Source organism: Halogeometricum rufum (genome assembly GCF_900112175.1).
Lineage (GTDB): Archaea > Halobacteriota > Halobacteria > Halobacteriales > Haloferacaceae > Halogeometricum > Halogeometricum rufum.
Genome location: NZ_FOYT01000002.1, coordinates 657163 through 767649, shown reverse-complemented (window position 1 = coordinate 767649; position 110487 = coordinate 657163). Strand labels below are relative to the sequence as shown.

Genomic DNA, 110487 nt, shown 5'->3' with positions numbered 1-110487 from the left:
ACGGCACCGACCCACAGCCACAGCGTCGCGTTCAGTTCTATCATCTCAGTCGTCCCCCATCGCCGCCCGCGCGTTCGCGTCGGGCGCCGTTCCGTCCGATTCGGCGACGGTGAAGTCCTCGAGCGCGCTCCGCAGGTCGCGCGCCCGGTCGGCGAGACGCTCCGCGGAGTCGCTCACCGTCGTCATCGTCGCGGTCTGTTCTTCGGCCGCGGCGGCCACGTCGCCCGCCTCGTCGGACGTCTGTTCGCTGATTGCGGCCACCTCGTCCACCCGTTCGACGACGGCCGTCGCAGAGCGCGCCTGCGTCTCCGTCGCCTCGCGTATCTCCTGAATCGAGTCGTCCGTCTCGTCGACGGCGACGGCCACCTCTTCGAGGGCGTCGATGGCCGACTCGACCGTCTCGACGCCGGAGACGATGCTCGTCCGCGTCTCCTCCATCGCGGCCGTCGTCCCGTCGGCCCGCGACTGGATGCGCTCGATGCGCTCTTCTATCTCCGCCGCGGACTCGGCCGTCTCCTCGGCCAGCGACTTCACCTCGTCGGCGACGACGGCGAAGCCCGACCCCTTCTCGCCGGTCCGCGCCGCCTCGATGGAGGCGTTCAGCGCCAGCAGGTTCGTCTCGCCCGCGATGTCGCGGATGACCTCCACGATGTCGCCGACGGCTTCGAGTTCCTCGGCGAGGGCGGTCACCTCTTCGGCGGTCTGTTCGGTCGCGTTCTCGACGGCGTCCATCTCTTCGAGCGCCTGTTCGGCGTCTTCGCGGCCGGACTCGCCGATTTCGGCCGCGCGCCGCGAGGCGTCGGCCACGCCGTTGACCGTCGCCGCTATCTCCTCGGCCGAGGAGGACAGTTGGTCCATCTCCTCGGAGACGGTCAGGAGGTTGTCCGTCTGCTGTTCGGCGCCGTTGGATATCTCCGTCGTCGCCTCCGTCACCTCGGCGGAGGCGTCCATCACCTCGTTCGCGCCCGTGTCGACGCGGTCCGCGGCGTCGACGACGTGGTCGGCGAACTGCGTCACCTCGGCCATCGTGTCGGCTATCTCGTCCAGCATCTCGTTGAACGAGTGGGCCACCTCGGCCATCGCGTCGTTCTCCCGTGAGGCCTCCATCCGACGCGTCAGGTCGCCGTCGGCGACGGCGTTCATCACCGCGCCGTACGACGCCGCCTTCTGTTCGAGGTGGTCGTTGACGCGTTCGGTCTCGCGAATCTGGGCGCGGAGCGTGTCGCGCATGTCCGCGAAGGAGTGATACAGCGTCCCGAACTCGTCGGACCGCGTCGTCCGCAGGTCCACGTCGAGGTCACCCTTCGCCATCGAGTCGGCCCGGTCGGCCAGACGCCGGAGCGAGACGATGGTGTTGGACCCCACGAGGACGCCGACGAGCGAGAGGCTCACGAGGACGAGCAGGATGAGGCCGGTGATGGCCGACGTGACCTGCTTGCCGACGGCGAACGCCTCGGACTTCTGGGACTCGACCTGCACGGTCCAGTCGAGCGTCTCCATCGACGCGCTGGCGACCAGCGTCTCTTCGTTCTCGACGAAGCCGCCGTCTTCGAGGGCGGCCGCGTCACCTTCGTACTCGGTGAGGAGTTTCGACGCGTCGGGGTGGGCGACGAACCGTCCCTCGCCGTCCACGACGGTCGTCGACCCGCCGCCCGCCGTACTGGCGAACGCCGCGGCGTGCGACTCGACGTTTATCATGTAGATGAGCGCCCGGTTCTCGGCGCCCTCGATGGGCGAGATGACCGAGATGACCGGGAAGTCGGCCACCGGAACCGTGAACGGCGACGTGACGTGCGTCCCGTCCGGTCCGTCGAACGTCGGCGGGTTCTCCGCGAACGGCGCGCCCTGTTCGGCCGGGCTGACGCCCTCCATCGCCGGGTTCGAACTCGCGACGATCTCCTGTTCGGCCGTGTCGTAGTAGTGGACTGCGACGACCCCCTTCGGCACGGCGTCGTCCGCGACCGTCTCCGAGAGATGGTCACTGATGGCCGCCTCGTCGCCCGACCCCAGAACCGGGTACGACGAGTGAAGCCGCGTCTGCTTCTCGATTCCGCCGATCCACGTGTCCAGTTCCGCCGCCCGCACCTCCGCGGAGGTGACGAGGTCCGCTCGTTCCTCCGTCTGAAGCGTCTCGGACGTCTGGTCCTGAACCACCACGCCGAACCCCACGACGAGTGCGACGACGGCGAGAAGGGCCACACCGAGTTTCACTCCGAAGCTCGGTGCGAACCGTTTCGATGATGGTCGTGACATTTCCTACGAAGTTCGTACATCTGGTAAAGTAAAAAGACGGCCTCCCAATTATCTGAATAGATAATCCCCACCGTCGGTCCGGAACGCCGTCAGCGCCGCCCGCTCACAGCCCCGTCGGGAAGTCCAGATACGTCGTCTCCAACCCCCACTCCGAGGCGAGGGCCGCGAGACTGCGGACGCCGAACGTCTCCGTCGCGTAGTGGCCCGCGAGGAAGACGTTGACTCCCGCCTCGCGCGCCTCGTGGTACACCTGCTGTTTCCCCTCGCCGGTCACGAGGGCGTCCGCGCCGACGGCCTCGGCCTCCGAGAGCCAGTCCGCGCCCGACCCGGTGAGGACGGCAATCTCCGAAATCTCGTCGGGACCGAAGTCGAGCACCTGCGTCGGTCGTCCGCCGTTGTCGAACCCGTCCAGCGTCTCGCGGAGTTCCTCGACGGTGTACGTCCGCGACGCCCGGCCGCGCTGACCGACGTGGACCGGCCCCAGTTCGCCGAACGGTTCGCGTCCCTCCAGTTCGAGGCGGTCCGCGACGCCGGCCGCGTTGCCGAGCGACTGGTGGCCGTCCAGGGGGAGATGCGAGACGTACAGGCCCACGTCGTTCTCCACCAGCGGGGCGATGCGGTCGTACTCGCGGCCGGTCACGCGGTCCAACCCGCCCCAGACGAGGCCGTGGTGGGTCACGAGCAGGTCCGCACCCGCGTCCACGGCCGCTTCGATGGTCGCCTCGGCGGCGTCGACGGCGAACGCGACGCGTTCGACCGTCCCCGTCTCCGACCCGACCTGCAGGCCGTTCGCGCTGGCGTCCACGTCGGCGTACGCCGCGGTGTCGAGCTGTTCGTCGTACCGTGCTATCACGTCGGCGCGGTCCATCGCCATGGGCGAGTCGTCGGCCGCCCGCGGCTTGTATCCCGCTGGTCTCGGGCGTCGCGGCGTCCGTCGAGCCTGTCACTCGACGGCCACGACACCTATGTACGCCCCGCCGCTACCGATTTGCACCCGTCAGCGAGACGGGCGAACGAACACCGCGACCCACCGCGGGGTGACTGTCATGGGCAAATTCAGGAAAGCGATGCGCGTATGGCGACGCCTGCCGCGAGGAATGAAGCGGAGTATCACGAGCAAGGTACGACGGCTGTTCCGCAGCGGGAAGCGGTAAACCGCGCGGCCGTTCGTTCTTTTCAGCCGGCGTCGGACTCGAAGCCGGACTCGGGAGCCGCGGCGCTGGCGTGCGAGTAGACGAACTCGCGCAGGAGTTTCCCGCCGAGCGACGCCGCCTGTCCGTCGTCCCTGTCGTTCACCTCCACCACGTCGAAGCCGTCGGCGTGAGGGGCGACGGTCCGGACCACGTCGCGCATCTCGCGGGGGGCCATCCCGAACGGTTCGGGCGTCCCCGTCCCCGGGGCGAACCCGGGGTCCGCGCCGTCGATGTCGGCGCTGAGGTACGTCGACCGCCCGTCGAGTCGGTCGCCGAAGTCGAAGTCGGCCACGTCCTCGGGGGCGACGACGGTCACGTCGTCGGCGTCGGCGCGGTCCCACTCCTCGGGCGACCCGGTTCGTGCGCCGAGGATGATCGCCTCCGCCGCGCCGAGTTCGTCGAGGACGTGTCGGGTGACGGTGGCGTGGCTCCACTCGTTGCCGTCGTAGTCGGTACGCAGGTCGAGATGGGCGTCCAGACAGACGAACACCTCGGGTTCGACGGCGTCGACGCCGGCGTAGGTGACGGTGTGTTCGCCGCCCAGCAGGAGGGGGACGGCGTCGTCGCGCACCACGTCGCGGAGCGTTCCCGCGACCCACTCGACGTACTCGCGGGCGTCGTCCCACGAGTGGACGTCGCCCTCGTCGTGGACGAGACAGTCGGAGAAGTGCAGGTCGGTCCGCCGGTCGTAGTCGTCGAACGTCCGGGCGAACCGCCGGATTCTCTCGGGACCGAACCGGGTCCCGGGTCGGAACGTAGTCGAGATATCCAGCGGGGCGCCCACGACGACGTACGCGGCGTCGTCACGCGATGCGGTTGCCCCGGGGAACATCCCGATCAGACGATCTTCCGCTGTCCCTCGTACTCGAGGTACTCTATCTCGTCTTCGGGCGAGAGGTCCTCGTCCTCGGGGATGCGCATCGTGAACGTCTCGTACGTGCTGAGGTCCATGATCTGCGCGTCGGAGCCCGTCACGGAGACGACCTGACCCTGCTTTCGCTCGATGATGGGCACCCACACCTTCGCGTCCACGGGCTGGCTGAGCGACCGCTTCTTGCTGTCGAAGACGCCCTTGCCCTCGATTCGGGCCTTCGCGCTGCCGTGTTTGCCGGGCTTGGCCGTGCTGTAGGCGTTTATCTTGCACGGCGACTCCTCCATCATCACGTAGCTGCCTTCCTGAAGTTCGCGGACCTGCTTCTGTTCTCTGGGCATACCTGCGCGTTGTCGGTAGACCGGTATAAACGGTTTGGAAACGGTCTATTGCCGCGTTCGCCCGCGTGAACGGCTGACGAACGCCGCTGCGACGACGGCTTTTGCGGCCGTCGCCCCCGACGCCTCGTCGCGCTTCCATCAATTGTCACGATATTCGCGCAACAGCGTACATCGTCCGCGGCGCGGACTTCGAAGTATGGCTCAGTACGCGACAGCCCGCACCGACGCGGCCGTCAGCACAGTCGTCCGACGCCTCCGCTGCCCCGAGGGGGAGTCGCTCGCCCGCCGCCTCCTCGCCGCCGTCGCCGCCGACGAGTTACCCCCGGCCGCGGAGCGTCGCTCGGCCGACGGCGACCCGTTCGACCGGTACGGGCTCCTCCCCGCGGCGTTCGGCGCCCTCCGCGTCGTCCGCCGACGACTCGGCTTCGACGTGCCGTCGCTCTCGGCGGCGGCGGAGACGCTGGCTGTCGACCCGAACGCGGCCGCCGCCGCGGAGCGGTCGCTCGTGAGTCGGCTCTCGCCGCCGGCGGACGAGGACGAACGGGCGCGGTTGGACCGCGAGATTCGGGCGGCCCGCGAGGCGTTCGACGCTGTCGAGTTCGCCGCCGAACCCGCCGCCGACTCCCACGCCGGGGTGGGCCGCCACTCGGCGGGCACCTCCGACCCCGTCGCCGAACGCCGCGCGCACCTCCGGCGTCTGGAAGCCGACCGCTCGATGGCGTCGCTCGGATTCGTGCTGTACGAACTCGCCCGCGACGACGCGAGCGAACCGGCCGCCCGGCCGCGGAGCGACGCGGACCGCGCGTAGGCCGTCGCAGTCAGGCCTCGTCGGTGTCGGCGTCCAACCAGCCGTCCACGCCGTCGCCCCCGTCGTCCTCGCGGGCGTCGCGTCCGCGCGAGTAACTCCCGAGGACGCCCGCCGCGACGTTGGGTAGCGTCACGCAGAGCAGAATTCCCGTCGTCGCCTCGCCGGGCGTGTCGAACAGTGGGACGAGGTACTCGAACGGGAAGGGGAGCGTACCGCCGCCGACGACGGCGAGGGCGACGAGGCCCGGGATGAGGACGATACCCCACGTGAGCGCGGACAAGAGGCCGTGCCACGCGCCGTCGGCGGCGTCCGGTCCGACCAGGTAGCCCGCGAACGCGCTCCCGGCCAGGCCGCCGACGAGCGTCACCCGACCGGTCAGGAGGAAGACGAACGCTTCGCTGCACGCCGCGAGGGCGAATCCCGCCACCACGACCCGCCAGCGAGTCATCGGTGGGAAGGTGTCTCGTCATCCGCAATAAACGTCCGCTTCAAAAACTCACGTTTGAGAATCGCCGCCGGGGCGAGGTCGGTTCAGTCCTCGCCGCGACGCTGACGCATGCTCTGCCGGGTGAACTGCGGCGTCGTCCGGAGGCCGCGCTTCTTGCGGAACGACCGGTAGAGTTGGACGACGACGGGTACCGTCAACGCCGCGGCGACGGCGGCGGGGACGACGCTGGTCTGGTCGAACGCGTAGAGGATGGCCGTCGAGAGGGCCCCGACGGAGAGGAGTATGCCGTAGACGAGGCGGCGGGCCAGTTTGTCCAGCACGTCGTTCTTGTCCTCGAGGCGGACGTTGACGGTCAGGTTCTCGCGTTCGACCCTGTCGAGGACGCGGTCCAGTTTCGGCGGCACCGTGAACAGGGCCTCCGTCGTCCGTTGCATCTGTCGCCCCGCGTCGGCGACGAGTTCCTTCGCCGTCTCCTCGTAGTAGCCCTCCTCGCGGAGGTAGTCGGTGGCGACGGAGATGAAGTCGAACTCGGGGTCGAGGGTGACGCAGACGCCCTCGACGACGGTGGCCACCCGGAGGACGAGTGCGAGGTTCCGCGGCAGTCGAAGCGGGAACTCGTAGATGGTGGACTCGACCTGTTCGATTATCTGCTGGACGCGGTACTGCTCGATGTCCTCGCCGCGGGCGTCGGCGATGGCCAGTTCCATCACGTCGCCCATCACCTGCCGGTCCGCCTCGGGCGACAGCGTCCCCATCTCCACGAGGGCGTCGAGGATGCCGTCGATGTTCTGGTTGGCGACGGCGACGTAGAAGTCCACGATTTTGTCCTGGATGAACGGGTCGACGCGCCCGGACATGCCGAAGTCGTAGAAGATGATGCGCCCCTCCTCGTCCACGGCGAGGTTGCCGGGGTGGGGGTCGGCGTGGAAGACGCCGTCGTCGATTATCATCTGGAGGTAGATGCGCTGGAGGCGCGTCGCCAACTCCGTCCGGTCGACGCCCATCTCGTCGATGGCCGCCACGTCGTTTATCTTCGTCCCGGGGAGGTACTCCATCGTCAGCACGCGCGGTCCCGACCGCTCCTCGACGGGGTCCGGGATGCGGATGGTCCGGTCGCCCTCGAAGTTCGACCGAATCTGTTCGAGGATGCGCCGTTCCCGGCCGTAGTCCATCTCCTGTCGGATGGTCTTGGCGAACTCGTCGGCGAGGTTCTCCAGCGAGAACGCCCTGCCCTGTCCGATGAACCGCATCAGTATCGGCAGCGACCACCGGACGACGCGCAGGTCGGCCTCCACGAGCGATTCGATGCCGGGGCGGCGAACCTTCACCGCCACGTCCTCGCCGTCGTACCGGGCGGTGTAGACCTGACCGAGACTCGCGCCGCTTATCGGGTCGTCGTCGAACGACGCGAACGCCTCGTCGATGGGGCCGAGTTCCTCCTCCAGCACCTGCTTCGCGTCGGACCACGGCGCGGGCGGCACGTCGTCCTGCAGACTCGACAGCACCTCGATGTACTGCGGCGGCAGGATGTCGGGCCGCGTCGACAGCAGTTGGCCGAGTTTGATGAACGTCGGGCCGAGCGTCAACAGCGAGTCCAGCAGTATCTGCGCTCGCTCGGCCTGCATCTCGGTCGTGACGGTCCGACGGCCGCCGAACAGCAGGTACTTGCGACGGTCGCGCGCGTACGCGACTATCAGCGGGAAGAACTGGTAGACGACGACCAGAAACCGCCAGTACGAACGTAGATTGACCAGCGTCACCACCTCACCGCGCGGTCAGGCCTCGGTGTCGTCGGCACTGGAGATGGGGATGGTCCGTTCGGGGGCGGCGTCGCGTTTCGGCAGGCGGATGGTGAGGACGCCGCGGTCCATCTCGCTGTCGGCGCCGGCGCCCGTCGCGTCCGGCGGGAGCGGAATCTCGGCGTCGAGGAACAGAGAGCGGTCCTCGCGGACGTACCGGAACTCCGTCGGCAGTTGTTTGTCGCGGCGCGCCTCGATGACGAGGCGGCCCTTCTCGACGTGGAGTTCCGCGGTTTCGGCGGTCACGCCCGGGAGGTCCAACACGAGGAGGTACGCGTCGTCGGATTCCAGCAGGTCGGCGAACACCGCGTCCGGAAGTTCCTGAAGCGCGTCCCGCAATGCAGACATACTCGTTGGTACGGATGCCGGGTCGAAAAAGGCCGCGGTCGGCCGCCAGCGGACGGGTAAGCCTTGTGGTCCGACGGCCGACCAGTCGCCGCGTCCGACCGCAGGTGTCGGCCTCGGCCCCGACACTCGCCGCGGCCGACGCGCGGAGCCTTTTACTCTCCGCCGGCCAACCATCCGCCATGACGAACGCGCACGACCGGCAGACCGCCGGGTTCAAAGAGCGGACGCGGGTCGCCGAGGCGCGCCGGACGCTCCTCGCGGCGGCGACACCGCACGACCGGACGGAGACGCTTCCCATCGGCCGGGCCGACGGCCGCCCCCTGGCGGAGTCGGTCACCGCGCCGAATCCGGTTCCGAACTACGACCGCGCGGCGATGGACGGGTGGGCCGTCCGCGCCGCGGACACGTTCGGCGCGTCGGACCGGTCGCCCTCGACCCTCCGCGTCGCCGTCGCGGAGGCGGAGTCCGACCCCGACGCCGCCGTCGAACCGGGCGCGGCCGTCCGCGTCCACACCGGCAGCGAACTCCCGCCGGGCGCTGACGCGGTGGTGATGGTCGAACACGCCGAGGAGGTCGGAGCGGAGTTGGAGGTGTTCGACGCCGTCACCGAGGGCGAGAACGTCGGCGACGCCGGCGAGGACGTGTCCGAGGGACAGGCCCTGTTCGACGCCGGCCACGAACTCCGGCCCTCGGACCTCGGCCTCCTGAAGTCCGTCGGTCGCGACGAGGTGTCGGTGTACGAACGGCCGACGGTGGGCGTGATTCCGACGGGCGAGGAACTCGTCCAGTCGGACCCCGGGCCGGGCGAAATCGTCGAGACGAACGGCCTGACCGTCTCCCGACTGGTCGAACGCTGGGGCGGCGTGGCGACGTATCGAGACGTGGTCACCGACGACCCCGCGGCCCTCCGCGCGGCCGTCCAACGCGACCTGACGAAGGACGTGGTCGTGACGACGGGCGGGTCCTCGGTCGGCGAACGCGATTTGATTCCCGAAGTCGTCGACGAACTCGGCGAAGTGCTGGTCCACGGCGTCGCCCTCAAACCCGGGCACCCGGTCGCTCTCGGCGTCGTGGAGGAGACGCCCGTCGTGATGCTGCCGGGGTACCCCGTCGCCTGCATCGTCAACGCCGTGCAGTTCCTCCGCCCCGTGCTGAAGCGCGTCGGCCACCTCGACGACCGACCGTACCCGAGCGTGGAGGCGCGTCTGACGCGGAAGATTCCGAGCGAACCCGGCGTGCGGACGTTCGCGCGGGTCCGACTCGGCGAGGCCGACGAGTCCGGTGAACGCACCGCCGAACCGACCCGCGCCTCCGGGTCGGGCGTCCTCTCGTCGGTCGCACTCGCCGACGGGTGGGTCGTCGTCCCCGAGGGGCGGGAGGGCTACGACGAGGGCGACGCCGTGACCGTCGAGGGCTGGGAGTGGTCGGCGTGACTTCCGTCGGACGGCCTCTCGGCCGCGTCGCGGCCGAGCGTGCGACCGACGGCGTCACCCTCGCCACGGGGTGGTTCGCGTGACCCGAAAGGAGTTCCGCGACCTGGCCGACCCCGAGGACGCCCACGCGGCCATCGCGAACCTCGACCTGTCGCCGGCCCCCGAGACGGTCCCGCTCAGGGAGTCCCGCGGGCGCGTCCTCGCCGAGCGAATCGACGCCGAGATGGACGTGCCCGGGTTCGACAGAGCGAGCATGGACGGCTACGCCGTCCGCGCCCGGGACACGTTCGGCGCGGGCGAGGCGTCCCCCGAGGAACTCGAACTCGTCGGCGAGGTCCACGCCGGGAGCGAACCGGACGTCGTCGTCGGCGACGGCGAGGCGGCCGAGATTTCCACGGGCGCGGTGATGCCCGACGGCGCGGACGCCGTCGTCATCGTCGAACGGACGGAGGAACGGGACGGCACCCTCGTCGTCCGCGACGCCGTCGCGCCCGGCGACAGCGTGATGCTCGCCGGCGCGGACGTGGCCGCCGGGGCGCGCGCACTCGGCCCCGGCACGTACCTCACGCCCCGCGAAATCGGCCTGCTCTCCGCGCTCGGCGTGGACGAGGTGCCCGTCCGCGGGAAGCCGACGGTCGGTATAATCTCCACCGGCGACGAACTCGTCCGGCCGGGCGACCCGCTGAACAGCGACGCCGGTCAGATCTACGACGTGAACAGCTACACCGTCGCCACCGGCGTCGAGGAGGCCGGCGGCGAGGTGGTGCTGTACCCCCACGCGGGCGACGACTACGAGGAGATGGAGCGCATCCTCGTGGAGGCGGCCGAGGAGTGCGACCTGGTGCTGTCCTCGGGGTCCACCTCCGCCTCCGCCGTCGACGTCATCTACCGCGTCATCGAGTCGCGCGGCGAACTCCTCCTGCACGGCGTCGCGGTCAAGCCGGGCAAGCCGATGCTCGTCGGCACCCTCGGCGGCGAGAACGGCGACGGCGAGGACGGTGACGGCGAGAACGGCGACGGCGAGGACGGTGACGGCGAGAACGGCGACGGCGAGGACGGCGACGGCGAGAACGGCGACGGCGAGGACGAAGCCCCCGGTTCCGCCTCCGCCTACGTCGGCCTGCCGGGCTACCCCGTCTCCGCGCTGACCATCTTCCAGACGTTCGTCGCGCCCGCGATTCGCCGCGCGGCCGGCCTGCCGGAACCGCGGACGGCCACGGTCACCGGGACGATGGCCGCCCGCGAACGCTACGGCGAGGGGCGACTGCGCCTCATGCCCGTCGGCCTCCTCGAAGACGAGGCCGGCGAGACGCTCGTGTACCCGGTGGACAAGGGAAGCGGCGCGACCACGTCGCTGGTCGAGGCCGACGGCGTGGTCGAAGTTCACCCCGACACCGAGTACCTCGCGGCGGGCGAGTCCGTCGAAGTGCGCCTGTTCTCGCCGGACGTGCGCGCGCCGACCCTCCTCGGCGTCGGCGAGGACGACCCCGCCCTGTCGCGCCTCCTCGACCGACTCGACGCGCCGCGGTACCTCCCGGTCGGGAGCCGAGAGGGCCTGCGTCGCCTCCGCGGCGGCGTGCCCGACGTGGCCGTCGTCGCCGGCCCCACCGACCGCGACGTGGAGAGCGTCGACCTCGGCGGGTGGACGCGCGAGTGGGGACTCGTCGTCCCCGCGGGCAACCCCGCGGACGTGTCCGGCCTCTCGGACCTCGTCGCTGGCGACCTGCGCTTCGTCAACCGCGACGCGAACGCCGGGCTCCGGGCCAGTCTGGACGCGGCGTTCGAGGAACTCGCGGCGGACCGGGGGACGACGCGACGCGACCTGACCGCGGCCGTCGACGGCTACGAGTTGACGACGAAGGCGACGGAGAGTCCGGCGCGCGCCGTCCTGCGAGGGAAGGCCGATGCGGGACTCGGCCTGCGCGCCACCGCCGAGACGCTGGGGATGGCGTTCGTCCCCGTCGGCGAGGAGTCCGTCCGCGTCCGCGCGAACCCCGACCGAACGGCCAAGGAGAGCGTCGAGGCGTTCTCGACGCTCCTCGCCGACACCGTCGTGTTCGACGGACTGGCGGGCTACGAGTCGGACTGACTAGGCAATCAGTCTGACACATCACCTGCCAAGAAAATTTTAGTGCGGTGGGACTAACTCCCACACGCATGGATTCAAGTGCGACCGTCCTGCACGTCGACGACGACCCGGATTTGCTCGAGCTCTCCGAGCTCTCCTTCGAGCGACACGCCGACGACGGTATCGAGACGGTGACGGCGTCGAACGCCGAGGACGGGCTGGAGGTCCTCGACTCCCGGTCGGTCGACTGCATCGTCAGCGACTCGCTCAGACTCGACGACGACACCGCCTTCATCGTCGCCGCGCGCCGGCGCGCCGCGTCGATACCGATCATCTTCTACACCGCAAAGGAGTGGGACGCCGTCGCACTCGACGCGCTGGAAGCCGGCATCTCCGAGTACGTCCGGAAAGCCGACGACGGCGACGTCGCCGCCGTCGTCGAACGGGCGAGCGAACTCGCGACGCGGAACCGGACGCCGACGATAGAGGAGGAGACGCTCGTCGAGGACCGGCCGTGCGACACGCTGGAGGAAGCGGTGGACGCGTTCCCCGCGGAGACGGCCGACGGGACGTGGACGGTCATCGGCGTCCACGACTGGCAGAGGGACGAGGAACTCGGGACGACCATCGCACAGGTGATGGAGGCGCACACCGGCGTCGACGCGATGCAGGCCGAACCGCTGTTCACCTCGCTGGACGCGGAGGCGCTGGAGACACTGCTCGAACCGCGGCCGGGGGAGTCGTCGCGCTACGACATACAGGTCCGGTTCCCGTACGCGAAGTGGGAGCTATCCGTCTCCAGCGACGGCTTCATCGCGATTCGCGACCTGCCGGCGACGGGCGACGAGTAGCGTCACTTCACTCGACGACGAACCCGCCGTCGGTGGCGACGCGCCGGTTCCGTAACTCGTCGAACGTCTCCACGCGCACGTCCGCGAGGACGCACCGGCCGCGTCGCTCCGGGGTGTGACGCTCGACGTGAATCCCGTCGAGTCCGGCGTTCCACGCGGCCCCGATGTCGCTGGACCCGTCGCCGGCGAGAACGCCGCGAGCGCCGGCGTCGGGGTCGATGCCGAGCGCCTTCATCGTGTGGTAGACGGGCGCGGGGTTGGGCTTCCACCCGACTTCCTCCGTGCAGCAGACGACGGCGTCGAACCAGTCGCGGAGGTCGAGGTGGTCGAGGACGGGGTCGGCGAGGAACTGTTGACAGTGCGTGACGACGCCCACCGGCCGGTCGTCCGCGACGGCGGCGAGGAGGTCGGCGGCGTCGTCGTGGAGGTGGGTCGCCTCCGCGCGGGCCTGCGGGTCCTCGACGGCGTGGAACGCGGGCCAGAACTCCTCGGGGTCGACGCCCCACGCCCGCAGTTGCGGGTCGCGCGCGCCGCCGAGGCCGTGCCAGACGACCTCGGCCTCGCGGTCGGTGAACTCGCGGCCGAGTCTGTCGCCCACCCGGTCGAACACCTCGCGGGTGTACGACCAGTCGGCGTCGACGACCGTGCCGTCGAGGTCGAACAGCCAGAAGTCGTACGCGTCGGCTACCATCGGAGGCGAGGGTACGCGCCCGGTGGCTATGTGCTTTTCGGCGGTACTGTCAGCCTCTCCGACGCGTGTTCAGTCGCCGTCTTCGACCCGGATGCTCGACCCGAGGTACTTGTGGAGCACTTCGCGCGCGGAGTCGGCGTTGAAGAGGTCGAGGTGGTCGGCTATCTCGGCCCGCAACGCCGTCAGATACGCCTCGTCGGTGCGCAACTCGCTGAACGAGACGGCGTCGACGGGCACCGAGAGCCACTCCTCGGCGAGTTCGCGGGCGTACCGGTCGTCGTTGACCTCGCCGCGCCACAGGGCGTCCCGGAAGAACGTCCAGTCGTTCTCGCCGGGGTCGGCGGCGGCGACTTCGACCACCGTCTCGAACGTCCGCGGGTCGGTGCGGACGCCCGACGCGGCGTCGAGGCGGAACCGCACGCGGAAGACGTACGCGGCGTTCACGGCTATCGCTCGTCGTCGAACAGGTCGGCCAGGCGGATGTCCTTGTCCGTGATTCCGCCCTCCTCGTGGCTGGTGAGACGGACCTCTACCTCCTCGTAGCCGACGATTATCTCGGGGTGGTGGAACTCCTCCTCGGCGACTTCCCCGACCTTCGTGACGAACTCGATGCCCTTCAGGTAGTCATCGAACTCGTACGTCTTCGTTATCTCGTCGCCGTCGCGTTCCCAGCCGTCGGGGAGTCGGGTCTGAATCTCGTCGTCGTCGAGTAGTTCGGCCATGGCGGGATGTCGTCCGCCGGGCGAATAACGTTTCTCCCCGCCCAGACGGCGTCTCGCGTCGGCCGTCTGCGCGCCCTCAGTCGTCGGCGAGTCCTTCGAGGACGTGCCGGGGGACGTCGGCGTCGTCGGGCACGTCTTCGGGGACGCCGTCGGGCATCCCGTCTCGCGGCCCCGACGGCGACTCCAGCGACGGTTCGTCGCCGCCGAAGTCGGGGTCGAACAGCGTCATCGCCGTCTGGATGGTGTCCCAGTCGTCCTCGACGGCGGCCTCGCGGAGGCTCTTCGTCGGCGCGGAGAGCAGTTGCCCGACGAGGGCGTCAGCGAGTGCGTCCACCGTCTCCCGCTGTTCGTCCGTCAGCCCGCCCTGCGCGTCGAGCTTCGCCAGCGCCGTCTCGACTTCGCGCTGTTTGACCTGCTCTGCGGCCTCGTACATCCCGCTGATGGCTCGGTCGGCGCGGCGCTGCTTGTACGACTCCAACAGCCGTTCGAACTCGTCGTCGATCATGGCTTCGACCTGCTGTGCGGCTTCGCGCCGCCGTTCGCGCGTCTTCTCGGTGACGGCCTCCAGCCCGTCGATGTCGTGGACGACCACGCCCGGGAGCGACTCGACGGCCGGGTCCACGTCGCGGGGTTGGGCGATGTCGATGACCGTCGTCTCTCCGCTCGTCTCGACGTGGTCCGAGGAGAGGACGTACTCGGGACTCCCGGTGGCCGAGATGACGACGTCCGCCGCCTCGATGGCCTCCTCGACGGCGTCGAGCGAGAGGGCGCGCGCCGGCACGTCGACTTCGGTGGCGACGTGTTCGGCGTGCGGGACGGTCCGGTTGGCGACGACGAGGTCCTCGACGCCCGCGGCGGCGAGCGACTGGGCCGCCAGCGTCCCCATCTCGCCCGCGCCGATGACGACTGCCGTCGCTCCTTCCAGCGGCGTCTCCGACTCGGCGAGTCTGACGGCGGCGGAACCGAGCGACAGGGCGCCCTCGTTTATCGCCGTCTCCGTGCGTGCGCGTTCGCCCACGTGCGTGCCCTTCGTCACGGCGTCGTCCAGTATCGGCCCGATGCCGCCCGCGCCGCGGGCCGTCTCGAACGCCCGCTTGAGTTGCCCGAGAATCTGGTCCTCGCCGACGACGAGCGACTCGAGTCCGGCCGCGACCCGCATCAGGTGCCGGAGACTCTCCTCGTGGTTCATCTCGACGACGGCGCCGTCCCGCACGTCGGGAGCGAAGTCGGCGAGCGCCCGGCGGCCGGCCGCCTGCGCCTCGGTGACGACGTAGGCTTCGGCGCGGTTGCACGTCTGGAGGGCGAACGCCTCCGAGACGTGGTCGCGGGCGAGGAGGGATTCGACGGCGGAACGAACGTCCCCGTCCGACGCCGACGCTATCTCGTCGACGGTCGCGTGTTCGTGGGACACACGAACGCCAGAGATGACGCCAGCGTTCCTCATCGTCCACCTCCGACTGTGTTCCGTATCACGCGGTCTGCCTCTTGGCGGGCTTTAGATTCCCCCGTACGTAAAGCCTTCCAAACCCGTTCCGACCGCACGACGGCGCGGACCGCGTCCCGCCGCTCGGCGGCCGTATAGTCCGAATCTCGGAGTTCTCGGCGGAGTCGCCCGGTCAGGTCGGCCATCGCGCCCGCGCCAGTGATGTCGGCCTCGATTCGCTCGCGCAGGTGCTTCGCCAGCGCCGGACTCGCCCCGCCCGTCGAGACGGCGACGCGCACGTCCCCGTCTTCGACGGTGGCGGGGACGACGACGTCGCGCGCCCTTCGGTCCGGGTGTCCCTCGCCGCCGCTCTCGCCGTGTTCGTCGTCGCCGCGTTCGCCGTCGTCGTCCGCGTCCGCGTCGCTTCGGTCCGCGCGGTTCACGAGTGCGCCGACGGCACGCGCGGCGTCGGCGGCGACGTCGTTCACCGCGTCGTCGTCCGTCGCGGCGACCACCAGCGACGGTTCGACGCGGTCGACCCAGTCTCGCACCTCCGCGGGCGACGGTGCCGCGCGGACCAGTTCGGCGTCGCCGTAGTCCGCGGCCTCGAAGTCGGGACTGACGACGGTCACCGCGGCCTCCGCGGCGAACCGCCGGGCCTTCCGCGCGCCGACGGGGCCGCCGCCGAAGACGAGGACGCGTTCGTCCGTGAAGTCGTGGTACAGCGGTATCACTCGGTTTCGGCCTCCGGATTCGACTCGCGTTCGTCCGTCTCTGTGCTGCGGTCGTCCGTCTCCGTCCTGTCCCCCTCGCCGTCCGTGCTGTTCCCCACCATCTCGTGATTACTCCGTGTTCGCGTCGGCCCGTTCGGCCATCCTGATTCCGGTCTTCTTCAGGATGCGCGTCGAGAACAGGGTGTCCCAGTCGCCCTGTTCGTCGTCGGTCGTGCGGTCGCCCACGTCCCAGTACTCGGACATCACGTCGCGCACCTGTTCGATTCGCTCTCGGCTCTCCGCCTCGGTCCGGCCGTGCGTCATCGCGAAGAAGTTGTACGGCCAGACGCCCTCGTGCCGCGGCCGCCGATAGCAGTGCGTCACGAAGTCCAGCGAGGCGACGGCGGGCCCCACGTCCTGCACCACGTCGTCGGGGACGTTCCAGACGGTCATGCCGTTCTCGGTGTAGCCGAGGGCGTAGTGGTTCGGGATGACGCCGACGCGACGGACCTTCCCCTCGACGTCGAACCGCTTTATCGTCCGGACGACCCAATCGGTGTCGGCGTCGAGTGCGTCCGCCACGTCGGCGTACGGCGTGGCCGAGACGGGCAGGCCGCCCTGTATCTCCAACACGAGGTCGCGTTCGGCCGGCGTCAGCGTCCGGCGGTCCTCGGGTTCGACCGCCGGTCCGAGGTCCGACAGGTCCACGTCGCCGTCGGGCACCGGCCCGTCGAGCATGAACTTCGCCTCGACGCGGAACTCGTCGCGCTTGGGGAGGTTGTACGTCGGTTGGCCCGTCTCCGACTCTATCTCGGAGAGCACCTCCGCCACGCGGTCCTCGTCGGCGACGCTGACGACGAACCACATGTTGAGGTGCGGGTGTTCGCGTTCGTAGTTGTGCGCAACCTCGCGGTGGGCGTTCACCTGCTCGGCCACCTCGTCGAACCGGTCCTCGGGGGCGTGCATGGCGACCAGCGTCGCCGTCCCGCCTATCTCCTCGGCGTTGACGAGTGCGCCGAAGCGGGTCAACACGCCCTCGTCGTCGAGGTGGCGGACCCGTTCGAGGAGTTCGTCCGCGGTCACCTCGACGCCGCGTTCGCGAAGCGCCGCCGCGGCCGGTTCGAACGGCCGTTCGACCACCGGAAATCCGCCCTGAAAGGCGTTGACGATGGCCCGGTCGAGCGTCGTCAACTCGGCTCTATCGACGTCGGCCCTGCTCATGGTTTCCCCTCAGGTGTGCGCGAGGATAAGCGTCTCGAAGCCGGGGGTTCGGGCGCTCGATTCGAGTCGGTCACTACTCGAAACGAGTGCGGACGGGGGTGAAAATGTGCGGTTAGCTATGGACGAACCGCCGCCGGCGTCGCGTCACGTGCGGACCGTCCGAACCGCGCCTACGGGACCTGCGTCACGCGTTCGACGTGGTCGAGGGCGTCCAGGTCGGCCGCGAGTGCCTCCTGTTCGACGCCCGCCTCGTAGTAGAACACGAGGTCGAACGTCCCGCCGCGGAGGAGTTGCTGGCACTCCCAGACGAACGACTCGTCGTCGATGGTGAGGCCCTGAAACTGGTTCGACGAGAAGTCGGGCGTGTCGTTCCCGGCGTAGATGTACGTCTCGCCCTTCTCGGCGTGGTCCGAGATGACCTCGTTTATCTCGACGGTGAGTTCCTGCATCTCCAGGTCCTCCTGCCCGGAGAGGTCGGTGTGGACGATGGCCCCGACGAGTTCGATGTCGCCGGGTTCGAGGAGTGCAAGCGTGCGCTTGTAGAGGTCATCGTCTACGGTCTCGCTCATACGTGGACGATAGCCGACGAGAGATAAACGGGTGACGGTTCGCCGGCGGAGTTCGTCCGCCACGAACAATCGTCTCAGAAGGACTGTCTCTACTCGCAGAACGTCGGACTCGCCCGGACGTGCTGCGAGAACGAAAAGAATCATACGTCTCGGTGCGGTTTCACCTCCAATGAGAGAGTGGCTTCGTCGGCAGTTCAACGGCGCCTACGAGCGGATGCTGCGCCGTGAACTCGGTAGCAGTCCCGAACACGTGGCCATCATTCAGGACGGCAACCGACGCTACGCCCGTAGCCACGGCGACGACGCCCCGGACGGTCACAAGAAGGGCGCGAAGACGAGCGAACGGGTGCTGGACTGGTGCGACGAGTCCGGCGTCGAGGAACTGACGCTGTACGCGTTCTCGACGGAGAACTTCGACCGCCCGCAGGAGGAACTCGACCCCCTGTTCGACCTGATGGAGGACAAACTGTACGAGTTCGCCGACGCCGACAGAGTCCACGAGTCCGGCGTCCGCATCTGCGCCATCGGCGAGACGGAACGCCTCCCACCGCGCCTCCGCGACGCCGTCGACTACGCCGAGGACCGGACGAGCGACTACGACAACTTCCGGCTCAACATCGCCCTCGCCTACGGGGGCCGGGCCGAACTGCTCGGCGCCGTCCGCGACGTGGCCCGCGACGTGGAGTCGGGAGCGCTCTCGCCCGACGACGTCACCGTCGACGAGGTGGACGAGCGACTCTGCCGGCAACCCGCCCGCGACGTGGACCTCATCATCAGGACGGGCGGCGACGAGCGAACCTCGAACTTCCTCCCGTGGCACGCCAACGGCAACGAGGCGGCCGTCTACTTCTGTGCCCCCTACTGGCCCGAGTTCTCGAAGGTCGACTTCCTCCGTGGCCTCCGCACGTACGAGTCCCGCGAGAAGTCGTGGCAGCGCACCCGAACGGAGCGAGCGGTGGCGCTCGTCCGCTCCGCGGCCGAGACGGAACTCGCGGAGGCCAAGACTGTCGCGAGTCGCCTCCGGGAGAAGTTGCCCTCGGCCGGGGCCGAGGAAGTCGTCGCCGAGTTGGAACGGCAGGGCGACGCCGAAGCGGCGGACTGAGCCGAGTCGAGACGGGGCCCGACAGGCCGCCGAGTCCGGCGGCGTCTCAGCCCAAGAACAGGTCGAGGAGCGCGTCCGACCCGCCGGTCCGGTAGAACTCCGTGTACCCGCACCGGGTGCAGGAGACGGCCTTGAACTGCCGGTTCTGAACGTCCACGAGTCTCGAGAGCCCCGTCCCCGTCGTCGCGACGTCGTCTCCAACCCCGGGAGGCCCGTCGGTGGGCGGAGGAACCATGCCGTCCAGTTTCGCCGCGGCCAGCACAAACGTCTGGGAGCGCTCGCCGGCGTTCGCGGCCGGCGGGCGGACCGAATCCGACGAGATTCGGCCTATCGGCCGAACCGCCGCTGTCGGTTCTGGAAGTCGAGGACCGCGCGCAGGTAGTCGCGCTTGCGGAAGTCCCGCCAGTTCACGTCGGTGAAGTAGAGTTCCGAGTAGACGGACTGCCAGATCATGAAGTCCGAGAGACGCTCCGCGCCGGTCTTGATGAGCAGGTCGGGTTCGTCGGGGAAGACGAGTCGCTCCTCGACGTGTTCGGCGGCGACGTCCTCGGGCGAGAGGTCGCCAGACTCCACGTCGTCGGCGATGTCGCGGACGACGTCGGCGAACTCGCGCTTGCCGCCGAGGCCGATGCTCACCTGCACCGGTTCGTCGGCGCGTTCCCTGTCGCCGGGGCCGCGGACGGCGACGGGGCGTGGCGACTCGACGTCGCGGAGTTCGCGTTCCAGCGTCGGGACGACAGCCTCGTCGAGGACGCTCACCGAGACGGTGACGCGTTCGGCGCCGAACTCGAACGCCCACTGGAGGAAGTCCTCCAGCGTCTCGTAGGCCCCCTGTTCGAGGAGGTCACGTTCCGTGATGACCACCGCGACGTGCGCCGGCGGGTCGGCTTCGTGGCGGCGGAGTCGAAGGGCGAGGTAGCCGTCGTACAGTCCCACACCACGGAGAGCGTCCTCCCGCCGCTAAACGGCACCGATTCGCGGCGTGGGCGCGAACGCCCGTCCGTCGGCGTCAGTCGGCGTCCGTCCGCCCGTCCGACGCGATAGTCAATGTCGGGAGGGTTAAGTGCGAGTCTGCGATATCCGACTGTGTGCAACCGAGGCTCCGTCGGGCGGGCGGATTCGCCCTCGTGGGGACGTTAGCGCTCGCCGCGCCGGTACTGGACGTGGCGGCGTTCGCCCCCTTCGCGGCCGTCGCCCTCCTCGCGGCGTTCGTCGTCACCGACGGCCCCCTGTTCGAGGTGTTCGCCCGCCCCGGCGACCACCAGGACGGCCGGCTGAACGGCCTCGCCGGCTTCGCCCTCGCGGCGGCCGGTCTCGCCATCCTCGTCGCCGCCGTGGACATGCCCGTCTCGCTGTTCGTCGCCACGGTGCTCGTCCTCTCGTACGGCAACCTCGGCAAACAGGTCGTCGCCACCGCCTCCGACGACCCGTTCGTCGGCACCTCCGGGTTCGTCCTCGGCGGGTTCCTCGGCGGCGTCGCCGGGCAGGCCGGCGTCGCGGCGGTGACGCCGCTCTCGCCCGCGTACCCGCTGTTCGTCTTCCTCGCCACCGCCGGGGCCATCGTCGCGGCGCTGTTCCGCGAACTGCTGTTCGAGCGCGACGACCCGCTGGTGATGCTCTCGACGGGACTGCTCCTGTGGTCGTTCGCCGCGCTGTCCGGACCGATAACCGCCGTGGAGATCGCCGCGGCGCTCGCGCTCACCGTCGCCTTCGGACTCATCTCCTACGCCCTGAAGGCGGCGTCGGTCACGGGCATGCTGTCGGGCGTCCTCCTCAGCCTCCTCGTCATCGTCTTCGGCGGCTTCGGCTGGTTCGCGGTCCTGATGTCGTTCTTCGCCATCGGTGCGCTCTCGACGAAGTTCCGCTACGACGAGAAACTCGCTCGCGGCGTCGCCGAGGAGAACGAAGGCGCGCGCGGCACCTCGAACGTGTTCGGCAACGCCGCCGTCGCCCTCGTCTCGGTCGTCGGCTTCGCCGCCAGCGCGCACGTCACGCTGGACGGGACGCTGTTCCAGTTCGCCTTCGCGGGGTCGATGGCGGCCGCGCTGAGCGACACGCTCTCCTCGGAGGTCGGCGGCCTGTACGACAACCCGCGGCTCATCACGACGCTCGAACGGGTCGAACCCGGAACCGACGGCGGCGTGACGTGGCAGGGCGAACTCGCGGGCCTCGTGGGCGCGGGTATCGTCGCCGCCGTCGCGGCCGCCCTGATGACGGACGTGACGGGACTGCTCGGCGCCGTCCTCGTCCTCCTCGGCGGACTCGCCGGGATGACCGTCGACAGCCTCCTCGGAGCCACCGTCGAGGGCTCTCGCGTGGGCAACGAGGCGGTGAACTTCACCGCGACCCTCGTCGGGGCCGTCGTCAGCACGGGCGTGGCGTTCGCCTTCGTCGCGTGACGCCCGTCCGCCGCGCCCGCCCCGCCGACGCCGAGACGCTCTCGCGCCTCCAGTCGTACCTCGCGGAACCGGCCCCGGACCTCCTCGCGGCGGCCGACGCGGTCGGAACCGTGTTCGTCTCCACCGACGCCCGGAACCGGCCGGTCGGCTACCTCCTCGCCGTCGAGTCCGGCGACCGGTGTCACGTCGCCGAACTCGTCGTCCATCCCGACGCCCGACGCGAGGGCCGCGCCCGGGAGTTGCTGGAGACGCTGTTCGACGCCCGTCCGCGGGGGTCGCGAATGACCGTGACCGTCGCCGCGGGCAACGACGCGGCGCGGTCGCTGTACGAGTCGGTCGGCTTCGAGAAGACGGGTCGGCTACCGGACCACTTCGACGCCGGCGACGGGGTGGCGTACGCCCGACCCGTCGACTGAGTGCGCCGCACCGGGCTCTCGGTCCCCGTGGGCCGCCGGCGTCGGCTACTCGTCGGTCTCGAACAGTTGGTCTGCGGTGAGGACGCGGACGCTCACCGGCTTCTTCACGAAGTCGCCGGTGGTGGCGGCGACGGCGCGACCCACGCCGCGTTGCGCCGACACGTCGGCGAGACGCTGGTCGAACGTCCCGTCGAGGACGACGGTGTCCGGCGGCGTCTCCGCGTCACGGATGGCGTCGAACGCCTCGGCGGCGTCGCGTTCGTCCGTCGTCGCGAAGTCGGCGTCGAGGAACCGGACGGCGCCCGTCCCGCCGCGGACGACCTCTCGGACGTGCTCACGGAGCGACTTCGGGGCCGGTCGGTCGGCCTCGGCGGCCGCCGCCGCGTCGGTCTCCCCGTCCGCGGCAGACGCCGCGTCTTCGACCGACTCCGCCGCCGCGGTCGATTCCGCGCCGGCCGTTCCCTCGTCTGCGTCGGTCGCCGCGTCCGCCGTCTCGTCGCCGCCGTCGTCCGTCTCGGTCGACGCCGACGGGGAGTCGGCCGTCTCGCTGACGACGCTCGCCACGCCGGCCCCGACGCCCGACGCGTCGGCGGAGTCGGCGCTGGCGTCGGTCTCGGTGCCGGTCGCCCCTCCCTCGTCCGTCGTCTGACGCTCCGGCGGCGCCGCGTCCGCGTCGGCGGACGCGTTCGTCGTCGCCGCGGCGTCGTCCAGTCGTTCGACGGTGACGCTCGGGTTTCGGTCGATGCGGTCCTCGTTCGCCCCCGTCTCGGAGGGTGGAGTCGCCGACTCAGTCGTCGGCGACTCCCGAGGAGGGTCCGACGGGTCACCGCCGGCGTCGGCGACGGTTCCGTCGGTAGCGGCCTCGCGGACGCTCCCCTCGGCCGGGAGCATCTCCAGTGCGACCTTGCTCCGCAGGGCGGACATGACCTCGTGACGCTGCAGGTCCTCGACGGACCGCCCGTCGGGCGCGAACGCCACGTAGTCCACGTCGCCCACCTGCACGAGTTCGCGCAGGATGAGTTCGCCGCCCCGGTCGCCGTCGAGGAACGCCGTGACCGTGCGGTCCTGCGTCAGGTCGGCGACGGGGTCCGGAACGTTCGTCCCCTCGACGGCGATGGCGTTCTTGATGCCGTAGCGGAGGAGCGTCAACACGTCCGCGCGCCCCTCGACGACGATGATGGCGTCGGAGTCGAGGACGCGCGGGCCCGCGGGCAGGCCCTCGTACTCGGTGATGTCCTCGACGCGGACGCTCTCTTTGACCTCCTCGAGAATCTCCGAGGAGGTCATGACGCTGTCGTCGAACGAGGTCGACAGCAGTTCTTTCGCCCTGTCGACCACCTCGCGGCGTTTCGCCTCGCGCACGTCCTCGATGTCCGTGACGCGAACGTCGGACTGACACGGTCCGACGCGCGTGATGGTCTCCAGCGAGGCGGCGAGGATGGCCGTCTTCACCTTGTCCAGACTGCTGGCGATGGTGACGTTCCCGAACGACTGCCCGTTCTCGCTCTCTATCTGTACGTCGATGCGGCCGACTTTCGACGATTGTTGGAGGTCCCGCAGGTCCAAGTCGTCGCCGAGCAGACCTTCCGTCTGCCCGAAGATTGCGCCGACGACGTCCGAACGTTCGACGACGCCGTCCGCAGTAATCGCGGCGTGAATGAGATATTTTGCTGTATCGTCCATTGATGAAGCACCCCTCTCGGGTGGTGAGATGATGTCGGTGATAGTGTCACGAATCGGTCGGTGACGGCCTTATATAAGGACTGCTGGAGGCAAATAACTATCGTACTCGTAGTTGTTTCGACGTTCGTCGTCGTCGCGCCGGTGACGCCCCCGGAGTCGGCCGAACTCTGCTCGCCGACGACCCGCCGCGTCGCCGGGGAACCCCCTCGCCCGCCCGTTCCGACGCGTTGGTTGACCGCCGCCACCCAACTTCGACTACTGAAGAACAATATTCTTCGGAACTCCTATCCGAATTAGAAACAACAATGTTTACTTGTTTCGGGGGACTAGAGACGCCAGATGACTCGACCGAGGACCGATTACCTGTGGATTGCGGTGTTCGCCGTACTGGTGACGTTCGCCATCCCGTGGTTCCTGTGGCGCGACGCGACGACGTGGGCGGGACTCCCGGTGTGGTTGTGGTGGCACGTCGGCTGGATGCTGCTGGCGTCGGTGGCGTTCTACCTGTTCACGCGCGGCGCGTGGGACAGAGGGATGGACGTCGACCGGGGGGTGTGACCGATGGCCACCTCCGACCTCCTCGTCCAACTGGGCGTCGTCGGCGTCTACCTCGTCGTCTCGCTCGCCGTCGGCGTCGTGGCCTACCGCCTGACGAGTCGGGACGCCGAGGACTACTACCTCGCCAGTCGGTCGCTCGGCACCGTCGTACTGCTGTTCACGACGTTCGCGACGCTGCTCTCGGCGTTCACGTTCTTCGGGGGCCCCAACCTCGCCTACTCGGCCGGCCCCGAGTGGATTCTCGTGATGGGGCTGATGGACGGCGTCCTGTTCGCCATCCTCTGGTACGCCGTCGGCTACCGCCAGTGGCTCATCGGCCGCAACCGAGGCTACGTCACCCTCGGGGAGATGCTCGGCGACCGCTTCGGGTCCAAGCGCCTCCGCGCCCTCGTCGCCGGCGTCAGCATCTTCTGGCTGTTCCCCTACGTGATGCTCCAGCAGATGGGCGCGGGTGAGGCCATCGTCGGCCTGACCGAGGGCATCGTTCCCTACTGGGCCGGCGCCGCCCTCATCACAGTGTTCATGATAATCTACGTCGTCCTCGCGGGCCTCCGCGGCGTCGCGTGGACGGACACGATTCAGGGGCTGTTCATGCTCTCTATCGTCTGGGTGGCCGTCGCGTGGGTCGTCACCTCGGCGGGCGGCCTCTCGACCATCTCCGCCTCGATGGCCGACAACACGCCCGAGTTCCTCGCGCTCGGCGGCGGCCTCTACTCGCCGGAGTGGATGATATCCACCGCCGTCACCATCGCCTTCGGCGTCATCATGTTCCCGCAGATAAACCAGCGGTTCTTCGTCGCGAAGGACGACCGGGTGCTGAAGCGGTCGTTCGCGCTCTGGCCCGTCCTCGTACTCCTCCTGTTCGTCCCCGCGTTCCTGCTCGGGTCGTGGGCCGCCGGACTGGGGGTGCAGGTGGCGGAGGGGTCGAACGTCGTCCCCGCACTCCTGAACGAGTACACGCCCGTCTGGTTCGCCGCCCTCGTCGTCGCGGGGGCGATGGCGGCCATGATGTCCTCCTCGGACTCGATGCTGCTCTCGGGGTCGTCGTACCTCACGCGCGACCTCTACCGGCCGTTCCTGAACCCGACCGCCTCCGACGAACGCGAGGGCTGGGTCGCTCGCCTCGGCGTCGCCGCCTTCGCCACGCTGTCGTTCGTCGCCAGCCTGTTCCGACCGGGGACGCTCATCGAGGTGGGCGACACCGCGTTCGGCGGCTTCGCGCAACTGGCGCTGCCCGTCATGGTGGCGCTCTACTGGCCGAAGACGACCCGGTCCGGCATGTTCGCGGGCGTCGGCGGGGGGCAGGCGTTCTACCTCCTGCACGTCTTCCTCCCGGAGGTCACCGTCGGCGGGACGACGCTGTTCGGCGCGACGTACTTCGGCTGGGACTTCGCGCTGTGGGGGATGGCGCTCTCGCTCGCCCTCACCGTCGGCGTCTCCTACCTGACCCCCGCGGCCGCGGGCGAGGACGCCGGGACGTTCGCCGTCGGCAGTCGCGCCGACTGACCGACCGCCCGTTCGAGATTCCGACAGCCGTTCGGGCGAACGGACGCCGTCCGAGCGGTTTCGAGGCCCGATAACTGTCGATTCGCGCACCTACCGATTCTCTCACTTCCGAAGCGCTCATGCCGGTTCGGTCGAACGTGTTCGTATGAACGAACCGGGCGTGCAGGCGGTCGTCGACCAGGAGACGATGGCCGAACGGGTCGAGTCCGGAGCGATGCCCGACTGGGTCGTCCGACACTTCGAGACGTTCACCGACGCGGTTCTGGGCGAACGGAACGGCACGCCGTTCCCCTGCCACTTCGGCGCACAGTCCGTCCGCGACGGCGAACCGCTCTACACCGCGGTGCCGTCGACGACAGACAAGGACGCGCTCTTGGCCTTCCGCGACGCGCTCTTGGAGTATCTGGACGTCTACCGCGACCGACCGGGCAGGGCGTCGTTCGTGACGTTCTTCCGGCCGCCGGACCGCGAGTTCACCGAAGGCGACTACCACGAGACGCTGTGGCACCTCCTGCAGTTCCTCCACGTCCACGACCCGGAACCGTGGCCGGCGGACATCCCGACGGACCCCGACGACCCCCACTGGGAGTTCTGCTTCGGCGGCGAACCGATGTTCCCGACGTGTCGCGCGCCGTTCTACGAGGAGCGCAAGAGCAGGTACTGCCCGGTCGGACTGGAGATAACGTTCCAACCCCGGTCGCTGTTCGACGGCATCACCGCCGACACCGAGGCCGGTCGGCAGGCGCGCGAGACCATCCAGGCCCGCATGGAGGAGTACGACGGCGTCTGCCCGCACGCCGACCTGGGCGACTGGGGGGTCGAATCGGACCGCGAGTGGCCGCAGTACCTGTTCCGCGAGGACCCCGACGACTCGCCCGACGAGTGCCCCATCGTCGTCACGCGCGACCACCCGAAGGCCGCCCCGCCCCGGACCGAACCCGCGCCGAGGACCGCCGATGACTGACGCCGCGTTCGACGCCGACCGAACAGCCCTCGTCCTCGTCGACCTGCAGACGGGGCTGGACGACCCGGCGTACGGCGACCGGAGCACCCCCGACGCCGAGTCCAACGCGGCCCGCCTCCTTGACGCGTGGCGGGAGCGTGACCTCCCGTTGGCTCACGTCAGACACGACTCCACGGAACCGGACTCCCCCCTGCGAGGGGACAGTCCGGGGTTCGCGTGGAAGCCCGAGACCGAACCGCGCGACGGCGAGACGGTGTTCACGAAGCGGGTCAACTCGGGGTTCGTCGGCACCGAGTTGGAGTCGTGGCTCCGCGAGAACGGCTGCGAACGCGTCGTCCTCGTCGGCCTCACCACCGACCACTGCGTCTCGACGACGACGCGGATGGCCGAGAACCTCGGCTTCGAACCCACCGTCGTCTCCGACGCCACGGCGACGTTCGAACGCGAGGGACCGGACGGCGAGACGTACTCGGCCGAGACGATGCACCGGACGGCCCTGACCCACCTCTACGGTGAGTTCGCCGACGTGGCGACGACCGACGAGGTCCTCGCCGGCCTCTGAGCGTCCGCTCCGTTCACTCGGTGGCCCCGTCCGACAGGCCGAGTTGCCGCAGCATCCCGAGGGCGTCGTAACTCGCCCACCGCTCGGCGGTCTTCCCGTCCTCGACGCGGGCGATGACGATTCCTTCCGCTTCGAACGACTCGCCCGTCGGGTCGAATCCCCGGAACTCCCCCTCCAACGCCCCACACATCCGCGCGTGGAACGCTACTCTGTCCTCGCCGGCCACCACGTCCCGAACCTCCTACTCCAAGTCGGGGAACGCCTCGGGGTACCGCCGATTGTACGTCTTGAACGCCGTCACACCGCGCCGGTCGCCCGACAGGTCGTGAAGCCTGCATGTGCGTTGGCACCACGAAACACGACAGTCCGCGCAGACGGTGGCTTTACCCCGTCGTCGGCCGAGCGTCCGGTGTGAACCGCCGCGCCCTCCTCCTCGTCCCCGCCGCCGTCTTCCTCCCCGGGTCCGTCGCGTTCGCCGTCCTCAGCCCGCCGCACACCATCCTCACCGCCGTCCTCCTCGGCTGTTTCTTCGTCGCCGGGTTCGGGTTCGCCGTCGCCGGCCTCCGGGCGTCGGTGCCCGTCGGTGGCCGGGACGTGCCGTGGTACGCCTTCGCCGGCGTCGCCGACGTCGCCCTCGGCGTCGGGATGGTCCTGAACGCGACGCGCATGCTCGGCGGCGGGGCGGAAGACGCGTTCCTCTCGGCCGTCACCGCCGTCTCTGGCCTGCCGTTGCTGTTCGTCGGCGTCGACTACCTCCGCGGCGGGCGGCACTTCGACCTGACCGCCTTCGAGTGACGCGAGCGAACGATTATCTTTTTTATACACAGACCACGCGACACGTGGTATGGCCACACACGTCTCTCGCGAGGGCTGCGACGGCGCGACGCTCCCCGCCGTGGTCCCGTTCGAGGTGGACTGTCCGAGTCGGTTGAGCTGGGAACTCGGGTCGCGCGTCGTCGGCGACGACGACGCCACCCTCCGCGGCGAGTGGGAGCACACCGGGTCGTCGTGGACGCTCGCCCTGTACCGCGTGACGACGCACACCGACGTCGTCCGCCTCCGCACGCCGGTGGGACGAGAGCGGTTCTACGGCGCGGCGCGGATGGACCTCGACGCGGCGGTGCCGACGCTCGCTGACGCGCCGACGTGGCGGCGGCGGGCGTAGGCGGGACGGACCGCTCGGCGTCACCGCCCGCCGAGCCGTCTCTGTCCATTTTTAACCTCCGACGGCAACTACCAGGTATGCAGACGCACGTCGTCCCCGTCGGGTTCGATTACGACCGACTCATCGCGCCGCTCATCCGCGACCAGTTGGACGTCGACCACGTCATCTTACTGGAGGGGGCGGTGGGGTCGGAGGCGAACGTCGAGTACTCCCGGAACCTCTCGACCAAACTGGAGAAGGACTTCCGCAACCTCCTCGGCGCGGAGACCGAACGCGTCGTCGTCGAGGACGTGTACGACTACGACGCCGCCTTCGAACAGGCGTACCACCTCATCAACACCGAGTTGGACAAGGCCGACGACAGCGAGGTGTGGGTGAACGTCTCGGCGATGCCGCGGCCCGTCTCGTTCGCGTTCGCCACCGCCGCCCACTCGGTGATGGTCGAACGGCAGGAGGACAGAGAGCGAATCCACACCTACTACACGGCTCCCGAGAAGTACCTGGAGACCGAACTCGCAGAGGAGGTTCGGGCGGCCCGGGACCTGTTGGGCGACATGCTCGACGGCGACGACGTCGCCGACGAGAGGGTCCGCGAGCGGTTCGACTCGGCGTCCGACCTGCTGGAGGAGTTCGACGAACGCGGGACGACCATCGGCGCCAAGCGCATCGGCGGCGAACACATCGTCGAACTCCCCGTCGCCTCCTTCTCCAGCGTGAAGCCGTTCGAGGAGATAATCCTGTTCGAGTTGGGCGAGTACGGCGAGTTCGAGTCCGTCTCCGAGTTGGCCGAGACGCTCGCCCGCGACATGAACGAGGAGTACACCGACTCCTTCCGCTCGAAGGTCATCTACAACGTCGACAGGCTGGGTCCCGGCGGCAAGGGCTACATCGAACAGGAGGAACACGGCAAGTCCTACCGAACCCGCCTGTCGCGCATCGGCGAACTGTGGGTCCGGTCGCACGCCGGCGCCGACGCCGACGAACTCTCGCGCACGGGGAACTGAGCGGCCCGGCCGCACGAGACGGCCCGCCCGCACGAGGTGGGTCGGCCGTACGGAACGCGCTTCCCCGGCGAACCGCGTCGCCGAAACGACCGCCGAGAGCGAACGTTCGGTCCATCGACTCGCGAACGTCCCGGCGGCCGGAGCGAAACGCCCGAGTGACCGCCCTCGAAAGAGGGTAGCCGCGATGGCTCGGATTCCCCCCGCAGACGACCTCCCGGCGTACCTCTCGCCGCTTCCCGACCCGGTCGAATCGATAGCCCTCCGCCTCGCGTGGGTGCTCGTCGCGGTCAACCTCGCGGGCACCGCGTTCGGGTTCTGGCACTACCGGTTTCAGCTCGCGAACAGCCGGCCCGTCATCTGGCCCGCGGTTCCGGACAGCCCGCTGGTGACGCTGTTCATGGTCGCGAGTCTGGTGTCGTGGAAGGTCGGCCGGGACCGGAACTGGATTCACGCGCTGGCGTTCGTGGGGAACCTGAAGTACGGGTTCTGGGTGGTCGTGGTCCAAGTCGCCGTCAACGACGTGTTCGCGACCGGCGACCCCTACCAGTGGTTCCTCCTCGTCAGCCACCTCGGGATGGGGCTTCAGGCGTTCGTCGTCCACCGGTACGCCGAGTTCACCGTCCCGTCCGTCGCCGTCCCCGCGGTCTGGTTCAGCTTCAACGACGTCGTCGATTACTTCCTCCCCCTCGTCGGGGACTACCACCACACGTACTTCGGTCCCAGACTCGCCGGCGCCGGCGACCACTCCGTCCGCGCGCACGACGTCGCCGCCGCCGCGGCCGTCTGTCTGACGGTTCTCGGCACGTTTCTCGCACTCGCGATTCGCGTTCGACGGCTGGAGAACGAGACGTGAGACGCCGCGTCGAGGGGGCAGGGGGTGCGGTCGGTCGACAGAGACCCACCGCCGTCGACACGCGTCCGTCCCGACCCGCTCACCTCACTCCCACGCGAGTCCGACGGTGTTCGACGGCGCGTCGAGCGGACTCGTCGGCAGGTCCGTCGCCACGTCGGGGTCGTTGTACGCGCCCGGCGCGACGTCGTTCGGGCCGTCGGGGTAGAAGACGGCGGCGAGCAGTTGGACGTGGTCGCGCCCGACGTCGAGTTCGAACTGGCCGCCGCCGTACAGCGACACGTCGCGTTCCTCGGCGTACTCGATGGTCTCGAACAGCGACTCGACGGTGCCGAACCGCGACGGCTTGACGTTCAGCCACGACGGTTCGAAGGGGAGGTCTCGGACCGACTCGACGCCCGTTATCGGCGCGTCCCACGAGACGCGGTCCTCCTCGCCGTCGAACAGGGGCCGGGTCTCGTCGGTCAGCGCCGGGTCTTCGACGACCGCGTCGGGAAAGCCGGACAGAATCCGCTCGTACAGGGCGGGGTCCGGGTCCTGGTCCACCTCGGTCCCCTCGTAGTGGCCCTTCAGGTCGACGATGCGGACCGACTCGGTGGCGGCCAGCGAGTCGACCAGTTCGTCGGTCCAGTCGACCGTCGGGTCGAGTTTGAACTCCGTGCCGGGGTAGGCGTCGAGGAGGCCGTCCACCCGGTCGGTCGTCGGCGGGTCGCCGAGGCGCGTGGAGACGACGAACCGAAGCGGACTGGGCGTTCGCCCCACCGCCTCAGAGAGCGACAGGTCGTTCTGCTTCAGCGCGAGGTCCAACCCCGCGGATTCGAGCGCCCACCGGCGGTAGTGCTCGGCCGACTCGCGTGCGGGGGCGGCCGTCGGAAACAGGTCGAGTTCGTCGAGGCGGTCCGAGAAGGCGTCGAACGACCCGTACTCGCCGCCGAGGTCGAACGCCGGTGCGCTCTCGAGGGCGTCGTGGTCGTCGGTGTCGTAGGAGACGTCCTCGCCGTGGCCGGCGACGCCGTCCCCGCGGAGGTGGAACGTCGTCGTCGCGCGACGGAATCCGCTGGAGGTGTCTCTGTCGCGTCGCGTCCGCGCCGTGTCGCCGATTCGCAACGGGAGGTCGGCGACGGCGTCGTAGAGGTCACTCATCGATGGACGTTGAACGTCCGGGGGTATCAGTGTACCACCCCACTTTCTAGGGCCGCGGGCGACTTCCGAGACCCGACTGCCGGCCCCGACGCCGGGCGCTACGGCCGCAGCGACCCCGACTCCAACTTCTTCACGCGCGTCGCGAGCGACGTGAACGTCGCCACCAGCGTCAGGACGACGGCGCCCGCGGCGGCTATCTGGAGGACGGTGCTGCCGGCGAACGGGGCGGCGTCCGCGAGGGGGAGCGACGTGTGGTGGGGGTCGCCGACGATGGGATAGAAGTAGTCCACCACGTCGTTGAAGCCGTACCAGACCACGGCGACGGCGACGGCGCGCACCGGGAAGTCCGAGATGCGGTGAATGACGAACGCCTCGACGACCATCGCGAGGTGGCTGAAGAACAGGAACAGGTACATCGGGAGCGGATTTATCTCCAGAAACGCCTCCGAGAACGTCGCGAGGACGAACGGCGTCCACAGGCCGAGCTTCCAGCAGCCGAAGAACGCCAGCGCGTTCACGTACTCGTTCGTCCGACCGAGTTTCCAGAGGCCGAAGGCGGCGGCGATGAACAGCGTCGCGATGGGACTGTCGGGGACGAACGGCCACATGACGACCGGTTCGGCGGCGAACTGCCACGTTATCAACGGGTCGGACAGCGGAATCGGGTGAAAGCCGTAGTACCAGAAGCCGAACGCCGTCCCGAGGAGGTTTATCGCGACGACGACCCAGACGAGGTTGAGACCGACGTTCTCCAGCCACTCGGGGAGCGGCGAGAGCCACCACGGCAGTCGGTCCGCGGGCGGGAGTCCGTCGCCGTCCGCGAGGCGTCGGAGACCGGTGGACGGTGCCATGTGTGGGGGAAGTCCGACCGATACAAATCGGTGGCGGTTCCGTCGGGGGTGGGCACATCCCCCGAGTTTCGCACCGATGCGTCACCGCGCTTGCATCGGTGCGTCCCCGGCGTCCGCGCCGCAGTCGCGCGGAACCGCCGCTCGGGGCGCTCGACGTCCGGATTCGTAGCGCTATCGTCGTCGCTCGCCGACGGGACGCATGGACCCCTCGTCCGTCCTCGAAGGCTGTCCCGTCGTCGTCGCGCCCGACACGTACGCCGTGGTCACCGCCGACGGCGACGTGCCCGGTGCGTTCGCGACGGTAGACGACGGACGGGAGCGGACCCACGTCGTCCCCGAGGCGCGAGTGGACGAGCGAGCGGTCACCCGGACGAACCCCGGGTGGACGCTCCTGACGTTCGACGTCGTCCTCCCCTTCGAGTTGGTCGGGTTTCTCGCCGCGGTGGCGTCGGCGCTCGCCGAACGCGACGTGGCGGTGTTCGTCCTGTCGGCGTACTCCACGGACCACGTCCTCGTCGCCGAGGACGACGCGGAGTCGGCGCTCGCGGCGCTTTCGGACCTCGGCTGCGACGTCCGGCGCGACTGACGTTCGACCGCGCACTGGTTGGGCTTAAGTGGGTCCGACCGTAACCTCAGGACATGCCCGAGGAGACTGATCTAGAGGAACTCCGTCGCGGGACGGAACTCGTCAAGCGCGGCTTCGCGCAGATGCAGAAGGGCGGCGTCATTATGGACGTCGTCGACGCCGAGCAGGCGCGAATCGCCGAGGAGGCCGGCGCAGTCGCGGTGATGGCGCTCGAAGCCGTCCCGGCGGACATCCGCAAGCGCGGCGGCGTGGCCCGGATGGCCGACCCCGCCGACGTGTCGGAGATTATCGACTCCGTCTCCATCCCGGTGATGGGCAAGTCCCGCATCGGACACACGAAGGAGGCGCAGATTCTGGAGGCCATCGGCGTGGACATGGTCGACGAGAGCGAGGTGCTGACGCCCGCCGACGACCGCTACCACATCGACAAGCGCGACTTCACCGCGCCGTTCGTCTGCGGCGCCCGCAACCTGCAGGAGGCGCTCCGCCGCATCGACGAGGGCGCGGCGATGATTCGCACGAAGGGCGAGGCCGGCACGGGCGACGTGAACCAGGCCGTCCACCACCAGCGCAACATCAAGGGCGCAATCCGCGAAATCGAAGGGAAGACGTTCGAGGAGCGCGAGAAGTGGGCCCGCGAACACGAAGCGCCCGCCGAACTCGTCCACGAGACGGCCGAGATGGGCCGCCTGCCCGTCGTCAACTTCGCCGCCGGCGGCATCGCCACGCCCGCCGACGCCGCCCTGATGATGCACCACGGCTGCGACGGCATCTTCGTCGGGTCCGGCATCTTCGGCGCCGAGAACCCCGAGGAGATGGGCGAGGCCGTCGTCGAGGCGGTCAACAACTGGGACGACCCCGAGCGACTCGCCGAAATCTCCTCGAACCTCGGCGCGGGGATGAAGGGCGAGGCGAACGCCACGCTGCCCGACGAGGAGAAACTGCAGGGCCGCGGCGTCTGAGTCGCTTCCGGACGCTCGTTCTCTCGCCGTCGTTCGACTCGCTCCCGTTTAACTCGCCGTCGTTCGACTTGCTCTCGTTCGATTCACTGCCGTTCGAAGACGCTGCGCGTCGCGGCGGTCGGTCGTCGAAAAATCACCGTCTGGCGGTCGTCGACGACTACGCGACGGCGTCGGTGCCGGGCGTCTCGTCCACGTCTTCGCCCATCAGGAGCGTCACGGGACCGTCGAACTCTAAGAGGACGGTCTGCGCCACGTCGCCGAACAGGGCCTTCCCGGCGGGCGACCGGCGGCGACTGCCGAGGAAGACGTGCTCCGCGTCCTCGGAGTCGGCCACGTCGAGGATGGCGTCGGCCTCGCGGCCGATGGTGCCGACGGCGTGGTAGGAGACGTCGAGTCCCGCCAACGCGTCGTCGGCGACGGTTGTCGCCTCGCGTTCGGCCGACTCCTCGGCCTGTTCGAGGGTGTAGACGGCGTCCGAGGAGCCGATTTCGGCGACCGCTCGGCGTTTCTCCTCGAACTCCTCCTCCGGAACGACGGTGAGGAGGACGAGTTCGGTGTCTGTGCCTTCGGCGTACGCTCCCGCTTCGCGGAGGAGGCGACGCCCGCGGTTCCCGGGCGTGACGACGACGAGTGCTCGTTTCATACAGCCGAAACTACGCCGGTCGGCGTGAAATATCTGCTCGAAGACGTGTTGTCTCGAACCACGCTAGCGGCAGCCACGGAGGCTGAATCGACCGACTGGCCGTGTGCATCCGCGGTCGTCCGGGGCTCAGAACAGGGTCGCGCCGTCGCTGACGCGCGTCTGGTACGCGCGCGCCTCCACGCCGGCGTCCTCGAAGCCGTCTATCATCGCGGCGGCGACGCGGCGTCGGTCGTCGGGGTAGCAGGCGGCGAGGACGGACGGGCCGGCGCCGGAGACGGTGACGCCCGTCGCGCCGGCGTCGAGTGCCGCCGACCGGACGCCCCCGTAGCCGGTGATGAGTTCCGACCGGGCGGGCGTGACGAGTCGTTCGTCCATCCCGCGGCCGACGAGTTCGGGGTCCGACCGGCACATCCCGACGGTGAGCGTCGCCGCCGATCCGACGGTGTGGACGACGTCCTCCATGTCGGCGTGCGAGGGGACGACTCTGCGGGCGTCGCGCGTCGAGACGGCTATCTCCGGCAGGCAGGCGACCAGCGCGATGTCCGCCTCCACGGTGGTCACCTCGTCCTCGCGGGCGACGGTGAAGCCGCCGAGGAGGGCGGGCGCGACGTTGTCGACGTGCGCCTCGCCGGAGACGACGGCCTCGCCCTCGGCGGCGACGGGCACCAACTCCGTCCGCGAGAGGCCGCGACCGTACAGGGCGTTCAGCGCGAGGGCGGCGCCGGCGGCACTCGCCGCCGAGGACCCGAGCCCCGACGACGGTCTGACGCCCTTGTCTATCTCGATGTGCGCCGGGGCGTCCAGCGCCTCCGCGACGGCGCCGACGACGTTCTTCTCCGGGTCTTCGGGGATGTACTGACTGCCGACGCCCGTCACGTCGATGGTCGTTCGCGAGGCGCGTTCGACTCGAATCACGTCCGCAGGTCGGTCGAGGGCGACGCCGAAGACGTCGAAGCCGCTCCCGAGGTTCGCACTCGTCGCGGGTGCCCTAACCGTTCGCATGGCGTTTTTTTCCCCAACTGCGAATAAAAAGGTAGCGAAGCGGAGAACTCGCCGTTCAGCCGTTCGTCACTCGCTCACGGGCGCGAACTCGAAGCGTGCGCCGCCCGCGGCGGACTCGGCGACCCTCGACTCCCAGCCGTGTGCGCTGGCTATCTCGTCGACGATGGCCAACCCCAGTCCCGTCCCCTCGTCGGTGCTGAAGCCCCGCTCGAAGACGTGTTCGCGGTCCGACCCCGGGATTCCGGGTCCGTCGTCCTGAACGTAGAACCCGCCGTCGGGGAGCGCCCCGACTTCGACGGTGAGGCCGTCGGGCGCCGTCGCGTCGCTCGCGGACCCGTGCTCGACGGCGTCGTCGGCCGCTGGCCGGCTGCTCGTGGAGCCGTGCTCCACGCTGTCTCCGGGAGCAGAGCGACCGGAGGCACGTCGAGAGCCGTGCTCGACGGCGTTCCGAAAGAGGTTCTCGAACAGGTGTCGAAGCCGGTCCGGGTCGGCCTCGAACGTCGCCTCGTCCGAGACGACCAGCGTCGGCGTCCCGTCGTCGCTCTCGGCGTCGCCGCCGACGTCGACGGACTGCCACGCCGACTCGGCCGCGGCGGACAGCACCACCGTCTCCGTCTCGCCCAGAACGTCGCCCTCGCGGGCGAGGACGAGGAGGTCGCTGACGATTCGTTCGATGCGGTCGTGCGCCTCGTCGATTCGCTCGAAGTGTTCGTCGTCGCCCGTCTCTCGGGCCAACTCGGCGTAGCCGCGGGCGACGCTGAGCGGGTTCCGCAGGTCGTGGCTCACCACCGAGGCGAACTTGTCGAGTCGCTCGTTCTGCGCCTGCAGACGCATCTCCCGGCGGCGCCGGTCGGTCACGTCGCGGACGACGACGACGGACCCCGTCCGCCGGCCGCGCTCCCGGAGCGGCGAGCGCCGTATCTCGACGTGCCGGACGCCCTCGCCGACTCGTTCGAGGCTCCGGGTGGTGACCGTCCCGCCGTCGACTGTCCCCCCGCCGTCGGTCGCCGTTTCGCCACCGTCCGACGGCCACGCCGCGGTGGCGACGGTCGGATGCAGCACGTCCCGGCCGTCCGCGCCGTACGTCGCCACCGGGTCCCGAGACATGTACGCCTCCGCGGCGGGGTTGTACGCGAGGACGCGTCCCGCCTCGTCGACGACGATGGCCGCCTCGTCGAGCTGTTCGACGACCGCTCGCCAACCGACGGGGACGACGGTGAACAGCCCGTGCCGGACGACGCTCCACGCGACTGTGCCGGCGGCCGCCGCGAACGCGACTGCCGGGAGGTTCACCTGCGGGAACGGGTTCCACGGGGCGGCGTATATCGCGCCGCCGACGGCCGGGAGTGCGGCCCCGACGAGCAGCGTCACCTCCTGCGTCTGCCGGGTGCCGCTCGTATCGCGTGCGACGGCGACGAGACGGGCCATGCCGACGAAGATGACCCCGTAGGCGTACAGGAAGAACGCGTAGAACGCCGGCCCGTGTTCGTTGACGAGCGAGACGAAGCCCATCGCGTCGTTCAGGTAGACCCGCTGCCAGACCAGCGAGTGCCACCCGTTCGTGAGCACCAACGCGAGCGTCACGGCCGGGACGGCCCAGAGGGCGAGCCGTCTGCGCCGGGAGATGGCCTCCGCGCCGCCGACGTGGATGCGGACGTACTCGTACCAGAGCACCGGCAGCGTCGCGCTCCCGAAGTACGCGACGCGGTTCAGAAGCACCTTGGTCGCGTAATCCGTGCGGAGCAGTTCGAGTCCGTACGCGCCAATCCAGACGGCCGCCGCGCCGAGGAGGAGGGCGGCGACGTTCGCCTCCGGCAACCGCTCTCGGACGTCGTGCCGCCCGGCGAGGTACAGCGAGAGTCCGAACAGGACCGCTGCGGCGACCAACAACGGTGGTGCGTACGCGACGAACTGCCAACTTACTGACCCGTCCATCCCCGTATATGTATCTCTCTCCGCTCGTGTGCGATAAATCCTCCTTCTGCGAACGAGCGAAACGGATTTTCCACGGGCCCGCTTAGCCCGACCCATGATAGGCGTCGTCGGTGGCGGAATCGCGGGACTCGCTGCGGCGTATCGGTTGCGACAACACGGCTACGACGTGCAGGTGTTCGAAGCCACGGACGACGTGGGCGGTCTGGCCGCCGTCTACGAGACGGCCGGCGACGACATCGAGAAGTTCTACCACCACCTCTCGAAGTCCGAGGAGACCATCGTCGAACTCGCTCAGGAACTGGGCCTCGGCGACCGACTGGAGTGGCGCGTCGGCAAGAACGCCTACTACGTGGACGGCACCGTCCACCCCCTTGACACCGCGTGGCAGATAGCCGCCTACCCGCACATGAGCCTCTACGACAAGTTCCGCCTCGGGATGCTCACGCAGGGCATCGACGTGCGCGGCGGCCGCCCCGACTTCGACGCCTACGACGACCTGAGCGAGTACGAACACGTCCCCATCCGCGACTTCGTGGTCGAACACACGACGCAGAGCGTCTACGACAACTTCGTCGACCCGCTCTTGGACGGGAAGTTCGGCGACCGAAAGGAGGACGTCTCGGCCGCGTGGTTCCTCGGACGCGTCCGCTTCCGCGGGGAACGGGACCTCCTGCGCGGCGAGATTCTCGGCTACTTCGACGGCGGGTTCCGGCCCCTCTTGGACGCCCTCGTGGACGCCGTCGGCCGCGAGAACATCACGACGGACGCGCGCGTGACGGAGTTGGCGACCGACGGCGAGTCGGTCGATTCGCTCACCGTGGAGACGGCGGACGGAACCGCGACGCACGAGGTGGACGACGTGGTCGTCGCGGCGATGCCGAACGTCCTCGAGGACCTGACCGGCCACGAGTGCGACATCGAGTTCCAGGGCGCCGTCTGCGGTCTCGCCACGATGTCGGAGTCGCTGATGGACACCTACTGGCTCAACGTCGCCCACGACGCCCCGTTCGGGTCGCTCATCGAGCACACGAACTTCGTCCCCCGGGAACGCTACGGCGGCGACCACCTCCTGTACGTCGCCAGTTACGTCCAGGGCCCCCACGAGGACCTCTGGCAGATGGACGACGACGAGGTGGCGGACGTGTGGTTCGACGAGATCGCGCGGATGTTCCCCGACTTCGACCGCGCGGCGGTCGAGGAGTTCCGCGTCGCGCGCAACCCCCGCGCGGGCCCCATCTACGAACGCGGCTACCTCGACCTGGTGGTGCCGTACGACCTCGGCGACGACGTGGCCGACGGCGTCTACTACGCGGGGATGGCCTCCGCGGCGCAGTACCCCGAACGGTCGCTGAACGGCGGCATCGTCGCGGGATACGAGTGTGCCGACCGCATCGCCGAGAAGCGACGGCGCGCACCGGCGGTCGAGTCCGCCGTCGCGGACGACTGAGACGGCCCCCGTCTCTCACGAACGTTCGTTCTCGTTAGCCGACAGGTGCCTACGAACCGAAACCCTTTCTACCGCGACTGACTGACTAGTCAGTTAGTGACCGAACGGACGGACGCGTCGGCACCCCCCGACGTGCACGAGACGGTGATGGAGGCGACCTATCGGGCGCTCTGCGCCCGCGGGTTCGCCCGGCTGACGATGCAGAACATCGCGGACGAGGCGGACGTGAGTTCCTCTCTCCTCCACTACCACTACGACACGAAGCGCGACCTGCTGGTGGCGTTCCTCCGATACCTCCTCGAACGGTTCGAGGAGAAGTTCGAGGACACCGAGGACGAGGACCCCGAAGAGCGACTTCGCGGCCTCGTGGCCCGGATGCTGCCAGAGGACGAGTCGGTCGAGAGCGACGTGGGCGACGGCGGGACCGACGCGGCGGACGACGGTGGGACCGAGGACGCGGAGTACGACCGATTCGGCCTCGCCATCCTCGAAGTCCGGATGCAGGCCCCGTACGAGGACGCCTATCGCGAGCAGTTGCGGACGAACATGGGCGTCATCCGGGCCCGCATCGCGGACGTCATCCGCGACGGCGTCGAGACGGGAGCGTTCCGCGACGTGGACGCCGACCGGACGGCCCGACTCCTCGTCGACGCACTCGACGGCGCGCGGAGCGAACGCGTGACGCTGGGCGACGACGACGCCCCCGGGGAGGTGGCGGCCGCACTCGACGAGTTCGTCCTCTCCTCGCTGGTCGCGGACGGAGGTGACGGGCGGTGAGTTCGCGCGACGTGACCCTCACCGAAGGGGGCATGCTGAAACCGCTCCTCGTCCTCTCGCTCCCCATCGTCCTCTCGCAGTTGATGCAGGTGGGCTACAACCTCGCGGACACGTTCTGGGTCGGCCGCGTCGGCGAGAACGCCGTCTCGGCGCTCTCGTTCTCGTGGCCCATCGTCTTCCTCATGATATCCATCGGCGGCGGGTTCACCGTCGCGGGCACCGTGCTGGTCGCCCAGAACAAGGGCGCGGGCAACGACGACCGGGTGGACCACGTCGCGGGGCAGACCATCGCCTTCGTCACCCTGCTCTCCGTCGTCTTCTCCGCCGTGGGCTACCTCGTCGCGCCGGTGCTCCTGCCCCTCATCGGCACGACCCCCGGCACCGAGGTCCACGCGCTGTCGGTGTCGTACACGCGGACCATCTTCCTCGGCGTCTACTTCATGTTCGGCTTCTTCATCTTTCAGGCGCTTCTACGCGGGTGGGGCGACACGCGCACGCCGATGTACCTGATGGCGTTCGGCGTCGTGCTGAACGTCGTCATCGACCCGTTCCTCATCCTCGGGTTCCAGGGCAACCCCCTGTTCGGCGTGCTCGGACTGGCCGACCTCCAGTCGACGCTGTACGGCCTGACCGGGTTCGCCGGCATGGGCGTGCAGGGCGCCGCCGTCGCGACGGTGTTCTCCCGCGGCGTCGGCGCTCTCGTCGGGTTCGGTCTGCTCTTCTCCGGACGGGTGGGCATCCACCTCTCGACGGAGGACCTCCTCCTGAAGGTCGAGACGGTGCGGAAGATAGTGCGCATCGGCGCTCCGACGAGCATCGAGCAGTCCACGCGCGCCCTCGGCGTGACGGCCCTGACGGCACTCGTCGCCTACGCGGGCGCGACGGCGGCCGGCGTCGACACCTCCGCGGCCGTCGCCGCGTTCGGTATCGGCAACCGACTCAACTCGCTGGTGTTCCTGCCGGCCATCGGCCTCCAACAGGGCGTCGAAACCGCCGTCGGGCAGAACCTCGGCGCGGGCAAAGCCGACCGCGCGAAGCGCGCGGTGTTCCTCGGCGTCGGCCTCATCGCGGGCGCTCTCGCCGTCGTCAGCGTCGTGGGCACCCTCTTCGCCGAACCCATCGTCGCGGTGTTCATCCCGGGCGAACCGAACGTCGTCGCCATCGGCGTGGACTACCTCCGCATCATCGCGCCCGCGTTCGCCTTCCTCGGCGTCTTCCGGGTCGTCTCGGGCGGGTTCCGCGGGAGCGGTTCGACCCGGACCGCCATGGCGTTCTCCTTGCTCTCGCTGTGGGTGCTCCGCATCCCGCCCGCCTACGCCCTCGTCGAGTGGACGGGCCTCGGCGTGACCGGCATCTGGTACGCCATCGCGTTCTCGAACGTCGCAAGCGCCGTCGTCGCCGGCCTCTGGTTCCTCCGGGGGACGTGGACCGAGGGCGTGGTGGACACGGCGCGCGCGGCACCGGCGGCGGACGACTGAGGTGGGGACGCGTTCGCCCTCGGTTCGCCCGCCCTCGCGAGTAGACTTCTCCGAAATCGAGAATCGTACGCGCTATTGACCGATGCTGAGTGCTACTAGCAAACTGGAGGTGACACAACTGGAGAACCAACGGACGAACCGGTCGTCGGAACCAGTCGGCGTCCGCGTCGTGAACGAAGTCGCGCGCCGGACGAATCGGGACCCGCGAAATCTCCCGATACTCGCCGACTGCGTCGACCCGGACGCGCTGGACGCACTGGTGTCGTCGGGGCCGCCCGCGCTGTCCGTCCAGTTCCGGTACGCGGGACTGCGAGTGGTCGTCGGCGGCGACGGCCGGATAGAGATGGCTGCGCCGCCCGCGAGCGACGGGACGCTCTCGGAGTGACGGACGGGCAGTCGGTGCGCCGGCGGCCGCTCCGCCGGTTCACTCGATTCGCTCCGAGGCCGTTCCGGCGACCCGGTCCGACCGGTCGCCGACGACGCCAGCGGTCGCGCCGCGACAAGAAAGGGCCGTTCGCGCGACTACGCTTCGCTCTCGTCCACGTCGGCGTCCTGCACGCCGGGCGCGGCGTTCACGTCGACGTCTTCGGGTTCCTCCTGTCCGCCGACCACGACTTCGCCGGCCTCGTTCTCGACGTAGACGTCGTCCGCGAACCCGCCCACCGCGTGGGGGTGTTCGGGGTCGTCGAGTTTCTCGGGCGTCGACGGCGCCTCGGGCACCTCGCGGGTGCGGAAGTCGCCGAGGGGGTCGGCGATGTCGATGTCGTACCGCCGGAAGAACTCCTCGTATCGTTCGTAGTGGTCCTCCAGTTCGTCGGCGGGGAACTCCATCATCTCCGTCCAGCCGTGGTTGTAGAAGTCGAAGTTCGCCTGGATATGCGTTATCTCGCGGGCCTCGGCCTCGGAGAAGCCGGATTCCAACGCCGCCACGTACGTATCGAACGTGAGGTCGAAGAACGCCTCCATGTGCGGTTCGCGTTCCTCGCGGTGGGCCGGGTCGGCCTTCTCGCCGAACACGCGGACGTGCAGGTCCACCAGTTTCTCCGTGGCGATGTCCCCGACGACCGGCATCGTCAGCGCCTTCTTGGCGGCGAAGTGCCGGATGTTCTGTCGGATTTTCATCTCACCGGACGTTAGGACTGGAGTGTCTTGAAGGGTGCGCGTCGCGGACACCGAATCGACGCCGTCACCCGACCGCTGCGGTCGTGCGTGAACTACCCCACCCTACTCGCTCACGACTGACGCCGTTCGCTCCTTGAGGGTGGGGCTTCCTGTTTTCACGACGCGCTTTGCAGATACCGAGGTATCCACAGGGAGCGCAGTCTCCACAGGCGTTGATTCGGAGTGAACCACTCCTACATCGTTGATACCGCGAGAAAGGATGTTCCACGCCGCGTTCGCGTCCCTGTCCGCCTCAAACCCGCAGGCGGGACAGGAATGGTCACGAACCCACAGTGGTTTGTCCGTCTCCGTTCCGCACGACGCGCATTCTTTGGTCGTTCCTCGCGGGTTCACAGCGATAAAGTGCGTTCCTTTGCGTTCGCACTTGTATTCGAGCATTCGGAGGAACGTCCCCCACGAGGCTCCGGCCCGGTTCCGAGAGTTGCCCGGTAGTTCGACCAATCCCTTCGCGTCCAAGTCCTCGACCGCAACAAGGTCGTACTCGCGGGCATAATATGACGACAGTTTGTGCAGGAAGTCACGGCGCTTTCGCTTCAACTCGGCGTGGCGTTCGGCCACAACCTTGCGTTGTTTCTCCCAATTGTTCGAGCCGTGTTCCTTCCGCGAGAGGCTATGTTGGGCGCATTCGAGTCGCTCGCGTTCCTCACTGAAGTCGGGACTCTCGATAGCATATCCGTCGGTGTCGTGGGCGTACTTGAGAATCCCCAGGTCGATGCCAACGACCTTCTCGGGCGTCTCCGGTTTCTCGGGTGGGGCTTCGTCCACGTCGAGACCGAACGTGGCGAACCATTTGCCCGTGGGTTCTCGCTTGACCGTGACCTGTTTGATGGTCGCGTTCTCGGGAATCTCTCGGTGGAGGTGAATCGGAATCTCACCGATTTTGCTCAACCACAGGACAGGCCGACCACTCGTATTCTTGAGTTCGAAGCCGGATTGGTTGTAGGTGAGCGACCGATACTCCCGAGGTGGTTTCCACTTAAGCATTCCCACGGCGCGTCCGTTCTCCTTCTGTGCTTTGAGCGTGGAGAGGTTGTCGTAGACGCGCTTGACGACCATCTGCAATACCTTCGAGTGAACGTCTCCGAGGTCGTCCCACCACGATTTGAGGTCGGGAAGTCGTCCCTGCACCTCGTAGCGGGCGGGAATGTCGTCTGCCTCGTTGAGTTTGTAGAGGACGTGGTTGTAGAGTTGTCTACAAGTATCGATGTGGTGCAGAAGCGTCTCGGTGAGGGCTTCTGGTGGGTCGAGTCGATACTTGTAGTTGTAGTGCATCTATGACTCTCGTTCCTCGATGAGTTCGTCCAGTTTCTCTTGGACGAACGAGGAGAGGTTCAGGTGGTTGTCCTGAATCCACTCCTCTTGGTCGTCACGGATGGAGATGTTTTTGCGGGTCGCCACAACACACTATACACAAAGTACACAACTAAGAGTTGCGATTGCGTGGGCCTGTGGGCCAGTCGTCGCGGAGTGTTTGTGAGACGATGACGGCGCTGTATCCCCTCCCTACTGCGCTACTCAGTCGCTTCGCTCCCTGCGTTGCTCCTTGAGGAAGGGGACTTAGCGCCTAATTCCAGTTAAACGAATTTGTGCGTGGCTTTTTGCCGTCGGAACCCGGTATCGGAGGGTATGAGCGAAACAGACGCGGGCGACGAGGGACTCCTCACGGACTGTGTGGACTGTCTCGCCCCCGCGGAGGCGTTCGCCGTCGTCGGCAACGAGACGCGCCTCGCCATCCTCGAAGCCCTCTGGCGGTCGCCGGAGCGTCCGGTGACGTTCTCGGACCTCCGCCGTCGGGTCGGGATGCGCGACAGCGCGCAGTTCAACTACCACCTCGGCAAACTCACCGGCCAGTTCGTCGCGAAGACCGACGACGGCTACGAGTTCAGGCACGCGGGCGAGAAGGTGGTCCGCGCCGTCCTCTCGGGGAGTTTCAACGAGAACCCGACGGTCGAACCGTTCGAGGTGCCGGGCGAGTGCGCCGACTGCGGCGGCACGCTCACCGCCTCGTACCTCGACGAACACATCTCCGTCGGCTGTCGGGACTGCGGCCGTCTGCACGCGCACGCGCCGTTCCCGCCGGGCGGACTCACCGACCGGTCGGACGAGGAAGTCGCGCACGCGTTCGACCAGCGCGTCCGGCACCTGCACTGCCTCGCCGCGGACGGCGTCTGCCCGGAGTGCGGCGGACGAATGGGAACGACGCTGTCGCAGGAGACGGGACCGCTCGACGTGGCCGCCTGTTCGGTCCACCGCTGCGAGCAGTGCGACCACCGCATCCGATCGCCCGTCGGCCTCAGCCTCCTCGACCAGTCCGACGTCGTCGGCTTCCACGCGACTCACGGCGTCGACCTGCGGGACAGTCCGCACTGGACGTTCGAGTGGTGCGTCGGCGACCGGACCACCGTCCTCGACGACGACCCGTGGCGCGTCCGCGTGGACATCCCGCTGGACGACGAGGAACTGCGCGTGACGCTCGACGACGAACTCGCCGTCGTCGCCGTCGAACGGCGACGCCTCGGCTGAACTGGTGAAACGCAGTTCAGTAAGCGCGCCTACAAAAATTCAGTTCAGATTACACTTTTCGTGTCGGCGGCCGTCCCTCCACACGTGAGACGACGATGACCCGCCGACTCCACTCCCCCGGTCGTACCGCCCGCTCACCGACGTTCGGCGACCCGACGCGCCGCGGCCACGCCGCCCCCGTGACCGCGGCCGCGGACGCGTTCGGGACGCTCCTCGGGTTCGCCCTGTTCGCCGTCGTCGCGAGCGCACTGGCGCCGTTCGTGCCGCCGGTCGCGACGCTGTTGGCCCTGTGGTTCGTCGGCCTGCCGGCGGCGTTCGCCGTCTCCGTCGGCGGCGTCGACGCCGTGACCCGCTTGCGCCGTCGCCTCCGCCGGTTCGCCTGCGCACACTGGCGGGCCGGCTGTGAGCACGACTCCGCTGACGCGGCCGTCTGAGCGCCGAGCGAGTCGCCGTGCGGACGTGGCCGAGTGCGGCGTGCGGACCCGGTCACGTTTATCTCCGCTCGCGGCGTCCGTCTCGTCCGATGACCGCCTCACGTCCGCAGACGATACGCGAACGGCTCGACGCCTCGGGGGCACCCACCGAGCGTGACCCCCTGTTCGTCCTCGTCTGCTACTGTCTGCTCTCCGTGCTGTCCGTCCTCGCGTTCGGCGTCTTCGTCGCCGTCTCCGCCCCGCACATCGAGAGTCCCGCGGCGTTCGTCGCGGTGTTCCTCGTCGGCGTCCCGGCGGCGTTCGCCCTCCCGGGTATCGTCCTGCGACGCGTGGGCGTCCGGGTCGGAGGGCGTTGAGCGGGGATACCGCCCGTCTGTCGCCGTCCGGGTCGTCCCCCGCCGGTCTCGGGCTCCTCGGACGCATAGCGAGGATAGCAATTCACATTAACCCCGGTGTCAAAGATTCCGCGTATGACCCAGTCGTACGTCATCATCGGCGACGGTATCGCGGGGAGTTCCGCCGCTGAGACCCTCCGTGAGGAGGAACCCGACGCCGACATCACCGTCGTCACCGACGAGGGTGAAGCCCTGTACAATCGTATCCTCATCAAAGAGTTCGCCAAGGGGAAACTCCCCGAAGCGCCGATCTCCATCCACGACCCCGAGTGGTACGACGAGCGCGACATCGAACTGAAGCTCAACACCCTCGTCACCGACGTCGACCCGGACGGGCACACCATCACGACGCACGAGGGCGAGGAACTCTCGTGGGACAAACTGCTCGTCTCCGTGGGGGGGACGCCGACCCAACTGCCCGTCGACAACTCCGACGCCGAGGGCGTCCACCACTTCTGGACGTTCCAGGACGCCCGCAAGATTCGCTCGCACATGGAGGAGGCCGACAGTTCCGTCGTCGTGGGGGCCGGACTGCTCGGCATCGACCTCGCGGCCATCACGGCCGCGCAGGGCGTCGAGGGCAAGTACCTCATGCGCGGGAACTGCTGGTGGCGGTACGCGCTCTCGGAGGAGGGCGCCGAGATAATCCACGAGGCACTCCGCGAACGGAACGTCGAACCCGTCTTCGACTCCGGCGTCGACCACTTCGAGGTCGACGACGACGGCGCGGTGACGACGGCCGTCGACCCCAACGGTGACGAGTACGACGCCGACTTCGTCGGCATCGCCATCGGACTGGACTTCAACACGGAGATTCTGCAGGGCACCGACATCGAGTGCGACGACGGCATCGTCGTCGACGAGTACATGCGGACGAACCACGAGGACGTGTTCGCGGCGGGCGACATCACGCAGTTCCACGACGTCATCCTCGGCGAACGCGCCCAGAACGGCGCGTGGGGGTCGGCGAAGGAACAGGGGACCATCGCCGCGCAGAATATGGTCGACTACGGGTCCGAGGAGTTCCGCTGGGTCTCCTCGTACTCCATCACCCACTTCGACTTCCCGTTCCTCTCGTTCGGTCACCCGACCATCGGGGACGACGAGGCGGAGGCGAAGTACTCCGACAGCGAGTGGCGACGCCTCGCCTTCAAGGACGGCAAAATCGTCGGCGGCGTCCTCATCGGTGACCTCTCGCCGCAGTCGAAGTACAAGAAGCTCATGCGCGAGGAACGCGTCGTCGCCGACCAGAAGGACGTGCTGATGCAACAGCAGTTCGAGATAGACGACCTGGACCTCGAAGAGGAAGCGCCGGCCGAGTAAGCGCCCTCCCCGACAGTCGCGCCGTCGCCCCCTCCGTGCAGTCGTTATCTTCTCTCTCGCTCTCTTCTCCCTCGACTCGTCGCTGACTCTCGCCGCGCGTCTCCCCTTCCGCAGTCCAAATCTTTATCGTCTATCGTGTTGTTTGGTATCGTATGTCACGGACTGCGTGCGAACCGACGTACGGCGACGCTGCGGACGGCGTGACTGTCGTCAGAACCGGTGCGGAGGACATCGACCCGACGGCGCGGGTGTGGCACTACGACGAACTGTCCGACCGGACGCAGACGGCCATCGCGGCGGCGGTGGACGGGTCCAAGCGGGGCGTCTGCGCGCCCGAACTCTCGGTCGGCGACGTGGTCCGGTACACCGGCTACTACGAACTCCATTGACATCCTCCCCGCCCTGAAGGGCGAGGATTCCCGACCGCCGGTGGGATATTGTGGTTTACGACGTGGCCTGTTCTCGCGGTGCGAAGCATCCGCTCTCTGAATCGAACAAGTACGTCGATGGCTGTGCCAACCAGCCGTTACTCCTATCACCGCCATCTGTGGCGGGATTCGGAGATACTTTCTGTCGAATGTTCTCAGCGGCGTTCACGTCTGCATTCGCCACCGTACCGCACTCATCGCAGACATACAACCCACGTTCAACACGGTTCGCGTCACGCTTCCGCCCACAGCACGAACACGACCTCGACGTATCGCGCTCAGACACCCGCTCGACAGTGATGCCTTCCATCTCGGCCTTGTATTCGAGCATCTGTGTGAAGCGGTCGAACGCCCACGAGTGCAGGTCGAGGTTGCCGTGCTTACCCCAGTTCTTCGACTCGCCGTTCTCCTCATCCTCGCGGATACTGGAGAGCTCGCCAACCGCAATCGTCGCCACCCCTTCGTCAACACATCGCTGAACGATGTGTTTCGAGAGCGTGTGGAAGTAGTGGGTTCGACGGGCCGACTTCTTCTGATTCAGTCGCGTGGCCTGCTCTGAGTCTGAGTCGTCACAGCAAGCGATTCGCTTGCTGAAGTAGTAGTCGTCCTGCTTCAGACAGTTGAGCGGATACAGTTCACTGTGACCGTCTTCGTAGGCGAGCGTGGCGAAGTTGTTGATACCGAGGTCAACACCCACGGTCTTCTCACCGGGTGATTCAGCAACCTCGATTTCAACTTTGCACACGAAGTGCAGTTCCCACTCGTCACCAGTCCAGACTGCTCGAACCTGTTGGACGTTTTCCACGGTGGAGAGGTTAACGTCGGGGCGAATCTGATATTCGCAGAGGATGAAGTCCGACCAATACTCCTTGAGGTTCGAGCCTTTCGAGAGTCGGACTCTTTCGTACTCGGTGTCGAGTTTGAAGCCTGCGGCTTTGAACGTGACCGTACTTCGCGGATGGTCGTCGCCGTGTTTGCGGTACTTCGGTGGGTTTGCTCTCGTGTCTCCGTTACGTCGTTTGCCGTACCAGCCGTTGAACGCTTCAGCGAGTTCTTGCAAAACTCGCTGACTTGACTGAGAATGCAGGTCATCGTAGCGTTCGTGCGACTTGAGGTACGAGGTGAGTTCGTTGTGACCGGGGATGTGACCTATCTCTGACCACACTCGGTCGCAAACCCACCGCCCGACGTTCCAGAGTTTTGATGCTGAGAACCCGAGGGCGTCGAGGTCGTCGGACACCCGTTGTTGGTTCCGTATGGAAGCAGTGTAGGTGCGTGTGACGACCTGTTTCGCCATACGTAACCTATGACGAGATAGTTACTTGAAAATATGTATTTGAGCGTGGAATATCCTGCCGAGCGTTTGAACGGTGGATTGCGAAGGGTAGTGTCGGATTCATCCCCGCCCTAAACGGCGGGGCTTTCTCCTCGATTCTCCGTAACTCGGTCTTCTCCTCTCGCTCCGGTTCGACCGGTGAGGCGGCCGTTTCTCGGTCGCGGAACCGAAGCGGTTTTGCGTCCGACGCGACCATCTTCGGGCATGGACGGAGGCGGCTCTACCGACATGACGCTGGCGTTCGAGTTGGCGGCGCTGAAGGCGCTCGCCGACCCGAACGCCGTCTTCAACGACGCACGGCAGTGGACGGAGTACGTCGGCGTGGTGAGCGACAAGCCCACCTACGTCGTCACGAACTTCACTCGGAAACACCGCGTCCGTCAGGACTTCTTCTCCGGACCGCGCGGCGTCGAGGAGAGTCTGGAGAACGTGAAACGGCAGTTCGACACCGACCGCCACGTCTTCGTCGGGACGAGCGACGAGGACCGCGATCTCGCCGACCGGACCGAGTGGGAGTATCTCCCGCTCGAACAGGCCGCAGAGGCCGCAGGCTGGGCGCTCGCCGGCGAGTCGGAGGAGGACGACCCGTTCGAGACGAGCACTCGCGACGACTGGCCCTGACACCGACACCACCTCCCGGCAGACGCGGCGACGTGGGCGATTTCGCCGCCCAGCGCCGTTCCCCTAGCGAAAGCATTAATCGAACACAATCCTACCCTTCTCACGATGAGTCACCAGTTGCCTGACGTTCAGGCAGGTAGACCCGACGTGACCGTCGGACTGAGCCAGGTGGGTGTGACGGGTGTGGACAAACTCGTCAAAATCGCTCGCGACGGCAAGCGCCCGCTGATTCTGATGGCGGAGTTCGAGGTGTTCGTCGACTTACCCAGCGGACGCAAGGGGATCGACATGAGCCGGAACATGCAGGTCATCGACGAAATCCTCGAGGACGCCGTCGCCGAACCGACGTATCGCGTCGAGGACATGTGTGGTGACACCGCGGAGCGACTCCTCGCCAAGCACGACTACACCTCGGAGGCCGAGGTGCGGATGACCGCGGAACTCGTCCTCCGCGAGAACACTCCGGCGTCGGACCTCCAGACGCAGAGCACGGCCAACATCATCGCCAGCGCGGTCGCCACCGAGGACGGCACCCGCGAGGAGATCGGGGCCGAGGTCGTCGGCATGACGGTCTGTCCCTGTTCGCAGGGGATGTCGGCCTCCCGCGCCCGCGACGTGATGCGGGACCTCGACGTCGACGACGACACCATCGAGGAGTTCCTAGAGCAGGTCCCGCAACCGGGCCACTCCCAGCGAGGACACGCGACGCTGACCGTCGAGACGGACGGGTCGCCCGACGTGGACCTCATCGACCTCGTGGACATCGCCCGCGACTCGATGTCCGCACGCATCTACAACCTCGCGAAACGACCCGACGAGGACCACATGACCTACCACGCGCACGCCAACGCGAAGTTCGTCGAGGACTGCGTCCGGTCGATGGCCGAACAGGTCGTCGACGAGTTCGACTACCTCGCCGACAGCGCCGTCGTCCACATGAAGCAGTCGAACGACGAGTCCATCCACCAGCACAACGCCCACGCCGAACGGGTCGCGTCGCTGGGCGAACTCAGAGACGAACTCGCGGACCTGTAGTCCGGGTCGCCGTCGTCGGTCGCGATTCGGGACCGCGCCGACGCAATCGCCGGCGCGAACGCCGCGACGACCGAGCGACTCGCTCTGCCGTGAGCGGTTCTCCTCGTCGGTTCGACGGCGTCGGTCAGTCGTCCGCTTCGACGTTCGACAGCGTGAGGGGCTTGGCCTCCGCCCACCGCGGGTCGAACATCTCTCGGATGTCGGTGGCGAACTCGGCGTCCTTCAGGTCTATCATCGCGAACGGTTCGCCGGGGTCGAGGGGGTTCGGGACCTCGATGCACACCTCCACGTCGTCGATGAGGTTGAACGTCCCCGGCAGTTGTTCCGTCGTCCGCACCTCGAAGCGCGGGTGGTTCTCCAGGCGGTCGACGTAGCGTTGGCCGACGCTCCGGGGGAGCGACGAGACTATCTTCGGCGACATCAGCACGGACACCTCCACGCCGCGGTCCAGTGCGGCTTCGAGTTCGTCCGTGACGAGTTCGCCGACGCGGCCCAGGTCGAACTGCGGCGAGAGCGTCCCGGCGACCATGACGAGCGAACTGTCGGCGGCCGAGAGGCGTTCGAGCAACAGGTCCACGGACTCCTCCATCCCGACGGCGGCGGTCCAGAACTGCCCCTGCACGGGTTCTGCGGTCTCCAACTCGTCGGTGAGTTCGTCGACGACCGCCTCGTACTGTTCGGCCTTCTCCTCTAACTCCCGCCGCTTCGTCTCCAGCAGACGGTCCAGCGCGGTGTCGGGTTCGACGGCGACGTACTTCTTCGGGCGACTCGCCGCCTGACTCCGGACGAGACTGTGCTGTTCGAGACTGTTCAGCACGTCGTAGATGCGGCCCATCGGCACGTCGCTGGCGCGCGACAACTCCTTGGCGGTTGTCGCACCCGTCCGCAGCAACGACCGGTACGCTCGCGCCTCGTACTCCGACAACCCGAGGTCCCGCAGACTGGTCATGGTCACAACAGACCCCCCACGGTTAAAAACAAACCGGGGGTTTACACGTTCTGCCGGTTCACGGCTCTGCGCTCCGAGGCGGCGCTCTCACGCGCCGTCGGTGAGGTCGGAGACGGCGGTCATCAACTGGTCGGGTGTGGTGACGGTCCGTTCGCGGTCGCCGAGGCGAACCGTCGCCGCGTCGGCCGAGACGGCCGGCGCGTCGGGGACGACGACCTTCTCGTGGTCGGCGACGCGGAGGGCCGCGCGGTGGAGGTCCGACCCGGCCGGCGCGCCGACGGCGACGACGAGCGTCGGTCGGGTCAGTCGCGCCGCCACCGACCCGTACCCGGCGACCTGGACGCCGATGCGGTCCCACGCGCCCGCGAACGCGCCGACGGCGTTCCGCGCGGCGTCCTCGTAGGCGTCCTCGCCCGTCACCGCCGCGAGGTCACAGAGCGCGTCGGCCATCTCCACGTTCGCGTCCAGCGGTCGAAGCGGCCGGTCGAGCAACCCGGCGCCCGACGCCGGCCCGTCTCTGAAGGCGCCGTCGCCCGCCTGCAGTTCGTCGAGCGTCGCGTCCGCGACGACCCGCGCCCGGTCGAGATACCGGTCGTCGCCGAGCACCTGTCGCGCCCTGCCGAACGCGGCGACGACCCGCGCGTGGTCCTCGAGGAGGAGCGTCTCGCCCGTCTCCTCGCCCGCCTCGAAGTGCGCCACGACGCCGTCGTCGTCGACGAGTCGGCTGTCGAGGTAGTCCAGCGTCCGAACCGCGTAGTCGCGGGCGGACTCGTCGTCGGTGTACGCGGTCAGCGTCAGCAGGGCGTCCGCCGCGAGGGCGTTCGCGCCGGCGTAGGCGGTCAGGTCCCGCCGCGGCCCCGCGTGGTCGGCGCGGCCGTCGGCGTCCAGTTCGTAGTACTCCTCGCCGTCGTCGGGGCCGACGCTACTTCCGTCGCCGGGGCCGACGCTCCCCCCGAACGCCGCGCCGTTCCAGAGCCGTTCCGCGAGGAAGGCCTGCGTCCGCCGGGCCGGGTCGAGGAGGGCGTCGTCGCCGGTGTAGAGGTAGCCGTTGGCGAACGCCCGCACGAGGGCGGCGTTCGTGTCGAGCAGTTTCTCGTGGTGCGGGTCCGACCAGTCCCGGCCCTCGGCGTAGCGGAAGAAGCCGCCTTCCACGTCGTCGAACAGCGTCTCCGCCAGCGTCCGGAGCGTCTCCACCGCCTGTCGCCGCGACCGCTTCAGGGCGAACTCTATCGTCCGCGGCATCGGGAACTTCGTCCCGTCGCCCCACCCGGCGAACCGGTCGTCGTACTTCTCGTCCAGTTGCCCGGCGAGGTGTTCCTCGATGTGCGTGTCCACCGGCCCCTCCGGCGTCGGGTCGTCCGCGAGAGCGCGCGGGACCCGGCCGGCCGCGTCGCCTCGATCGGTCCACGCCTCCCGGACCCGGTCGAGCACCTGCCGCATGCCGTCGGGGCCGAGGTACATCGCCCCGGTGACGAGTTCGCCCGACGGCGTGCAGAACACCGTCGAGGGGAACCCGCCCATGTTGTAGCGCTCGCGGACGCGCGGGTGGCGGTCCACGTCGACTCGGACCGGCACGAAGTCGTCGTTCACGTTCGCGGCGATGCGCGGTTCGCCGTACGTCTCGACGTCCATCTCGTGACAGCCGTCGCACCACGTCGCCGTCAGCGACAGCAACACGGGTTTCCCGGCCGCGTCGGCCTCCTCGAACGCCTCCGGACCCCACCGCCGCCACTCGACGCGCGTCTCGTCGTCCGTCATGACTCACGCTGGGTGACCGCGGGGGGTAAGCCCTTCGAGGTGTCGCCGGGCCCAGTGCGCTCCGCGCACTCTCCCCTTAGGGCCAGAGTCCTTACGGGGGAGAGAAGAGTAGTCGTCCCCATGCCCTCTCAGTTCGAGTGCTTCCAGGACGGGTGTAGCTTCATGGTTCGCGCAGACACCGACGACGAAGTCGTCCACCTCGTGCAGGAACACGCCCAGTACGCGCACGACCTCTCGATAGACGCCGAGACGGTCGAGGCCGAGATAGAGCGGACCTGACCGCACGCTCGTCGGTGATCACAAACGAGGCACACGAGTGATGGACGACGAAGACGTGGTCGAAGTCGTCAAACGGTTCCCGATACTCGACGCACTCACCGACCGTCCGCGGACCGCGGCGCAGTTAGCGGACCGGCTCTCCTTCTCGCGTTCGACCGTCCACCGCTCGACGAACCGACTCGCCGACCTCGGACTGCTCAGAAAGCGCGAAGACGCGTTCGAACTCACCAGTTTCGGCCGCGTCGCGACGCGGAGCGTCGCCGAGTGTCGCCGCGACCTCGATACCGCCTCGCAGTTGGCGCCGTTCCTCGAGGCCGTCGAAACCGAGGTGTCGTTCCCGGTCGGCCCCCTCTCGGACGCGTCGGTGACCCCGTGCGGACGCCGGCGGCCGCACTTCGCGGTCAAACGCGTCTCCGACATGCTGGCCGACTCCGACTCTCTGCGGATGTTCTCGGGTATCGTCTCTCCGGTGTACGTGGAACGGTGCTGTGAACACGCCACGGACGGGTCGTCCATCCGTGCCGTCTTCGACCGACAGGTCGTCGACATCCTCTTCGACGACTACGCGAGCGAGTCGAAGGCGGCGTGCCGCGAGGGAGATCTCGAGGTCCTCATCCACGACGACTGTCCGTTCGACCTGTTCGTCTTCGACGACCGGGTGGCGATGACGACGCACCGTGCGGACGGGAGTCAGGCACCCTTCGTCGAGTCCGCGGACCCTGACGTGTACGAGTGGGCCGAACAGTTGTTCGAGTCGTACGTCTCGCAGGCGGAGTTCGCGACGCTCTTCTGAGACGTTCGTCCGACTCGTCACTCCCTCCTCACGTATTCGTCCGACTCGTCACTCCCTCCTCACGCTATCCGCCGCCGAACGTGCCTCGTTTCACGTCTGAAACTGCTCCCAAAGTTGAAAAACACTTCATCTTTGCCCTGTGAGTCAGATATAACGTTCTCCAACGACGGATTTTTGTACGAATGTCATCCTACGTTCGAGTGAACACGATGGCCGACGACCGACCCCCTGAGAGCCGAACGCCCGCACCCTACCGCTCGCTCACCGACCTCCGATACGACGAACAGGCCGGACTGTATCGCGCCCGCTACGACCCGGCGTCCGCGCGCGAACTGTTCGTGGACGTCGTCCTCGCGGTTTCGGACGTGCTGGGTGTGGATACGTGCGAGTTAGAACCCGCCTACGAGACCATCGACCCGGATGCTTTCGATACGCTCGTCGACTCGTACGCCACGAACGCCGGCGTCTCGGGGGGGTCGCTCTCGTTCAGACTGGACGACTGCGTCGTCACCGTCCGCCGGGACGAACTCGCTTTCGAACGGCGCGCCACCTGACCGTCGCCGTGGGTCGGAGAGGGGTCGTCAAGCGACCGGCAAAAGATGTTTTATCTCCCCCCCTGCAACGTAGAGAAGAGTTGCGGTCTGGCGGGGACTCACGGGCACCCATGACCTTCGAAACCGACGAGACAGACGGCGACGACGCCGAGACCGAACTGTCTCCTCCCGTCCAACTGGACGGGGGCGAACTGTCGCTCGACGCCATCTTCCACATCCTCAGCAACCGCAGGCGCCGGTTCGTGCTCTACTTCCTCTCGGACGTGCGCGGACCGGTCGGACGCGAGGAACTCGCTCGCAGAGTCGCGACGTGGGAGGCCGGCGTGGACATCGACGAGGCAACCAGCGAACAGGTCACGCGCACGACCGTCTCGCTGGACCACGCTCACCTCCCGCGACTCGAAGACGACGGCGTCGTCACGTACGACCGGGAGGCGGACGTGGTCGAACCGACCGACTCGCTCTCGAAGCTGGAACCGTATCTGGAACTCGCGCGGCCGACGGACTTCGACTGACTGCAGGTCTCCCACCCCGACGGCCGCGCGCCGTTCGTTCCCCACGCCGAGGACACAAGGGCTATGAACGACGACCCAATAGAGACGCGCATGCAGACGCGCTGGGTCATCGCGGCACTCCTCGCGATTCCCCTCTTGGATACGCTCCTGCTGGTCCCGCTGGCCAGCACCATCGGGTTCGTTCCCACGGTCCTGTTGGTCGTTCTGACGGGGCTCGTCGGTATGCTCCTCGTCCGCGCCGAGGGCCGACACACGCTCTCGAAACTCCAGCGGAAAGTCGCGACGGGCGGCATCCCGACGAACGAACTGCTGGACGGCGGCCTGCTCATCGCCGCGGGCGCGTTCCTCCTCACGCCGGGCGTCGTGACCGACCTCATCGGGTTCCTCCTCGCCATCCCGGTGACGCGCTTCCCCATCCGCGAGACGACGAAGCGCTTCGTCGTCAAACCGTATCTGGAGAAGCAGACCGGCGGTTTCGCCTCGGGCAACGTCTGGGTCGGCGGCTTCCCGGACGACGACGTCGTGAACCTCGACCCCGAGAACTACGGTCGGCCGGACGACGACAACTCCTGAGGCGCGCCGCCTCGCGGTCGCCTCGACTCCGATTCACCCTCTCCTTCGACGGTTCAGTCTCCCGCCCGCGTCGCAACGCACGCTGGGGGTGTCCGTTCGTTTCCGCGGCGGTCGTGTGCGTCGTGAGACGCCGTCCGTCCGGGCACCGCCTCGGTGGTCGTGACCGGCATCGTCCGGGCGTCTGTGGAACGGTGCGGCTCACTACCACCCGACGGACCCGTAGCGAAAAGAAACTCTTAAACGAATCCTCGAACAACGACTGAATGCGCTCACCTGGGCCAATAGCTCAGTCAGGTTGAGCGCTCGGCTGATAACCGGGAGGTCCGCGGTTCAAATCCGCGTTGGCCCACCTACTCACCTCACGCCGTTCGGCGGAGGTGGATTGGGTGCGGGAACTCCCCAGCCACCTAATCTCGACACTTCACACTTCTGAGCCACGGCTATTTCCAGGTGCGTTCGGTCACCGCGTGAACGGTAGTCCGCGCAGTCGGGCGGTTGGGGTTGCCGACGGAGGTCGGAACGCGCGTGTCACCACTGTAGTCGAACAGCCCAAAGAGACGTGTGCCGACGAAGCAGTGAGGACAGTAACCGAGTTCCCGAACGACTCCGCAGAACGCAATCCAGCCGTCGAATCGGGGAACGAGCCGAGTATCGACCCGCTCGCCCGGCTATCGCGCCGTGTCTCTGCGGGTCACTTCCCGCCCCGACGCTCCGTCAACCGACTCAGCGTGTAGTAGCCCTCGTTGAGGACGTACTTGCTCGCCTTCAGCGAGAAACCGAGCGGGTTCTCGCTGAACCGCGACAGGTAGCTCGAACTCTTCTGGAACGCGCGGTCGAGGTGCCCCGGATTGAGCATCTCGTTCTCCTCGTAGCAGTGGACGGGCTTTCTCGTCAGGTCGCATATCTTCGTGGCTTGCTGTCGCGAACTCTCGATGAACAGGTCCGCGTCGGTCCGGCGGTACACCTTCGCCTTGTACTCGGCGTGGTTGCCGCGTCGCTTCCGGGCCTCCTTCGACGGCAGGTCCATCATCACCAGGTTCTCGTACTCGATGCCGTGTCGGTCCAGCCACGCCTCCGTCTCGTCGCGGTACTGTTCCAGTCGACACGTCACCAGCCACCCGATTTTCTCCGTGGGGACGACGCGGGGTTCGACCGTCGTGAGGAACTCCCGATAGCGGGGGCCGTCGTCGTTCTCCTCGCGCGTCGGGTCGCGACAGAGGACGCCGTCGATGTCCACGCAGAACTGCTTCAGCATCGGGTGGTGCATCATGTTCCACTCGAACACGCGCGGTTTACTGATGACGTCCACCCAGTGGTCGACTTCCCGGTGGCCCTGCGAGGAGATGTATATCGCGCCGTACTCGAGGTCGAACGGAAACTCCATCTCCGCGAGTCGGCCCTTCGTCTCCCGCATCTGCCGGCCGGTGTCCACGGAGTCGTCGACGACCAGCACCGTCTCCACGTCGTCGAACGAGACCGCGCCGTCGTAGCGGTGCCCCGTCTGCAGGATGCGTCCCTCACACAATCCTTCCACGTCCGTCATCGGCACGTCGAGGCTCAAACAGAGGAGGTTGGCGGCCAGCAGGCCGCTTCTCGGGATGCCAACGACCAGGTCGATGCGGTCCGGGAGTTCCCGGGCCAGTTGGCGAGTATCTCTGTTTAACTCGGAGACACTTCTGTAGTTCACTATCGGGAACTCTGTCCTCGGGGCCGTATTACTCTACCCACGGTAACGCACTTTAGTGGCACCAATAACGCGATTTAGGCAAGAAAAAACCGTGAAACAGTACGACGAGCTGACACTCACGCTCGGAGAACGGTACCCGGCGTGCCGACTCGGACCGTCGTTCGGTCACGTGCCACACTACGCACGGCGCCGCTACGCTCCCGCCGAATCGACCGAGCGTCCGGTGTCGTCCGCGCCGTTCCGGCGCTCTCTCGCCTAATTTACTCGATTCCGCATCACAGTAGTATTATACCCCTGACCGTCGTATCCGCGTTCGATGCCCGAGATAACCGTCTCAGACACGCTGTACCGCCAACTCGTCTCCGTCTCCGACGGGGAGCAGTTGGACGAGACGATGTGGAAGATGGTCGCTCACTACGGCCGCGGCAACAACCCCGGCGACTGAGCCCCCGCGCTCGGCAGCGTCGGAATCGCCTGCCGGTTCCCCCCCGCTCTCCACCCCTCGCCCCCCACCGAAGCGTCCGCACCGCCTCGTTTCACACGCCGCCTACACGTCGCTCACACGCCGCCTCTACACCTCCGTTTGTCGCCCGTGCCGGCGGGCGAACGCGTATATCCGCCGGCCCCCTAGCGGAGGCGTGGCAAACAAGGACGACCTGTCATCCATCGCCGGACTCCCCGAGGAACTCGGCATCGACCGTGACCTCGAACAGTCCCACCAGCAACTCTCCGTCCACGTCGACACGCGACGCTACGGCAAGGCCGTCACCGTCGTCTCCGGATTCGACCTCTCGGCGCCGGAACTGCGGGACGTCGCCTCCCGACTGAAGCGCAAACTCGCCTGCGGCGGCACCGTCGACGAGGGCGAAATCGAACTGCAGGGCGACCACTCGGGGCGCGTCGGCGGCCTCCTCCGCGAGATGGGGTACGAACTGCGAGACTGAGCGCGGTAGACGAACGCAGGACCGGGCGAGCGGCGGTTCCCTCGCCCACAAACGACACGAAACCTATATTTCTCGCGCCGCGACGGTTCGAACGTGACGCCCTCCGTTCCGTTCACCGACCGCATCGCCGACGGGTGGCGACGCTCCGGCGACGCCCTGTGGCTGGCGTTCGTCCCCGTCGTCCTCTCGCTGTTCTCCGTCGACAAGATACTCGGCGTCCTCGGTCTCGACGGCTTCCACATCGGGGTGACGCTGGTCAGTTTTCCCTCCCCGTCGTCGGGGGTCTGGCAGTTCGTCAACACCCCGCAATCGGACGCCTACGTCGGCCTCGCGGCGTCGCTGGGCGTCGTCGCCGCCGCCTTCGTCACGTCGGCGTTCCTCCTCGGCGGCTACCTCGGGAGCCTCCGCCGACTCCTCGACGCCGGCGCGGCCGAGTACGACTTCGTCGGCGACGCCCGCGCGCACCTCGCTCCGATGGCCGTCTGGACGGGCGTTCCGTCGCTCGTCACCGCCGGCGTCGTCCTCGTGACCGGCGGGTTCGGCACCGTCGACGGGTCTTCCGCCTTCCTCCCCGTCGTCTTGGTGCTGTTCGTCCTGTACGCGGTGTTCGGCTACCTGTTCTACGCCGCGCCGTTCCTCGTCGTCCTCCGCGAGACCGGCATCGCGGACGCGCTTCGGTCCAGCTACGACCTCGCGCTCTCGGGCGGCCCGTACGCGTCGTACGCCGTCGGCTACCTCCTCTCCGCGCTCCTCGTCTCCGTGCCGATGTCGCTGTTCGTCGTCAACCTCGGCGTCGTCGGACTCCTGCTCGGTATCCCCGTCGGCGGCCGCGTCGGACTCGCGGCCACGACGGCGTCGATGCGGTTCGTCGCCGACGTCGACGACCGGTCGCCGACGCTCCGCGAGTGGGACGACCACCGGGGCGTCGACACCCCCGGCGACGCCGGCGGCGACTCGCGGGGCGAACGCGACGAGTTCGGCCACGATACACCGGACGACACACCGGACGACACACCGGACGACGCACCGGACGACGACGGCGTCGGCGACCCGCCGCGGTGACGCCGCCCGTCAGCCGACGTACGACGTGATGCCGAGGCTCTCGGCGACCAACCACGCGAGGAACCCGATGTAGACGGCGACGAGCAGGTACGCCTCCCGGCGGGTGAGGCGCATCTCCGTGCGGAGGACGGCGAAGAAGACGACGGAGGCGGCGACGAGAAAGCCCATCATCGGGACGACGGTGCGGAGCGAGACGACGGCCTGCCCCGCCGCGAGGACGCCCACCGGGAGGACGACGAGGAGCGCGAAGATGTTGCTCCCGAGGACGTTCGCGAGGCTCACGTCGGCGTTGCCCCGCCGCGCGGCGACGACGCTGACGAACGTGTCGGGGAGGCTCGTCCCGGCGGCGACGACGGTGAGACCCCAGAGGAACGCCGAGGTGCCGAAGGCGTCGCCGAAGCCCACCGCGGCGCGGACGAGCAACTCCGCCGAGGCGACGATGACCACGAGCGAGAGCATCAGTCGGGCCCACTCGCGTTCGACGTTCACCGCGTCGGGGTCCACGCCGAACGGCGAGGCGAGGCGGTTGTCCATCGTGTCGTGGTACTGGATGAAGATGTAGAGCCCGTACAGCAACACCGGGAAGACGGCGACGCCCGGCGTGATGGTCCCCGTGAGGGAGTCGCCCCCGCGCGGGTCGTAGACGACGGCGAGCGTGAACGCGAGGAAGACGACGGCGACGGACAGCAGGTAGAACTGCGCCTCCTTGAACACGAGGTCGCGGTTCGACGCCAGCGACCCGCCCCCGGCGAGTGCGGAGACGGCGGGGATGACGAGGATGTTGAACACGGCCGACCCGACGACGGCACCGACGCCGATTTCGAACGCGCCGTACCGCACGGAAGCGATGACCGTGCTCGCCAGTTCGGGAAAACTCGACCCCACGGCGGCGACGACGGCGCCCTGCACCACCGGTGGGAGGCCGTAGTACGCGCCGAGGCTGTCCGCCGCTTCCACCAGCAACTCGCCGCCGCGGAAGGCGAGTCCCGCGCCGAGGATGGCACCGCCTAAGAGCAACGTCAGCGTGAACGCGCTCGCCACGTGTCAGAACCCTTCCCGGAGGAACGTCCGTTCGCGCGGGAACAACGCCGCGAGCGTCTCCCGGACCGGGGAATCGGCGACCGTCAGGTCCCCGACGCGTTCGAGTTCGGCGGGCGTGCGCGCCCCGACGGCCAACTGCGAGAGCGCGCCGACGTCGAGTTCCGCGTCCGGCGTCGCCTCGACGCGGGTCACGTGCGCGCCCGCGGCGTCCACGCGGAGTTCGAACGTGTCGTCGTTCCACGCGCACCGGTCGTCCGAGACGGCGAGGACGACGGACTCGCGTGCGTCGTACGACAGCGCCGAGAGCGCGTCCGCCACGTCCACGAGGCGAACCATCGGCCCCGGCTTCACTTCGAGCGTCGCCGCGCGCGGGTCGGCCAACTCGTCGATGGGTCGGGCCCACGCCGGCAGCGACGTGAACGTCACCGTCTCCACCTGCGAGTCGTGGTCACGGCAGAACCGGAGCAGGTGCGCGCGCGCCGCGTCGTCGGCGGACGCGCACTCCCAGACGCGCATGTCGCGGCCGTCGTCGCCGTCGTCGTCGAACGTGTAGACGAGGTAGCCGCGGAGCGTCCCTCCGTCGTCGAACCAGCCGTAGACGTAGGGGTCTTTCTCCCACCCGCGGAACGCGCGCTCGCGCCACCAGCCGTCTGTTCGGCGAACCGCCAGCGACTCGGTCGCCCACGCCTCGTGGACCGTTCGGATGGCCGTCAGGTCGGTCTCTGCGTCCAACTGTCGGAACGACCCCGCCGGGTCGGGGGCGACGGCGGCGAGTTGCTCGGGCGGTATCGTCGCCTCCGCGTAGTCGTTGCAGGTGGCCCAGCCGAGCCGACGGTAGAACGCGTACTCGAACGGCCAGAGCACCGAGAACGCCGTCCCCGCCTCGCGGTAGCGTTCGAGGAGGGCGTCGAGCATCCGGCCGACGGTCCCCTGCCGACGGCGTTCGGGCGGCGAGGCGACGGCCGAGACGCCGCCCGCGCGGTGCCAGTCGCCGCGAATCTTCGCGGTGAAGTCGTAGCTCCCGCAGACGGTCCGGAGGTCCTCCGCGTCCGCCTCTCCGTCCGGCGGAACGTCGTAGAGGCCGAACGCGGTGAACAGGTCGGGCCACGGTCGGTCTCGGTCCTCCCAGTCCGGCCCCTGCGCCGGTCGGAAGGCGTAGTTCACCATCGCGCGCCAGGCGTCGCGGTGGTCCTCGGGGAGCGTTCGGAGCTGCATATCCCCCTCGTCGCCGGCCGGCGTATAAGTGGTTGTGCAACCGTGCGACGGTCGGTCACGAACCGAGCGATTCAGGGTCGTGTAGTTCCGACGGTGAGTATGGGCCACGACGAGACGACAGTCGAGAGCGACGGGGAGTCGAGCATGTTCGCGCTCACCCGCGACAAACTGCTCCTGCTGGTCGTCCTGTTCGTCGGAATCGCCGGCACCGGGCTCGTACGGCGGTTCCTGGGCGAACTCGGCTACAACGGCGTCGGCCGCCTCGTCTTCATCCTCGGCTACGGCGGGATGGTGTTCATCGTCTGGTACGGCTGGATTCGCCCGATGGACATCACCGGGCCGCAGGGTCGGTGACGGGCGACCCGTCGCTCAGTCTGCCGAGGAGAACGGAACTTTAATACTCGATTCGCGCCGAAACTCGCGGTAAGGATGCTCCCCCTACAACTCATCGACAGCTTTCTGCTCAACTACAACGTTGGGCAGGCGCTGTTGCTCGTCTTCGTCTTGGCGACGCTCGGCGCACTACCGCTGAAATCGGCGAAAATCCTCGCCCTCAACACGATGGCGTTCGGCGTCATCTTCATCCTGACGCCCCAGTCACTCGTCCCCACGCACTACCTCTTCCTCGGCATCGCCCTCCTCGTCGTCGGTCCACTGCTGTGGACCACCTCGCGGAGCTAATCCGGCCCGGACGACGGCCCGACCCCGCATCCTTCCGCGCGCACCGCGCCCCTGCCGTCGCCCAGCGCCCGTCTCTCCCCTCCGGAGAACGCGACGTTTAACCCACCGCGACGACAACGACCCCCCATGGCACAACCGCGCGTCCCGGGCGACCGTGGCGAGGAACTCGACCTCCCGTGCGGGGAGACGAAGCGCGTTCGGAGCCTCGACCTCGGTCTCCGCGAGTTCGACTGTCCGTGCGGCGACACGCACGCGGTGGTGATGGACGTGCACCCGCCGGACCGCTTCCTGCCGGAGTTCCTCGTCGACGTCCTCCGCGAGGCCATCGAGACGACGAGCGAGGACATGCCGGAGTTCGGCACCCCGCACCTGATGGGTATCGTCCTCGAGGAGTTCCCCCGAGCGGTCGTCTCGGCGGACGTGAGCGACGACGGCGACGTCGGCGCGGGCATCGTCTGGGTGACCGACTTCGACTCCCGCCGCCTCCACGAGATAATCGTCGAACTCGTCGTCGAACTGATGGAACACGCCGTCTCCCACGCCGAGGACGACTCGGCCGTCTCCGACTTCGAGACGAAGATGCTCGACTTCGACGTGAGCGAGTTCGTCGAACAGTACCGAGCGGAGCGCGACCTCTCCGAAGACGACGTGTACGCGTAGCGCACGTTCCGTTATCCGTTCTCTCTTCGTCCGTTCCGTTCGCCCCGTCTCGGTCTGCCCCGTCCCATCTCGTCCCGTCCTGCCTCCCGCCTCGTCACCCCGACGCCCGTCCGGGTGTCGTCCTCTCGCACGCCGTCGAGCGACGCCGCTGACGCCGCGAGCGCGCTGATTCGCCGACTCCCGACCGCCACTACGAAATTCGAAACTCGATTTCGTATCTCGTAGAAATTCGCCGGGCTTATTACGATGTGCCGATTTCTACACCACGATGACCGACGAGGACACCTCGACTGGCTCTCCGACCGGGAGCGAGAACAGGACAATTCTACTCATCGGAAGCGGGCCGATACAGATCGGACAGGCGGCCGAGTTCGACTACTCCGGCGCGCAGGCGTGTCGAGCGCTCCAGGAGGAGGGGGCACGAGTCGTCCTCGTCAACTCGAACCCGGCGACCATCATGACCGACCCCGAGATGGCCGACAAGGTCTACATCGAACCCATCACGCCCGAGGCCATCTCCGAGGTGATTCGGAAGGAGGAGCCCGACGGCGTCATCGCCGGACTCGGGGGGCAGACGGGACTGAACGTCACGGCCGAACTCGCAGAGCAGGGCATCTTAGAGGAGTTCGACGTGGACATCATGGGGACGCCGCTGGACACAATCTACGCGACGGAGGACCGCGACCTGTTCCGCAAGCGGATGGAGAACATCGGCCAACCGGTGCCGGCGTCGACCACCATCTCGCTGGAGGAGGACGAGAAGGTGGCCAACGTCACGGAAGCGGACCTCGAAGAACGCGTCGAGGCGGCCGTCGACGCGGTGGGCGGCCTCCCCGTCATCGCCCGGACGACGTACACGCTCGGCGGGTCGGGGTCGGGCGTCGTCCACGAGATGGACGAACTCGTCGAACGCGTCCGCAAGGGCCTCCGCCTCTCGCGCAACAGCGAGGTGCTCATCACCGAGTCCATCTCGGGGTGGGTCGAACTGGAGTACGAGGTGATGCGCGACGCCGACGACTCCTGCATCATCATCTGCAACATGGAGAACATCGACCCGATGGGTATCCACACCGGCGAGTCGATGGTCGTCACGCCGTCGCAGGTGATTCCGGACGAGGGGCACCAGGAGATGCGCGACGCGGCGTTGGAAGTCATCCGCGAACTCGGCATCCAGGGCGGCTGTAACATCCAGTTCGCGTGGCACGACGACGGCACCCCCGGCGGCGAGTACCGCGTCGTCGAGGTGAACCCCCGCGTCTCCCGTTCGTCCGCCCTCGCGTCGAAGGCGACGGGGTACCCCATCGCCCGCGTGACGGCGAAGGTGGCCCTCGGCAAGCGCCTCCACGAGATAGAGAACGAGATTACCGGCGAGACCACCGCCGCCTTCGAGCCCGCAATCGACTACGTGGTGACGAAGATTCCGCGGTGGCCCAAAGACAAGTTCGACGAGGTGGACTTCGAGCTCTCGACGGCGATGAAGTCCACCGGCGAGGCGATGTCCATCGGCCGGACGTTCGAGGAGTCGCTCCTGAAGGCGCTTCGTTCGACCGAGTACGACCCTGCCGCCGACTGGGCGGAGGTGTCCGACGACGAACTCGAAGCCGACTATCTGGAGACGCCGACGCCCGACCGCCCGTACGCCATCTTCGAGGCGTTCGAGCGCGGTTACTCGGTCGACGACGTGGTCGAGATGACCGAGATGAAGGAGTGGTACGTCGAGCGGTTCAAGCGCGTCACCGACTCCGTCGCCGCCGCGCAGGAGGGCGACTTCACCGCCGCCGCCACCGCGGGGCACACGAACACCGAGATAGCCGCCGCGACGGGCAGCGACGTGGGAACCGTCGAGACGCAGGTACCCGGCCGCACGTACAAACAGGTCGACACCTGCGCCGGCGAGTTCGCCGCGCAGACGCCGTACTACTACTCCTCGCGCAAGCCGGAGTTCTTCTCCGGCCCCTACGAGGGCGACGCCGCCGCCGGCGAACTCCGCGTCGACCGCGACGTGGAGAGCGTCGTCGTGGTCGGCGGCGGTCCCATCCGCATCGGCCAAGGCGTCGAGTTCGACTACTGCTCGGTCCACGCCGTCCGCGCCCTGCGCGAGATGGGCATCGACGCGCACGTGGTCAACAACAACCCCGAGACCGTCTCCACGGACTACGACACCTCCGACGGCCTGTTCTTCGAGCCCATCACGGCCGAAGAGGTCGCGGACGTGGTCGAGGCCGTCGACGCCGACGGCGTGATGGTCCAGTTCGGCGGGCAGACGTCGGTCAACATCGGCCACCCCCTCGAATCGGAGATTCAGCGCCGCGGCCTCGACTGCGAGGTTCTCGGGACGACCGTCGACGCGATGGACCTCGCGGAGGACCGCGACCGGTTCAACCTCCTGATGGACGAACTCGGCATCCTGCAACCCGAAGGCGGGTCCGCCCGGAGCGAGGAGGAAGCGCTCGAACTCGCCCGCGACATCGGCTACCCGGTGCTGGTCCGCCCGTCGTACGTCCTCGGCGGCCGCGCGATGGACGTGGTCCACTCCGACGAGGAACTGAAGACGTACATCGAGGAGGCCGTCCGCGTCTCGCCGGACAAACCCATCCTCGTGGACGAGTTCCTCGACGACGCCGTCGAACTCGACGTGGACGCCGTCAGCGACGGCCGCCGCGCCCTCATCGGCGGCGTGATGGAACACGTCGAGAGCGCCGGCGTCCACTCCGGCGACTCCGCCTGCATGATTCCGCCGCGCGCCCTCGACGAGGAGACGATGGCCCGCGTCCGCGAGGTGACCGAGGACATCGCCACCGCCCTCGACACGGTGGGTCTCCTGAACGTCCAGTTGGCGGTCAAAGACGGCGAGGTGTACGTGCTGGAGGCGAACCCGCGCTCCTCGCGCACCGTCCCGTTCGTCTCGAAGGCGACGGGCGTCCCCATCGCCAAACTCGCCGCGAAGGTGATGGCGGGCGAGACGCTCGAATCGCTGGACGTAACCGAGCAGATTCCCGAGCACACCTCGGTGAAAGAGGTGGTCCTCCCGTTCGACCGCCTGCCGGGTTCGGACCCGCGCCTCGGCCCGGAGATGAAGTCGACGGGCGAGGTGATGGGCACCGCGCGGTCGTTCGGCAGGGCCTACGACAAGGCGCAGGACGCCACGGGCAAGCCGATTCCCGCGGGCGGCACGGCCATCGTCGACCTCTCCGCAGAGGAGTTCCCCGACGCCGACACCGAGGCGGGCGCCGCCCTCCGCGACGGCGTCGCCGAGCACTTCGACATCGCGTCCTTCGAGGACACCGAGGAACGCGACGCCGCCGTCCGCGAGGGGCGGATCGACCTCGTGGTGTCGCGCAACCGTGACCTCCTCGAACTGTGCGTCGAAGAGGAGATAACGTACTTCTCCACGCACGCCTCCGCCTCGGCCGCCCTCGAAGCGGTCGGCTCGAAGGAGGAGTCGCTGGACGTGCTGGCCATCTCCGAACGTCCCAAGCGGACGGCCGACTGGGGCGCGGAGTAGCGGTCGTTCGCGGCGCGCGCACCCCCGACGAGTTTTTTGGCCCGTGCCACCTATTCCCACGGTGCGGGCGACGGCGTCCACGCGGCACGGTGTCTGTCACCTGTCGGCATGCCGTGGGCGCCCTCCCGCGACTGCGTTCGCGACCGCAGATTTTGTCCACCGAACGAACCGTTATGTACGTCCGGGCACCACGATACCGCATGACAATCACGAGCGGGCGAGTGCTGGTCGCCGGCGCGACGGGGGGGACGGGCCGCCGCGTCGTGGACCTCCTCCGGGCGGCCGACGGCGACGTGGTCGTCCGCGCGATGACGCGCGACGCGGACAGCGAGTCGTCGCTTCGCGAACGCGGTGCCGACGAAGTCGTCGTCGGCGACGTGCTGACGCCCGACGACGCCGCCCGCGCCGTCGACGCCGTCGACGCCGTCGTCTGTACGCTCGGTTCCTCGCCCGGTATCGGCACGCTCACGTCGGACTTCGCCGACGGCGAGGGGACGAAGAACCTCGTCGACGCCGCCGCGGCGGCCGGCGTCGACCACTTCGTCCTCGTCTCCTCGCTCGGCGTCGGCGACTCCGCCCCGGGGATGCAACTCGGCCTCCGCCTCCTGTTCCGCGGACTCGGCGTCCTCCCGGCGAAGGCGCGCGCGGAGGCGCACCTCAGAGAGTCGGGAGTCACCTACACGATTCTCCGTCCCGGCGGGCTGACGAACGCCGACGCGACGGGTGACGTCGTCGTCGGCGAGGGCGGCGACACCGTCTCCGGGAGCATCCCCCGCGCCGACGTCGCCGGCCTCTGCGTCGCCTCCCTGTTCACGCCCGCGGCGGCCGACCGGACGTTCGAGGTGGTCGCTCGTCGCGGCCTCCGCGGCACGCCCGAGGGCGTCGTCGACATCGACTGGCAGACCGCGCCCGCGGCGGCGCGACCCGACCCGGGAACCGAAGCGGTCGAGGAGAGCGAGTCGGCGGACTGAGCCCAGTCCGCGGACCGAGCGTCGGCCGGCGGACCGCGCGTCAGTCGAGTTTTCCGAGCGCCTCGAAGAAGTCAGACGACGGTCCGGCGAGTCGGACGGGGTCGTCCGTCGTCGCTATCGTCACCTCGGTCGGCGGCGTGACGTACTGTCGGTGCCGCCCGTCGCTGACGACGACGGCCTCCTCGGCGTCCGTCACGGTGATGCTCACCTCGGCGTCCGGCGCGACGACCAGCGGCGGCATCCCGCTGTCCGGCACCATCTCGTTGACGACGAGGCCCTCGACGCTCGGATGGACGAGCGGTCCGCGTTCGCTCAGGTTGTACGCGGTGCTCCCCGTCGGCGTCGCCACGAGGACGCCGTCGGCGTGGCCGCCGGTGTAGAGCGACCCGTCGACGCGGACTTCCACGCCGACGCCGCCGCCGTGGCCGCGTCTCGGCCCCTGCACGACGATTTCGTTCATCGCCGGGTGGCCGGTCCAGCCGTCGGTCCGGGCGGCGATGCGCGGCACCTCGCGGTGCGTGAGCGACTCGCCGTCGCGGAAGCGCTCGACTTCGGCCATCACCGCCTCGACGGCGTCCTCGGGACCCACGGCGTTCAGGAAGCCGACTTCGCCGAGGTTGACGCCGATGATGGGCGTCCCGCCCGCCCCGCGCGCGGCGAACAGGAACGTTCCGTCGCCGCCGATACTCACCACGAGGTCCGCCGTCGCGAACGTCTCGACCGGGTGGCCCTCGACGCCGAGTTCCGCCGCCGTCTTCGCGTCGACCCGGACCTCCACACCCGCCTCGCGGAGTCGCTCGCGGAGGTCGTCGGACAGGTACGCGGCCCGACTGTTCCCCCGTTGTGCGACGATGGCCACCTGCATGCTCGTCTCTCCGGTTGACTCTCACCCGGCAAAAGCCCACCGTCACCCGATTCGCTCGCCGGTCGCGCGGCGTCCTCGCCACGGCAACATTCATAGCACCTGACCACCACCTACCGACGACTGCGATGGAATCGACCGCTTCGCGTTCTCGCGCCGCCCGACTCGCCGACGCCTCGCGGAGGGACGGCGCGTGAGCGACGACGACTGGTTCGAACGCGCGTTCGCGGACGAGGAGGCGTCGCGCGGCGACGAGGCCGACGACGCACCCGCGGACGACGACGCGGACCCCGGCGACGCTGACCCTGCCGACGCGGAGGGCCGGGGGACGACGGCGTCGGACGACCCATCGACGCGCGACCCGCGCGACACACCGGCAGACGCCTCCGAGGACGCGGCGTCTCGGGGCGACGCCACCGCGGACCCGCCGCCGACCGACGGGACACCGCCGGAGTCTCCGGCGTCCACCGGCGACGACTTCGAGGCCGCGTTCGGCTTCGAGGCGGGCGCGGCGTCCGCGGACTCGGACTCCGAGGACGCCGGCGCGGACCCGTTCGGCGGCGTGCGCGACGGCCCGAAGCGCTCGCCGCCGGGGCGGAGCGAAGACGGCCACGACCCGTTCCCCGAGGACTTCGCCGCCGCGATGAAGGGCGCGCCCTCGGTCTCCGGCGACGCCGAGGGGGAGGCACCGCGCCCGGACGCCGGCACCGAGAGCTTCGACGAGGAGGAGTTCGACTCCGACATCGACCGCCTCGACATCGGCATCGACGGACTGGACGAGATGGTCCTCGGCGGCGTCCCGAAGCGGTCGCTGATGGTCACCATCGGTTCGGCCGGGACGGGCAAGACCACGTTCGGCCTGCAGTTTCTCAACCGGGCGCTCGAGAACGGGGACAAGGCCGTCTACATCACGCTGGAGGAGAGCCGAGAGCGCATCTTCGACACCGCCGAGGAGAAGGGCTGGGAGTTCCGGCAGTACGCCGCGGAGGACCGACTGGCCGTCATCGACCTCGACCCCGTCGAGATGGCGAACAGTCTGGCCAACATCCAGAGCGACCTGCCGCGCCTCGTCGCCGACTTCGGAGCCGAACGCCTCGTTCTCGACTCGGTCTCGCTGCTGGAGATGATGTACGACCACCCCTCGGAACGCCGGAGTCAGGTGTTCGACTTCGCCCGCGCGCTGAAGGACGCGGGCGTGACGACGCTTCTCACCTCCGAGGCGAAGGAGGACAACCCCTACACCTCGCGGCACGGACTCGTCGAGTACCTCGCCGACGCGGTGTTCGTCCTCCAGTACGTCCGCCCGAGCGACTTCCGCGAGACGCGACTGGCCATCGAGATTCAGAAGATACGCGACGCGAACCACTCCCGGGAGACGAAGCCGTACGAACTCACGAGCGACGGCATCAGCGTCTACCGACAGGCGAACATCTTCTGACCGCGGGCGGTGACGGCGGGCGGACCGCCCGCACTCACGCGGGCGTCGGTCCGCCGGGATTGGCCGGGTCACGGCCGTCGTCCGGGTCGCCGCGGTTGAGAATCGCGTCGCGGATACGGTCGAACGCCGATTCGTCCGTGCGACGGATGAGCGGGTACATGACCCATTGGTACGTTAGAGAGTGACACACTTGGGAGTGGCGGGCCCCGGCCGCGTCGACCGGTCGGTGACCGAAGGAAGCTATAACTGCACCGTCCGGGAGTACGAACCATGGTCGCAGACGTCACGCGACGGTTTCGAGGAGTCCACTGTCCGCTCGTCACGCCGTTCGACGCCGACGGCGCGGTGGACCACGGAGCGCTCGGGTCGCTGGTCGAACACGTCCTCGACGGCGGCGTCGACGGCGTGGTGCCGTGCGGGACGACGGGTGAGTTCGCCAGCCTCACGCCCGCGGAGAACCGCGCCGTCGTCGAGACGACCGTCGAACACGCCGACGGTGCGCCGGTCCTCGCGGGGACGGCGGCGACGGGCGTCGCGGAGACGCTCGACCGAGTCGAGGCGGCGGCCGCGGCGGGTGCGGACGCCGCGCTCGTCACCCTGCCGTACTTCCACGGGTCGAACGACCCGGCGGGCGACGCGGCGTTCCTCCGCGCCGTCGCCGACGACGCCGCCCTCCCCGTCTACCTCTACAACCTCCCCGCATGCGTCGGGCGCGAGATACCCGTCGACACCGTGGTCGGGGTGGCCGACCACGAACGCGTCCTCGGGCTCAAGGACTCCAGCGGCGACTTCAACTACTTCTCGGAACTCCTCCGGCGGACGCCCGACGCGTTCCAACTGTTCGAGGGGTTCGACAGCCACCTCGTCCCCGGACTCCTGTTCGGGTCCGACGGCGGCATCAACGCGCTGTCGAACGTGATTCCGGAGGCGTTCGTGGCGGCCGCCGACGCCGTCGAATCGGGCGACACGGCCGCGGCGCGCCGGGTCCACGAGGAACACGTCGCACCCCTGTTCCAGCAGTGCGTCGACCACGGGTTCGCGCCCGTCGCGAAGGCGGGACTTCGGGCCCGCGGCGTCCTCGACGCGGACGCGGTCCGCCCGCCACTCGTCGCCCTCGACGGCGACGCCCGCGACGACGTGGTGAACGCCGTCGCCTCGGTCGTCGCCGCGTACGAGTAGGGCGCGGTCCGAATCGGGCGCGAGACGGCGGTCCTGCGGGTCTGGGGTCGGCGGTGTGACCGACTGGCGTCGGGTCAGTCGTCGGCGGCCGCCTCGGCGACGGCGTCCTCGGGGAGTTCGGTCGACTCGACGGGGTCGAACTCGTCGTAGTGGACGATTTCGTCGACGGGACGGCGGTACTTCCGCTCGTTCTCCACGTCCGCGGCCTCTTCGGCGGGGTAGCCGAGGGTGACGAGCAGCACGGGTTCGTACTGGTCGCCGTCGACGTCGAACGCGTCGAGGACGCCCTCGGGGTCGAACCCGCCCATCGGGCAGGAAGCGACGCCCTCGTCCCACGCCGCGTTCATCAGTTCCGTCGCGGCGATGGTGGACGACCGAACCGTCCAGACGCGTCGTTCCTCCTCGGGCTGGTCGGCCATCCCCTCGACGTTGCCCTTCACGGCGTCGCGAGCCTCGGCGTTCGGCAGGTAGCCCTTCGCCAGCCAGTCGTCGAGGACGGCCTCGGCGTGCGCGGCGGGGTCCTTGTTCCCGAGGACGACGACGGCGACGGGCGCCTCGGTGACGTGTTCCTGGTCGAACGCCGCCTCGCGGAGTCGCTGACGCTTCCCGTCGTCCGTGAGGACGAGGAACTCCCACGGCTGGAGGTTGTAGCTCGACGGCGCGTAGCGGACGCGCTCGAAGATAGACTCGATGACGTCGGTCGGGAGCGGTTCGTCTGCGTACTGGTGGACGGACCGCCGGGACGTGACGACTTCGTCGTATTCCATCGCCCGACCGTACGGACGAGGGACGTAAAGCGCGGGTGACACCGGCGGACGCCTCCGACACCGATTCCGTGCTCTCACGGCTCGTAGGGCGGGCGTCACCGGGTTACGCCGGTGACACCGGCCGGCCGCGCGCCGCCGCCGCCGCGGCCGTCAGTGAACCACGGTCACGGGGACGGGCGACCGCCTGACGACGGCCTCCGCGACGCTGCCGAGGAGGATGCGCGAGATTCCCTCGCGGCCGTGACTGCCGACGACGACGTGGTCGACGTCGCCCTCGCGGGCGACTTCGAGGATGGCCGCGGCGGGCCTGCCGACTTCGACGCGCCGGTCCACCGTCGCGTCCGCGGGGAGTTCGGCCTGCGCCTCGTCCAACACCGCCTCGGCCCGTTCGCGGGCGGCGTCGTACCACTCCTCGGACCCGGCGGGGAACCCGCTCAAGCGGTAGCCGGCGTCCACCGGGTTGATGACGTTGAGCAGGGTGACGCGGGCGTCCTCCCACTCCGAGGCGGCGAACTGAAGCGCCTCCAGGGACTGCGGCGACCCGTCGACGGGGAGGAGCAGGTGTCGGGCCATACTCACGGTACGTTACCAATCTACAAAAATACCTGTCCGCGTTCCGGTCACTCGCCGTGCCGCGTCACGCACGTGGAGAGGCCGACGAGTTCGACCGGTTCGGAGTTGTCCGGCGAGTAGACGACCATCTGCCCCTTCTCCATGTACGGTACCTTGTCCTCCAGGTTCGGCGGGATGTTCACGCTCTTGATGGCGTCCTCGTCGCCGAGGTTGAGGACGAGTTTCGTGTTCACCTGCTTGAACACGGGTTCGGCCACGTCCTGCGGGTCCTGCGTGATGAGGAACAGGCCGAGACGCTCCTTTCGACCCTGCTTGGCCGCCTCGGTGAACTTCGAGACGACTTTCCGCGCCTGCACGTTGTCGGCGTCGGCGAGGAAGTTGTGCGCCTCGTCCATCCCGAGGACGAGGGGCGTCTCCTTGATTCGCGTCGAGTCGGGCGCGTTCGACAGTTTGTCGTCGATGAGCATGCTCGACACCGCGAGGACGAACATCTCCTTGGCGCGACTCGTCGAGAGGTGGTAGGTGGGGACGACGGTGAGGCCGCCCGGTCGGACGAGTTCGTGGTCCAACTCCGTGATGGGCCGCGCGGACTGGTCGAACACGCCGTTCGGGACGCCCCGGACCCGCCGCTTGACGGCGTCGTACGTCGCCTCGTGGACGCGGCCGGACTCGTGCAGTTCCTCCTTCAACGCGGGGTCGTCGAGGAACGTCAGGAACTCCCGGTACGTCCCCTCGTCGCCGTACTGCCGGAAGAACCGCCGGAGGAGTTCCTTCAGCGCCGGGAACTGGTTCTCGTTGAGGCTGCTGCCGGCGACCAGCCACGGCCTGTCGCGCGCCATCGAGAAGGGGATGGTGAACTCCAACTGCTCGGCGCGGTGGTTGTCGCCGCCGTAGGGGACGCCGTCCTCCTTCGGGACGAGACAGAGCGTGTCGTCGTGGCCGCCGTGCGCGACGCCCTCGCGTTCGTACCGCCGCGCCACCGACTCGGTCATCGCCGGGTTGTCGTCGTGCATCTGCGCGTACTCGTCCTGCGGGTCGAACTGGACGACGGCCATGCGAGCGTCGCGCCCGTCGTCCATCTCGTACGTCCGGTCGGCGTCCAGCAGTTGCCGCAGGAGGTTCTTCGAGGCGTGCGTCTTCCCGGACCCGGTGCCCCCGGCGACGAGAGTGTGCCGGAACACGAGTGGGTCGCCGTCGGCGTAGTCGTCCTTCAGGCGGTAGTCGATGGTCGGCGGTTCGGCGGCGGTCCGGACCTTCTCGCCGCCGACGGAGAGGTGGCCGAGGAAGACACCCTCGGCGGGAATCTTCAGGCCCGTCTTTATCTGCTCGGGGTCCGTCGCCTCGGCGACGACGGCGCCCGGTTTGGGGACTCTGTCGACCATCCGTCGCTTGAGTTCGGTCCCGTCGCCGGACGGCGTCCGGCTTTCCGAGACGCTTCGCGTCTCGGTATCCTCGAACAGCACCGCCACGGGGTCCAGCGACGCGACGAACTTGTAGTCGCGTTCCTCGAACCCCTGCCGGCGCATCGCGCGCCGGGCGTGAATCTCCGTCGCGTCGTCCGTCTGGAACTCCTGTGCGTACTCTAAGGCGGTGATGCGACAGAACAGCAGTTCGTCGTCCGGGTAGGGGACGAGCAGGTACTTGCCGAGGCGCACGTCGTCGCGGTTGCCCGTCGTGACGAACGCCCGGAGGGTGGTGTCGTCGCCGTCCTCGGCGACGCGGAGGCCCTGCGAGACGGAGACGGCGCCGATGCCGCGGTCCTCGCCCGCGGGCGACACGTCGTAGGACTCGAACGACACCTCGTCGCGCACGCCGTCGTCGGCGGCGTCGGTGTCGGCGGCGGAGTCGGACGACGCCGTCTGCGTCCGCGTCTGCGCCTCCCCGGCGGCGGACGCGTCGGTCGATTGGGAGGACGACTCCGCCTCGGAGTCGCCCTCGAAGTCGGTGAAATCACCGAGGTCGGACATAGTCTGCGACACGGTAGGCCGTCGTTAAAAATACCCATGGCTCCGACACCCCCGCGCGTCTTTTGGGGTTGGGGTGCGTATCGGAACGGTATGCTTCTAGTTCGCGGCCACGGCGGCGGCACCACGCTGACGGGCACCATCTTCGAACGCGGCGAGGAGGCCCCGTCGTACAAGGGTGCGCCCGACGAGGACGCGCCGTACGTGTGGGTCTGCGACGAGTTCTACGAAGTCGAGAGCGGGGGGTCGGAGACGGAGATAGACGGGCGGACCATCAACGTCGCGTTCGACTCGCCGATGCCCCGCGGGTTCGACACGCGCGAACAGGCCCTCGCGGCGGCCAAAGAGCACGTCCGGACGCAGTTCGCCCGCGTCGGCGTCGCCGCCGACGACGTGCGCATCGAAGTGGTGAAGTCCGAACCCGGCACGACCTGAGACGCCACCCGTCCGCGCTCACTCCTCGGGCGTCCACCGGACGTCGTCGTACCGGCGGACGGCGTCCGAGTCGAGGTTCTCCTCCAGTTTCCGCCTGAGCGCTATCTTCTCGCGCGCGCTGATGCGCGCCAGTTCGTCCGCCTTCGCGACGGACTCGGGCGGCCCCCGTTCGGCCGCGACGCCCCTGAGCATCTGCGTCGTGAGTCGCCGTCGCACCTCCTCGTCGCGCGCGAACGCCACGGGCGTCTCGACGCGGTAGAGGACGTCCGTCCGGGGGTCGTAGACGACGACGAACGCGACTTCGTACAGGTCGTCGTCGAGGTTCCGTTCCAGTCCGTAGGCGTCGCCGTCCGTCGAGAACGTCCGGTCGGACCCGCCGCGGGAGACGAACCAGTTGGTGAACGTCAGTTCCGACGTGTCCCGCCCTTCGGTCCCCCGACTGCCGGCCGCGCGGCGTTCGAGCAGACGGGTGAAGAAGGCGGTGTCGTCCGTCCACGGCGCCTCCATCCCCCTGTCGCGGACGGCGGTGACGAGGTGTTTCGCCGCGGGGTTCTTGACGAACCCGCAGAGGGGGACGTCGCGTTCGACGAACCGTTCGACCAGACGGACGTAGTTCTCGACGACCTGTTTGGGCTTTGCCTCGCGCGACAGGTCGCGGAGTTCGCCGTCCCTGTCGCGCCAGTTCAGGAGTTCCTTCGGGTAGAGGGGGCCGTCGAGGACGAGGAGGTCGTCCACCGCGTCGGCGTGTTCCAGCGCGTGCGTGCTCTCGGCGAGGTAGAGGGCGAGTGCGTGGACGACGCCCTCGGCGTAGCGACTCACCCGGGGCGCGTGGATGATGCGCCAGCGACAGTGCCCCTCGTCGAGTTTGCGCCACGGTTCGTCCAGTTTCAGCGTGGCGTCGTTCGCGTGGGTGGTGGCGACGATGCTGCGGTGGCGGTGGAGGTCGAGGTCCGAGGGGACGGCCGCCATCGCCGCCTGCGCCACGTCGAGGACGATGCCGTTCTTGAACGTCGTCGGGTTGATGGTGCCCGAGTCGAGGCCGTGGACCGTCTCGAACGGCGGGTCCGCGAGGGCGACGTCGTCCACGTCGACCGACCGGAGGCGGCGCGTCCCGAGGGGGTCGAGGACCACGTCGCCGTCGGGGCCGTACAGGGGGTCCAGATACTCCTCCCAGACGGTTCGGGCGAGGTCGGTGTGCTCCTCGTCGTCCACGTTTCGGGCGAGATAGGCCGCCAGGTCCGCGATTCCGTCCACGTGGACGGGGTCGAGGGTCATGGCCCACCTGTGGGCGTGGTCGTAGAAAAACCCTCTCACGCGGCGTCCGTCGCGGCGGCCGCCGCGACGGGAACGGTCATGGTGGTGCGTCGCGTAGCGCCAGCCGTGACTATCCGGGCGGTCGGGTTCGACCTCGACTACACACTCGCGGTACCGACGCGTGACCGAGCGACGATTCTGCGCGACGCCGCGACGGCCGCGGGCGCGCCACCACTCTCCAGAGAGGCCTACCTCGACGCGCACGGGCGCAACCTCACGCGGGAGACGCGGACGCCGATATTCGAGTCGCTTCTGGCCGGCCGGGACACGGACGCCGACCCGGCCGCCGTCGCCACGGCGTACCGCGAACACATCGCCGACGCCCTCGTCCCCGTGCCCGGCGCGGAGGCGTTCCTCGCGGACCTGCGCGAGGAGTACGCCGTCGGCCTCCTCACCAACGGCCCGCGCGTCGCCCAACGCGACAAACTCGCTACCCTCGACTGGGAGGACGCCTTCGACGTGGCCCTCGTCACGGGCGAACTCCCCGCCGGCAAGCCCGACGCGGCGGCGTTCGAGGCCCTCCTGGACGCTCTCGGCACGGACCCCGCGGAGACGGCGTACGTCGGCGACGACGTGGACGCCGACGTGGGGGGTGCGGCCGACGCCGGACTCGTGCCGATTCAGGTCGTCTTCGAGGGCGGCCCGGCCCCGGACGCCCGCGCCGCCGCCCACGTCGAACGCGAGGTACTGGTCGAGCGACTGCCGTCGGTGCTGGCGTCGCTCTGAGACGGGTCGCTTCGACCCGCGGTCACGGGTCGGCGACGGCCCTGAGAGCGGGCAACAGCCACTTCACCTGCGCTCCGTCCTCGACGAAGACGAGCGTCCGCGGCGGACGGACGGCCTTCGGCCGGACGCGGAGCCCCTCCCGTTCGGCGGCGGCGGCGACGGCCTCCTGTTCGACGAGAAACTCGACGCGAGCGCGGTCCGGGTGGACGTACACCTCGGCGACGCGTTCGCCCTCGCGTTCGACGGCGTAGGCGAACGCGCCGTCCTCGGTGGGGTCCACGTCGGGGTCAGACTCGGTCACCGACAGCGACGACAGCGACCGCTCGTGTCCCGTGACTTCGCTGGCGACGAGTTGGGCGATTCGCTTCCCGTGCGTCAGGCGGTCCTCGACCATACGTGCCCGTTGACCGCTCGGCGGTTTAGACGGCGCGGTTGTCGGCGGTCCCGAGTGGGTTCGCGCCGCCGCCCGCGACTCCGCCGTCAGTCCCGTTCGTCGTCCCCGTCCGGGAGCCGGCGGACCGCCTTCTCCCACCTGTCTCTGGCGGCCTGCCCGGGGTCCGCGAACGGGTCGTACGTGATGTCGTCGACGGTTCCGAGATGCTCGCCGCCCTCGCGGTCCCTCACCGTTCGCCACAGGCCGACCGCCGCCGCGGCCGACAGCGACGCGAACAGAACCGCCACCGCGACGCCGGCGACGCCGTCGACTGGGACCGCCACGAAGAAGACGACCAGTAACAGCGCGGCCAGTTGGGACGCGTAGAGGAACCGGGCGAGCGAGTCGCCCGAGAGGTCGACCGTCCGTTCCATCTCTCGTCCGGGTCGTCGAACCGCGGACACATAACGTCTCTCGAACCGCCCCCCGTCCTCGCTCCACGCGACGACGGCGAACGGACGGCACCCTCGCCCGTCCTCGCACGCTCGGCGACGGTTCATCCCGACCGGCCGCCGTCGTGTCCGCGGCTACAACTCCTCGCGCGCGTCACGGGCGGCGTCGGCCACGTCCACGCCGCGCCGCGTGGCGTACAGGGCGGCGGCCGCCTCCACGTTGACGCCGAGTCGACGCTGGAGGTCGTTCACCTCCGCGACGGCCGACTGCTTGTCGTGGCCGGCGGCGACGAGGGCGTCGAGCATCCGTTCGAACGTCGACTGCTCGCGGAGGACGGACTGGTCGGGTTCGTAGTCCTCGGGGACGGTGACGTCGGCGGGGTCGAACGCGGCGACGACGGCGTCGTCCTCGCGCGTCAGGAGGCCGCGCCCGGCGGCGACGTCGATGAGTCGCTTCGCCTGGTCGGGCGAGAACCAGTCGCGGTCCAGGGAGAGAGCGACCACGAACTCGCCTTCGCCCATGCGAGAGGTCCCGCGCTGTTTGAACGGCACCGCCACCGCGACGTCGAGGCTCATGTCCACGTGTCGGGTCGCGCCCGCACAAGGAGTTCCCGGTTTCGTCCGTCCGGCGGGCGCTCGCGCCCCGGGTGAGTGTGCGGCACACGACGAGGGGCGATTCGAGCGATTGAAGTACTTACCGGGATACTCTCCCCCTATGAAGGACCAAGGACGCTCGAAGCGGAAGCGCACCGGCGGGCGACTTCGACCCTCGCACAAGAAGAAGCGATACCAACTCGGCCGCGAACCGACCGAGACGACCGTCGGCGAACCCCGATTCCGCGTCGTCGACTCCCGCGGTAACAAGCAGAAGGTCCGCGCCCTCTCGACCAACGTCGCGCAGGTCGCAGACGGCGGCGACGTCGCCGAAGCCGAGATAGAGAACGTCGTGGACAACCCCTCGAACGTCAACTACATCCGCCGGAACATCATCACGAAGGGCGCCATCATCGAGACCAGCGAAGGCCGCGCCCGCGTCACCTCCCGCCCCGGTCAGGACGGACAGGTCAACGCCGTCCTCGTGGACGACGAGTAACTGCGCCGCGGATTCTCTCTCGTCTTCTCCCGTCGCCAGCGACCGCTCCGCGGTGAGTATCGGCGAGGTGCGGTAGATGGTCAGAAGCGGTAGATGGTCAGAAGCGGTAGCGGTCGGCGAAGAGCGGTGGTGGTCGGTGAGGTGCGGTGCGTGCGACCGAACGGGAAGGTGCAGTTCGGCCCGGTCAGGGCGTCGGCGCGGCCTTCTGGAGTGCCGTCTCGGCGATGTTGCCGCCGTAGTCGGCGCTCCGGGAGACGGAGTCGACGATGAGACCGAGCAGTTGGGCGCGCGCGGGGTCCAACTCGCGCAGGAGTTCGTCTATCTTCCGGGCGCGTTCGTCTATCGCCTGCACCTTCTCCCGGGCGTCGTTGGCGAGGCGCGACGCCTCGTCGGCGTCGTCGGTGAACAGGGCGTCCATACCGTCGTCGACGACTTTGCGCGCCTCGACGTACAGTTCTTCGAGCGCCTCGGCGACTTCCTCGGAGACGGGTTCCTCGAAGTTGAGCGTCAGATGGGCTATCTTCGTCGCGTGGTCGCCGATGCGTTCGAGCTGTCGGGCGGCCGACTGGTAGTCGAAGCACACCTCACGCGGCAGGCCGAGTTCCTCGGCGGCCTTCGGGGTCCGGAGCGTCGCGCGGAAGATGCGGGAGACGACCATCCAGAGGCGGTCCACGTCGTCGTCTCGCTGGATGACGTCGCGGGCCATGTCGTCGTCCAGTTCCGCGATGGCGGCGATGGCGTCTTCGAGCATCGACAGCGCGATGAGTCGCATCCGGGTCACCGCGTTGTGGATGGACAGTTCCGAGGAGTCCAACAGGTCGCGGATGACGACCCGGTCGCGCGTCTCTTCGAGGACTTCGAGGCCGACGAGGCTCTGCGTCGCCTCGCGGATGGTCCGTCGTTGCTCGGTCGTGATGCGGCCGCTCTCTAAGGCGATGATGTCGAACCCGCTGACGTACATCGTCATCACCGCGCGCGTGAGTTCGTCGCCGTCGAGGTTGGCGATGTCGAGGGTCCCCTCCGTCCGCTCGTCCTCCGTGCGCGGCGTCAGGAACAGCGAGTCGCCCTCGGGGTAGAACTCGACCTCGCTCCCCGCGGAGACGTTGTTCTCGGTCGCCCAGTCCTTGGGAATCGAGACGGTGTACGTCGACCCGCCCGTCACCTGCACCTTTCGGGTTTCGACCATACCGTTGCTGTGTCTGTCGGCATGATAAAACTGCCTATCTCTATATACTATACTATCCGACTACTGCTTCCACGTGCGTTTTGCGACTATTAGCCGCTGTTCGCTCGGCTCACCCCCCAACGTGGCGTCTCTCGCATGCGCGCCGTTTCCGATACCGAGAGCAGACTCCTCGGCCGAGCCCCTACATTCGCCCCGAAACCAAGTAATATATACTGAATCCGCTTCCACCATATTTTGTGTGAACACGTCGCACAATTCGGTCGTCTGACGCTCGAACGTTCGTCTCCGCACGACTGTCTGTAGGCAAATTCTCTGGCTACTTCGAGCGGTCTAAACAGACTAAATGGCCTATAACGTAATCTAACTGGAGTTTGCGTATTCAAGAACGTGTGAATTTATGCCAACACAGTATGCCTACCGAGGAATATTTTTTCTATATATCTATAATAGCAGGGGTTTTACAGCGTCTTCGGTTATCCGCAGTTGATGACGCGCGACAGCAAATCAGTGGGAGCGGACTATTCGCGGCGTAAATTCATCGTTGCATCGGGCGCGGCGGGCCTGGCGGGCCTCGCCGGTTGTTCCGGCAGTGGGAACGAGGGCACCGAGGCGTCCGGCGGCGCCGAGGACACCGCGACGGAGGCGTCCGGCGACTCGTCGGACACGTCCACGGAGTCGTCCGGGTCCAGCAAGGAGGACGTCGGCCCGCTGACGGCCGACGGGTCCTCGACGGTGTACCCCATCACGTCCGACGGCGCGGCCGTCTGGAACTCCAACCCCCCGGCGGACGACGAGGAGTACTGGGGCCCCGGGCAGTACGACATCGACACGGACGCCAACATGGCCGACTACTGGGGCGGCCTCTACGGCTTCAGCAGCAGCGAGGAGGGTCAGCCGCCGTTCCTCGTCAACGTCGGTCTCTCGCACTCCGGCACCGGCGTCGAGAAGGTCATGAACGGACAGGTCGACATCGGTGACTCCTCCGCGCCCGTCGCGGACGAACTCCCCGACGCCGACCAGTCCACGCTCGACAAGTTCGTCAACCACGTCGTCGGCGTCGACGGCCAGCCCATCGTCGTCTCGCAGGAGATCGCCGACGCGGGCGTCGAGGAACTGACCGGCGACGAACTCCGCGCTATCTACAAGCAGGAGATCACCAACTGGAGCGAAGTCGGTGGCCCGGACCGCGAGATTCAGGCCGTCGGCCGCGCCGAGGGCTCCGGCACCGACACCGCCTTCCGCGCGAACCTCTACGGCGACCCGGAAGCCGAGATGAGCCCCGACATCCGCAAGGGTCAGAACCAGCAGGTCGCGACGCTCGTCCGCAACTCCGACAACGCCATCGCGTACATGGCGCTCGCGTTCGTCGGCAACGGCGTCGTCCCCATCTCGCTCACGCTCGACGGCACGACGTACACGCCGGGCAAGAACCTGAGCGACAAGGGCTACCCGCTCAGCCGTGACCTCCACTGCTACACGTGGGAGGGCACCTCCGAGCAGGAAGCCGCGTTCCTGCGGATGCTCATCAGCGACTACGGACAGACGATGTTCGTCGAGCCGAACAACTACTTCGTGCTCTCGGACACGCGCCAGGAAGAAGAGCGGGCCAAGCTGCCCGAGCCGTCGAACTGAGGGGACGACTCTCCGCTACGGCGCATCGTCAGGAATTAAACCTAGCGTCTCCCTCTCTTTCCGTACATACAAAACCAGAAAACGATGGCACAATCAAGTTTGAAGCAGTCGTTCGACGCATTCCGAACGGCCGAAGATATCGATACGAGCGCCCTCGTCGCGGGCGCGGTAGGCGCGGTGCTCCTCCTGACGGCGTTGGCGTCGTTCGTACTTCGGCTCGGTCTCGAAGTACCCTCGATACTCGGGTTCCTCGTGGTGCTCGGATACGGATGGTACGCCCACCAGGGGCTGGCGGCGAAGTCGATGACGTTCTTGATGACGGTGTCGACGGTGCTCATTCTCGGGATGATCACCGTCTTCCTCGTCCTCGAATCGCTCCACGCCTTCAGGCTCATGGGCCCGGAGATACTCATCGGCATGAGCGAACCGGTCACCCTGTTCGGGGTGACGGTCCTGCCCGGCCTCGGCGGCGTGTTCTGGCAACCCAGTTCCGCCACCTACTCGCTCGTCCCCGCGATGTGGGGAACGTTCGTGACGACGCTCATCGCGACGGCCGTCGCGGCACCGCTCGGCATCGCGTGCGCGCTGTTCCTCGCCGAAATCGCTCCCAACTGGGTGCGCGAGATAGTGAAGCCGGGAATCGAGATTCTGGCCGGTATCCCCTCCATCGTCTACGGGTTCATCGGATTCACCATCCTCAACACGTACGTGTTTCAGAACTTCCGGACGCCGACGCAGGGGAGTTTCTTCCTCGTCGGCGGCGTCATCGGCCTGATGGCGCTCCCCACCGTCGTCTCCGTCGCCGAGGACTCGCTGGACACGGTGCCGGACTCGATGAAAGACGGGGCGCTCGCCCTCGGGTCGACCGACTGGCAGACGATGACCAGCATCACGCTTCCCGCGGCGTTCTCGGGCGTCTCCGCCGCGGTGCTGCTCGGCGTCGGCCGCGCCATCGGCGAGACGATGGCCGCCACGGTCATCCTCGGAAACACCGTCGGCCTGCCGCAACCGCTGTACGACGTGTTCGGCAACAACGTGACGCTCACCACGCTCATCGCCAGCCAGTACGGCGACGCGGGCGAGACGCAACTGAGCGCGCTGTTCGCGGCCGGAGTCGTCCTGTTCGTGACGGTGCTGTTCCTCTCGCTCACCTCGCTGAAGATAGAGGCCGAACTGAAAGAGACGCTCGGCGGTGAATGACAATGAGTGACGCATACGAACGAGACTTAGTCGAAGGCGACTCGACCACGTACGAACGCACCGCGGCGAGCATCGTCGGTGTCGGGGCACTGGCGTTCGCGTTCTCGCTGGCCGCGCTGTTCGAGTTGGTCAGCCTCGACGCGACGTTCGTCGGACTATCGCTGTCGAACCTCCTCGGCCTCGGTACGACGGTGGTCGGTCTGGGCGTCGTCGGCCTCGGCGTGGCCTCTTACACGGGCTACGTCGAGACGACGCCGGACCGGAGCGCCGGTCTGGTCGCCGCGGTGCTGGTCGGCCTGCTGTGGTTCTGCGTCGGCGGCCTCGTCGCCTCGCAGACGTTCGGACTCGGCTGGTTCCTGTGGCTGCCGGCGGGACTGCTGCTCGGCGGCGTCGCCGCCGGCGTCGCCGTCTTCCTCCGCGAGGACCTGGGGTCGACGCTCGCCGCGGGCGCGTTCGCCCTCCTCGTCGGACTCGTCTTCCTGACGAACGTCATCGGCCCGGAGTGGTCGTGGCGCCCCGCCGACTTCTCCGCGACGTTCACGCCGAAAATCGTCGTCCCCTTCCTCACGCAGACGGCCGTCCTCGTGGCGAGTTGGGCGGCCGGCAAGGCGTACGAGGGCTTCGGGGCGCGCGGGCGACAGACGGGCGCGTACATGCTCATCGCGCTGAACGCGCTGGGCATCCTGTCGGTGCTCGTCCTCCTCGTGGCCTTCGTCGTCAGCAAGGGTATCGGCCCGCTGTTCGAGGGCTTCTCCGTGGGCGCGTCCGGCCTCACGTGGCCGTTCGTCCAGAACGGCGTCCAGTTGACGAACGACGTCGACGGCGTCTTCCCCGCCATCGTCGGGACGTTCTGGCTCGTCGTGGGGTCCGTCGTCATGGCCGTTCCGCTGGCCGTCGGCGCGGCGGTGTTCCTCACCGAGTACGCCGAACAGGGACGGTTCACGCAGGTGGTCGAACTCGCGACGAACGGGCTGTGGTCGACGCCCTCCATCGTCTTCGGGCTGTTCGGCTACGCGTTCCTCGTCCCCCGATTCGGCAACACGACGTCGCTGCTCTCCGGGATGTTCGTCCTCGCCTTTATGCTCATCCCGCTGGTACTCATCACCAGTCGAGAGGCGATCAACAGCGTGCCAGACGAGTACCGCGACGCCAGCGCAGCCCTCGGTGTCAGCCAGTGGGAGACCATCAAGAGCGTGGTCGTCCCCGCGGCGATGCCCGGGGTCATCACCGGCGTCATCCTCGGCGTCGGCCGCATCGCCGGCGAGACGGCGCCCATCCTCCTCGTCATGAGCGGGTCGCCGTTCCCCTCGAAGCGGCAGGCGCCCGACGTTCTCGACATCACTTTCGCCTTCACCAGCAACTTCCCGTTCGTGACCGGGAGCTTCGTCAACCAGGAGGCGCTGTTGAACTCCGCGAGCGCGCTCCCCTACCAACTGTACGCCATCATCACGGCCGGCGTCGGCCAGAGCGAGGCGTTCGGCTGGGGGACGACGCTCGTTCTGCTCCTGGTGGTTCTGTCTTTCTACGCGGTCGGCATCGCCTCGCGAGCGTACTTCCGTAACAAACTCCGATCATGAGTGACTCACAAGCCACATCCAAAGCCCAGTCCGTAGAGACGACGAACCAACAGAGCGCCGGGACGACCGTCGAGGGGGAGACGCAGGAGAAACTCCGCGACGAGTGGGTCCAGTACGACTTCGACGGCGAGACGGCCATCAAGACGCAGGACGTGAACGTCCACTACGGCGACGAACACGCCCTGCACGACATCTCGATGGAGATTCCGAAGAACAGCGTCACCGCGCTCATCGGGCCGTCCGGATGCGGGAAGTCCACCTTCCTCCGGTGTCTCAACCGGATGAACGACCGAATCAAGGCCGCCAGCGTCTCCGGCGAGGTGGAGTTCGACGGCAAGAACATCTACGACGACGGGACGAACCTCGTCGAACTGCGAAAGCGCGTCGGGCAGGTGTTCCAGTCGCCCAACCCGTTCCCGAAGTCGATTCGGGAGAACATCTCCTACGGTCCGCGGAAGCACGGCGACATCGACGTGAGCCTCCTCTCGCGACTCCTCGGCCGCGACGACAGAGCGGAAGAGGAGGAACTGGTCGAACGCTGCCTGCGGCAGGCGGCCCTGTGGGACGAGGTGAACGACCGGCTCGACGACAACGCGCTCGGGCTCTCCGGCGGTCAGCAGCAGCGTCTCTGCATCGCTCGCGCGCTGGCGACGGACCCCGAAGTGCTCCTGATGGACGAACCGGCGTCCGCACTCGACCCCATCGCCACCTCCCGTATCGAGGACCTCATCAACGACCTCTCGGACGACTACACCGTCGTCATCGTCACGCACAACATGCAGCAGGCGGCCCGCATCTCCGACCAGACGGCCGTCTTCCTCACCGGCGGCTACCTCGTGGAGTACGACGACACCGACAAGATATTCGAGAACCCCGAGAGTCAACGCGTCGAAGACTACATCACGGGTAAGTTCGGATAGTCGCGGCGGCGCGCCTCGCGGGCAGTTCTCGTCGTCTCTTCTCGGCTCGATGTAGCCGTGTCTGTTATCCACGTTCGGTCACAACCGTTCTCCCATGTCAGACGCCAACGCCGACGACGGGGCACGTATCGACCGGCGCGCGTTCGCCGCACTCCTCGGCAGCGCAGGCGTCGCGGGACTGGCCGGGTGTGCGGGTGGCGGGTCCGGCACACCCGATGGACAGACCGACGCCGGCGGCGGGTCCGGCGGGTCCACCGAGACGGCACCGCTGACGGTGGACGGGTCCTCGACGGTGTACCCCATCACGTCCGATGGCGCGTCGGTCTGGAACTCCAACCCCCCGGCGGACGACGAGGAGTACTGGGGCCCCGGGCAGTACGACATCGACACGGACGCCAACATGGCCGACTACTGGGCCGGCCGCTACGGCTTCAGCGGCGAGGAGGGTCAGCCGCCGTTCCTCGTCAACGTCGGACTCTCACACTCCGGCACCGGCGTCACGAAAGTGATGAACGGGCAGGTGGACATCGGCAACTCCTCCGCGCCCGTCGCGGACGAACTCCCCGACGCCGACCAGTCCACGCTCGACACGTTCGTCAACCACGTCGTCGGCGTCGACGGCCAACCCTTGGTCGTCTCCCGCGCGGTGTACGACGCCGGCGTGACGAAACTCACCGGCGACCAACTCAGAGCGATATACAAAGGCGAGATAGAGAACTGGAGCGAGATACCGTCGTACACGGGACCGGACAGGGAGATTCAGGTCGTCGGCCGCGCCGAGGGCTCCGGCACCGACACCGCCTTCCGCGCGAACCTCTACGGGAGCGCCGACGAACCGATACCCGGCGTCGACATCCGGAAGGGGCAGAACCAGCAGGTCCAGACGCTCGTCGCCAACTCCGACAACGCCATCGCCTACCTCGCACTCGCGTTCGTCCAGTCCGGCGGGGAGGTCCCGCCCATCGCGCTGGAAATCGACGGGACGACGTACTCCTACGGCGAGAACCTCAGCGCCAAAGGCTACCCGCTCAGCCGCGACCTCCACTGCTACACGTACGACGGCACGTCCGAGAAGGAGGCGGCGTTCCTCCGGATGCTCGTTCACGACTACGGGCAAGCGACGTTCGTCGAGCCGAACAACTATTTCAAACTCACGCAGGCCAGACAGGAGGAGGAACTCGGGAAACTCCCCGACCCGTCCGAGCAGTCCTGACCGGCGTCCGAACCGCCGGTTCAGGCGGGACTGACCGACACCTGCACGCCCTCCTCGTCGACGACGACCCACACCGGTCCGCGCGGCGGGCAGACGTTCCAGACGTAGGTCGCCTCCTCGCCGCGGTCCGACCGGATGCGGAACTCGTACTGCCCGGCGTTCTCGACGACGCTCGGGTCGAGCGTCTCAGCGCCCGCGTCGAGTTCGTACGTCTCTTCGAACAGCGTCTCCCCGTCCGTCGTCACGGCCACGTCGAGTCGGTGCGGCACGTCGTCGGCGTTGACGACGCGCAGGTCGCGGTTGCGCCACCCGCATCGAAAGCGCGCGTTCGCGGCGGTCACGTCCACGTAGAGGCGTTCGCCGTCGCCGACTCGCCAGTCGAACGCCCGCCAGTCGCCGCCCCGACGGACCTCGACGCGGTAGTTCGACCCCCGCCCGTACGCCGGGACGACCAGCGTCGTCTCCCCGGGGACGGCGTACTCGTACTCCGCGAGTCGGTCGCCGTCGGCGACCAGTCGCATCCGAACCGTTCGCGCCGCCTCGCCCTCGTTGCGCAACTCGACGCGTCCGCGTGCCGGCGGTCGGTCCTCCCACGTCGTCGTCCCGCCCCGCGAGACGGGCGGACAGTCGAGTTCGCAGTACGCGCGTTCGACGAGGCGCACGCCGTCCGGTTCGACGCGCGCGGCGAGTTCGGTCCCCGCCTCGCCGTCGCCGACGCGCCACGTCCGCGTCGTCCGCCGACCCGCCGCCGTCTCGACGACGACGTCGTAGGTCCCCGGTTCGACGGCGAAGTCGCCGAACGCCCGGGTCTCGCCCGCCGGCACCTCGCCGCTCTCGATGAAGCGCGTCGTCTCGCCGTCGGTGACGACGACGGAGACGTAGGCGGGCGTCGGCGTGTCGTTGGCGACGCGCACCGCGCGCGGAGACGCGTCGGCCGACGGCGACGAGGAACCGCCCGTCGGTCGGCCGGCCGCGTCGGTCGCCGTCGCCCGGGAAACCGTCGATTCGGCGGTCGGGTCGTCACCGGCGTCGGACCCGAGTTCGAGCCCGCCGCAGCCGGCCAGTACGGTCGGAACGAGTGCGAGGAGCGCCCGGCGGTGCATCGGTGTACTGTGGCGGCGACAGGCGCAAAGCTACTCGGGTTCGCTCGGCGTATAGAGTTCCCCGACATCTCCGAAACTTCGGGATTCCGTCAATAGCACTCCACAGACGAACGTTCGATTGCGTACCAGTTCGCACGACACGTTTATTCGGTTCGACCGTGTGCGGGAAATTATGCCCCGACAACAGTATCAAGACGCGCTCGAATCGCTCCGGGACGACGTCCTCTACATGAGCGAGGTCGTCGCCGAGCGACTTCGGATGGGTCTGGACGCACTCGAACAGAAAGACGATCAACTCGCGGAGGAGGTCGTCGAAGGCGACGGCGAGGTCAACCGCATGTACCTCGACCTCGAACAGGACTGCATCGACCTCATCGCACTCCAGCAACCGGTCGCCTCGGACCTCCGCTTCATCGCGGCGTCGTTCAAGATCATCACCGACCTCGAACGCATCGGCGACCTCGCGACGAACCTCGCCGGGTACGCCACCGAGGCCGAACACGACGTGTTCCCCGAGGTCGACATCCAGCAGATCGGCGACGAGACGATGGAGATGCTCGACACCGCGATGGACGCCTACGCGGAGGAGGACCCCGACATGTGCCGGCAGGTCGCCGCCCACGACGACGAGGTGGACGCGATGTGCGAGGCGGCCAGCGAGACGGTCGTCCGCGACCTCATCGAGAAGGACCCGTTCAGCGAGGAGGAACGCGACGCCGAGTCGTTCATGGGCGACATCTCCCGCATGCTGCTCACCGTCCGCGACCTCGAACGCATCGGCGACCACGCGGTCAACATCGCCGCGCGCGCCCTCTACATGGTCGAAGACGACGACGAACTGCTCTATTAATCGGCCACCCACGTTTCGCAGATTCGGGGTTCTTCGGGCCGCTTCGCGGCCCTGCGGGAACCCTCGTCGGAAAAAGCTGTCTCGCTGAGCGACGCGAAGCGAGGCTCGATGGGCGCTATGCACCCATCGGTGGACCAAAAACTCGCCTCGCGGTACGACTGATTGCGGGTCCTTTCTTGGCCGATGAAGCAGAGCCCGATTCTGGAACGTTCGCCGGATAGGCTTTCGACTCGATAGTGATGAACTCGTCACTCCGGGAAGCTTGCGAACGTAGTCGGGCGCACAGCCCGGTGTGCTTTTAAATCGAATGTGAGGTGTCCAGTTGGGCGTGGACGGGCGTTCTCGCACAGGGTGAGAGACATCAAAGCCAGTTTAATCACCACAAGCGATTTCAACTAGGTGAAAGAAGGGTAATCCGCAACTGGGAGGGCGACCGTGGTTTTGGTCGCCTATTCCTCGGACTCACTGAGCAGCAGCACCAACAGCGTGATAATCTGAATGGTGAGCTCGAGGAGGTTGTTCAGCGTCGTGAGGTGGGTAGCGTTCATGGCGGCCTCTGAGGTGGCTCAAGTAAGCCCTTGCAACTGGGAGGGCGACTGTTGCCACCTCACACACTCGGTGTGGGAGTCAGTGGCTTAACCGTTTTGTCTCCGCCGAAGCGTACTGGGAGTAGAGGGCTTGAGAGGCGGGAATTCGAAACATATTATTATCATTAACGAATCGGTGGGGTATTTAAATAGCACTGAATTTAGCTCACAAGCCTAAGCCGAGGAACCAACATTTCGAGTGGAACCAAGTTTTTGGGCATCAAGCCGCGCCGAGTAGGCGCGGCGACCACTCTTCGTCTGTTTCATCTGAACCCTGAGCGCAGCGAAGGGTGAGGTAATCTGTAGGTGTGAGTCTTTGCTCACACCGCGACGGAGACGTGAGCTACTGTTGAGTGCTACTAGTTCACGAACTCTTTGCTAAACGACGGATACCCCGAATACGTCTACGAGCGCTGGTATCGCGACGAGCGAAATAGGTGTCAAAACAACCCCGCTTCGTAGCCTCTCGTCCACCCCTCCGAGTAGGCACCGAGACGCAGACGACGAAAGCGAATCGACGGCGGAGAGCCACCGTGTCGTGCCGCGACGAGCGAAGCGAGTCGCGGAATCTTTTTAGTGCAGGTTTTTGCGATGAGGGTTCCCGCAGGGCCGCGAAGCGGCCCGAGGAAACCCGAATCTGCAAAAACGTGCTATTGGAAGCCGATACGGCCGCCGCGACTGTCGCCGAGTTGCTCGCGCGCGCCGCCCTTGAACTGGTCCTGCATCTGCTCGTAGTAGTCCATCAGGTCTTCCGTGATGGTCGGGCGGACGGACTCCATCGCCTTGCGGAAGTGCCGCATCTCTATCTCTTCGGCGTCGTCGTCCTCGCGAAGCGCCTCGATGGCTGCCTCGCGGCCGATGGATTCGAGGTCGGACCCGACGTAGCCATCGGTTATCTCCGCGATTTCGCGCAGGCTCACGTCGGGCGCGAGCGGACTCGACTTCGTGTGAATCTTCAGAATCTGCTCGCGGCCCTCCTCGCTCGGTTGGCCGATGAGGACGAGGCGGTCGAACCGACCCGAGCGGATGAGCGCGGGGTCGATCATGTCGGGGCGGTTGGTCGCGCCGATGACCATCACGTCGCCGTTCTCCTCGAGGCCGTCCAACTCGGTCAGCAGTTGGTTGACGACGCGTTCGGAGACGTTGTTGCCCATGTCGTTGCCCCGACTGGGCGCGAGGCTGTCCAACTCGTCGAAGAAGATGATGGTCGGACTGACCTGCCGCGCCTTGCGGAACGTCTGGCGGATGGCCTTCTCGCTCTCCCCGACCCACTTCGACAGCAGTTGCGGGCCCCTGACGGAGATGAAGTTGGCGTTCGTCTCGTTGGCGACGGCCTTCGCCATGAGCGTCTTCCCCGTGCCGGGCGGTCCGTACAGGAGGACGCCCTTCGGCGGTTCGATGCCCATGCGTTCGAACTTCCCGCGGGAGGTGAGCGGCCACTCGACGCTCTCTTTGACCTGCTGTTTCGGGTCTTCGAGTCCGCCGACGTCGTCCCACGATATCTTCGGCAGTTCGACGAGGACCTCCCGCATCGCCGAGGGTTCCACCTCGGTGAGTGCGCCCTCGAAGTCGTCGCGCTTGACGATCATCCGGTCGATGAGACTCGGCGGGATGTCCTCCTCGTCGAGGTCTATCTCCGGGAGGTACCGCCGGAGGGCCTTCATCGCGGCCTCCTTCGTCAGCGACTCGATGTCGGCGCCGACGAAGCCGTGCGTCTCGTCCGCGAGGTGGTCGAGCGACACGTCGTCCGAGAGGGGCATCCCGCGCGTGTGAATCTGGAGGATCTCCTTGCGGCCGCTCTCGTCGGGGACGCCGATCTCGATTTCGCGGTCGAACCGACCGGGACGGCGGAGTGCGGGGTCGACCGAGTCGACGCGGTTGGTCGCCGCGATGACGATGACCTGCCCGCGCGTCTCCAACCCGTCCATCATCGTCAGCAGTTGGGCGACGACGCGGCGTTCGACTTCGCCGGTCACGTCCTCGCGCTTGGGCGCGATGGAGTCGAGTTCGTCGATGAAGATTATCGAGGGCGACTCCTCTTTGGCGTCCTCGAATATCTCGCGCAGTTGCTGTTCGGACTCGCCGTAGTACTTCGAGATGATCTCCGGCCCGGCGATGGAGAAGAAACTCGCCGACGTCTCGTTGGCGACGGCCTTCGCCAGGAGGGTCTTCCCCGTCCCCGGCGGGCCGTGCAACAGCACCCCCTGCGGCGGTTCGATGCCGAGTTTCTTGAATATCTGCGGGTGCTTCATCGGGAGTTCGACCATCTCCCGGACCCGCTGAATCTCGCCCTGCAGGCCGCCGATGTCCTCGTACGTAATTCCGCCGCCGGTCTTCTCGAACCCGGAGATGGGCTCCTCGCGGAGTTCCACCTCGGTGTCCTCGGTGACGAGACAGACGCCTTCGGGTTCCGTCTCGACGGCGATGAGCGGAATCGCCTGTCCGGGCGACCGCATGAACGGGTGGTTCGTCGAGGACATCACGGGGACGATGTCGCGTTCGACGACGGGACGCTTGAGAATCTGGCGTTTGACCATGCCGGCGGCGTCCGAACCGAACTGGACGCTCGCCTCCTCCGGGGGCGCGAGGACGAGTTTCTCGGCCTTCGTCGCCTCCGCCTTCCGGATGGTCACCCGTTCGCCGATACCCACGTCGGCGTTCTGACGGGTGAAGCCGTCGATGCGAACCGTGTCCGTGTTCCAGTCTTGGCGGTCTGCACGCCACACCTTGGCCGCCGTCGTCTCACCGCCTTCTATCTCGATGATGTCGCCCGGTGAGAGTTTGAGATGGAGCAACGTGTCCGGGTCAAGACGGGCGATGCCGCGACCCGAGTCGTTCGGGTACGCTTTCGCCACTTCGAGTTGCACTTCGTTCATGATTTGCTCGCGGGGATATGTCTGGTTCCTCGGTTTCCGTGCGGGATAAGTGCTTCCCCAGAGGGGATCGCCTGCGCCCGCCTCGCTTTGTGTGACACTCTATATCATGGTAGGGTTCGAGCATACAAATCCCTACCGACTGCGTCCATCGATGCCGTGGAACTTTTACTCGCTACCGCCTCCACGCAGACATGCGCACACTCGCGTTCGACGGCCGGATGGGTGCCAGCGGCGACATGATACTCGCGTCTCTCGTGGCCGCCGGTGCCGACCCGCGTTCGCTCCGACCCGTCGAGGAGGCTCTCGACGTCCGCTACGACGTTTCGACGGTGGTGAAGAACGGTATCTCCGCGACTCGCGTTCGGGTCCTGCTGGACGACGCCGACGAAGACGGTGACGACGACGGCGGCTCGCAGGACATCCACTCGCACGACGACCACGCCCATTCGCACGACTCCGACCACTCGCACGACGCCGACCACTCGCACGACCACGACCACTCACACGATCACGACGACGCCACGCCCGCAGAGGGCCACGGCCCCCACCGCGCCTACGCCGAAGTCGTCGAGATAGTCGAGGCGATGGACCTGCCCGACGGCGTCGAACGGGACGCGAAGGCCGTCTTCGAGAGACTCGGCGAGGCGGAGGCGGCGGTCCACGGCACCGACCTCGCGGAGACGCACTTCCACGAGGTCGGCGCGGACGACGCCATCGCCGACGTGGTCGGCGCGTGCCTCCTCCTCGACGACCTCGACGTCGAACGCGTCGTCACCACGCCCCTCGCGACGGGCGGCGGCGACCAGACGATGGCCCACGGCACCTACCCCGTCCCGACGCCAGCGGTGGTCGAAATCGCCACGCACGCCGACTGGTCGTTGAGAGGAGGCCCCGTCGAGGCGGAACTGCTGACGCCGACGGGCGCGGCCGTCCTCGCGCACCTCGCTGAGGGCGTCGAGACGCTCCCGACCCTGGAACTCGACGCCGTCGGCTACGGCGCCGGCGGCTACGACTTCCCCGACCATCCGAACGTCCTCCGCACCCTCGTCGGCGACGGCGCGGGCCGCCTCGCGCGCGACGAGATAACGGTGCTGGAGACGAACGTGGACGACGCCTCGCCGGAACTCCTCGGAAGCCTCCAGTCGACGCTGACCGACGCCGGCGCGCGCGACGTGACCGTCCTGCCGGCGACGATGAAGAAGTCCCGCCCCGGCCACCTCGTGAAGGTCATCGTCAAGCCCGAGGACGCCGAACGCGTCGCGCACCGACTCGCCGTGGAGACGGGGTCGCTGGGCGTCCGCGAACACGGTGCGGGACACCGCTGGGTGGCATCCAGACGGTTCGAGACGGCCGAACTGGAAATCGAGGGCGAACGCTTCGAGGTGCCGGTGAAAGTCGCGGCCGACACCGACGGCGAGGTGTACGACTACAGCGCCGAGTTCGAGGACGCCGCCGCCGTCGCCGACGCCACGGGCCTGCCCGTCCGCGAGGTGATGCGCCGCGCGGAGAACGCCGTCGCCGACGAGTGACCCGTCCGTTCGGTGCTCCGCCGCCACGTAAAGCACATTAATATGCAACCAGTTCTGTGATTGATTCCCCTCGTCTCTCGGCGAATGCAATGTCCGCTGACTCACTCGAAGACCTGTTCGTGGACGGACTCCAGAAGCTCTACTACACCGAAAAACAGCTGCTGGACGCGCTCGAGGAACTCGAATCCGGGTCCTCCGACGAGAGCGTCAAAGAGGCGTTCTCCGAGCACCGTCAGGAGACGCAGACGCACGTCGAACGACTCGAAGAGGCGTTCGAGCGGATGGACAAGTCCGCCGAGACGAAGCAGGACCGCGTCGTGGACGCGATGATCGAGGAACACGAGGATTTCACCGGCCAGAACCCCGACGGGAAGGTCCTCGAACGGTTCAACATCGCCGCGGGCCAGAAGTCAGAGCACTACGAGATAGCCGCCTACGGCAACCTCATCCCGCTCGCCGACCAGCTCGGTCTGGAAGCGGTCGCGGACCTCCTCGAAGAGAACCTCCGCGAGGAGCAGGAGGCGCTCGACGAACTCTCGCAGATCGGCGAGGAGTTCGACTACGGCGAGATAGAGTCCAGCGCCTGAGACCGCCGGTCCGCGAACGCGCGCCTCGCTCGGTCGGACCCGCTCTCGTTTTTCGCTCCCTCACGTCTCGTCCGCGCCGCCGTTCTCCGCGTCGCCGTTCTCCGCGTCGCTCCCGCCGCGGTGTTCGGTCAGCGCCTCGTCGACGGTGAGGTCACCGGCGGCGACGCGTCTGGCGAGTCGCTCGTCGATGGTCCGGTTGTCGTCGCTCACGCGCCGAGACTCGTCTTTGATGCGCTGGAGTTCGCCCTGCGTCGGTTCGATGTCGCGGGAGTCGACCACCTCGCCGCTCATCCGTGCGATGTTGACCGCGGCGAGGACGTCGCCCATGCCGCGCGCGCCGGTGCCGAGGTACGGCGTCGTCCCCGTCTCGTCCACGAGTTCGACCGTGACGTCCTCCAGTTCGTTCACGATGGTCGACCCCTGGAGGCGCGCGCCGTCGCCGACGCGGACGACGGCGTCGGGGCTGTCTTCGACCTCTCGGCGGACGGTCTCCACCGCCTCCGAGAGCGGAACGTGGAACGCGGCGACGACGGTGTCGCCCGAGAGGACGGCCACGCCCGGTCGGGTGCCGGGGTCGACGCCGACGACGGTCCGCCCGCCGCCCCCGCGGAGGACGCTCACCGCCTCCTCGACGGCGCGTCTGGACTCGCCGGCCGACGCGACGACGGTTTCGACGCCCGCGGGGACGTCCAGTTCGTCCGTCGGGGCGACGACGACCACCTTCGCCCGGTCGGGAATCTCCTCGCCCGGTTCGACGGTGGTGAAGGCGACGCCCCTGTCGCGCAGGTCGGCCACGACGTCGTGGTAGAGTTCGAAGTCCGCGGTGGCGACGACTATCACCCGTGGACGTTCGCGAGGCGGCGAGTAAAGCGTGTCGCGCGAGGGCGAGGGACCGACCGCGTCGGGACGGCGACGGCGACCCGGACCGGGGGGTTTTTCGGCGGACACGACTCACCTCCTCTCGTGTCCGACCCAGTCACTACCGGATGCCGTTCGCTCGACGACCTCTTGGGGGGCGGGTTCGAGCGCGGCACCGTCACGCAGGTCTACGGACCGCCGGCGGCGGGGAAGACGAACGTCGCGCTGTCGGCCGCGGTCCGGGTCGCCGCCGCGGGCGGCACCGTCGTCTACATCGACACCGAGGGGCTCTCGGTCGACCGGTTCCGCCAACTCGCAGAGCACGTCGCGGGGCCGGACCAGTCCATCGAGGACGTGACCTCCCGGCTCATCGTCTCGGAGGCGCACGATTTCGAAGAGCAGGAGGAGGCCGTCCGCGACGCGAGCGAGTTCGCCGAACGCGCGGACCTCGTCGTCCTCGACAGCGCGACGGGCTTCTACCGCCTCGAACGGACGATAGACCAGAACGACGGCGGCGAGTCGCTCCGGCGGGTCGCTCGACAGGTCACGCACCTGCTCTCGCTGGCGCGCAAACACGACCTCGCGGTGGTCATCACGAATCAGGTGTTCACCGACCCCGACAGCGACGGTATCCGCGCCCTCGGCGGTCACACGCTCGAACACTGGACCGGCGCGGTCCTCCGCATCGACCGCTTCCGCGGCGGCAACCGCCGGGCGACGCTGGAGAAACACCGCGCGAAACCCGCCGGCGAGTCGGTGACGTTCGAGATAACCGACGGCGGCATCTCCTCGACGCAACTGTAGCGCCCCGGCGCGTATCCCAGTACTTTTGCCGACCGTTCGGCGTCTTCGGATAGATGTCCGCGCGCCGAAACGAAACTCTCGGCACCCTCGCGTTCGCGCCGACCCTCCTCTCGAACCTCCTTCCGGTCGTCGGTATCGTCGCGCTCGACTGGCGTATCGTCGAGGTGCTGGCGACGTACTGGCTGGAACTGGGCACGACGCTGCTCGTCTACGGCGTCGCCGCCCTGTTCGCCCGCCGTCCGGTCGTGCTGGACGGTCGAACCCTGTTTCTCCCGGGCGTGAGCAACGACACCGAGCGCCACGAGAAGTGGGACCGAGCGCCGAACCCGGTGGAACTGCCCGGACCGCTCCCGCCCGTCTACCCGCGGAACGCTCGACTGGTCCGGCTGTCGTTCGTGTGGGGCTTCGGCTTCCTCGCGTTCCCCCTGTACGCGGAGCCGAAACTGATTGCAGACGCGCTCTCGCCGGCGCTCGTGCTGACCGCACTCGCCATGGTCGCCTCTCACGTCGACCAACTCCGACGGGAGTTCTTCGGCGAGCGACGGTACGAGGAGATGTCGGCGCACATGGTACTGGAGGTGCCGGGGCGACTCCTGTTCTTCGTCATCTGCTACCTCGCGCTGGTCGGTGCCTGCGGGATAGTACTCGCGTTGCTCGCCGTCGGCGTCGCCGACTCGAACACCGTCGTCGTCCCGGCGTTCGAGACGGAACTGGCCGCCACGACGGTGGTCGTCGTCGGGATGCTCCTCGTGGAGTGGTCGCGCTTCCGGGCCGAACACGACCCGGAATCGAGCGGGTTCGCGACGTGGTTCCTCCCCGATGACCCGCGGGAGTAGCGTCGGTCGGCGGCGCAGTCGCTGATAGACGCGGAAGAAGACGGAGCGCGTCGCCCGGGGCCGACTACAGGTCGCCGAGCTTTCGCATGACCTGACCCTGGTACTTCTCGTCGGCGTTGACGCCCTTCAGTTCGAGCACGTTGCGTTCGAGTTTGTCGAGTGCGACGTGGAAGGCGTGTTCCGCCCCGTAGCCCTCGCCACTCCCGGCCACCTGTCCGTGACTGGTGCGGAGGCGCACCTGACACTGGATGAGAGGCGTCCCGCGGAGTTTCTCCTTGTGCTCGTGGAACCGGACGTGCGCGTGGAGGACCTGCATCTGCTGGTACTTGTCGACCACCTGCGTGATGGATTCGACGACGTTCTCGCGGGTCAGCGTCTCCAGCAGGCCGATGTTGGTAATCTGCACGTCCATCTGCTCCTCCTCGGTGAACGTCAGGGCGCGCAGCACGTCCGTCTTCGTGAGGACGCCGAGCACCTCGGCGTCGCTGTCGGTCGGCGTGACGACGAGCCCCTCGATGTCGTTCTCGAACATCCGGGAGACGGCCTCCTGGACCGTCTCGCCGGGCGTCGCCGTGATGACGGGCGAGGACATCAGGTCGTACACCGGCAGGTCGAGCATCCGGTCGATGTCGCCGCGGCGGTCACCGCGACCCTGACGGTCGGCGTTCCGGACCGAGAACTCGATGATGTCGTGCGTGGTCAGCACGCCGGTGAGTTTGCCGTCGTCGTCGGTGACGGGAAGTCGGGAGATGCCGTTCTCGCGCAGGCGGTTGATGGCCTGCCCGACGTGGGACTTCTCGCCGATGGTGACGACGTCCTCGGTCAGGATGTCCTCGACGGAGATGGCGTCGAGGTTCTCCAGCACCGCTTCGAGGATGTCGTTGCCCGTGACGATGCCGTACAGTTTCTCGCCCTCGAAGACGGGGGCGATGCGGGTGTCGCCCTCGACCAGCATCCGGGCCGCCTCGCGCACGTCCTCGTGACGGTCTATCTTGGGGGCAGACTTCATCACCGCCGACGACTTCGTGTCGTCCTCCATGCGGGAGCGGACGAGTTGCTTCTCGCCGATGACCCCGGCGTACTCGCCGTCGTCGGTGACGATGATACCGTGGGAGTTCTCGCGCTCGAAAATCGACCGGACTTTACCCAGTCGTTTGTCTGCATCAACCTCGACGAAATCGGGAGTGGCAATATTAGCAATATCCATAGGCCGAGTAACCTCCATCGTTAACGTACTCCGGCCTCGGTCTTGAAACTTCGCGCCGTTCGTGTCTCGCCGACTGACACGAGTACGACACTGTTTTGGGCGCGGACGTGAACCTGTCGAGACGATGTCGGGTATCCGAACCGCCCCGCCCTCCGCACCCGGACAGCCATGACCACCGAGGACCGCTGGACGCTCCTCGTCGTCGCCGTCTGCGTCGTCGTCGTCGCGGCGAGCATCGCCGCCGTGGCGGTGTGGGCTCCAGCGCCGTCGCGGGCGATTCCGTCGGATTCGACGGCGTCTGAACCGCTCGACCGCCTCCACGCGTCGGGCACCACCGGCGAGAACGTCACCGTCGGCGTCGTCGACGCCACCGGCTTCGACGCCGACCACGCGGCACTCGCGGACCGGGTCGCCGCGACGCGCGCGTTCGGGGCCGAACCGACGGTCGGAAACCGCGGCCGGGACGACCACGGCACCGCCGCCGCGGCGACGGTGGCCCGCGTCGCCCCCGACGCCTCCCTCGTCCTCGCCACCTTCGACTCGCCGCGCGGGTTCCGCGAGGCCGTCCGCTGGATGGTCGCCTCGGACGTGGACGTCGTCGTCGCGCCCGTCTCCTTCCTCGGGACGGCCGGCGACGGCAGCAGTCCCGTGGCCCGCGTCGCGACGAACGCCACCCGCGAGGGCGTCGTCTTCGTCGCGCCCACCGGCAACCTCGCGCGCGGACACTGGGCCGGCCGGTACAGTCGCGTCGAGAACGGGACGCTCCGGTTCGGCGGCGACAGTCGCCTCTACCTCACCGGCGACGGCCGCCGCGTCACCGTCTGGCTCTCGTGGCCCGAACGGTACCGGTCGCAGGACTACACCGTCGAACTCTACCGGACGGGCGGCGGGCAGACGACGCTGGTCGCCCGGTCGCAACCGTACGCGGGCGACGGCGTCCCGAACGAACGCTTCGTCGTCAGCGCGCGGCCGGGCGCGTACCACGTCGTCGTCCGCGGCCCGCAGAACGCCACGGACGTCCCCCTCGAACTGTCGTCGCCGACGCACGACTTCAGGCGGCCCGTGCCGTCGGGCAGTCTCACCGCGCCCGCGACGGCCCCCGGCGTCCTCGCGGTGGGCGCGTTCGACCCGCGGACGGACCGACTGGAGCGGTTCAGTTCGCGCGGCCCGACCCGCGACGGCCGCCTCGGCGTGGACGTGGTCGCGCCCGACAGGGGCGTCTCGCCCGTCACCGACGAGCGATTCGTCGGGTCGTCGGCGTCCGCGCCGTACGCGGGCGGCGCGGCCGCACTCGTCCTCGCGACGGCCCCCGACCGGTCGCCGCGGGAGGTGGAGGTGCTGCTCGAACGGACGGCGACGGACGTCGGCAAACCCGGTCCCGACCCCGCGGCGGGTCACGGCCGCCTCCGACCGGCGGCGGCGGTCCGGGCCGCGCAGAACGAGACGGCGGACGGGAACGAACGCGGGGACGAGGCGGCGGGTCGAATCGCTCAAAGCGGCGTTTGAACTACGAACAGGGCTTAGTGGTCGCCCGAGAGACGACGACCACGCGACGACGCACGACTGTGCACGCGACGACGCGCACTTCACACGAATGTCCGGACTCATCGACCGCATACAGGACCGAACTGCACGCACCGACGAACGACCCCGCGTCCTCGACGTGGACGAAGCGGAGGCGGACGCCGTCATCGACGCCCTCTCCTCGGAGACGCGGCGGGCGGTGTTCCGCACGCTGTTCGACGACCCCGGGACGGCCTCCGACGTGGCCGACCGTCTGGACACCTCCGTCCAGAACGTCCACTACCACCTCTCGACGCTGACCGAGGCCGAACTCGTCGAGGCCGTCGACACGCGGTACTCGGAGAAGGGCAACGAGATGACCGTCTACGGGCCCGCCTCGGACCCCATCGTCTTCGTCGGCAACCGCGACATCGGCCCGCACGTCCGTCGGTCGCTGACCGACGTGGTCGCCGGTCTGGGCGTCCTCGGCCTCGCCTCGGTGCTGGTCCAGTGGGGGGCGAAACGACTGGTCGCGCCCGCGGCGACGGGCATCGGCGTGGTCGAACCGGCGAGTCGGTCGGCCGCGGACTCGACGCTGGCGACTCTCGTGTTCACCGCGGCCGAACCGGGCGTCCTCTTCTTCCTCGGTTGTCTCGCCGTCTTCGGTCTGGTCGCGTACGTACGGGAGTGACGTTCGGCGGGGGCGTTCGACGAGGTTCGGCGAGCGACGGCCGTTCGAGTTCGACGAGCGACGGGCCCTCAGGACCGGAACAGGCCGAGGAGGACGCCGACGCCGACGACGCCCAGCGTGACGCCGAATCCGACGGCGACCAGTCCCGCGGCGTCGCCGCCGAACAGTCCGTCGTCCGAACCGGTCGTGACGGTCCCGGTCCGCGGTCGCTCCGTCTCCGGCACGTCCGTCGCCGTCGCGGCCGTCGCTGTTCCGGCCGTCGCCGTCGGCGCGTCCGTCACCGTCTCGGTCGGCGACGGTTCGACCGTCGGCGCTTCGTGGACGACCAGCGACCCGACGTCGGCGGGGTCGCCGGTGGTGTTCGTCCCCGGATAGACCGCTATCGGGTAGTTTCCGGGGTCGACGAGGGCGGGTAGTTCCGACTCCCGTATCGGGTCGACCGCCGTGCGCTGGTCGGCGTCGAGGACGCTCGCCGTCGTCCGGTCCGTGCCGGCGTGTTCGGTGTGGAACAGGAGGATTGCGCGGCCGTCACCGTCTCGGTCGCGGAGGGTCGCGGCGTACTGGTAGTTGACCGACTCCTCGCCGACGACGACGGTGACGTTCTCGGCGTCGCCGAAGGTGACGGGGATGCGCGCCGTCCGCGTCCGGGTCACCTCGCTGACGGCGACGACGCCGACGCGGTCCGGCGACAGCGTCGTCTCGCCCTCGAAGGAGTCGCGCTCCGTCGCCGTCGCGTCGGTGCAGTCGCCGTCGCAGGGGACGATTCGCCCCTCCGCCTGCCCGAGTCGCTCGCCGTCGTGATACGCCGAGAGGGCGAACGTCCCGTTCGTCGGCCCGTCGCTCATGTCGAAGCGAACCTCGAACGTCCCGTACTCCGTGACCGTCGTCTCGGCGGTCCGGAGGAACTGCGGTTGCGTGTCGCCCGTCGAGCGCATCCTGACGCTCAGGACGGACCCCGCCGGGAGCGTCGTCTCGCCCGTCACGGCCTGTCCGGCCCGCGGGTGCACCGTCAGCGCGTCGCCCTCGTGGACGAACGTCGCGGTGTCCTCGACGGCCGCCGCGCCGGCCGGCGCGAGGGCCGCGCCGAGGACACAGACGAGGAGTGCGACGCGGAGGCTCATCGCGGTCCTCCGTCGATTCCGTGCCGTCTGTCTGTGATGCTGGAGGGCATCGTACGTGCAACGTGAACGGTCGAGAAGTTAGTACGACCGATAGCTCAAAGCGCACGTTGAACGGTAACGTATCCGAGCGAGTCCGGTCCGCCGGTGCGATAGCGCCCGTTCGGGACGCGCTGGCACCGCCCGTCGCGAGCGGATACTGCTCGGACCGAAAGGGACTCAAAGGACCGCGGCGGTTCACCGGTATGACAAGCGGACTACTCGCGCTCGTCCCCGAACTCGTCGAACTCCTCGTCTTCGGCGTCGGCACCGTCGCCCTCTCGGGCTTCGGCGTCTACGTCGAGCGATTCGCGCTCTCGATGTTCGAGAGCGGTCAGGTCGAACTCGGCGCGTGGGCGGCCGTGATGGGTGCGGTTGCGTTCGGGTTCTCCTACCTGCTCGCCACCGACCAGTTCGGTCCGCGCCTCCGGCGTCTGCTCGCCGGCGGCGACGGTCGGTAGCCGAACTCACCGGTCGGTCATCGGCGTCCTGCGGACCGGCGGTGACCGTGGTACCGACGCCCGCCACTGAGATGCGGCCATCCTTCTGCCTCGCTACGACCCCGCGGTGTCGGGGTTGAACAGTCGCTCGTAGCTTCCGGGGAGTTGCGCGCGGATGCCCCCGAGTTCGCCGTCGCCGACGCTGTCGGCGAGGGTGCTGGCGACGGCTTTCGCGTGCGACGCCGCGTCCGACTCGTCGATACGTCCGTCGGTCGCCTCTCGGTCGCGGACCCGGTCGACGAACGTCTCGGCGTCGAACGACTCGGGTTCCGTCCCGCCCTCCCCCGTCAGGTCCGAACCGAACGACTCGGGCACCTGCGCGGCGAGGTCATCGACCTCCGGTTCCGTGAGCCGAGAACCGAAGACGCGGAGCGTCGCCTGGACGGCGGCGCGGGCTTCGTCGGTCGATTCGAGTCCGGCACGTTCGCGAACGTGGCTGACGAACTGGTGTTCGTTCATGTCGAAACCGAGCGTCGGAGGACGCTCGTTCGGGTGACCGGGCGGACCCCGTTTCGCTGTTGTGGCCGCCGGACCGGTCGCGCGAGAAGTCGCACCCGCCGCCAGTCTCCGTCGCTGCCCTCGCCCGCACCCGTCGCTACCGTCGCCGGTACCACCAGTAGCCGAGACTGGCGACGATGAGGAGTGCGAGCACGCCGACCGCGGCGAGGGCGCCCGTGTCGACCGACTGCTCCTCGAGCGAGACGGCGACCGGGACGCGGTGCGACTCGCTGTCCACGTCGCCGTCGGCCGACTCGGAGGTGACGTTCACCGTCACCGGGTGCGTGCTCTCCACGGCGTCTTCGTCCACGCTCAACTCGAACGCGACGCGTTCGGACTCGCCGGGGTCCAACTCGCCCACGTAGGCCGTCGGCGCGACGCTCGTGAACGGCGGCCGCGGTTCGAGGGAGACGGCCACGTCCGTGCGCGGCGCGTCGCCCGCGTTGGTGACGCGGACGACGAGGCGGTTCGTGGTGTCCGGTCCGAACGTCGCGTTCTGCGGTTCCAGCGCGAACCGGTCGCGCTCCGGTTCGACGGTCGAGCGCACGAACAGCGCGTCGCTCTGCCGCGTCGCGTCCTCGCGCCCCCGGTACCGGACGCTCAGGTCGAACTGGTGTGGGCCGGGTTCTCCCCGGTCGGTCACCCGCACGGGGAACGCGACGGCCGCCGACTCGCCCGCTTCGAGCGTCCCGACGGGGTACGACGACTGGAGTGCGACGACGCCGTCGCTGCCCGTCTCGATGTACACGACGGCGTCCCGAGCCGTCTCCGGCCCCCTGTTGACGACGGTGCCCCGGACCGTCCCCCGTTCGCCGACGAACAGCGTCGCGGACGATTCGCGGACGACGAAGCGCTGTTCGGGCGCCGGGACGACGCCGGTGACGAGCGGTTCGGACCGCCGGGGCCGGTCGTCGTCGTCGGAGTAGCTGACCCGTCCGACGACGGTGTAGTTCCGGCGGCCGGCGGTCGAAAGCGCCGTCGACGGCACGTCGACGGTGGCCTCCTCGCCCGGTCGCCACGCGCCGACGAACCGGGAGACGCTGCCGTTCGTGCCGACGCGGAACTCCGCCGACCGGGACTGGACCGAGACCCTCGCGTCCCGCGCCGTCGCACTCCCGACGTTGCGCAGGGTGAGCGTGACGTTCCCCCTCTCGCCGACCGGGGTGTCGGTCGCCGACTCGACGAGTCGGAACCGCGCCTCGGGTTCGACGACGAGTCGCACGCGCGCCGTCCGGAACGCCTCGACGTCATCGTGCTCGCCCGTGTAGTCGTCTATCTCCCGGGTGTAGTCGTAGCGGAGTCGAACCGGGAGACGGTACGTCCCGGGTTCGGCGTCCTCGTCGACGGTCACCCGCACCTGCATCTCCGCGACGCCGCCGTCGGGGATGGACCCGAGCGACGCGCGCGTCGTCTCGACGGTGACGGGGGCGTTGCCCGAGTCGAGTCTGGCTCGCACCCCGCGAGCGGTCGTCAGTCGCTGTTCGACCCCCGGGGCACCGCTGCTCTCCTCCAGCGACGCGACGTTCGTAATCTGCAGTCGGAGTTCGACCGACTCGCCGGGCGAGACGCGGTTCTCGGGCATCGTCGCCGACAGGTGTGGCTCGCCCTCGATGGCCGCGACGCCCGTCGGGACGAGGAGGCAGACGACGAGGACGCCGGCGAGAACCGTCCGCGCCCTCATCGGCGCGCCTCCCCGACGGCCCGCGACGGCGTCCGCGCCGCGCCGTCGCTCCATCTCACGGGGTCGTCGGCCCGCACCCGCCCGCGCGCTACTCCGCTCCGTCCGTCGGTTCTCGTCGCTCTCATATGTCTCTCCGTTGGAACTGCAGTGCGCTGACGATGACCAGCAGGGCGGCCACTTCGAGGAGGATGGCCGCGCCCAGCAGGTCGTACGTGCCGTCGACCAGAATCGCGGTCGGGTCGTAGTACCGGGTCGGGCTGAGCGTCCCCAGCCACTCGTAGTCCGTCCCGACGACGAACGATTCGAGCATGAACAGGCCGAAGACGACGCCCATCGCGCCGCGTTGGGCCAGACTGCCCCTGCTGACGCTGACGGAGATGAGCAGCCCCAGACCCGCACAGGCGAGGAGGTACGGAATCGAGAGGAGGTGGACCATCGCCACGTCGGCCAGCGACAGGGGGTCGCCGACGAACGCCGCCCCGAAGTAGACGACGACGCCGACGACGACGTTGACGACGACGATGGGTGTCAACAGCGAGGCGAACTTTCCCAGGAGGACCGAGACGCGGGAGACGGGGCTGGAGAGGAGCAGGTCGAGTCGCTCGCGTTCCACGTCGCCCGCGATGAGGTCCCCCGCGCTGTAGGCGAAGTAGAGCCCGAGGAGCAGAATCCAGCCGAACTGGTACAACTCGGTGGCGAACAGGCCTTCGAGCGTGCCGATGGCGTCGACGCCGAACGCCGACTGGAACGCCGGCGGGAGCGCCTCCGCGTACGCTTCGAGGTCCACCTCGTCGATGATGGAGGGGCCGATGGCGAGGAACAGGCCGGCGTATATCGACAGTCCGACGGCGATGGCCGCCGTCCCCGGGATGCGTCGCTCCGTCTCGTACCGGGCGATTTCGAGCACGGCTACCCGCCCCCCTCGACCTGTTCGTCAACCGGTTCGTCGGTCGGTCCGTCGCCCGAATCGCCGGTCGGTCCGTCGCCCGAATCGCCGGTCGGTTCGCCCCTCGCCTCGTCGGGCGGCGCCTCCCCGTAGAACCGCATGAAAACCTCTTCCAGCGGTGCCTCCTCTATCTCGACGTCGAGGACGTCGTAGCCGGTCAGGTGGTCGAGGAGGACGTTGTACTCGCCGGTGAACGTGAACGTCACCGTCTCCCCGCCCCGTCTGTCGCCCGCGTCCGTCGTCCCGCCGGACCCCACCGTCAGGTCGTGGACGCCCGGGAACGCGAAGTCGTCGACGCGTATCTCGTCGGCGACGCGAACCCTGACGAACTTCCCCGACCGGCCGAGGAGTGTCTCGACGTTCTCCAACTCCACGAGGCGGCCGGCGCGGATGATGCCGACCCGTTCGCACATCTTCTGCACCTCGCCGAGGATGTGCGAGGAGAGGAACACCGTCTTCCCGCGGTCGTGTTCGCGGCCGACGAACTCGACGAACCGCTCCTGTTTGAGCGGGTCGAGCCCGCTCGTCGGTTCGTCCATGAGTATCAGGTTCGGGTCGTGCATGAACGCCAGCACGATACCCAGCATCTGCTTGTTCCCGCGGGAGTAGCCGCCGATCTTCCGCTGTAACGGCGGGTCGAACATGTCGAGGAGTTCGTCGCTGCGTTCGTCGCCGCGCAACGCGCCGTAGTACTCCAACAGTCGCCGTCCGGTCGCGTTCTCGTCGAACACCGGTTCCGCGGGGAGGTAGCCGATTTCGCGGCGCGCCTCGATCATCTCGCGTTCGTCCGTCACGTCCCGGCCGAGCATCGTCGCTCCGCCGCCCGTCGGCGACTGGAAGCCCAGCAGCGTCCTGATGAGCGTCGTCTTACCGGACCCGTTGGGGCCGAGGAAGCCGAACACCTCCCCCTCCTCGACGGCGAAGGAGACGTCCTCGATACCCCGGGTCTCGCCGTAATACTTGGTCAGCTCATCGGTCTGTATCGCTGCCATTCGGCATCACGCCAGTCGAGGTACAGCGCCGGGGGAGATAGAATCTTGGTTCGCGTTGTCACGTTTTGGGGACGACCGGTCCTGTGGAACCCCTCACTCGGCGACGGGCTTCAGCCCCCGCGGTGAATACGAAGCGCGTCCCGATCAGCGCGGGGAGCGACTCAGGTCGTCGTCAGCGGTCCCCAACAGATAGCCACCGAAGGCGAGTGTCCACAGCACGAGCGGATAGACCACCCAGCGCTCGATTCCCCCACCCCCGAGGGACTCCAGCGGATGAGGGCCGCCGATGACGAGTCCGTAGAAAAACACACTCACGAGAAAGAGGAGCGAGATACCCCCGAAGAGACCACAGAGAACGGAGAACGGCCTGGAGACGACCCGTGACGAGAGGACGACTGCGAGACCGCCGCTGAAGAAGGTGAGAAGCGCGAAGAGCCCGTGCCAGGGGGTCACGTTGCCGGGGAACACGCCGACGCCGAATGCGCCGAAACCAAAGATAGCGAGTACGACCGGGAAGCCACGGCGATTCGTGGCGCGATAGACGAAGAGGGCCGCAACGAGCACGAGTGCCCCCGTCACCAGCATCGTGCCGTTGAATATCGTCGCGGAGGGTTCGTGGATGACCGGATTCGGTGGCCGCGTCGACCCGAGGTCACTGATGTCCTGTCTCGTCGAATAGTTCGGATAGAGGACTTCTGCCGTGATGATTCCCATGAGGGCGATGAATCCGGACAGAACCATGCTGAAGCCCGCTATCGACGAATCCGGATACCCGAGCCGACCCAAAATTCCACGCTGACGTGAGTCACTCATACACGAGTGAACCACGCCCGCTTATGTAAAACAGCTGTCGAACGAGGGTAGCGACGGTCCTGCGGACTCCGTCCACCAACGGCGTGACCGCACGAACGTCCGAATCGAACGGCGGATTTCGGCGAGAACCGCAGACGTCGTGGCGACTCGTGACGCGAGTGAGAAGCGGTGAGGAAGTGAGTTAGGTCAGATTGTGAACCTCACTCGCATCGCTTCGCGATGCTCGCTGGTTCAAATCGATGGCTACCACACACTTCGACGTACGCTCCTCGCTTCGCTCGTCGGTAGCGTCGAAGAGAAGTGGGTTGGGGCAGATTTGAACTGCCGGCCTCCTCCATGTCAAGGAGGTGTCATAACCAGACTAGACCACCAACCCTGGTTACTGCGTCCGTGGCGCCCGTCTGAGCGCATTACCTCGTTTTCCGGGGATACAATTAAGGGTTGCGAATCGAGTCGGCGTCGTTCGATTCGGCCGACGGAACGGTTACGCAGGCACCGACCGCCGACCGACTCCGAGCGTCCGGCGGCGGCGCTCGCGTCACCCCGACAGGCTTAAGCTGGTGAACTGATTTGTGCATTGTATACCGAAGACGTACATCGGTGTCTCTACGATGACGCTCCAAACCTACATCGAACGCACGACCGAGGGCACAGATCTGACGCAAGAGCAAGCGCGCGAGGCGGCGCGCCTCGTCTTCGACGGCGCGACGGAGGCGCAGATCGGCGCGCTCCTGACGGCCCTCCGGTCGAAGGGCGAGACGGAGACCGAAATCGCCGGCTTCGCACAGGGGATGCGCGACGCCGCCCGCACCATCGAACCCGACCGGAACCCGCTCGTCGACACGTGCGGCACGGGCGGCGACGACTACGACACCATCAACGTCTCGACGACCAGCGCCATCGTCGCCGCCGGGGCGGGCGCGGCCGTCGCCAAGCACGGCAACTACTCCGTCTCCTCCTCGTCGGGGAGCGCGGACGTGCTGGAAGTCGCCGGCGCGGACGTGGAGGCCGAACCGCCGGCCGTGGAGGCGGCCATCGAACGCGACGGCATCGGCTTCATGCTCGCGCCGGTGTTCCACCCCGCGATGAAGGCCGTCATCGGCCCGCGGCAGGAACTCGGCATGCGGACCATCTTCAACGTCCTCGGACCGCTCACGAACCCGGCGGGCGCGGAGGCGCAGGTCGTCGGCGTCTACGACCCGGACCTCGTCCCCGTCCTCGCGCGCGCACTCACCAAGATGCCCGTCGAACGCGCCCTCGTCGTCCACGGCTCCGGCATGGACGAGATAGCGCTCCACGACGAGACGGTCGTCGCCGAAGTCGACGGCGACAGCATCGAGGAATACGCCATCGCGCCGGCTGACCTCGGCCTCGACGCCGCGCCGGTCGCCGACGTCGCCGGCGGTACGCCGCAGGAGAACGCCGCCGACCTCCGCGGCATCGTCACGGGCGACGTGACCGGCCCCAAGCGGGACATCATCCTCGCGAACGCGGGCGCGGCCGTCTACGTGGCCGGCCTCGCCGACTCCGTCGAGGAGGGGGCCGAGGTGGCCGCGAACGCCATCGACTCCGGCCGGGCCGCCGAGACGTTCGCCGACCTCTGCGGCACCGACGCGGAGACGCCGGACGCAGAGTCGGCGGAGGTCTGAGATGGTACGGGTGAAGATATGCGGCGTCACGAGCGAGACGGACCTCCGCGCCGTGGACGAGGCGGGCGCGGACGCCGTCGGCTTCATCGCCGGCGTCCCCGTCGACACGCCGCGAGAACTGTCGCTCGCCCGGGCGGCCGAACTCGCCGCCGCCGCCCCACCGTTCCTCACGACGACGCACGTCACGATGCCCGAGACGGTCGGTGACGCCATCGAGGCGGGGGCGCGCGTGAACCCCGACGTGCTCCAGATTCACGGCGACTTCGACGCCGAGGACCTCCGGGCCGTCCGCGCCGGCGTGGACGCGCGAATCGCCGCCGTCGTGGACGCGGCGGACCCGCGACGCGCCAGCGACGTCGCCGCCGCCGTCGACGCCGTCGTCGTCGACTCCGTGAGCGACGAGGGAGCGGGCGGCACCGGCGAGACGCACGACTGGACGCGGACGGCCGACGTCGCCTCGACGCTCGACGCGCCCGTCGTCCTCGCCGGCGGACTGACCCCCGGCAACGTCGCCGAGGCGGTCCGGACGGTGGAACCCTACGCCGTCGACGTGGCGAGCGGCGTCGAGTCCAGCGGCGGCGTGAAGGACCGCGACGCCGTGCGCGCCTTCGTCGAGAACGCGACGGCCGCCGGGGCGCGGGGGGCGACGCCGTGAGACGCGCCGACGGCGTCGCCGGCACCCCGCTTTCGCTCTCCCGCGAGGCGTTCGTCTCGATGGTCGAAGACGAGAGCGGTCCCGTCGTCGCCCACCTCACCGCGGACCTGCCGACGGCGACGCCGCTGACGGCGTACGCGGCGCTCGCGGACCGAAGCGACTACGGCTTCCTCCTCGAGAGCGCGGAGAAGACGGCGTCGAGCGACCCCGCCGGCGCGTTCGCGCCGGACCACGCGACGACGGACAGACACGCCCGTTACTCGTTCGTCGGCTACGACCCCGACGCCGTCGTCACCGTCGGTCCCGACGGGGCGTCGGTCGAGACGCTGGGCGGCCGGGCCGCCGACTACGTCGACCCCGGCGACGGCGACGTGCTGGACCGCCTCCGCGGCGCGCTTCCGGACCTCCCGCGCGTCGGATTCCCCGACGACGACAGGCAGCGACTCCGCGGCGGCCTCGTCGGCTTCCTCGCCTACGAGGCCGTCTACGACCTCTGGCTGAACGAGGTCGGCGTGGAACGCCCCGAGACGGACACACCCGACGCGCAGTTCGTCCTCACCACGCGGACGCTCTCGTTCGACCACGCCGAGGAGACGGCGACGCTCGTCTGCACGCCCGTCGTCGCCCCCGACGACGACCCGGGGGCGGTGTACGACGAACTCCGCGCCGAGGCCGAGGCGGTTTCGGCGACGCTCCGGGAGGCCGAGACGCCCGAACCGGGCGGGTTCGTCCGGACGGGCGAGTCCGCCGGCCCGCGCGAGGAGTACGAAGCCGCGGTCCGCACGACGAAAGACCACGTCCTCGACGGCGACATCTACCAGGGCGTCGTCTCCCGCGTGCGCGAACTCCGCGGCGAGGTGGACCCCGTGGGTCTGTACGAGGCGCTTCGAGCCGTCAACCCCTCGCCGTACATGTACCTGCTGCGCCACGACGACGAACACGTCGTCGGCGCCAGTCCCGAGACGCTCGTCTCCGTCCACGGCGACCGGGTCGTCTCGAACCCCATCGCGGGCACCTGCGAACGCGGGACGAGTCCCGTCGAGGACCGCCGCCTCGCGGGCGAGATGCTGGCCGACGGGAAGGAACGCGCAGAACACACGATGCTCGTGGACCTCGCGCGCAACGACGTGCGCCGGGTGAGCGAGGCCGGCAGCGTCCGCGTCGAGGAGTTCATGAACGTGCTGAAGTACAGCCACGTCCAGCACATCGAGTCCACGGTGACCGGGACGCTCGCGACCGACTGCGACGCGTTCGACGCGACGCGCGCGACGTTCCCCGCCGGGACGCTGACGGGCGCGCCGAAGGTGCGCGCGATGGAGATAATCGACGACCTCGAACTGACGCCGCGCGGCGTCTACGGCGGCGGCGTGGGCTACTACTCGTGGTCCGGCGACGCCGACTTCGCCATCGTCATCCGGACGGCGACGGTCGAACGCCGCGGGGACGAGGACGTCGTCTCCGTGCGCGCGGGCGCTGGTCTCGTCGCCGACAGCGACCCGGCCGCCGAGTACGACGAGACCGAACAGAAGATGAGCGGCGTCCTCGCGGCCGTCGAACGAATCGAACGCGAGGCGGCGGGCGAAGCGGACGACGCCGACGGGACGGGCGACGCCGATACGACAAGCGGCGCCGACGCGGCGGACGACGCCGACGGCGCGCCCCACTCCGCCGAGGCCCGGGAGACCGAGGAGGTGCGCCGATGAGTCTCCGCGTCGTCGTCGTCGACAACTTCGATTCGTTCACCTACAACCTCGTGGAGTACCTCTCCGAGCAACGGGTCGGCGGCGAGAGCGTCGAGGTGGTCGTCCGGAAGAACACCGCGTCGCTCGACGAGATTCGCGGCCTCGACCCCGACGCCCTCGTCATCAGTCCCGGACCGGGGCACCCGAAGAACGACCGCGACGTGGGCGTGACGACCGAGGTGTTGACGACGCTCTCGGAATCGGTGCCGACGCTCGGCGTCTGTCTCGGCCTCGAAGCGGCGGTGTACGCTTACGGCGGCAGCGTCGGCC

At 68.2% G+C, this 110487-nt stretch carries 116 protein-coding genes and 2 tRNA genes (2 of these 118 cut by a window edge); 64 read left to right on the top strand and 54 right to left on the bottom strand.

Annotated elements, in window-relative coordinates; all coding sequences use genetic code 11:
• The 5 genes from BM310_RS13625 to BM310_RS13605 all read right to left on the bottom strand — a co-directional run.
• Positions 1-44, bottom strand: the start of a protein-coding gene (locus tag BM310_RS13625; RefSeq protein WP_089808587.1) for a bacteriorhodopsin. 661 nt of this gene lie to the left of the window's left edge; 44 of the gene's 705 nt are visible here — the first part of the coding sequence; it begins with the start codon at positions 42-44; its stop codon lies beyond the left edge, outside the window.
• A 1-nt stretch (position 45) separates the two neighbouring features.
• Positions 46-2199: a methyl-accepting chemotaxis protein gene (locus BM310_RS13620; protein ID WP_177232622.1), complete on the bottom strand. Its 2154-nt coding sequence runs from the start codon at positions 2197-2199 to the stop codon at positions 46-48.
• Positions 2200-2356: 157 nt separating this feature from the next.
• Complete coding sequence (locus BM310_RS13615; RefSeq protein WP_089809247.1) at positions 2357-3121, bottom strand: Nif3-like dinuclear metal center hexameric protein; 765 nt, start codon at positions 3119-3121, stop codon at positions 2357-2359.
• 308 nt (positions 3122-3429) lie between these two features.
• Positions 3430-4278: an agmatinase gene (gene speB / locus BM310_RS13610; RefSeq protein WP_089808583.1), complete on the bottom strand. Its 849-nt coding sequence runs from the start codon at positions 4276-4278 to the stop codon at positions 3430-3432.
• 5 nt (positions 4279-4283) lie between these two features.
• Positions 4284-4658, bottom strand: coding sequence for a translation initiation factor IF-5A (locus BM310_RS13605; RefSeq protein ID WP_089808581.1), 375 nt, complete (start codon positions 4656-4658; stop codon positions 4284-4286).
• 196 nt (positions 4659-4854) lie between these two features.
• Here BM310_RS13605 and BM310_RS13600 point away from each other — a divergent pair, with 196 nt between their 5' ends.
• Positions 4855-5466, top strand: coding sequence for a hypothetical protein (locus tag BM310_RS13600; RefSeq protein ID WP_089808579.1), 612 nt, complete (start codon positions 4855-4857; stop codon positions 5464-5466).
• 10 nt (positions 5467-5476) lie between these two features.
• On the opposite strand, the gene BM310_RS13595 is transcribed toward BM310_RS13600, so the two are convergent.
• From BM310_RS13595 to BM310_RS13585, 3 genes are all read right to left on the bottom strand, one after another.
• Positions 5477-5914 carry a DUF5518 domain-containing protein gene (locus BM310_RS13595; RefSeq protein WP_177232621.1) on the bottom strand — a complete coding sequence of 146 codons (438 nt, stop codon included), beginning with the start codon at positions 5912-5914 and terminating at the stop codon, positions 5477-5479.
• Between the two features lie 83 nt (positions 5915-5997).
• Positions 5998-7677: an ABC1 kinase family protein gene (locus tag BM310_RS13590; protein ID WP_089808577.1), complete on the bottom strand. Its 1680-nt coding sequence runs from the start codon at positions 7675-7677 to the stop codon at positions 5998-6000.
• Between the two features lie 12 nt (positions 7678-7689).
• Positions 7690-8061, bottom strand: a complete 372-nt coding sequence (locus tag BM310_RS13585; protein WP_089808575.1) for an Hsp20/alpha crystallin family protein — start codon at positions 8059-8061, stop codon at positions 7690-7692.
• A gap of 179 nt (positions 8062-8240) precedes the next feature.
• Here BM310_RS13585 and BM310_RS13580 point away from each other — a divergent pair, with 179 nt between their 5' ends.
• The 3 genes from BM310_RS13580 to BM310_RS13570 all read left to right on the top strand — a co-directional run bounded on the left by BM310_RS13580 (position 8241) and on the right by BM310_RS13570 (position 12413).
• Positions 8241-9494 (top strand): molybdopterin molybdotransferase MoeA, encoded by a 1254-nt coding sequence (locus BM310_RS13580; RefSeq protein WP_089808574.1) that lies wholly within the window; start codon positions 8241-8243, stop codon positions 9492-9494.
• Between the two features lie 70 nt (positions 9495-9564).
• Positions 9565-11583: a molybdopterin biosynthesis protein gene (locus BM310_RS13575; protein ID WP_089808572.1), complete on the top strand. Its 2019-nt coding sequence runs from the start codon at positions 9565-9567 to the stop codon at positions 11581-11583.
• Positions 11584-11651: 68 nt separating this feature from the next.
• Entirely contained in the window at positions 11652-12413 is a 762-nt protein-coding gene (locus BM310_RS13570; RefSeq protein ID WP_089808570.1) for a HalOD1 output domain-containing protein, read from the top strand.
• A gap of 7 nt (positions 12414-12420) precedes the next feature.
• On the opposite strand, the gene BM310_RS13565 is transcribed toward BM310_RS13570, so the two are convergent.
• The 7 genes from BM310_RS13565 to BM310_RS13535 all read right to left on the bottom strand — a co-directional run bounded on the left by BM310_RS13565 (position 12421) and on the right by BM310_RS13535 (position 17752).
• On the bottom strand, positions 12421-13104 hold the full coding sequence (locus tag BM310_RS13565; protein ID WP_089808568.1) for an HAD family hydrolase: 684 nt from the start codon (positions 13102-13104) through the stop codon (positions 12421-12423).
• 69 nt (positions 13105-13173) lie between these two features.
• Positions 13174-13548: an LWR-salt protein gene (gene lwrS / locus BM310_RS13560; RefSeq protein WP_089808566.1), complete on the bottom strand. Its 375-nt coding sequence runs from the start codon at positions 13546-13548 to the stop codon at positions 13174-13176.
• Between the two features lie 2 nt (positions 13549-13550).
• The gene (locus tag BM310_RS13555) at positions 13551-13826 is read right to left on the bottom strand and encodes a 4a-hydroxytetrahydrobiopterin dehydratase (protein WP_089808564.1); all 276 of its coding nucleotides are present in this window, start codon (positions 13824-13826) and stop codon (positions 13551-13553) included.
• A gap of 76 nt (positions 13827-13902) precedes the next feature.
• Positions 13903-15270 carry a glutamyl-tRNA reductase gene (hemA, locus tag BM310_RS13550; protein ID WP_089808562.1) on the bottom strand — a complete coding sequence of 456 codons (1368 nt, stop codon included), beginning with the start codon at positions 15268-15270 and terminating at the stop codon, positions 13903-13905.
• Positions 15267-15983, bottom strand: coding sequence for a precorrin-2 dehydrogenase/sirohydrochlorin ferrochelatase family protein (locus tag BM310_RS13545; RefSeq protein WP_089808560.1), 717 nt, complete (start codon positions 15981-15983; stop codon positions 15267-15269). Before BM310_RS13545 ends, hemA begins: the two co-directional genes overlap by 4 nt.
• Before the next feature lie 108 nt (positions 15984-16091).
• Entirely contained in the window at positions 16092-17183 is a 1092-nt protein-coding gene (ahbB, locus tag BM310_RS13540; protein ID WP_089808558.1) for a siroheme decarboxylase subunit beta, read from the bottom strand.
• A gap of 170 nt (positions 17184-17353) precedes the next feature.
• On the bottom strand, positions 17354-17752 hold the full coding sequence (locus BM310_RS13535; protein WP_089808556.1) for a DUF5778 family protein: 399 nt from the start codon (positions 17750-17752) through the stop codon (positions 17354-17356).
• Positions 17753-17921: 169 nt separating this feature from the next.
• On the opposite strand from BM310_RS13535, the gene uppS reads away from it, so the two are divergent.
• Positions 17922-18854 carry a polyprenyl diphosphate synthase gene (gene uppS / locus BM310_RS13530; protein ID WP_089808554.1) on the top strand — a complete coding sequence of 311 codons (933 nt, stop codon included), beginning with the start codon at positions 17922-17924 and terminating at the stop codon, positions 18852-18854.
• Positions 18855-18900: 46 nt separating this feature from the next.
• Here uppS and BM310_RS13525 read toward each other — a convergent pair whose 3' ends face one another.
• Together BM310_RS13525 and BM310_RS13520 are read right to left on the bottom strand one after the other, a co-directional pair.
• Positions 18901-19089, bottom strand: a complete 189-nt coding sequence (locus BM310_RS13525; RefSeq protein WP_089808551.1) for a zinc ribbon domain-containing protein — start codon at positions 19087-19089, stop codon at positions 18901-18903.
• Positions 19090-19181: 92 nt separating this feature from the next.
• Positions 19182-19790, bottom strand: a complete 609-nt coding sequence (locus tag BM310_RS13520; protein WP_089808549.1) for an undecaprenyl diphosphate synthase family protein — start codon at positions 19788-19790, stop codon at positions 19182-19184.
• Positions 19791-19942: 152 nt separating this feature from the next.
• On the opposite strand from BM310_RS13520, the gene BM310_RS13515 reads away from it, so the two are divergent.
• Together BM310_RS13515 and BM310_RS13510 are read left to right on the top strand one after the other, a co-directional pair.
• Positions 19943-21253, top strand: coding sequence for a DUF92 domain-containing protein (locus BM310_RS13515; protein WP_089808547.1), 1311 nt, complete (start codon positions 19943-19945; stop codon positions 21251-21253).
• Positions 21250-21669, top strand: a complete 420-nt coding sequence (locus BM310_RS13510) for a GNAT family N-acetyltransferase (protein ID WP_089808546.1) — start codon at positions 21250-21252, stop codon at positions 21667-21669. Before BM310_RS13515 ends, BM310_RS13510 begins: the two co-directional genes overlap by 4 nt.
• Before the next feature lie 45 nt (positions 21670-21714).
• Here the strand turns inward: BM310_RS13510 and dnaG are convergent, their stop codons facing one another.
• Complete coding sequence (gene dnaG, locus BM310_RS13505) at positions 21715-23352, bottom strand: DNA primase DnaG (protein ID WP_089808544.1); 1638 nt, start codon at positions 23350-23352, stop codon at positions 21715-21717.
• Between the two features lie 339 nt (positions 23353-23691).
• On the opposite strand from dnaG, the gene BM310_RS13500 reads away from it, so the two are divergent.
• The 4 genes from BM310_RS13500 to BM310_RS13485 all read left to right on the top strand — a co-directional run bounded on the left by BM310_RS13500 (position 23692) and on the right by BM310_RS13485 (position 26942).
• Positions 23692-23910: a DUF3311 domain-containing protein gene (locus tag BM310_RS13500; RefSeq protein WP_089808542.1), complete on the top strand. Its 219-nt coding sequence runs from the start codon at positions 23692-23694 to the stop codon at positions 23908-23910.
• A 3-nt stretch (positions 23911-23913) separates the two neighbouring features.
• On the top strand, positions 23914-25416 hold the full coding sequence (locus BM310_RS13495; RefSeq protein ID WP_089808541.1) for a sodium:solute symporter family protein: 1503 nt from the start codon (positions 23914-23916) through the stop codon (positions 25414-25416).
• Between the two features lie 145 nt (positions 25417-25561).
• Positions 25562-26380 (top strand): YqcI/YcgG family protein, encoded by an 819-nt coding sequence (locus tag BM310_RS13490; RefSeq protein ID WP_089808539.1) that lies wholly within the window; start codon positions 25562-25564, stop codon positions 26378-26380.
• Positions 26373-26942 carry a cysteine hydrolase family protein gene (locus BM310_RS13485; protein WP_089808537.1) on the top strand — a complete coding sequence of 190 codons (570 nt, stop codon included), beginning with the start codon at positions 26373-26375 and terminating at the stop codon, positions 26940-26942. Before BM310_RS13490 ends, BM310_RS13485 begins: the two co-directional genes overlap by 8 nt.
• 13 nt (positions 26943-26955) lie before the next feature.
• Here the strand turns inward: BM310_RS13485 and BM310_RS13480 are convergent, their stop codons facing one another.
• Positions 26956-27171: an ester cyclase gene (locus BM310_RS13480; protein WP_089808535.1), complete on the bottom strand. Its 216-nt coding sequence runs from the start codon at positions 27169-27171 to the stop codon at positions 26956-26958.
• A 182-nt stretch (positions 27172-27353) separates the two neighbouring features.
• Between BM310_RS13480 and BM310_RS13475 the strand changes: the two genes are divergently transcribed.
• From BM310_RS13475 to BM310_RS13460, 4 genes are all read left to right on the top strand, one after another.
• Positions 27354-27737, top strand: coding sequence for a hypothetical protein (locus tag BM310_RS13475; RefSeq protein ID WP_089808533.1), 384 nt, complete (start codon positions 27354-27356; stop codon positions 27735-27737).
• Positions 27738-27786: 49 nt separating this feature from the next.
• Positions 27787-28107: a hypothetical protein gene (locus tag BM310_RS13470; protein WP_089808531.1), complete on the top strand. Its 321-nt coding sequence runs from the start codon at positions 27787-27789 to the stop codon at positions 28105-28107.
• Between the two features lie 77 nt (positions 28108-28184).
• Positions 28185-29111, top strand: coding sequence for an HFX_2341 family transcriptional regulator (locus tag BM310_RS13465; RefSeq protein WP_089808529.1), 927 nt, complete (start codon positions 28185-28187; stop codon positions 29109-29111).
• 184 nt (positions 29112-29295) lie between these two features.
• Positions 29296-29964 carry a DUF1405 domain-containing protein gene (locus tag BM310_RS13460; protein WP_089808528.1) on the top strand — a complete coding sequence of 223 codons (669 nt, stop codon included), beginning with the start codon at positions 29296-29298 and terminating at the stop codon, positions 29962-29964.
• 84 nt (positions 29965-30048) lie between these two features.
• On the opposite strand, the gene BM310_RS13455 is transcribed toward BM310_RS13460, so the two are convergent.
• Both BM310_RS13455 and BM310_RS13450 read right to left on the bottom strand, forming a co-directional pair.
• A complete protein-coding gene (locus BM310_RS13455) occupies positions 30049-31104 on the bottom strand; it encodes a hypothetical protein (RefSeq protein WP_089808526.1) in 1056 nt (351 codons plus the stop codon).
• Between the two features lie 98 nt (positions 31105-31202).
• On the bottom strand, positions 31203-31955 hold the full coding sequence (locus tag BM310_RS13450; RefSeq protein WP_089808524.1) for a DUF1405 domain-containing protein: 753 nt from the start codon (positions 31953-31955) through the stop codon (positions 31203-31205).
• Positions 31956-32154: 199 nt separating this feature from the next.
• Between BM310_RS13450 and BM310_RS13445 the strand changes: the two genes are divergently transcribed.
• Together BM310_RS13445 and pdxS are read left to right on the top strand one after the other, a co-directional pair.
• Positions 32155-32541, top strand: coding sequence for an ACT domain-containing protein (locus tag BM310_RS13445; protein WP_089808522.1), 387 nt, complete (start codon positions 32155-32157; stop codon positions 32539-32541).
• Between the two features lie 53 nt (positions 32542-32594).
• Positions 32595-33503: a pyridoxal 5'-phosphate synthase lyase subunit PdxS gene (pdxS, locus tag BM310_RS13440; protein ID WP_089808520.1), complete on the top strand. Its 909-nt coding sequence runs from the start codon at positions 32595-32597 to the stop codon at positions 33501-33503.
• Positions 33504-33660: 157 nt separating this feature from the next.
• Here pdxS and BM310_RS13435 read toward each other — a convergent pair whose 3' ends face one another.
• The 3 genes from BM310_RS13435 to BM310_RS13425 all read right to left on the bottom strand — a co-directional run bounded on the left by BM310_RS13435 (position 33661) and on the right by BM310_RS13425 (position 37083).
• On the bottom strand, positions 33661-34146 hold the full coding sequence (locus BM310_RS13435) for a universal stress protein (protein WP_089808518.1): 486 nt from the start codon (positions 34144-34146) through the stop codon (positions 33661-33663).
• 126 nt (positions 34147-34272) lie between these two features.
• On the bottom strand, positions 34273-35148 hold the full coding sequence (locus tag BM310_RS13430) for a homoserine kinase (protein ID WP_089808516.1): 876 nt from the start codon (positions 35146-35148) through the stop codon (positions 34273-34275).
• 66 nt (positions 35149-35214) lie between these two features.
• A complete protein-coding gene (locus tag BM310_RS13425) occupies positions 35215-37083 on the bottom strand; it encodes a histidine kinase N-terminal 7TM domain-containing protein (RefSeq protein WP_177232620.1) in 1869 nt (622 codons plus the stop codon).
• A 94-nt stretch (positions 37084-37177) separates the two neighbouring features.
• On the opposite strand from BM310_RS13425, the gene BM310_RS13420 reads away from it, so the two are divergent.
• The 4 genes from BM310_RS13420 to BM310_RS13405 all read left to right on the top strand — a co-directional run bounded on the left by BM310_RS13420 (position 37178) and on the right by BM310_RS13405 (position 41170).
• Positions 37178-38530: an NAD(P)/FAD-dependent oxidoreductase gene (locus BM310_RS13420; protein ID WP_089808512.1), complete on the top strand. Its 1353-nt coding sequence runs from the start codon at positions 37178-37180 to the stop codon at positions 38528-38530.
• Positions 38531-38677: 147 nt separating this feature from the next.
• A complete protein-coding gene (locus BM310_RS13415; RefSeq protein ID WP_089809243.1) occupies positions 38678-39307 on the top strand; it encodes a TetR/AcrR family transcriptional regulator in 630 nt (209 codons plus the stop codon).
• Positions 39308-39339: 32 nt separating this feature from the next.
• A complete protein-coding gene (locus tag BM310_RS13410) occupies positions 39340-40785 on the top strand; it encodes an MATE family efflux transporter (protein WP_089809241.1) in 1446 nt (481 codons plus the stop codon).
• Positions 40786-40867: 82 nt separating this feature from the next.
• Positions 40868-41170, top strand: a complete 303-nt coding sequence (locus BM310_RS13405) for a HalOD1 output domain-containing protein (protein WP_177232619.1) — start codon at positions 40868-40870, stop codon at positions 41168-41170.
• Between the two features lie 137 nt (positions 41171-41307).
• Here the strand turns inward: BM310_RS13405 and BM310_RS13400 are convergent, their stop codons facing one another.
• The 3 genes from BM310_RS13400 to BM310_RS21870 form a co-directional block, all read right to left on the bottom strand.
• A complete protein-coding gene (locus BM310_RS13400) occupies positions 41308-41907 on the bottom strand; it encodes a DUF6149 family protein (protein ID WP_089808510.1) in 600 nt (199 codons plus the stop codon).
• A gap of 102 nt (positions 41908-42009) precedes the next feature.
• Entirely contained in the window at positions 42010-43239 is a 1230-nt protein-coding gene (locus BM310_RS13395; protein WP_089808508.1) for an RNA-guided endonuclease InsQ/TnpB family protein, read from the bottom strand.
• The gene (locus tag BM310_RS21870) at positions 43240-43365 is read right to left on the bottom strand and encodes a hypothetical protein (RefSeq protein ID WP_255473514.1); all 126 of its coding nucleotides are present in this window, start codon (positions 43363-43365) and stop codon (positions 43240-43242) included.
• Positions 43366-43593: 228 nt separating this feature from the next.
• Between BM310_RS21870 and BM310_RS13390 the strand changes: the two genes are divergently transcribed.
• The 5 genes from BM310_RS13390 (at position 43594) to BM310_RS13370 (ending at position 47031) form a co-directional block, all read left to right on the top strand.
• The gene (locus BM310_RS13390) at positions 43594-44490 is read left to right on the top strand and encodes a winged helix-turn-helix domain-containing protein (RefSeq protein WP_089808506.1); all 897 of its coding nucleotides are present in this window, start codon (positions 43594-43596) and stop codon (positions 44488-44490) included.
• A gap of 95 nt (positions 44491-44585) precedes the next feature.
• The gene (locus BM310_RS13385; protein ID WP_089808505.1) at positions 44586-44924 is read left to right on the top strand and encodes a hypothetical protein; all 339 of its coding nucleotides are present in this window, start codon (positions 44586-44588) and stop codon (positions 44922-44924) included.
• Between the two features lie 89 nt (positions 44925-45013).
• Complete coding sequence (locus tag BM310_RS13380; RefSeq protein ID WP_089808503.1) at positions 45014-45280, top strand: hypothetical protein; 267 nt, start codon at positions 45014-45016, stop codon at positions 45278-45280.
• A gap of 114 nt (positions 45281-45394) precedes the next feature.
• The gene (locus BM310_RS13375) at positions 45395-46642 is read left to right on the top strand and encodes an NAD(P)/FAD-dependent oxidoreductase (protein WP_089808502.1); all 1248 of its coding nucleotides are present in this window, start codon (positions 45395-45397) and stop codon (positions 46640-46642) included.
• Between the two features lie 152 nt (positions 46643-46794).
• A complete protein-coding gene (locus BM310_RS13370) occupies positions 46795-47031 on the top strand; it encodes a hypothetical protein (RefSeq protein WP_089808500.1) in 237 nt (78 codons plus the stop codon).
• A gap of 55 nt (positions 47032-47086) precedes the next feature.
• Here the strand turns inward: BM310_RS13370 and BM310_RS13365 are convergent, their stop codons facing one another.
• Positions 47087-48367, bottom strand: a complete 1281-nt coding sequence (locus BM310_RS13365) for an RNA-guided endonuclease InsQ/TnpB family protein (protein ID WP_089808498.1) — start codon at positions 48365-48367, stop codon at positions 47087-47089.
• A gap of 243 nt (positions 48368-48610) precedes the next feature.
• Here BM310_RS13365 and BM310_RS13360 point away from each other — a divergent pair, with 243 nt between their 5' ends.
• The gene (locus tag BM310_RS13360) at positions 48611-49027 is read left to right on the top strand and encodes a DUF7124 domain-containing protein (RefSeq protein ID WP_089808496.1); all 417 of its coding nucleotides are present in this window, start codon (positions 48611-48613) and stop codon (positions 49025-49027) included.
• Between the two features lie 105 nt (positions 49028-49132).
• Positions 49133-50062, top strand: coding sequence for a GTP cyclohydrolase MptA (mptA, locus tag BM310_RS13355; RefSeq protein ID WP_089808494.1), 930 nt, complete (start codon positions 49133-49135; stop codon positions 50060-50062).
• A gap of 124 nt (positions 50063-50186) precedes the next feature.
• Here mptA and BM310_RS13350 read toward each other — a convergent pair whose 3' ends face one another.
• Both BM310_RS13350 and BM310_RS13345 read right to left on the bottom strand, forming a co-directional pair.
• Positions 50187-51011 carry a TrmB family transcriptional regulator gene (locus tag BM310_RS13350; RefSeq protein WP_089808492.1) on the bottom strand — a complete coding sequence of 275 codons (825 nt, stop codon included), beginning with the start codon at positions 51009-51011 and terminating at the stop codon, positions 50187-50189.
• An 87-nt stretch (positions 51012-51098) separates the two neighbouring features.
• Complete coding sequence (locus BM310_RS13345) at positions 51099-52769, bottom strand: DUF255 domain-containing protein (protein WP_089808490.1); 1671 nt, start codon at positions 52767-52769, stop codon at positions 51099-51101.
• Positions 52770-52889: 120 nt separating this feature from the next.
• Between BM310_RS13345 and BM310_RS13340 the strand changes: the two genes are divergently transcribed.
• The 6 genes from BM310_RS13340 to BM310_RS13315 all read left to right on the top strand — a co-directional run bounded on the left by BM310_RS13340 (position 52890) and on the right by BM310_RS13315 (position 55832).
• Positions 52890-53048: a DUF1059 domain-containing protein gene (locus BM310_RS13340; RefSeq protein ID WP_089808488.1), complete on the top strand. Its 159-nt coding sequence runs from the start codon at positions 52890-52892 to the stop codon at positions 53046-53048.
• A 40-nt stretch (positions 53049-53088) separates the two neighbouring features.
• Positions 53089-53841, top strand: a complete 753-nt coding sequence (locus BM310_RS13335; RefSeq protein WP_089808486.1) for a helix-turn-helix transcriptional regulator — start codon at positions 53089-53091, stop codon at positions 53839-53841.
• A gap of 182 nt (positions 53842-54023) precedes the next feature.
• Positions 54024-54395, top strand: a complete 372-nt coding sequence (locus BM310_RS13330; protein ID WP_143105164.1) for a HalOD1 output domain-containing protein — start codon at positions 54024-54026, stop codon at positions 54393-54395.
• A gap of 110 nt (positions 54396-54505) precedes the next feature.
• A complete protein-coding gene (locus tag BM310_RS13325; RefSeq protein WP_089808482.1) occupies positions 54506-54910 on the top strand; it encodes a DUF7344 domain-containing protein in 405 nt (134 codons plus the stop codon).
• A gap of 90 nt (positions 54911-55000) precedes the next feature.
• Positions 55001-55483: an FxsA family protein gene (locus BM310_RS13320; RefSeq protein WP_089809239.1), complete on the top strand. Its 483-nt coding sequence runs from the start codon at positions 55001-55003 to the stop codon at positions 55481-55483.
• Positions 55484-55758: 275 nt separating this feature from the next.
• Positions 55759-55832: transfer RNA gene (locus BM310_RS13315), tRNA-Ile, on the top strand.
• Positions 55833-56174: 342 nt separating this feature from the next.
• Here BM310_RS13315 and BM310_RS13310 read toward each other — a convergent pair.
• Positions 56175-57170 (bottom strand): phosphoribosyltransferase family protein, encoded by a 996-nt coding sequence (locus BM310_RS13310; protein ID WP_089808480.1) that lies wholly within the window; start codon positions 57168-57170, stop codon positions 56175-56177.
• A 316-nt stretch (positions 57171-57486) separates the two neighbouring features.
• On the opposite strand from BM310_RS13310, the gene BM310_RS21865 reads away from it, so the two are divergent.
• The 3 genes from BM310_RS21865 (at position 57487) to BM310_RS13300 (ending at position 59176) form a co-directional block, all read left to right on the top strand.
• Positions 57487-57615 (top strand): hypothetical protein, encoded by a 129-nt coding sequence (locus BM310_RS21865; protein ID WP_255473511.1) that lies wholly within the window; start codon positions 57487-57489, stop codon positions 57613-57615.
• Positions 57616-57808: 193 nt separating this feature from the next.
• Positions 57809-58114, top strand: a complete 306-nt coding sequence (yciH, locus tag BM310_RS13305; protein WP_089808478.1) for a stress response translation initiation inhibitor YciH — start codon at positions 57809-57811, stop codon at positions 58112-58114.
• A 93-nt stretch (positions 58115-58207) separates the two neighbouring features.
• Positions 58208-59176, top strand: a complete 969-nt coding sequence (locus tag BM310_RS13300; RefSeq protein ID WP_089808476.1) for a hypothetical protein — start codon at positions 58208-58210, stop codon at positions 59174-59176.
• 9 nt (positions 59177-59185) lie between these two features.
• On the opposite strand, the gene BM310_RS13295 is transcribed toward BM310_RS13300, so the two are convergent.
• Both BM310_RS13295 and BM310_RS13290 read right to left on the bottom strand, forming a co-directional pair.
• Entirely contained in the window at positions 59186-60217 is a 1032-nt protein-coding gene (locus BM310_RS13295) for a sodium:calcium antiporter (protein WP_089808474.1), read from the bottom strand.
• A gap of 3 nt (positions 60218-60220) precedes the next feature.
• The gene (locus tag BM310_RS13290; RefSeq protein WP_089808471.1) at positions 60221-61432 is read right to left on the bottom strand and encodes a GNAT family N-acetyltransferase; all 1212 of its coding nucleotides are present in this window, start codon (positions 61430-61432) and stop codon (positions 60221-60223) included.
• A gap of 99 nt (positions 61433-61531) precedes the next feature.
• Here BM310_RS13290 and BM310_RS13285 point away from each other — a divergent pair, with 99 nt between their 5' ends.
• The 5 genes from BM310_RS13285 to BM310_RS13260 all read left to right on the top strand — a co-directional run bounded on the left by BM310_RS13285 (position 61532) and on the right by BM310_RS13260 (position 67249).
• The gene (locus tag BM310_RS13285; RefSeq protein WP_177232618.1) at positions 61532-61786 is read left to right on the top strand and encodes a hypothetical protein; all 255 of its coding nucleotides are present in this window, start codon (positions 61532-61534) and stop codon (positions 61784-61786) included.
• 75 nt (positions 61787-61861) lie between these two features.
• Positions 61862-62113: a hypothetical protein gene (locus tag BM310_RS13280; protein WP_089808467.1), complete on the top strand. Its 252-nt coding sequence runs from the start codon at positions 61862-61864 to the stop codon at positions 62111-62113.
• A gap of 126 nt (positions 62114-62239) precedes the next feature.
• The gene (locus BM310_RS13275; protein WP_089808464.1) at positions 62240-62773 is read left to right on the top strand and encodes a DUF5815 family protein; all 534 of its coding nucleotides are present in this window, start codon (positions 62240-62242) and stop codon (positions 62771-62773) included.
• 268 nt (positions 62774-63041) lie between these two features.
• Positions 63042-66278 carry a carbamoyl-phosphate synthase large subunit gene (gene carB, locus BM310_RS13265; RefSeq protein WP_089808460.1) on the top strand — a complete coding sequence of 1079 codons (3237 nt, stop codon included), beginning with the start codon at positions 63042-63044 and terminating at the stop codon, positions 66276-66278.
• 200 nt (positions 66279-66478) lie between these two features.
• Positions 66479-67249 (top strand): SDR family oxidoreductase, encoded by a 771-nt coding sequence (locus tag BM310_RS13260; protein ID WP_089808458.1) that lies wholly within the window; start codon positions 66479-66481, stop codon positions 67247-67249.
• Positions 67250-67289: 40 nt separating this feature from the next.
• On the opposite strand, the gene BM310_RS13255 is transcribed toward BM310_RS13260, so the two are convergent.
• Positions 67290-68114 (bottom strand): NAD(+)/NADH kinase, encoded by an 825-nt coding sequence (locus BM310_RS13255; RefSeq protein ID WP_089808456.1) that lies wholly within the window; start codon positions 68112-68114, stop codon positions 67290-67292.
• A 190-nt stretch (positions 68115-68304) separates the two neighbouring features.
• Between BM310_RS13255 and BM310_RS13250 the strand changes: the two genes are divergently transcribed.
• Positions 68305-69549, top strand: a complete 1245-nt coding sequence (locus tag BM310_RS13250; protein ID WP_089808454.1) for a KaiC domain-containing protein — start codon at positions 68305-68307, stop codon at positions 69547-69549.
• A 34-nt stretch (positions 69550-69583) separates the two neighbouring features.
• Here BM310_RS13250 and BM310_RS21860 read toward each other — a convergent pair whose 3' ends face one another.
• Positions 69584-69709: a hypothetical protein gene (locus BM310_RS21860; protein WP_255473627.1), complete on the bottom strand. Its 126-nt coding sequence runs from the start codon at positions 69707-69709 to the stop codon at positions 69584-69586.
• Positions 69710-69819: 110 nt separating this feature from the next.
• Between BM310_RS21860 and BM310_RS13245 the strand changes: the two genes are divergently transcribed.
• A complete protein-coding gene (locus tag BM310_RS13245) occupies positions 69820-70728 on the top strand; it encodes a dihydrodipicolinate synthase family protein (protein WP_089808453.1) in 909 nt (302 codons plus the stop codon).
• Positions 70729-70802: 74 nt separating this feature from the next.
• Here BM310_RS13245 and BM310_RS13240 read toward each other — a convergent pair whose 3' ends face one another.
• The 3 genes from BM310_RS13240 to BM310_RS13230 all read right to left on the bottom strand — a co-directional run bounded on the left by BM310_RS13240 (position 70803) and on the right by BM310_RS13230 (position 74035).
• The gene (locus BM310_RS13240) at positions 70803-71495 is read right to left on the bottom strand and encodes a nitroreductase family protein (RefSeq protein ID WP_089808451.1); all 693 of its coding nucleotides are present in this window, start codon (positions 71493-71495) and stop codon (positions 70803-70805) included.
• Between the two features lie 150 nt (positions 71496-71645).
• The gene (locus BM310_RS13235; protein ID WP_089808449.1) at positions 71646-72068 is read right to left on the bottom strand and encodes a universal stress protein; all 423 of its coding nucleotides are present in this window, start codon (positions 72066-72068) and stop codon (positions 71646-71648) included.
• 47 nt (positions 72069-72115) lie between these two features.
• Positions 72116-74035: an ATP-binding protein gene (locus BM310_RS13230; protein WP_089808447.1), complete on the bottom strand. Its 1920-nt coding sequence runs from the start codon at positions 74033-74035 to the stop codon at positions 72116-72118.
• A gap of 90 nt (positions 74036-74125) precedes the next feature.
• On the opposite strand from BM310_RS13230, the gene BM310_RS13225 reads away from it, so the two are divergent.
• Entirely contained in the window at positions 74126-74467 is a 342-nt protein-coding gene (locus BM310_RS13225; protein ID WP_089808445.1) for a DUF7113 family protein, read from the top strand.
• Positions 74468-74485: 18 nt separating this feature from the next.
• On the opposite strand, the gene BM310_RS13220 is transcribed toward BM310_RS13225, so the two are convergent.
• Positions 74486-75742: a DNA double-strand break repair nuclease NurA gene (locus BM310_RS13220; RefSeq protein WP_089808443.1), complete on the bottom strand. Its 1257-nt coding sequence runs from the start codon at positions 75740-75742 to the stop codon at positions 74486-74488.
• A 78-nt stretch (positions 75743-75820) separates the two neighbouring features.
• Between BM310_RS13220 and BM310_RS13215 the strand changes: the two genes are divergently transcribed.
• Positions 75821-76507, top strand: a complete 687-nt coding sequence (locus BM310_RS13215) for an HAD family hydrolase (protein ID WP_177232617.1) — start codon at positions 75821-75823, stop codon at positions 76505-76507.
• Positions 76508-76529: 22 nt separating this feature from the next.
• Here BM310_RS13215 and BM310_RS13210 read toward each other — a convergent pair whose 3' ends face one another.
• The 3 genes from BM310_RS13210 to BM310_RS13200 all read right to left on the bottom strand — a co-directional run bounded on the left by BM310_RS13210 (position 76530) and on the right by BM310_RS13200 (position 77908).
• Positions 76530-76901 carry a hypothetical protein gene (locus BM310_RS13210; protein ID WP_089808439.1) on the bottom strand — a complete coding sequence of 124 codons (372 nt, stop codon included), beginning with the start codon at positions 76899-76901 and terminating at the stop codon, positions 76530-76532.
• Positions 76902-76987: 86 nt separating this feature from the next.
• The gene (locus BM310_RS13205) at positions 76988-77314 is read right to left on the bottom strand and encodes a hypothetical protein (protein WP_089809237.1); all 327 of its coding nucleotides are present in this window, start codon (positions 77312-77314) and stop codon (positions 76988-76990) included.
• A gap of 153 nt (positions 77315-77467) precedes the next feature.
• The gene (locus BM310_RS13200) at positions 77468-77908 is read right to left on the bottom strand and encodes a DUF2240 family protein (protein WP_089808437.1); all 441 of its coding nucleotides are present in this window, start codon (positions 77906-77908) and stop codon (positions 77468-77470) included.
• A gap of 139 nt (positions 77909-78047) precedes the next feature.
• Between BM310_RS13200 and BM310_RS13195 the strand changes: the two genes are divergently transcribed.
• The gene (locus BM310_RS13195) at positions 78048-78425 is read left to right on the top strand and encodes a 30S ribosomal protein S8e (RefSeq protein WP_089808435.1); all 378 of its coding nucleotides are present in this window, start codon (positions 78048-78050) and stop codon (positions 78423-78425) included.
• A 184-nt stretch (positions 78426-78609) separates the two neighbouring features.
• Here BM310_RS13195 and BM310_RS13190 read toward each other — a convergent pair whose 3' ends face one another.
• Positions 78610-79611 (bottom strand): phosphate signaling complex PhoU family protein, encoded by a 1002-nt coding sequence (locus tag BM310_RS13190; protein ID WP_089808433.1) that lies wholly within the window; start codon positions 79609-79611, stop codon positions 78610-78612.
• A gap of 486 nt (positions 79612-80097) precedes the next feature.
• Between BM310_RS13190 and BM310_RS13185 the strand changes: the two genes are divergently transcribed.
• The 5 genes from BM310_RS13185 to BM310_RS13165 all read left to right on the top strand — a co-directional run bounded on the left by BM310_RS13185 (position 80098) and on the right by BM310_RS13165 (position 86153).
• Positions 80098-81243, top strand: a complete 1146-nt coding sequence (locus BM310_RS13185; protein WP_177232616.1) for a PstS family phosphate ABC transporter substrate-binding protein — start codon at positions 80098-80100, stop codon at positions 81241-81243.
• A gap of 84 nt (positions 81244-81327) precedes the next feature.
• Positions 81328-82443: a phosphate ABC transporter permease subunit PstC gene (pstC, locus tag BM310_RS13180; protein WP_089808431.1), complete on the top strand. Its 1116-nt coding sequence runs from the start codon at positions 81328-81330 to the stop codon at positions 82441-82443.
• Positions 82444-82445: 2 nt separating this feature from the next.
• Positions 82446-84020 (top strand): phosphate ABC transporter permease PstA, encoded by a 1575-nt coding sequence (gene pstA / locus BM310_RS13175; RefSeq protein ID WP_089808429.1) that lies wholly within the window; start codon positions 82446-82448, stop codon positions 84018-84020.
• Positions 84017-84940, top strand: a complete 924-nt coding sequence (gene pstB / locus BM310_RS13170) for a phosphate ABC transporter ATP-binding protein PstB (protein WP_089808427.1) — start codon at positions 84017-84019, stop codon at positions 84938-84940. The genes pstA and pstB overlap by 4 nt, the downstream gene beginning before the upstream one ends.
• A 94-nt stretch (positions 84941-85034) precedes the next feature.
• On the top strand, positions 85035-86153 hold the full coding sequence (locus BM310_RS13165) for a PstS family phosphate ABC transporter substrate-binding protein (protein WP_089808424.1): 1119 nt from the start codon (positions 85035-85037) through the stop codon (positions 86151-86153).
• Between the two features lie 20 nt (positions 86154-86173).
• Here BM310_RS13165 and BM310_RS13160 read toward each other — a convergent pair whose 3' ends face one another.
• Positions 86174-87256: a hypothetical protein gene (locus BM310_RS13160; protein ID WP_089808423.1), complete on the bottom strand. Its 1083-nt coding sequence runs from the start codon at positions 87254-87256 to the stop codon at positions 86174-86176.
• A gap of 172 nt (positions 87257-87428) precedes the next feature.
• Here BM310_RS13160 and phoU point away from each other — a divergent pair, with 172 nt between their 5' ends.
• Positions 87429-88106, top strand: coding sequence for a phosphate signaling complex protein PhoU (phoU, locus tag BM310_RS13155; protein ID WP_089808421.1), 678 nt, complete (start codon positions 87429-87431; stop codon positions 88104-88106).
• A 1237-nt stretch (positions 88107-89343) separates the two neighbouring features.
• Here the strand turns inward: phoU and BM310_RS13150 are convergent.
• The gene (locus BM310_RS13150) at positions 89344-91569 is read right to left on the bottom strand and encodes a CDC48 family AAA ATPase (protein ID WP_089808419.1); all 2226 of its coding nucleotides are present in this window, start codon (positions 91567-91569) and stop codon (positions 89344-89346) included.
• A 191-nt stretch (positions 91570-91760) separates the two neighbouring features.
• On the opposite strand from BM310_RS13150, the gene larC reads away from it, so the two are divergent.
• A complete protein-coding gene (larC, locus tag BM310_RS13145; RefSeq protein ID WP_089808417.1) occupies positions 91761-93098 on the top strand; it encodes a nickel pincer cofactor biosynthesis protein LarC in 1338 nt (445 codons plus the stop codon).
• Between the two features lie 89 nt (positions 93099-93187).
• Positions 93188-93685 carry a YciE/YciF ferroxidase family protein gene (locus BM310_RS13140; protein WP_089808415.1) on the top strand — a complete coding sequence of 166 codons (498 nt, stop codon included), beginning with the start codon at positions 93188-93190 and terminating at the stop codon, positions 93683-93685.
• 60 nt (positions 93686-93745) lie between these two features.
• Here BM310_RS13140 and BM310_RS13135 read toward each other — a convergent pair whose 3' ends face one another.
• Positions 93746-94525: a hypothetical protein gene (locus BM310_RS13135; protein WP_089808413.1), complete on the bottom strand. Its 780-nt coding sequence runs from the start codon at positions 94523-94525 to the stop codon at positions 93746-93748.
• 123 nt (positions 94526-94648) lie between these two features.
• Between BM310_RS13135 and radB the strand changes: the two genes are divergently transcribed.
• Both radB and BM310_RS13125 read left to right on the top strand, forming a co-directional pair.
• Entirely contained in the window at positions 94649-95347 is a 699-nt protein-coding gene (radB, locus tag BM310_RS13130; RefSeq protein ID WP_089808411.1) for a DNA repair and recombination protein RadB, read from the top strand.
• A 53-nt stretch (positions 95348-95400) separates the two neighbouring features.
• Positions 95401-96183, top strand: coding sequence for a DUF6498-containing protein (locus tag BM310_RS13125; protein ID WP_089808410.1), 783 nt, complete (start codon positions 95401-95403; stop codon positions 96181-96183).
• A 64-nt stretch (positions 96184-96247) separates the two neighbouring features.
• Here BM310_RS13125 and BM310_RS13120 read toward each other — a convergent pair whose 3' ends face one another.
• Positions 96248-97390 (bottom strand): CBS domain-containing protein, encoded by a 1143-nt coding sequence (locus BM310_RS13120; RefSeq protein ID WP_089808408.1) that lies wholly within the window; start codon positions 97388-97390, stop codon positions 96248-96250.
• Positions 97391-97558: 168 nt separating this feature from the next.
• On the opposite strand from BM310_RS13120, the gene BM310_RS13115 reads away from it, so the two are divergent.
• Positions 97559-98896, top strand: a complete 1338-nt coding sequence (locus BM310_RS13115) for a S8 family serine peptidase (protein ID WP_089808406.1) — start codon at positions 97559-97561, stop codon at positions 98894-98896.
• A gap of 88 nt (positions 98897-98984) precedes the next feature.
• Positions 98985-99584, top strand: a complete 600-nt coding sequence (locus tag BM310_RS13110; protein WP_089808404.1) for an ArsR/SmtB family transcription factor — start codon at positions 98985-98987, stop codon at positions 99582-99584.
• 68 nt (positions 99585-99652) lie between these two features.
• Here the strand turns inward: BM310_RS13110 and BM310_RS13105 are convergent, their stop codons facing one another.
• Positions 99653-100705 (bottom strand): BGTF surface domain-containing protein, encoded by a 1053-nt coding sequence (locus tag BM310_RS13105; protein WP_089808402.1) that lies wholly within the window; start codon positions 100703-100705, stop codon positions 99653-99655.
• 242 nt (positions 100706-100947) lie between these two features.
• Between BM310_RS13105 and BM310_RS13100 the strand changes: the two genes are divergently transcribed.
• On the top strand, positions 100948-101202 hold the full coding sequence (locus BM310_RS13100; protein ID WP_089808400.1) for a hypothetical protein: 255 nt from the start codon (positions 100948-100950) through the stop codon (positions 101200-101202).
• Between the two features lie 93 nt (positions 101203-101295).
• On the opposite strand, the gene BM310_RS13095 is transcribed toward BM310_RS13100, so the two are convergent.
• From BM310_RS13095 to BM310_RS13070, 6 genes are all read right to left on the bottom strand, one after another.
• Entirely contained in the window at positions 101296-101700 is a 405-nt protein-coding gene (locus BM310_RS13095; protein WP_089808398.1) for a DUF2267 domain-containing protein, read from the bottom strand.
• 136 nt (positions 101701-101836) lie between these two features.
• A complete protein-coding gene (locus BM310_RS13090) occupies positions 101837-103474 on the bottom strand; it encodes a COG1361 S-layer family protein (RefSeq protein WP_089808396.1) in 1638 nt (545 codons plus the stop codon).
• Between the two features lie 67 nt (positions 103475-103541).
• On the bottom strand, positions 103542-104327 hold the full coding sequence (locus BM310_RS13085; protein ID WP_089808394.1) for an ABC transporter permease subunit: 786 nt from the start codon (positions 104325-104327) through the stop codon (positions 103542-103544).
• 2 nt (positions 104328-104329) lie between these two features.
• Positions 104330-105358: an ABC transporter ATP-binding protein gene (locus BM310_RS13080; RefSeq protein WP_089808392.1), complete on the bottom strand. Its 1029-nt coding sequence runs from the start codon at positions 105356-105358 to the stop codon at positions 104330-104332.
• 144 nt (positions 105359-105502) lie between these two features.
• Positions 105503-106171 (bottom strand): DUF998 domain-containing protein, encoded by a 669-nt coding sequence (locus BM310_RS13075; RefSeq protein WP_177232615.1) that lies wholly within the window; start codon positions 106169-106171, stop codon positions 105503-105505.
• Between the two features lie 301 nt (positions 106172-106472).
• Positions 106473-106547: transfer RNA gene (locus tag BM310_RS13070), tRNA-Val, on the bottom strand.
• Positions 106548-106782: 235 nt separating this feature from the next.
• On the opposite strand from BM310_RS13070, the gene trpD reads away from it, so the two are divergent.
• The 4 genes in view from trpD to trpG are tightly spaced (at most 59 nt apart) and all read left to right on the top strand, a layout consistent with a single transcriptional unit that may run on beyond the window.
• Complete coding sequence (gene trpD / locus BM310_RS13065; RefSeq protein ID WP_089808390.1) at positions 106783-107820, top strand: anthranilate phosphoribosyltransferase; 1038 nt, start codon at positions 106783-106785, stop codon at positions 107818-107820.
• Between the two features lies 1 nt (position 107821).
• Entirely contained in the window at positions 107822-108475 is a 654-nt protein-coding gene (locus tag BM310_RS13060; protein ID WP_089808388.1) for a phosphoribosylanthranilate isomerase, read from the top strand.
• A gap of 59 nt (positions 108476-108534) precedes the next feature.
• Entirely contained in the window at positions 108535-110178 is a 1644-nt protein-coding gene (gene trpE, locus BM310_RS13055; RefSeq protein ID WP_089809231.1) for an anthranilate synthase component I, read from the top strand.
• Positions 110175-110487: the 5' portion of an anthranilate synthase component II gene (gene trpG, locus BM310_RS13050; protein WP_089808386.1), read on the top strand. It continues 311 nt past the right edge of the window; 313 of the gene's 624 nt are visible here — the first part of the coding sequence; its start codon is at positions 110175-110177; the stop codon falls past the right edge of the window. Before trpE ends, trpG begins: the two co-directional genes overlap by 4 nt.

What these genes read in the sequence shown, in the direction of transcription:
- BM310_RS13615 (WP_089809247.1), bottom strand. Translation starts at nt 3,121, where the DNA reads ATGGACCGCGCCGACGTGATAGCACGGTACGACGAACAGCTCGACACC.
- speB (WP_089808583.1), bottom strand. Translation starts at nt 4,278, where the DNA reads ATGTTCCCCGGGGCAACCGCATCGCGTGACGACGCCGCGTACGTCGTC.
- BM310_RS13605 (WP_089808581.1), bottom strand. Translation starts at nt 4,658, where the DNA reads ATGCCCAGAGAACAGAAGCAGGTCCGCGAACTTCAGGAAGGCAGCTAC.
- BM310_RS13600 (WP_089808579.1), top strand. Translation starts at nt 4,855, where the DNA reads ATGGCTCAGTACGCGACAGCCCGCACCGACGCGGCCGTCAGCACAGTC.
- BM310_RS13595 (WP_177232621.1), bottom strand. Translation starts at nt 5,914, where the DNA reads ATGACTCGCTGGCGGGTCGTGGTGGCGGGATTCGCCCTCGCGGCGTGC.
- BM310_RS13585 (WP_089808575.1), bottom strand. Translation starts at nt 8,061, where the DNA reads ATGTCTGCATTGCGGGACGCGCTTCAGGAACTTCCGGACGCGGTGTTC.
- BM310_RS13580 (WP_089808574.1), top strand. Translation starts at nt 8,241, where the DNA reads ATGACGAACGCGCACGACCGGCAGACCGCCGGGTTCAAAGAGCGGACG.
- BM310_RS13570 (WP_089808570.1), top strand. Translation starts at nt 11,652, where the DNA reads ATGGATTCAAGTGCGACCGTCCTGCACGTCGACGACGACCCGGATTTG.
- BM310_RS13565 (WP_089808568.1), bottom strand. Translation starts at nt 13,104, where the DNA reads ATGGTAGCCGACGCGTACGACTTCTGGCTGTTCGACCTCGACGGCACG.
- BM310_RS13555 (WP_089808564.1), bottom strand. Translation starts at nt 13,826, where the DNA reads ATGGCCGAACTACTCGACGACGACGAGATTCAGACCCGACTCCCCGAC.
- hemA (WP_089808562.1), bottom strand. Translation starts at nt 15,270, where the DNA reads ATGAGGAACGCTGGCGTCATCTCTGGCGTTCGTGTGTCCCACGAACAC.
- ahbB (WP_089808558.1), bottom strand. Translation starts at nt 17,183, where the DNA reads ATGAGCAGGGCCGACGTCGATAGAGCCGAGTTGACGACGCTCGACCGG.
- BM310_RS13535 (WP_089808556.1), bottom strand. Translation starts at nt 17,752, where the DNA reads ATGAGCGAGACCGTAGACGATGACCTCTACAAGCGCACGCTTGCACTC.
- uppS (WP_089808554.1), top strand. Translation starts at nt 17,922, where the DNA reads ATGAGAGAGTGGCTTCGTCGGCAGTTCAACGGCGCCTACGAGCGGATG.
- BM310_RS13525 (WP_089808551.1), bottom strand. Translation starts at nt 19,089, where the DNA reads ATGGTTCCTCCGCCCACCGACGGGCCTCCCGGGGTTGGAGACGACGTC.
- dnaG (WP_089808544.1), bottom strand. Translation starts at nt 23,352, where the DNA reads ATGGACGATACAGCAAAATATCTCATTCACGCCGCGATTACTGCGGAC.
- BM310_RS13500 (WP_089808542.1), top strand. Translation starts at nt 23,692, where the DNA reads ATGACTCGACCGAGGACCGATTACCTGTGGATTGCGGTGTTCGCCGTA.
- BM310_RS13495 (WP_089808541.1), top strand. Translation starts at nt 23,914, where the DNA reads ATGGCCACCTCCGACCTCCTCGTCCAACTGGGCGTCGTCGGCGTCTAC.
- BM310_RS13490 (WP_089808539.1), top strand. Translation starts at nt 25,562, where the DNA reads ATGAACGAACCGGGCGTGCAGGCGGTCGTCGACCAGGAGACGATGGCC.
- BM310_RS13485 (WP_089808537.1), top strand. Translation starts at nt 26,373, where the DNA reads ATGACTGACGCCGCGTTCGACGCCGACCGAACAGCCCTCGTCCTCGTC.
- BM310_RS13470 (WP_089808531.1), top strand. Translation starts at nt 27,787, where the DNA reads ATGGCCACACACGTCTCTCGCGAGGGCTGCGACGGCGCGACGCTCCCC.
- BM310_RS13465 (WP_089808529.1), top strand. Translation starts at nt 28,185, where the DNA reads ATGCAGACGCACGTCGTCCCCGTCGGGTTCGATTACGACCGACTCATC.
- BM310_RS13460 (WP_089808528.1), top strand. Translation starts at nt 29,296, where the DNA reads ATGGCTCGGATTCCCCCCGCAGACGACCTCCCGGCGTACCTCTCGCCG.
- BM310_RS13455 (WP_089808526.1), bottom strand. Translation starts at nt 31,104, where the DNA reads ATGAGTGACCTCTACGACGCCGTCGCCGACCTCCCGTTGCGAATCGGC.
- BM310_RS13450 (WP_089808524.1), bottom strand. Translation starts at nt 31,955, where the DNA reads ATGGCACCGTCCACCGGTCTCCGACGCCTCGCGGACGGCGACGGACTC.
- BM310_RS13445 (WP_089808522.1), top strand. Translation starts at nt 32,155, where the DNA reads ATGGACCCCTCGTCCGTCCTCGAAGGCTGTCCCGTCGTCGTCGCGCCC.
- pdxS (WP_089808520.1), top strand. Translation starts at nt 32,595, where the DNA reads ATGCCCGAGGAGACTGATCTAGAGGAACTCCGTCGCGGGACGGAACTC.
- BM310_RS13435 (WP_089808518.1), bottom strand. Translation starts at nt 34,146, where the DNA reads ATGAAACGAGCACTCGTCGTCGTCACGCCCGGGAACCGCGGGCGTCGC.
- BM310_RS13430 (WP_089808516.1), bottom strand. Translation starts at nt 35,148, where the DNA reads ATGCGAACGGTTAGGGCACCCGCGACGAGTGCGAACCTCGGGAGCGGC.
- BM310_RS13425 (WP_177232620.1), bottom strand. Translation starts at nt 37,083, where the DNA reads ATGGACGGGTCAGTAAGTTGGCAGTTCGTCGCGTACGCACCACCGTTG.
- BM310_RS13420 (WP_089808512.1), top strand. Translation starts at nt 37,178, where the DNA reads ATGATAGGCGTCGTCGGTGGCGGAATCGCGGGACTCGCTGCGGCGTAT.
- BM310_RS13415 (WP_089809243.1), top strand. Translation starts at nt 38,678, where the DNA reads ATGGAGGCGACCTATCGGGCGCTCTGCGCCCGCGGGTTCGCCCGGCTG.
- BM310_RS13410 (WP_089809241.1), top strand. Translation starts at nt 39,340, where the DNA reads ATGCTGAAACCGCTCCTCGTCCTCTCGCTCCCCATCGTCCTCTCGCAG.
- BM310_RS13405 (WP_177232619.1), top strand. Translation starts at nt 40,868, where the DNA reads ATGCTGAGTGCTACTAGCAAACTGGAGGTGACACAACTGGAGAACCAA.
- BM310_RS13400 (WP_089808510.1), bottom strand. Translation starts at nt 41,907, where the DNA reads ATGAAAATCCGACAGAACATCCGGCACTTCGCCGCCAAGAAGGCGCTG.
- BM310_RS13395 (WP_089808508.1), bottom strand. Translation starts at nt 43,239, where the DNA reads ATGCACTACAACTACAAGTATCGACTCGACCCACCAGAAGCCCTCACC.
- BM310_RS13390 (WP_089808506.1), top strand. Translation starts at nt 43,594, where the DNA reads ATGAGCGAAACAGACGCGGGCGACGAGGGACTCCTCACGGACTGTGTG.
- BM310_RS13385 (WP_089808505.1), top strand. Translation starts at nt 44,586, where the DNA reads ATGACCCGCCGACTCCACTCCCCCGGTCGTACCGCCCGCTCACCGACG.
- BM310_RS13380 (WP_089808503.1), top strand. Translation starts at nt 45,014, where the DNA reads ATGACCGCCTCACGTCCGCAGACGATACGCGAACGGCTCGACGCCTCG.
- BM310_RS13375 (WP_089808502.1), top strand. Translation starts at nt 45,395, where the DNA reads ATGACCCAGTCGTACGTCATCATCGGCGACGGTATCGCGGGGAGTTCC.
- BM310_RS13370 (WP_089808500.1), top strand. Translation starts at nt 46,795, where the DNA reads ATGTCACGGACTGCGTGCGAACCGACGTACGGCGACGCTGCGGACGGC.
- BM310_RS13365 (WP_089808498.1), bottom strand. Translation starts at nt 48,367, where the DNA reads ATGGCGAAACAGGTCGTCACACGCACCTACACTGCTTCCATACGGAAC.
- BM310_RS13360 (WP_089808496.1), top strand. Translation starts at nt 48,611, where the DNA reads ATGGACGGAGGCGGCTCTACCGACATGACGCTGGCGTTCGAGTTGGCG.
- mptA (WP_089808494.1), top strand. Translation starts at nt 49,133, where the DNA reads ATGAGTCACCAGTTGCCTGACGTTCAGGCAGGTAGACCCGACGTGACC.
- BM310_RS13350 (WP_089808492.1), bottom strand. Translation starts at nt 51,011, where the DNA reads ATGACCAGTCTGCGGGACCTCGGGTTGTCGGAGTACGAGGCGCGAGCG.
- BM310_RS13345 (WP_089808490.1), bottom strand. Translation starts at nt 52,769, where the DNA reads ATGACGGACGACGAGACGCGCGTCGAGTGGCGGCGGTGGGGTCCGGAG.
- BM310_RS13340 (WP_089808488.1), top strand. Translation starts at nt 52,890, where the DNA reads ATGCCCTCTCAGTTCGAGTGCTTCCAGGACGGGTGTAGCTTCATGGTT.
- BM310_RS13335 (WP_089808486.1), top strand. Translation starts at nt 53,089, where the DNA reads ATGGACGACGAAGACGTGGTCGAAGTCGTCAAACGGTTCCCGATACTC.
- BM310_RS13330 (WP_143105164.1), top strand. Translation starts at nt 54,024, where the DNA reads ATGTCATCCTACGTTCGAGTGAACACGATGGCCGACGACCGACCCCCT.
- BM310_RS13325 (WP_089808482.1), top strand. Translation starts at nt 54,506, where the DNA reads ATGACCTTCGAAACCGACGAGACAGACGGCGACGACGCCGAGACCGAA.
- BM310_RS13320 (WP_089809239.1), top strand. Translation starts at nt 55,001, where the DNA reads ATGCAGACGCGCTGGGTCATCGCGGCACTCCTCGCGATTCCCCTCTTG.
- BM310_RS21865 (WP_255473511.1), top strand. Translation starts at nt 57,487, where the DNA reads ATGCCCGAGATAACCGTCTCAGACACGCTGTACCGCCAACTCGTCTCC.
- BM310_RS13290 (WP_089808471.1), bottom strand. Translation starts at nt 61,432, where the DNA reads ATGCAGCTCCGAACGCTCCCCGAGGACCACCGCGACGCCTGGCGCGCG.
- BM310_RS13285 (WP_177232618.1), top strand. Translation starts at nt 61,532, where the DNA reads ATGGGCCACGACGAGACGACAGTCGAGAGCGACGGGGAGTCGAGCATG.
- BM310_RS13280 (WP_089808467.1), top strand. Translation starts at nt 61,862, where the DNA reads ATGCTCCCCCTACAACTCATCGACAGCTTTCTGCTCAACTACAACGTT.
- BM310_RS13275 (WP_089808464.1), top strand. Translation starts at nt 62,240, where the DNA reads ATGGCACAACCGCGCGTCCCGGGCGACCGTGGCGAGGAACTCGACCTC.
- carB (WP_089808460.1), top strand. Translation starts at nt 63,042, where the DNA reads ATGACCGACGAGGACACCTCGACTGGCTCTCCGACCGGGAGCGAGAAC.
- BM310_RS13260 (WP_089808458.1), top strand. Translation starts at nt 66,479, where the DNA reads ATGACAATCACGAGCGGGCGAGTGCTGGTCGCCGGCGCGACGGGGGGG.
- BM310_RS13255 (WP_089808456.1), bottom strand. Translation starts at nt 68,114, where the DNA reads ATGCAGGTGGCCATCGTCGCACAACGGGGGAACAGTCGGGCCGCGTAC.
- BM310_RS21860 (WP_255473627.1), bottom strand. Translation starts at nt 69,709, where the DNA reads ATGTACCCGCTCATCCGTCGCACGGACGAATCGGCGTTCGACCGTATC.
- BM310_RS13245 (WP_089808453.1), top strand. Translation starts at nt 69,820, where the DNA reads ATGGTCGCAGACGTCACGCGACGGTTTCGAGGAGTCCACTGTCCGCTC.
- BM310_RS13240 (WP_089808451.1), bottom strand. Translation starts at nt 71,495, where the DNA reads ATGGAATACGACGAAGTCGTCACGTCCCGGCGGTCCGTCCACCAGTAC.
- BM310_RS13235 (WP_089808449.1), bottom strand. Translation starts at nt 72,068, where the DNA reads ATGGCCCGACACCTGCTCCTCCCCGTCGACGGGTCGCCGCAGTCCCTG.
- BM310_RS13230 (WP_089808447.1), bottom strand. Translation starts at nt 74,035, where the DNA reads ATGTCCGACCTCGGTGATTTCACCGACTTCGAGGGCGACTCCGAGGCG.
- BM310_RS13225 (WP_089808445.1), top strand. Translation starts at nt 74,126, where the DNA reads ATGCTTCTAGTTCGCGGCCACGGCGGCGGCACCACGCTGACGGGCACC.
- BM310_RS13220 (WP_089808443.1), bottom strand. Translation starts at nt 75,742, where the DNA reads ATGACCCTCGACCCCGTCCACGTGGACGGAATCGCGGACCTGGCGGCC.
- BM310_RS13215 (WP_177232617.1), top strand. Translation starts at nt 75,821, where the DNA reads ATGGTGGTGCGTCGCGTAGCGCCAGCCGTGACTATCCGGGCGGTCGGG.
- BM310_RS13210 (WP_089808439.1), bottom strand. Translation starts at nt 76,901, where the DNA reads ATGGTCGAGGACCGCCTGACGCACGGGAAGCGAATCGCCCAACTCGTC.
- BM310_RS13205 (WP_089809237.1), bottom strand. Translation starts at nt 77,314, where the DNA reads ATGGAACGGACGGTCGACCTCTCGGGCGACTCGCTCGCCCGGTTCCTC.
- BM310_RS13200 (WP_089808437.1), bottom strand. Translation starts at nt 77,908, where the DNA reads ATGAGCCTCGACGTCGCGGTGGCGGTGCCGTTCAAACAGCGCGGGACC.
- BM310_RS13195 (WP_089808435.1), top strand. Translation starts at nt 78,048, where the DNA reads ATGAAGGACCAAGGACGCTCGAAGCGGAAGCGCACCGGCGGGCGACTT.
- BM310_RS13190 (WP_089808433.1), bottom strand. Translation starts at nt 79,611, where the DNA reads ATGGTCGAAACCCGAAAGGTGCAGGTGACGGGCGGGTCGACGTACACC.
- BM310_RS13185 (WP_177232616.1), top strand. Translation starts at nt 80,098, where the DNA reads ATGACGCGCGACAGCAAATCAGTGGGAGCGGACTATTCGCGGCGTAAA.
- pstC (WP_089808431.1), top strand. Translation starts at nt 81,328, where the DNA reads ATGGCACAATCAAGTTTGAAGCAGTCGTTCGACGCATTCCGAACGGCC.
- pstA (WP_089808429.1), top strand. Translation starts at nt 82,446, where the DNA reads ATGAGTGACGCATACGAACGAGACTTAGTCGAAGGCGACTCGACCACG.
- pstB (WP_089808427.1), top strand. Translation starts at nt 84,017, where the DNA reads ATGAGTGACTCACAAGCCACATCCAAAGCCCAGTCCGTAGAGACGACG.
- BM310_RS13165 (WP_089808424.1), top strand. Translation starts at nt 85,035, where the DNA reads ATGTCAGACGCCAACGCCGACGACGGGGCACGTATCGACCGGCGCGCG.
- BM310_RS13160 (WP_089808423.1), bottom strand. Translation starts at nt 87,256, where the DNA reads ATGCACCGCCGGGCGCTCCTCGCACTCGTTCCGACCGTACTGGCCGGC.
- phoU (WP_089808421.1), top strand. Translation starts at nt 87,429, where the DNA reads ATGCCCCGACAACAGTATCAAGACGCGCTCGAATCGCTCCGGGACGAC.
- BM310_RS13150 (WP_089808419.1), bottom strand. Translation starts at nt 91,569, where the DNA reads ATGAACGAAGTGCAACTCGAAGTGGCGAAAGCGTACCCGAACGACTCG.
- larC (WP_089808417.1), top strand. Translation starts at nt 91,761, where the DNA reads ATGCGCACACTCGCGTTCGACGGCCGGATGGGTGCCAGCGGCGACATG.
- BM310_RS13140 (WP_089808415.1), top strand. Translation starts at nt 93,188, where the DNA reads ATGTCCGCTGACTCACTCGAAGACCTGTTCGTGGACGGACTCCAGAAG.
- BM310_RS13125 (WP_089808410.1), top strand. Translation starts at nt 95,401, where the DNA reads ATGTCCGCGCGCCGAAACGAAACTCTCGGCACCCTCGCGTTCGCGCCG.
- BM310_RS13120 (WP_089808408.1), bottom strand. Translation starts at nt 97,390, where the DNA reads ATGGATATTGCTAATATTGCCACTCCCGATTTCGTCGAGGTTGATGCA.
- BM310_RS13115 (WP_089808406.1), top strand. Translation starts at nt 97,559, where the DNA reads ATGACCACCGAGGACCGCTGGACGCTCCTCGTCGTCGCCGTCTGCGTC.
- BM310_RS13110 (WP_089808404.1), top strand. Translation starts at nt 98,985, where the DNA reads ATGTCCGGACTCATCGACCGCATACAGGACCGAACTGCACGCACCGAC.
- BM310_RS13105 (WP_089808402.1), bottom strand. Translation starts at nt 100,705, where the DNA reads ATGAGCCTCCGCGTCGCACTCCTCGTCTGTGTCCTCGGCGCGGCCCTC.
- BM310_RS13100 (WP_089808400.1), top strand. Translation starts at nt 100,948, where the DNA reads ATGACAAGCGGACTACTCGCGCTCGTCCCCGAACTCGTCGAACTCCTC.
- BM310_RS13095 (WP_089808398.1), bottom strand. Translation starts at nt 101,700, where the DNA reads ATGAACGAACACCAGTTCGTCAGCCACGTTCGCGAACGTGCCGGACTC.
- BM310_RS13090 (WP_089808396.1), bottom strand. Translation starts at nt 103,474, where the DNA reads ATGGAGCGACGGCGCGGCGCGGACGCCGTCGCGGGCCGTCGGGGAGGC.
- BM310_RS13080 (WP_089808392.1), bottom strand. Translation starts at nt 105,358, where the DNA reads ATGGCAGCGATACAGACCGATGAGCTGACCAAGTATTACGGCGAGACC.
- BM310_RS13075 (WP_177232615.1), bottom strand. Translation starts at nt 106,171, where the DNA reads ATGAGTGACTCACGTCAGCGTGGAATTTTGGGTCGGCTCGGGTATCCG.
- trpD (WP_089808390.1), top strand. Translation starts at nt 106,783, where the DNA reads ATGACGCTCCAAACCTACATCGAACGCACGACCGAGGGCACAGATCTG.
- BM310_RS13060 (WP_089808388.1), top strand. Translation starts at nt 107,822, where the DNA reads ATGGTACGGGTGAAGATATGCGGCGTCACGAGCGAGACGGACCTCCGC.
- trpE (WP_089809231.1), top strand. Translation starts at nt 108,535, where the DNA reads ATGGTCGAAGACGAGAGCGGTCCCGTCGTCGCCCACCTCACCGCGGAC.